General features: G+C 41.4%; 98 protein-coding genes and 4 pseudogenes (1 of these 102 cut by a window edge). 60 read left to right on the top strand and 42 right to left on the bottom strand.

What is annotated here, in order from left to right; translation table 11 throughout:
* The 4 genes from CDC33_RS04505 to CDC33_RS04490 form a co-directional block, all read left to right on the top strand.
* Window positions 1-1,770, top strand: partial view of an ArnT family glycosyltransferase gene (locus CDC33_RS04505; RefSeq protein WP_244919139.1) — the 3' portion only. It extends 246 nt beyond the left edge of the window; the window shows 1,770 of its 2,016 coding nt (coding positions 247-2,016); its start codon lies beyond the left edge, outside the window; the stop codon is at window positions 1,768-1,770.
* A gap of 56 nt (window positions 1,771-1,826) precedes the next feature.
* A complete protein-coding gene (cofH, locus tag CDC33_RS04500; protein ID WP_439956587.1) occupies window positions 1,827-2,969 on the top strand; it encodes a 7,8-didemethyl-8-hydroxy-5-deazariboflavin synthase subunit CofH in 1,143 nt (380 codons plus the stop codon).
* A 220-nt stretch (window positions 2,970-3,189) separates the two neighbouring features.
* On the top strand, window positions 3,190-3,864 hold the full coding sequence (locus CDC33_RS04495) for a response regulator transcription factor (RefSeq protein ID WP_109007474.1): 675 nt from the start codon (window positions 3,190-3,192) through the stop codon (window positions 3,862-3,864).
* Window positions 3,865-4,014: 150 nt separating this feature from the next.
* Window positions 4,015-5,247 carry a HAMP domain-containing sensor histidine kinase gene (locus tag CDC33_RS04490; RefSeq protein ID WP_109007473.1) on the top strand — a complete coding sequence of 411 codons (1,233 nt, stop codon included), beginning with the start codon at window positions 4,015-4,017 and terminating at the stop codon, window positions 5,245-5,247.
* Between the two features lie 23 nt (window positions 5,248-5,270).
* Here CDC33_RS04490 and CDC33_RS04485 read toward each other — a convergent pair whose 3' ends face one another.
* Entirely contained in the window at window positions 5,271-5,756 is a 486-nt protein-coding gene (locus CDC33_RS04485) for a PepSY domain-containing protein (protein WP_109007472.1), read from the bottom strand.
* Window positions 5,757-6,036: 280 nt separating this feature from the next.
* Between CDC33_RS04485 and CDC33_RS04480 the strand changes: the two genes are divergently transcribed.
* From CDC33_RS04480 to psb27, 4 genes are all read left to right on the top strand, one after another.
* Entirely contained in the window at window positions 6,037-6,804 is a 768-nt protein-coding gene (locus tag CDC33_RS04480; RefSeq protein WP_109007471.1) for a COG4705 family protein, read from the top strand.
* Window positions 6,805-6,938: 134 nt separating this feature from the next.
* The gene (locus tag CDC33_RS04475) at window positions 6,939-7,694 is read left to right on the top strand and encodes a COG4705 family protein (protein WP_109007470.1); all 756 of its coding nucleotides are present in this window, start codon (window positions 6,939-6,941) and stop codon (window positions 7,692-7,694) included.
* Between the two features lie 9 nt (window positions 7,695-7,703).
* Window positions 7,704-8,402, top strand: a complete 699-nt coding sequence (locus tag CDC33_RS04470; protein WP_109007469.1) for a phosphatase PAP2 family protein — start codon at window positions 7,704-7,706, stop codon at window positions 8,400-8,402.
* A gap of 281 nt (window positions 8,403-8,683) precedes the next feature.
* Window positions 8,684-9,088, top strand: coding sequence for a photosystem II protein Psb27 (gene psb27, locus CDC33_RS04465; protein WP_181373886.1), 405 nt, complete (start codon window positions 8,684-8,686; stop codon window positions 9,086-9,088).
* 142 nt (window positions 9,089-9,230) lie between these two features.
* Here the strand turns inward: psb27 and polA are convergent, their stop codons facing one another.
* A complete protein-coding gene (gene polA, locus CDC33_RS04460; protein WP_109007467.1) occupies window positions 9,231-12,170 on the bottom strand; it encodes a DNA polymerase I in 2,940 nt (979 codons plus the stop codon).
* A gap of 274 nt (window positions 12,171-12,444) precedes the next feature.
* Between polA and CDC33_RS04455 the strand changes: the two genes are divergently transcribed.
* Window positions 12,445-13,314 (top strand): Cof-type HAD-IIB family hydrolase, encoded by an 870-nt coding sequence (locus CDC33_RS04455; protein WP_109007466.1) that lies wholly within the window; start codon window positions 12,445-12,447, stop codon window positions 13,312-13,314.
* Window positions 13,315-13,494: 180 nt separating this feature from the next.
* Here the strand turns inward: CDC33_RS04455 and CDC33_RS04450 are convergent, their stop codons facing one another.
* Window positions 13,495-14,178 carry a DALR anticodon-binding domain-containing protein gene (locus CDC33_RS04450; RefSeq protein WP_369694281.1) on the bottom strand — a complete coding sequence of 228 codons (684 nt, stop codon included), beginning with the start codon at window positions 14,176-14,178 and terminating at the stop codon, window positions 13,495-13,497.
* Between the two features lie 525 nt (window positions 14,179-14,703).
* On the opposite strand from CDC33_RS04450, the gene CDC33_RS04445 reads away from it, so the two are divergent.
* Window positions 14,704-15,423 carry a Crp/Fnr family transcriptional regulator gene (locus CDC33_RS04445; RefSeq protein ID WP_100901811.1) on the top strand — a complete coding sequence of 240 codons (720 nt, stop codon included), beginning with the start codon at window positions 14,704-14,706 and terminating at the stop codon, window positions 15,421-15,423.
* A 79-nt stretch (window positions 15,424-15,502) separates the two neighbouring features.
* Here CDC33_RS04445 and CDC33_RS04440 read toward each other — a convergent pair whose 3' ends face one another.
* The 5 genes from CDC33_RS04440 to CDC33_RS04420 form a co-directional block, all read right to left on the bottom strand.
* Window positions 15,503-16,549 (bottom strand): PstS family phosphate ABC transporter substrate-binding protein, encoded by a 1,047-nt coding sequence (locus CDC33_RS04440; RefSeq protein WP_109007464.1) that lies wholly within the window; start codon window positions 16,547-16,549, stop codon window positions 15,503-15,505.
* Between the two features lie 297 nt (window positions 16,550-16,846).
* On the bottom strand, window positions 16,847-18,244 hold the full coding sequence (locus CDC33_RS04435) for an ABC transporter substrate-binding protein (RefSeq protein ID WP_109007463.1): 1,398 nt from the start codon (window positions 18,242-18,244) through the stop codon (window positions 16,847-16,849).
* Window positions 18,245-18,397: 153 nt separating this feature from the next.
* On the bottom strand, window positions 18,398-19,444 hold the full coding sequence (locus CDC33_RS04430; RefSeq protein WP_109007462.1) for a PstS family phosphate ABC transporter substrate-binding protein: 1,047 nt from the start codon (window positions 19,442-19,444) through the stop codon (window positions 18,398-18,400).
* A gap of 26 nt (window positions 19,445-19,470) precedes the next feature.
* Window positions 19,471-20,868: a serine/threonine-protein kinase gene (locus CDC33_RS04425; protein ID WP_109007461.1), complete on the bottom strand. Its 1,398-nt coding sequence runs from the start codon at window positions 20,866-20,868 to the stop codon at window positions 19,471-19,473.
* A gap of 308 nt (window positions 20,869-21,176) precedes the next feature.
* Complete coding sequence (locus CDC33_RS04420) at window positions 21,177-22,190, bottom strand: LysR family transcriptional regulator (RefSeq protein ID WP_109007460.1); 1,014 nt, start codon at window positions 22,188-22,190, stop codon at window positions 21,177-21,179.
* A 210-nt stretch (window positions 22,191-22,400) separates the two neighbouring features.
* Between CDC33_RS04420 and CDC33_RS04415 the strand changes: the two genes are divergently transcribed.
* The 11 genes from CDC33_RS04415 to CDC33_RS04370 all read left to right on the top strand — a co-directional run bounded on the left by CDC33_RS04415 (window position 22,401) and on the right by CDC33_RS04370 (window position 31,587).
* Window positions 22,401-23,123: an NnrU family protein gene (locus tag CDC33_RS04415; protein WP_109007459.1), complete on the top strand. Its 723-nt coding sequence runs from the start codon at window positions 22,401-22,403 to the stop codon at window positions 23,121-23,123.
* A gap of 167 nt (window positions 23,124-23,290) precedes the next feature.
* On the top strand, window positions 23,291-23,416 hold the full coding sequence (locus CDC33_RS41130) for a hypothetical protein (RefSeq protein ID WP_280524393.1): 126 nt from the start codon (window positions 23,291-23,293) through the stop codon (window positions 23,414-23,416).
* A gap of 122 nt (window positions 23,417-23,538) precedes the next feature.
* A complete protein-coding gene (locus tag CDC33_RS04410) occupies window positions 23,539-23,925 on the top strand; it encodes a thioredoxin family protein (RefSeq protein ID WP_109007458.1) in 387 nt (128 codons plus the stop codon).
* Window positions 23,926-24,145: 220 nt separating this feature from the next.
* Window positions 24,146-26,248: an NAD(P)H-quinone oxidoreductase subunit 5 gene (locus tag CDC33_RS04405; RefSeq protein ID WP_109007457.1), complete on the top strand. Its 2,103-nt coding sequence runs from the start codon at window positions 24,146-24,148 to the stop codon at window positions 26,246-26,248.
* Window positions 26,249-26,606: 358 nt separating this feature from the next.
* Window positions 26,607-26,759: a YgiT-type zinc finger protein gene (locus CDC33_RS04400; protein ID WP_244919138.1), complete on the top strand. Its 153-nt coding sequence runs from the start codon at window positions 26,607-26,609 to the stop codon at window positions 26,757-26,759.
* Between the two features lie 169 nt (window positions 26,760-26,928).
* Entirely contained in the window at window positions 26,929-27,252 is a 324-nt protein-coding gene (locus tag CDC33_RS04395; RefSeq protein ID WP_109007456.1) for a nucleotidyltransferase domain-containing protein, read from the top strand.
* Entirely contained in the window at window positions 27,249-27,635 is a 387-nt protein-coding gene (locus CDC33_RS04390; protein ID WP_109007455.1) for a HEPN domain-containing protein, read from the top strand. The genes CDC33_RS04395 and CDC33_RS04390 overlap by 4 nt, the downstream gene beginning before the upstream one ends.
* 564 nt (window positions 27,636-28,199) lie before the next feature.
* Window positions 28,200-29,777, top strand: a complete 1,578-nt coding sequence (locus tag CDC33_RS04385) for an NAD(P)H-quinone oxidoreductase subunit 4 (RefSeq protein ID WP_109007454.1) — start codon at window positions 28,200-28,202, stop codon at window positions 29,775-29,777.
* Window positions 29,778-30,062: 285 nt separating this feature from the next.
* On the top strand, window positions 30,063-30,785 hold the full coding sequence (locus tag CDC33_RS04380) for a Uma2 family endonuclease (RefSeq protein ID WP_109007453.1): 723 nt from the start codon (window positions 30,063-30,065) through the stop codon (window positions 30,783-30,785).
* Between the two features lie 254 nt (window positions 30,786-31,039).
* Complete coding sequence (locus CDC33_RS04375) at window positions 31,040-31,273, top strand: DUF433 domain-containing protein (protein WP_094347793.1); 234 nt, start codon at window positions 31,040-31,042, stop codon at window positions 31,271-31,273.
* Entirely contained in the window at window positions 31,270-31,587 is a 318-nt protein-coding gene (locus tag CDC33_RS04370; RefSeq protein WP_109007452.1) for a DUF5615 family PIN-like protein, read from the top strand. Before CDC33_RS04375 ends, CDC33_RS04370 begins: the two co-directional genes overlap by 4 nt.
* Window positions 31,588-31,629: 42 nt before the next feature.
* On the opposite strand, the gene CDC33_RS04365 is transcribed toward CDC33_RS04370, so the two are convergent.
* The 5 genes from CDC33_RS04365 to CDC33_RS04345 all read right to left on the bottom strand — a co-directional run bounded on the left by CDC33_RS04365 (window position 31,630) and on the right by CDC33_RS04345 (window position 34,530).
* Window positions 31,630-32,073 carry a DUF29 domain-containing protein gene (locus tag CDC33_RS04365; RefSeq protein ID WP_109007451.1) on the bottom strand — a complete coding sequence of 148 codons (444 nt, stop codon included), beginning with the start codon at window positions 32,071-32,073 and terminating at the stop codon, window positions 31,630-31,632.
* A gap of 34 nt (window positions 32,074-32,107) precedes the next feature.
* Window positions 32,108-32,365 carry a BrnA antitoxin family protein gene (locus CDC33_RS04360; protein ID WP_109007450.1) on the bottom strand — a complete coding sequence of 86 codons (258 nt, stop codon included), beginning with the start codon at window positions 32,363-32,365 and terminating at the stop codon, window positions 32,108-32,110.
* A 3-nt stretch (window positions 32,366-32,368) separates the two neighbouring features.
* Window positions 32,369-32,635, bottom strand: a complete 267-nt coding sequence (locus CDC33_RS04355) for a BrnT family toxin (protein ID WP_109007449.1) — start codon at window positions 32,633-32,635, stop codon at window positions 32,369-32,371.
* Window positions 32,636-32,718: 83 nt separating this feature from the next.
* Window positions 32,719-32,994 (bottom strand): LapA family protein, encoded by a 276-nt coding sequence (locus CDC33_RS04350; protein ID WP_109007448.1) that lies wholly within the window; start codon window positions 32,992-32,994, stop codon window positions 32,719-32,721.
* A gap of 120 nt (window positions 32,995-33,114) precedes the next feature.
* A complete protein-coding gene (locus tag CDC33_RS04345) occupies window positions 33,115-34,530 on the bottom strand; it encodes a phosphoglucomutase/phosphomannomutase family protein (protein WP_109007447.1) in 1,416 nt (471 codons plus the stop codon).
* 146 nt (window positions 34,531-34,676) lie between these two features.
* On the opposite strand from CDC33_RS04345, the gene CDC33_RS04340 reads away from it, so the two are divergent.
* Entirely contained in the window at window positions 34,677-35,528 is an 852-nt protein-coding gene (locus CDC33_RS04340) for a PD-(D/E)XK nuclease family protein (RefSeq protein WP_109007446.1), read from the top strand.
* Window positions 35,529-35,808: 280 nt separating this feature from the next.
* Here CDC33_RS04340 and CDC33_RS04335 read toward each other — a convergent pair whose 3' ends face one another.
* Entirely contained in the window at window positions 35,809-36,048 is a 240-nt protein-coding gene (locus CDC33_RS04335; RefSeq protein ID WP_109012436.1) for a hypothetical protein, read from the bottom strand.
* Window positions 36,049-36,341: 293 nt separating this feature from the next.
* On the opposite strand from CDC33_RS04335, the gene CDC33_RS38295 reads away from it, so the two are divergent.
* Window positions 36,342-36,518: a hypothetical protein gene (locus CDC33_RS38295; RefSeq protein WP_181373885.1), complete on the top strand. Its 177-nt coding sequence runs from the start codon at window positions 36,342-36,344 to the stop codon at window positions 36,516-36,518.
* An 11-nt stretch (window positions 36,519-36,529) separates the two neighbouring features.
* Here CDC33_RS38295 and CDC33_RS04330 read toward each other — a convergent pair whose 3' ends face one another.
* A complete protein-coding gene (locus tag CDC33_RS04330) occupies window positions 36,530-38,200 on the bottom strand; it encodes a transglutaminase-like domain-containing protein (protein WP_109012435.1) in 1,671 nt (556 codons plus the stop codon).
* A gap of 648 nt (window positions 38,201-38,848) precedes the next feature.
* Between CDC33_RS04330 and CDC33_RS04325 the strand changes: the two genes are divergently transcribed.
* The gene (locus tag CDC33_RS04325) at window positions 38,849-41,707 is read left to right on the top strand and encodes a cation-translocating P-type ATPase (protein ID WP_109007445.1); all 2,859 of its coding nucleotides are present in this window, start codon (window positions 38,849-38,851) and stop codon (window positions 41,705-41,707) included.
* Window positions 41,708-41,864: 157 nt separating this feature from the next.
* Complete coding sequence (gene recF / locus CDC33_RS04320) at window positions 41,865-42,989, top strand: DNA replication/repair protein RecF (protein WP_109007444.1); 1,125 nt, start codon at window positions 41,865-41,867, stop codon at window positions 42,987-42,989.
* Between the two features lie 745 nt (window positions 42,990-43,734).
* Here recF and CDC33_RS04315 read toward each other — a convergent pair.
* A complete protein-coding gene (locus tag CDC33_RS04315) occupies window positions 43,735-44,193 on the bottom strand; it encodes an MgtC/SapB family protein (protein WP_109007443.1) in 459 nt (152 codons plus the stop codon).
* A gap of 897 nt (window positions 44,194-45,090) precedes the next feature.
* On the opposite strand from CDC33_RS04315, the gene CDC33_RS04310 reads away from it, so the two are divergent.
* On the top strand, window positions 45,091-47,436 hold the full coding sequence (locus tag CDC33_RS04310; protein ID WP_109007442.1) for a putative PEP-binding protein: 2,346 nt from the start codon (window positions 45,091-45,093) through the stop codon (window positions 47,434-47,436).
* Window positions 47,437-47,470: 34 nt separating this feature from the next.
* On the opposite strand, the gene CDC33_RS04305 is transcribed toward CDC33_RS04310, so the two are convergent.
* Entirely contained in the window at window positions 47,471-47,767 is a 297-nt protein-coding gene (locus CDC33_RS04305) for a DUF4276 family protein (protein WP_244919393.1), read from the bottom strand.
* Between the two features lie 70 nt (window positions 47,768-47,837).
* On the opposite strand from CDC33_RS04305, the gene CDC33_RS40190 reads away from it, so the two are divergent.
* Window positions 47,838-49,682, top strand: a complete 1,845-nt coding sequence (locus tag CDC33_RS40190) for an IS66 family transposase (protein WP_244919137.1) — start codon at window positions 47,838-47,840, stop codon at window positions 49,680-49,682.
* Between the two features lie 229 nt (window positions 49,683-49,911).
* Here CDC33_RS40190 and CDC33_RS04290 read toward each other — a convergent pair whose 3' ends face one another.
* From CDC33_RS04290 to CDC33_RS04255, 8 genes and pseudogenes are all read right to left on the bottom strand, one after another.
* The gene (locus CDC33_RS04290; RefSeq protein ID WP_109007441.1) at window positions 49,912-50,322 is read right to left on the bottom strand and encodes a DUF4276 family protein; all 411 of its coding nucleotides are present in this window, start codon (window positions 50,320-50,322) and stop codon (window positions 49,912-49,914) included.
* Complete coding sequence (locus tag CDC33_RS04285) at window positions 50,322-51,422, bottom strand: AAA family ATPase (RefSeq protein WP_109007440.1); 1,101 nt, start codon at window positions 51,420-51,422, stop codon at window positions 50,322-50,324. Before CDC33_RS04285 ends, CDC33_RS04290 begins: the two co-directional genes overlap by 1 nt.
* A 135-nt stretch (window positions 51,423-51,557) precedes the next feature.
* Complete coding sequence (locus CDC33_RS04280; RefSeq protein WP_109007439.1) at window positions 51,558-52,730, bottom strand: baeRF3 domain-containing protein; 1,173 nt, start codon at window positions 52,728-52,730, stop codon at window positions 51,558-51,560.
* 229 nt (window positions 52,731-52,959) lie between these two features.
* On the bottom strand, window positions 52,960-53,616 hold the full coding sequence (locus tag CDC33_RS04275; protein ID WP_109007438.1) for a DUF1361 domain-containing protein: 657 nt from the start codon (window positions 53,614-53,616) through the stop codon (window positions 52,960-52,962).
* A gap of 442 nt (window positions 53,617-54,058) precedes the next feature.
* On the bottom strand, window positions 54,059-54,535 hold the full coding sequence (locus tag CDC33_RS04270; RefSeq protein WP_109012433.1) for a hypothetical protein: 477 nt from the start codon (window positions 54,533-54,535) through the stop codon (window positions 54,059-54,061).
* A 316-nt stretch (window positions 54,536-54,851) separates the two neighbouring features.
* A complete protein-coding gene (locus CDC33_RS04265; RefSeq protein ID WP_109007437.1) occupies window positions 54,852-55,616 on the bottom strand; it encodes an energy-coupling factor ABC transporter ATP-binding protein in 765 nt (254 codons plus the stop codon).
* A 29-nt stretch (window positions 55,617-55,645) separates the two neighbouring features.
* Window positions 55,646-56,041 (bottom strand): annotated as a pseudogene (locus CDC33_RS04260) (energy-coupling factor transporter transmembrane component T family protein); the annotation flags it as partial.
* A gap of 33 nt (window positions 56,042-56,074) precedes the next feature.
* Window positions 56,075-57,253: an RNA-guided endonuclease InsQ/TnpB family protein gene (locus CDC33_RS04255; protein WP_109007436.1), complete on the bottom strand. Its 1,179-nt coding sequence runs from the start codon at window positions 57,251-57,253 to the stop codon at window positions 56,075-56,077.
* A gap of 88 nt (window positions 57,254-57,341) precedes the next feature.
* On the opposite strand from CDC33_RS04255, the gene tnpA reads away from it, so the two are divergent.
* Window positions 57,342-57,737 carry an IS200/IS605 family transposase gene (tnpA, locus tag CDC33_RS04250; protein ID WP_109007435.1) on the top strand — a complete coding sequence of 132 codons (396 nt, stop codon included), beginning with the start codon at window positions 57,342-57,344 and terminating at the stop codon, window positions 57,735-57,737.
* Window positions 57,738-57,852: 115 nt separating this feature from the next.
* Here the strand turns inward: tnpA and CDC33_RS40185 are convergent.
* Window positions 57,853-58,017 (bottom strand): annotated as a pseudogene (locus CDC33_RS40185) (energy-coupling factor transporter transmembrane protein EcfT); the annotation flags it as partial.
* Window positions 58,005-58,097, bottom strand: a pseudogene (locus CDC33_RS04240) (energy-coupling factor ABC transporter permease); the annotation flags it as partial. The pseudogenes CDC33_RS40185 and CDC33_RS04240, both read right to left, overlap by 13 nt.
* Window positions 58,098-59,146: 1,049 nt before the next feature.
* On the opposite strand from CDC33_RS04240, the gene CDC33_RS04235 reads away from it, so the two are divergent.
* From CDC33_RS04235 to CDC33_RS04225, 3 genes are all read left to right on the top strand, one after another.
* Complete coding sequence (locus CDC33_RS04235) at window positions 59,147-60,391, top strand: glycosyltransferase (protein WP_109007434.1); 1,245 nt, start codon at window positions 59,147-59,149, stop codon at window positions 60,389-60,391.
* A gap of 102 nt (window positions 60,392-60,493) precedes the next feature.
* Window positions 60,494-62,332 (top strand): glycosyltransferase family 39 protein, encoded by a 1,839-nt coding sequence (locus CDC33_RS04230; RefSeq protein ID WP_244919136.1) that lies wholly within the window; start codon window positions 60,494-60,496, stop codon window positions 62,330-62,332.
* Between the two features lie 473 nt (window positions 62,333-62,805).
* Window positions 62,806-65,334, top strand: a complete 2,529-nt coding sequence (locus tag CDC33_RS04225) for a mannose-1-phosphate guanyltransferase (RefSeq protein ID WP_109007433.1) — start codon at window positions 62,806-62,808, stop codon at window positions 65,332-65,334.
* Between the two features lie 73 nt (window positions 65,335-65,407).
* On the opposite strand, the gene CDC33_RS04220 is transcribed toward CDC33_RS04225, so the two are convergent.
* The 3 genes from CDC33_RS04220 to CDC33_RS04210 all read right to left on the bottom strand — a co-directional run bounded on the left by CDC33_RS04220 (window position 65,408) and on the right by CDC33_RS04210 (window position 66,336).
* The gene (locus CDC33_RS04220) at window positions 65,408-65,710 is read right to left on the bottom strand and encodes a hypothetical protein (protein WP_181373884.1); all 303 of its coding nucleotides are present in this window, start codon (window positions 65,708-65,710) and stop codon (window positions 65,408-65,410) included.
* Between the two features lie 118 nt (window positions 65,711-65,828).
* Entirely contained in the window at window positions 65,829-66,089 is a 261-nt protein-coding gene (locus CDC33_RS04215; protein ID WP_109007432.1) for a Txe/YoeB family addiction module toxin, read from the bottom strand.
* Window positions 66,082-66,336, bottom strand: coding sequence for a type II toxin-antitoxin system Phd/YefM family antitoxin (locus CDC33_RS04210; RefSeq protein ID WP_109007431.1), 255 nt, complete (start codon window positions 66,334-66,336; stop codon window positions 66,082-66,084). Before CDC33_RS04210 ends, CDC33_RS04215 begins: the two co-directional genes overlap by 8 nt.
* Window positions 66,337-66,778: 442 nt before the next feature.
* Here CDC33_RS04210 and CDC33_RS04205 point away from each other — a divergent pair, with 442 nt between their 5' ends.
* From CDC33_RS04205 to CDC33_RS04190, 3 genes are all read left to right on the top strand, one after another.
* Entirely contained in the window at window positions 66,779-67,531 is a 753-nt protein-coding gene (locus CDC33_RS04205) for an alpha/beta fold hydrolase (protein ID WP_109007430.1), read from the top strand.
* A 106-nt stretch (window positions 67,532-67,637) separates the two neighbouring features.
* A complete protein-coding gene (locus CDC33_RS04200; RefSeq protein ID WP_109007429.1) occupies window positions 67,638-67,880 on the top strand; it encodes a hypothetical protein in 243 nt (80 codons plus the stop codon).
* 616 nt (window positions 67,881-68,496) lie between these two features.
* Window positions 68,497-68,664: a ribbon-helix-helix domain-containing protein gene (locus CDC33_RS04190; RefSeq protein ID WP_109007427.1), complete on the top strand. Its 168-nt coding sequence runs from the start codon at window positions 68,497-68,499 to the stop codon at window positions 68,662-68,664.
* A gap of 757 nt (window positions 68,665-69,421) precedes the next feature.
* Here CDC33_RS04190 and rpsU read toward each other — a convergent pair.
* Together rpsU and rbp are read right to left on the bottom strand one after the other, a co-directional pair.
* A complete protein-coding gene (rpsU, locus tag CDC33_RS04185) occupies window positions 69,422-69,613 on the bottom strand; it encodes a 30S ribosomal protein S21 (RefSeq protein WP_109007426.1) in 192 nt (63 codons plus the stop codon).
* 120 nt (window positions 69,614-69,733) lie between these two features.
* On the bottom strand, window positions 69,734-70,054 hold the full coding sequence (rbp, locus tag CDC33_RS04180; protein WP_109007425.1) for an RNA-binding regulator: 321 nt from the start codon (window positions 70,052-70,054) through the stop codon (window positions 69,734-69,736).
* 318 nt (window positions 70,055-70,372) lie between these two features.
* On the opposite strand from rbp, the gene CDC33_RS04175 reads away from it, so the two are divergent.
* The 4 genes from CDC33_RS04175 (at window position 70,373) to CDC33_RS04160 (ending at window position 74,367) form a co-directional block, all read left to right on the top strand.
* Window positions 70,373-71,767, top strand: a complete 1,395-nt coding sequence (locus CDC33_RS04175; RefSeq protein ID WP_109007424.1) for a TldD/PmbA family protein — start codon at window positions 70,373-70,375, stop codon at window positions 71,765-71,767.
* Between the two features lie 118 nt (window positions 71,768-71,885).
* Window positions 71,886-72,119 (top strand): hypothetical protein, encoded by a 234-nt coding sequence (locus tag CDC33_RS04170; RefSeq protein ID WP_109007423.1) that lies wholly within the window; start codon window positions 71,886-71,888, stop codon window positions 72,117-72,119.
* A 277-nt stretch (window positions 72,120-72,396) separates the two neighbouring features.
* Window positions 72,397-72,927 carry a pentapeptide repeat-containing protein gene (locus CDC33_RS04165; RefSeq protein WP_109007422.1) on the top strand — a complete coding sequence of 177 codons (531 nt, stop codon included), beginning with the start codon at window positions 72,397-72,399 and terminating at the stop codon, window positions 72,925-72,927.
* Between the two features lie 678 nt (window positions 72,928-73,605).
* Entirely contained in the window at window positions 73,606-74,367 is a 762-nt protein-coding gene (locus CDC33_RS04160; protein ID WP_109007421.1) for a hypothetical protein, read from the top strand.
* Between the two features lie 67 nt (window positions 74,368-74,434).
* Here CDC33_RS04160 and CDC33_RS04155 read toward each other — a convergent pair whose 3' ends face one another.
* The gene (locus CDC33_RS04155; protein ID WP_109007420.1) at window positions 74,435-76,558 is read right to left on the bottom strand and encodes a tetratricopeptide repeat protein; all 2,124 of its coding nucleotides are present in this window, start codon (window positions 76,556-76,558) and stop codon (window positions 74,435-74,437) included.
* Window positions 76,559-76,992: 434 nt separating this feature from the next.
* On the opposite strand from CDC33_RS04155, the gene CDC33_RS04150 reads away from it, so the two are divergent.
* Window positions 76,993-77,253 (top strand): hypothetical protein, encoded by a 261-nt coding sequence (locus tag CDC33_RS04150; RefSeq protein WP_109007419.1) that lies wholly within the window; start codon window positions 76,993-76,995, stop codon window positions 77,251-77,253.
* A gap of 97 nt (window positions 77,254-77,350) precedes the next feature.
* Here CDC33_RS04150 and CDC33_RS04145 read toward each other — a convergent pair whose 3' ends face one another.
* Both CDC33_RS04145 and CDC33_RS04140 read right to left on the bottom strand, forming a co-directional pair.
* Window positions 77,351-78,502 (bottom strand): hypothetical protein, encoded by a 1,152-nt coding sequence (locus tag CDC33_RS04145; RefSeq protein ID WP_109007418.1) that lies wholly within the window; start codon window positions 78,500-78,502, stop codon window positions 77,351-77,353.
* A 39-nt stretch (window positions 78,503-78,541) separates the two neighbouring features.
* Window positions 78,542-79,483: a 1-aminocyclopropane-1-carboxylate deaminase/D-cysteine desulfhydrase gene (locus tag CDC33_RS04140; protein WP_109007417.1), complete on the bottom strand. Its 942-nt coding sequence runs from the start codon at window positions 79,481-79,483 to the stop codon at window positions 78,542-78,544.
* A 220-nt stretch (window positions 79,484-79,703) separates the two neighbouring features.
* Between CDC33_RS04140 and CDC33_RS04135 the strand changes: the two genes are divergently transcribed.
* The 6 genes from CDC33_RS04135 to CDC33_RS04105 all read left to right on the top strand — a co-directional run bounded on the left by CDC33_RS04135 (window position 79,704) and on the right by CDC33_RS04105 (window position 89,810).
* Entirely contained in the window at window positions 79,704-81,434 is a 1,731-nt protein-coding gene (locus CDC33_RS04135) for a diflavin flavoprotein (RefSeq protein ID WP_109007416.1), read from the top strand.
* 106 nt (window positions 81,435-81,540) lie between these two features.
* Window positions 81,541-82,053, top strand: coding sequence for a phosphate-starvation-inducible PsiE family protein (locus tag CDC33_RS04130; RefSeq protein WP_100901960.1), 513 nt, complete (start codon window positions 81,541-81,543; stop codon window positions 82,051-82,053).
* Between the two features lie 148 nt (window positions 82,054-82,201).
* A complete protein-coding gene (locus tag CDC33_RS04125; protein WP_109007415.1) occupies window positions 82,202-83,941 on the top strand; it encodes a diflavin flavoprotein in 1,740 nt (579 codons plus the stop codon).
* Between the two features lie 494 nt (window positions 83,942-84,435).
* Window positions 84,436-85,383: a Het-E N-terminal domain-containing protein gene (locus CDC33_RS40180; protein WP_244919135.1), complete on the top strand. Its 948-nt coding sequence runs from the start codon at window positions 84,436-84,438 to the stop codon at window positions 85,381-85,383.
* A 19-nt stretch (window positions 85,384-85,402) separates the two neighbouring features.
* Window positions 85,403-89,242 carry a WD40 repeat domain-containing protein gene (locus tag CDC33_RS04110; protein ID WP_181373881.1) on the top strand — a complete coding sequence of 1,280 codons (3,840 nt, stop codon included), beginning with the start codon at window positions 85,403-85,405 and terminating at the stop codon, window positions 89,240-89,242.
* Between the two features lie 82 nt (window positions 89,243-89,324).
* Window positions 89,325-89,810, top strand: a complete 486-nt coding sequence (locus tag CDC33_RS04105; RefSeq protein ID WP_109007414.1) for a hypothetical protein — start codon at window positions 89,325-89,327, stop codon at window positions 89,808-89,810.
* A gap of 337 nt (window positions 89,811-90,147) precedes the next feature.
* Here CDC33_RS04105 and CDC33_RS04100 read toward each other — a convergent pair whose 3' ends face one another.
* Window positions 90,148-93,294: a type 2 lanthipeptide synthetase LanM family protein gene (locus tag CDC33_RS04100; RefSeq protein ID WP_181373880.1), complete on the bottom strand. Its 3,147-nt coding sequence runs from the start codon at window positions 93,292-93,294 to the stop codon at window positions 90,148-90,150.
* Window positions 93,295-93,539: 245 nt separating this feature from the next.
* Here CDC33_RS04100 and CDC33_RS04095 point away from each other — a divergent pair, with 245 nt between their 5' ends.
* From CDC33_RS04095 to CDC33_RS04060, 8 genes and pseudogenes are all read left to right on the top strand, one after another.
* Entirely contained in the window at window positions 93,540-94,544 is a 1,005-nt protein-coding gene (locus tag CDC33_RS04095; protein ID WP_109007412.1) for an ABC transporter ATP-binding protein, read from the top strand.
* A complete protein-coding gene (locus CDC33_RS04090; RefSeq protein WP_109007411.1) occupies window positions 94,545-95,357 on the top strand; it encodes an ABC transporter permease in 813 nt (270 codons plus the stop codon).
* 184 nt (window positions 95,358-95,541) lie between these two features.
* On the top strand, window positions 95,542-97,209 hold the full coding sequence (locus CDC33_RS04085; protein ID WP_109007410.1) for a GldG family protein: 1,668 nt from the start codon (window positions 95,542-95,544) through the stop codon (window positions 97,207-97,209).
* 80 nt (window positions 97,210-97,289) lie between these two features.
* On the top strand, window positions 97,290-97,916 hold the full coding sequence (locus CDC33_RS04080) for a DUF4340 domain-containing protein (RefSeq protein WP_109007409.1): 627 nt from the start codon (window positions 97,290-97,292) through the stop codon (window positions 97,914-97,916).
* Between the two features lie 26 nt (window positions 97,917-97,942).
* The gene (gene purU, locus CDC33_RS04075) at window positions 97,943-98,818 is read left to right on the top strand and encodes a formyltetrahydrofolate deformylase (protein ID WP_109007408.1); all 876 of its coding nucleotides are present in this window, start codon (window positions 97,943-97,945) and stop codon (window positions 98,816-98,818) included.
* Window positions 98,819-98,887: 69 nt separating this feature from the next.
* Complete coding sequence (locus CDC33_RS04070) at window positions 98,888-99,352, top strand: pentapeptide repeat-containing protein (RefSeq protein WP_109007407.1); 465 nt, start codon at window positions 98,888-98,890, stop codon at window positions 99,350-99,352.
* A gap of 45 nt (window positions 99,353-99,397) precedes the next feature.
* Window positions 99,398-99,688, top strand: a pseudogene (locus CDC33_RS04065) (hypothetical protein); the annotation flags it as partial.
* A gap of 103 nt (window positions 99,689-99,791) precedes the next feature.
* Complete coding sequence (locus CDC33_RS04060) at window positions 99,792-102,107, top strand: FUSC family protein (protein ID WP_109007406.1); 2,316 nt, start codon at window positions 99,792-99,794, stop codon at window positions 102,105-102,107.
* 279 nt (window positions 102,108-102,386) lie between these two features.
* Here CDC33_RS04060 and CDC33_RS04055 read toward each other — a convergent pair whose 3' ends face one another.
* Window positions 102,387-102,785: a peptidoglycan-binding domain-containing protein gene (locus tag CDC33_RS04055; RefSeq protein ID WP_109007405.1), complete on the bottom strand. Its 399-nt coding sequence runs from the start codon at window positions 102,783-102,785 to the stop codon at window positions 102,387-102,389.
* 633 nt (window positions 102,786-103,418) lie between these two features.
* Here CDC33_RS04055 and CDC33_RS04050 point away from each other — a divergent pair.
* A complete protein-coding gene (locus tag CDC33_RS04050) occupies window positions 103,419-104,264 on the top strand; it encodes a GNAT family N-acetyltransferase (RefSeq protein ID WP_109007404.1) in 846 nt (281 codons plus the stop codon).
* 32 nt (window positions 104,265-104,296) lie between these two features.
* Here CDC33_RS04050 and CDC33_RS04045 read toward each other — a convergent pair whose 3' ends face one another.
* The 3 genes from CDC33_RS04045 to CDC33_RS04035 form a co-directional block, all read right to left on the bottom strand.
* The gene (locus tag CDC33_RS04045) at window positions 104,297-105,910 is read right to left on the bottom strand and encodes an ATP-binding response regulator (RefSeq protein WP_109007403.1); all 1,614 of its coding nucleotides are present in this window, start codon (window positions 105,908-105,910) and stop codon (window positions 104,297-104,299) included.
* Between the two features lie 72 nt (window positions 105,911-105,982).
* Window positions 105,983-106,573, bottom strand: a complete 591-nt coding sequence (locus CDC33_RS04040; protein WP_109007402.1) for a chemotaxis protein CheC — start codon at window positions 106,571-106,573, stop codon at window positions 105,983-105,985.
* 6 nt (window positions 106,574-106,579) lie between these two features.
* Entirely contained in the window at window positions 106,580-106,939 is a 360-nt protein-coding gene (locus tag CDC33_RS04035) for a response regulator (RefSeq protein ID WP_244919133.1), read from the bottom strand.
* Between the two features lie 815 nt (window positions 106,940-107,754).
* Between CDC33_RS04035 and CDC33_RS04030 the strand changes: the two genes are divergently transcribed.
* The 5 genes from CDC33_RS04030 (at window position 107,755) to CDC33_RS04010 (ending at window position 113,748) form a co-directional block, all read left to right on the top strand.
* Window positions 107,755-109,941 carry a chemotaxis protein CheW gene (locus tag CDC33_RS04030; protein WP_109007400.1) on the top strand — a complete coding sequence of 729 codons (2,187 nt, stop codon included), beginning with the start codon at window positions 107,755-107,757 and terminating at the stop codon, window positions 109,939-109,941.
* Window positions 109,934-110,404 carry a chemotaxis protein CheW gene (locus CDC33_RS04025; RefSeq protein ID WP_109007399.1) on the top strand — a complete coding sequence of 157 codons (471 nt, stop codon included), beginning with the start codon at window positions 109,934-109,936 and terminating at the stop codon, window positions 110,402-110,404. Before CDC33_RS04030 ends, CDC33_RS04025 begins: the two co-directional genes overlap by 8 nt.
* 17 nt (window positions 110,405-110,421) lie before the next feature.
* Window positions 110,422-111,726 carry a methyl-accepting chemotaxis protein gene (locus CDC33_RS04020; protein ID WP_109007398.1) on the top strand — a complete coding sequence of 435 codons (1,305 nt, stop codon included), beginning with the start codon at window positions 110,422-110,424 and terminating at the stop codon, window positions 111,724-111,726.
* A 103-nt stretch (window positions 111,727-111,829) separates the two neighbouring features.
* Complete coding sequence (locus tag CDC33_RS04015) at window positions 111,830-112,894, top strand: protein-glutamate methylesterase/protein-glutamine glutaminase (protein ID WP_109007397.1); 1,065 nt, start codon at window positions 111,830-111,832, stop codon at window positions 112,892-112,894.
* Window positions 112,895-112,905: 11 nt separating this feature from the next.
* Window positions 112,906-113,748, top strand: coding sequence for a CheR family methyltransferase (locus CDC33_RS04010; protein ID WP_109007396.1), 843 nt, complete (start codon window positions 112,906-112,908; stop codon window positions 113,746-113,748).
* Between the two features lie 170 nt (window positions 113,749-113,918).
* Here CDC33_RS04010 and CDC33_RS04005 read toward each other — a convergent pair whose 3' ends face one another.
* Window positions 113,919-114,176: a DUF3140 domain-containing protein gene (locus CDC33_RS04005; RefSeq protein WP_109007395.1), complete on the bottom strand. Its 258-nt coding sequence runs from the start codon at window positions 114,174-114,176 to the stop codon at window positions 113,919-113,921.
* Between the two features lie 9 nt (window positions 114,177-114,185).
* Complete coding sequence (locus tag CDC33_RS04000; protein WP_109007394.1) at window positions 114,186-114,401, bottom strand: hypervirulence associated TUDOR domain-containing protein; 216 nt, start codon at window positions 114,399-114,401, stop codon at window positions 114,186-114,188.
* Between the two features lie 224 nt (window positions 114,402-114,625).
* On the opposite strand from CDC33_RS04000, the gene CDC33_RS03995 reads away from it, so the two are divergent.
* Complete coding sequence (locus CDC33_RS03995) at window positions 114,626-115,303, top strand: ATP-dependent Zn protease (RefSeq protein ID WP_109007393.1); 678 nt, start codon at window positions 114,626-114,628, stop codon at window positions 115,301-115,303.
* Window positions 115,304-115,343: the final 40 nt, after the last annotated feature.

The following is a 115,343-nucleotide window of genomic DNA, read 5'->3' as shown; positions in this document are numbered from 1 at the left end:
CTAACTTGGGGATTGATATGTATTATATTAATCTATATATACTTTCGGCTAAATCACCAAATAATTCCGAGGCCAGAGCAAATAAATTCTTCTCAAATAAAGAAAAATATTAAAATTAAACCCTTAATACATTTATTATATGGAATAGGTTTCATTGTAGCGACAGTTGGATTAATTGCCATCATAGCACCACCTAATAATTGGGATTCTATGGACTATCACATGAGCCGTGTTGCTCATTGGATACAAAATCATAGCATTGCCCATTATCCAACAAGTTATACCCCACAGCTATATCAAAACCCTTGGTCAGAGTTCGTGATTTTGCATTTTCAGCTTTTAAGTGGTGGTGACTACTTCGCTAACTTAGTCCAATGGTTCAGTATGATTGGCTGTATTATTGGAGTGTCATTAATTGCAAAACAACTAGGAGCAGATTTACGAGGTCAAGTTTTCTCTGCGGTTGTAACTGCAACAATTCCTATGGGAATTTTGCAAGCTTCAAGCACTCAAAATGATTATGTAGTTGCATTTTGGTTAGTTTGTCTTGCTTACTACTTGCTGTCAACTATCCAAGCAGGAAAAAGTGATATTTGGACGAATTCAATCAATATTGGTAGTAGCACAGGATTAGCTATTTTGAGCAAGGGAACTGCTTATTTTTATGTATTTCCCTTCTTAATTTGGTTTGGTTTTTACCTGATTAAACGCTTACACTGGCAAGCATGGAAGCCTGCTTTGATAGTAGGCAGTATATCTTTATTACTTAATATTAGTCACTACTTACGCAATTATAATTTGTTTGCTTCCCCACTTGGTGAACCGGGTGGCTATAGTAATGAAATACTAGGTGTTAATATACTCATTTCTAATATCCTGAGAAATATTGCTTTACATATAGGAACACCGATTGGTTTCTGGAATGGAAAAGCAAACAGATTAATTCAACTTATACATATACTCATCGGTGTAGATTATAACGATCCTCGGACAACTTTTTCCCAGACATTCTTTGTGCCAGGAGGTTGGTCAACAATTGGGATAAGTGGTAATGAAAATAGTGCTGGTAATTTATTACATTTAGCACTAATATTGATATGTATTATTATTTTTTTAACTCGAAAATATCTTCGTAAAGACAGTTATATTTTTACTTACCTCATTGCTACTGTATCTACATTTCTAATATTTTGCTACTTGCTAAAATGGCAAGTCTGGAATAGTCGTCTGCATTTACCTTTGTTTGTTCTAATTTCTCCATTTGTAGGTGTGGTATTATCTAAGATAAAACAGCAAAAAATAGCAATTTTTATAGTAACATTTTTGCTAATTTCATCATTGCCGTGGGTGTTTTTTAATAGATACAGACCTATTATTGATAGCAATAATATATTCCAAACCCCCAGAATTGAGCAGTATTTTAGTAATAGACCATTCCTCAAAAGTACTTACACAGGAGCAGTTGAGTTTTTAAATTCAAAAAAATGCTCGGATATTGGGCTATCAATGGGAAATGACCCTTGGGAATACCCTTTATGGGTACTTTTGCAGCAAAATAATCAAAAAGCACTTAAAATTCAACATATTAATGTAACTAATATTTCAGCTAGTTTAGAAAAAGAGGCTTCCTATAAAGATTTTGAACCTTGCGGGATTATTTCAATGGAAACTAAAAAAAGTAAACAAAAGAAATCTCAAGAAATTAATTTTAAAGATAAAACTTATGTCCGTTCTTGGGATTCTCCAGACCTTGGTGTATTTATTAAGTAGAATTTTATTATTTACAAGATCCTAAAATTAAGATTTACTCAGAAGTTAAGAAAGTAATGCTGACAAAAATTACTGTTGAAAAAATTCTTGACCGTGCCTTGATGGGATACGACTTATCTCTCGAAGAGGGAGTGGTATTGTTACAGCAAACTGACGAGGAGGCGATCGCAGCAATACGTCATACATCCGACACACTCCGCCACACTCAAGCAGGCGATACGGTTACATACATAATTAATCGTAATATTAACTTTACTAATATTTGTGAGCAACACTGTAGTTTTTGTGCATTCCGTCGAGATGATGGTGATGCCGGTGCATACTGGTTAGATTCGGCGCAAATTTTAGAAAAAGCGACAGATGCAGTGCAACGGGGTGCAACGGAAATCTGTATGCAGGGCGGATTAAATCCACAAGCGCAGATAAATGGTAAATCTTTGCCTTATTATCTCAAGGTTGTGGAAACCATCAAACAAGAATTTCCCCACATACATCTCCACGCTTTCTCTCCCCAAGAAGTGGAATTTATCGCTAGACTTGATGGACTTGGGTATGCTGATGTAATTGCTGCTTTGCGCGATGCTGGTGTTGGCTCAATGCCAGGAACAGCAGCTGAAGTGTTAGACGATGAAGTAAGGCGGATATTGTGTCCAGAGAAGATTAACACAGCCACTTGGCTAGAAATTGTTAGCACTGCTCATAAATTAGGCTTGCATACCACTAGCACCATGTTATCTGGGCATATTGAAACCCACGAACAGCAAATTGGGCATTTAGAAAAATTGCGATCGCTCCAACAAACCGCCATTAATCAGGGATATCCCGCAAACATCACAGAGTTTATTTTATTACCCTTCGTTGGGCAAGAAGCGCCCAAACCCTTACGCCGCCGTGTCGGACGCGATCAACCAGTTTTGAGTGATGCCCTGCTGCTAGGCGCTGTAGCGCGGATTTACTTAGGTAATTGGATTCCTAACCATCAGCAGAGTTGGGTAAAACTGGGGCTTGCAGGTGCAACAGAAGCCTTACTTTGGGGTTGCAACGATATCGGCGGCACATTAATGGAGGAGCATATTACCACAATGGCAGGTGCTTTGGGTGGTACGTGTATGGAAGTGGAAACTTTGGAAAATGCGATCGCTTCTTTAGGAAGACCTTATCAACAACGCAATACTCTTTATCAAAAAGTTAATAGTTAAGAATAGATTTTATCTCTGTGTTCTCTGCGTCTGAGTGATGAAACAAACCACTTTTAAAGCGCAGAGAGTTCAGAGATAAATAAACAATTTATAGGAACATTAATCAAATCGAATTAAGTTCAGGTTAAGAATATAGGATAAAAATTTTAAGATTACCCTTGTAGGTAAGATAATCCTGATTTTGTGTTAGCAAGCTCTAATAATTTAGAGGTGGAGCATTATGAGAATTTTGATAGTTGAAGATGACGATCGCATTGCTAAACCATTAGCCGAGTTTTTAAGACGACAACACCATATTGTAGATATAACAACCGATGGTTTTGCAGCCTGGGAATGGTCACAGTCAGGATTATATGAGCTAATTTTATTAGATTTAATGCTTCCTAAATTAGATGGCATTACTTTATGTAAGCGTTTACGCGCTACTTCATCTAATGTTTTGATTTTAATGCTGACAGCACGAGATACAACAGACGATAAAATTATCGGACTTGATGCTGGTGCTGATGATTACTTGATTAAACCATTTGACTTAAAAGAATTAGCAGCACGCATCAGGGCTTTAGCTCGAAGAACTCCAGAGATTCGTCCCCAGATTTTAATCCACGGTGATTTGCAACTAGACCCAGCAACTCAACAGGTTACTTATGCAGGAAATATCATATCATTAACTCCTAAAGAATATATGATATTAGAATATTTTTTGAGAAACCCAAATCAAGTTGTCACTCGTACCGCAATTCTTGACAAACTGTGGGACTTTGATAAATCTTCGGGAGAAGGAAGTATTAAAACTCATATTACAAATTTGCGGAATAAACTTAAAGCATCTGGAATTTCAGAGGACTTGATTGAAAATATTTATGGCATTGGTTATCGTTTAGGACACAATTAAAATAATTCGTAATTCGTAATTCGTAATGGGTATTTATAAAGAGCCACAAAACTAGCCGTTTCTTAGTTGTTGGGGACTTAAATTCCCAGTATTTATTAATATAAGTCAATTTTTTAGTTAATAATTAACAATTTTACGGCGATAAATAATGTGTTTCAAAGAATCAGATATCGTTTATTATTGTCTTACTTAGTTGTGTTTGCATCGCTGCTGGGAATATTTGCGATCGCAGTCCGATTTGCTTTCACTCGCAGTCTGAGTGAACAAATAACAGATAAACTCACAGCCATAGGCAAAGGTGCAGCTGCAAATGTAGAGTCTGAAAAAGGTCGCTTAACAGTTGAAAGTGACTTTCGTCCCCAAGACTTAATTGCTTCTCATCAAGGATTAGAGTGGTTTGATACTCAGGGAAATTTAATTAACCAACAAGGAAAAACTGTTTTGAATTTACCTTTTTTACCAAACAAAATGGTACAAACTCAGACAGGTAAAGTTCCTATCCGAGTAGTGACTGTTCCAATTTTTGCTAGTGATAATGGTGAGCTTGTTGGGTATGTAAGAGTGAGCCAATCTTTAGAAGAATTTGATGAAACCCTGCAAAAACTGGACTTGGTGTTAAGCAGTGGAATTATTATAACTTTGGTTTTTAGTGGTATTGGCGGAATTTTACTAACTCGTCAAGCAATGCAACCCATTGAACAGAGCTTTCAAAAACTCAAACAGTTTACTGCTGATGCTTCCCATGAACTACGCAGTCCGTTAATGGCTATCAAAATTAATGCTGAGTTACCGCTACAATATCCAGAAGAAATCGGGCCAAAAGATGCAGAAAAGTTTCAAGCGATCGCCAGTGCTACTAACCAGATGACTCGCCTCACAGAAGACTTATTATTGTTAGCACGCACCGATAAAGTCCCGACTCAGAATAGAGATACTCTCAATTTAACCTCAATATTAGAGAACCTAATACAACTGTATAAACCTCAAGCTGAAGCTAAACAAATTAACTTTAAATTTAAATTAATTACTAATCTTCAGCTAGTAGGTGATTCAGTTCAATTAACGCGACTGTTTACTAATTTAATTGAAAACGCACTCTACTATACACCATCAGGAGGTATAGTTGAAATCAGAACTAGTCGCGTCGGTTCCCAGCTTTATGTCAACGTGCAAGATACAGGCGTGGGAATTGCACCAGAGCATATTGACAAGGTTTTTGAGCGTTTTTGGCGAGCCGATCAGTCTCGGTCTTATTGGTCAGGTGGTTCTGGTTTAGGGTTGGCGATCGCTCAAGCTATTGCCCAAAATCACGGTGGATTAATTAGTGTTACGAGTCAATTAGGAGTTGGTAGTTGTTTTACTGTGCATTTACCAACTTCTTAACAATGTGATTTTAACTTTCCTACTTACTTACCATCATCATTGGTTTCGCGATCGCCATCAGTAGTTTCTTTAACTTGAATACTACTCTTGGGACGAGTAGCTTCATTCTTCTCATCTTGTTGATTAGCATTTTCAACATAAAGAACTTTGCCGTTACCAGCATCTACTGTAACTTCTTGCTGACCAATTTCTACAGCATAAATTAAGTTGCCATCTTCATTTTCGAGTTTGACACTTTTTGCCTTACCTCCCACAGATGCTTCAACTGCTTGCTGTGCTTGTTGTGCTGTAATTTTAGCTAGCGGTTGCAGTTTCGCCGCTTCTTGTGAATCATCGTTGGTTTCACCGTCTCCATCACTGGCTTCAGCAACTTTGGTAACACTATGATGTTGACGTGCAATTGCTACAAAAGATTGTGGTTGTTTTGCAGAAACAGCTTTCGACAATTCAGCAAGTCCTAAAGTACCAATAAAAGCTGCTACCAAAATAATTTTGCTTAAAATCTTCATACTTGTAAAATCCCTTGAAGTCTGGGTTTGTATTTTCACAGTAGGTAATAAAAGTCCAGAAATAGTCAAGATTGATTTAAGTTCAACAAATTTAATATCAAATGGTGAAATTAACTTTTAAGTAGACATTTCAGCTATTTTTAGTGACTTTCTCAGAATAAAATTCCGTTTTCAATCAAACCTTGACTATTTCTTGACTTTTGCTGTGTAAAGTATAATCACTCACTAATTTCTGACAACACATCTCACTTCTACGGAAAAATCAAGAAGGGGAAAGATTATGAATAAGATATTAAATAGGGTTCCAGAGATTACAATTTACTTCTGGATTATTAAGGTTTTGGCAACCACGGTAGGTGAAACCGCAGCAGATTTTCTATCAGCAACCCTACATCTTGGTTTAGGCATTACATCTTACATTATGAGCGGCGTGTTATTGATGGCGCTGTTGAATCAGTTTAAGCTTAAACGTTATGTTCCCGCCAGTTTTTGGTTTGTGGTCGTTTTAATAAGTATCGTTGGCACACTGATCACTGATAGATTAGTAGACGAGCTTGGAGTTAGTTTGGTGACAACTACTGTAATTTTTAGTGTTTCCTTGTTGGTAGTGTTTGCGCTCTGGTATTCAAACGAAAAGACATTAGCCATGCACTCCATCAATACAGCTAAAAGAGAGCTTTTTTATTGGGTAGCTGTTTTGTTTACGTTTGCCTTGGGTACTGCAACAGGAGACCTTTTAGCAGAGTCTTTGGGACTAGGTTATGCACAATCAGCACTGATATTTGGTGCTTCAATTGCAATCATAACAATCGGTTATTATTACTTGTGGATGAATGCAGTTTTGGCATTCTGGTTAGCTTACATCTTAACTCGTCCGCTTGGAGCATCTATAGGTGATTTACTATCCCAATCTACCACAAATGGTGGCTTTGGTTTTGGTACTGTCGGAACCAGTATGCTTTTTCTTTCTATAATCGTGAGTCTGGTTATTTACTTAAGTCTTAAGCAGAATAAATCAGCCTTACTGCCGATTGACCGACAAGACTAACTAGCGATCGCCTTCTCGAACTTAGGTATTTTTCTGTTTATAATCTGGCAATTTGATAGTTATTGAATTTTTTCTTTATGAGAAAATCATAAGTTTAGATAAAGTAGATAACCCAACAATAAGAACGAGTAAAAATGAGCAAACTTCCACACATTACCGCCTTCTTTTGGATCATGAAGATATGTGCAACTACTCTGGGAGAAACCGCAGGAGACCTTTTATCGATGACCCTAAATGTAGGCTATGCGATTAGTTCTCTTATATTGATTGGAGTGTTTTTAGCAACTCTTATAACTCAATTAATCTCGAAAAGCTATAACCCATTGCTTTATTGGACGGTCATCCTTTCAACTAGCACGGCTGGCACAACAATGTCAGATTTCATGGATCGCACGTTAGGGCTGGGCTACGCTACAGGGACTACGATTTTAGTCACCATTCTCTTAACTATTTTGGCTTTCTGGCGATTCTGTGTTGGGTCTCTATCTGTTAATAATATTAAAACCCCTAAAGTTGAGCTGCTTTATTGGACTACAATTCTCTTTTCAAATACTTTAGGTACTGCTATGGGTGATTTTCTAGCCGATAGTTCTGGACTTGGATTTGCAGGAGGAGCGCTCCTAATTTCTAGTTTGCTTGCCCTGGTACTGGCGGCGCATTATTATACCCAAATTTCCCAAGTCATGTTGTTTTGGATTGCGTTTGTCTTAACCCGACCATTTGGTGCAACACTGGGGGATATTCTGACAAAACCACACATCAAAGGTGGCCTAGATTTTGGTACTATCGGTTCATCTATAGTGCTTGTATCAATACTTGGGGTTTGTATATTGTTCACAACGCTAAAGCATAAAAAACTAGTAGTAGCTAGACATTCTAATGATAAATAATATTAAATTATGCTCAGACAAATTTCTAATTTCTGGTTACATCATATACATCCTCGCTTGGCTCCCTTAATTGCCACAATTGGTATTGTTGGACTTGCTAGTTGTCTGCTAATCCTTTTTGTTTTAGCAAAACTGGCAGAAGAGGTTTTGGAGCGAGAAAGTTTTGTATTTGATACTAATTTTTTGTTATGGCTACATCAGTTTGCCAATCCAAATTTAGACAATTTAATGCTATTTGTTACAAATATTGGTAATCCCAACACAGTAGTTATAGTTGCAGGTATTACTGTTTTATTACTTTGGTGGCGACGTTACCAAGAAGAAGCAAAAGTTTTTGTAATTGCTTGCTTAGGAGGGTTAATTTTAAATACAGGGCTAAAGTTGTTTTTTTCTAAACCTCGCCCAGAACTGTGGCATCAATTGATTTCTGAAAAATCTTTTAGTTTCCCTAGTGGTCATGCACTAGGCTCTATGGTACTTTATGGTTTCATTGCTTACGAATTGGCAACTCACTATCCTCATTTTGCTAAAGTTATTTATAGTTTGACAGTTATTTTAATTGCTGCTATTGGGATCAGCCGCTTATATTTAGGAGTCCATTGGCCTACAGACATAATTGCAGGTTATGGAGTCGGTTTTTTGTGGCTAATGATATGTATTACGATGCTTAAATTGCAAAGATTGAGGCGAAAGAAGGTAGTTGATTAAATCTTTAAGTCTGTACACCGAAGGAGTTACCTTTGCTAAAGTCTCTTGCAAAGAAGGCATCTGGGTGAGAATTATCCCATCAGATTTTTTAATCACCCGATTTTTTTGCCCAATATACTTGTACGAGCGCCTTTTAGGTAAAAACAGCCCAGCCTACAAACGCGATTAATCTCGTCTCTCCGCAGTACAGACGCAATTAATCGTATCTCTTCCCATTCAATTGATCCCCAAGATACCAATCCAAGATACGATGGACGTTGATTTACGTATTCTTTTACTTAATGCATATGAAGCGCTATTGGTCGCGTTTGCTTGCGCTGGTTTTGGTTGTATCTATCGGCTTAATGGGCTGTTCTGGCAGTCCAGATAGCTTAACTGGGGATTATCGCCAAGACACCTTAGCTGTGGTCAATATTATGAGACAAGCTCTGGATCTATCACAAGATTCATCAGACAAAGCAGCAGTTCAAGCAGAAGCGCGTCAAAAAATTAATGACTTTTCGGCTCGCTATCAGCGAGTTAACTCTGTTTCTGGTCTTGGCTCTTTTACAACCATGCGAACAGCCCTCAACTCCCTGGCTGGACACTACAGTTCTTACCCAAATCGTCCTGTACCCGAAAAACTCAAAAATCGTTTAGAGAAGGAGTTACAGCAGGTAGAAGCAGCGCTAAAGCGTGGCGGTTAATTTTTAACTATTGCCTACTACTCCATCATCAAGAGTCAATACTTTTGGCTCTTGATTACTTTGTCAATTTGATATAAAATTTTTAAATTTTCAAATAAACTGATTGACACTTTTATAGCTAAAAGCCTTGTCAGAGTTCAACTTACTTCGTCTCCATCCAATTTTCACCGACACGCGCATCCACAAGTAACGGTACACTTAACTGGACTGCATTTTCCATCACCGACTTAATTTGCGGTTGTAATTCTTCCCATTCATCAGGGGGAATTTCAAACACCAATTCATCGTGAACTTGCAACAACAAACGCGCCTGATAGTTCTTCAAAACCTCATGCAATCTCACCATTGCAATTTTGATAATATCAGCATTAGAACCTTGAATTGGTGCATTAGCAGCAGAGCGTAGTAAACCTGCATCATAAGCACCCAAATTCTTCAATTTACTTAGATCAATATCTTCTGGGTTACTACCTTTTAATCTGCGTAAACTGTTATTAGTAAAGTCAAAATAACGACGGCGACCGTGAATAGTTTCTACATAACCAAAAGCGATCGCTTCTTTTTTCATTCGCTCTAAATATGCAAAAACTTTCGGATATCGTTCATTAAACCGCTTAATGAACTCGTTAGCAATAGTCTTATCTATCCCAGTTGAACGCGAAAACCTTAAAGAACCCATTCCATAAATCACACCAAAATTGATAGTTTTTGCTATCCCTCGTTCTTCTGAGGTTATATTTTCTTTTTCAAACACTAACCGCGCCGTCACAGTGTGAACATCTTCATTTTGCTGATATGCTTGCACTAATATTGGCTCTTGACTCAAATGAGCCAAAATCCGCAATTCAATTTGTGAGTAATCAGCAGCTACCATTAACCAACCAGATTCTGGCAAAAATGCCTTGCGAATTTGGCGACTAAAAGCCGTACGAATGGGGATATTTTGCAAATTTGGATTAGAAGAAGATAGCCTACCAGTTGATGTTGCTGCTTGATTAAAATCAGTATGTACTCGCTGTGTATCTGGACGCACCAATGCAGGTAATGCATCAACATAAGTAGACTTTAATTTAGATAGAGTGCGATACTCAATGATCGCCTCAACAAATCCACTTTTATCATCTTCTTGAAGTTTTTCCAGCGTTGCTGCATCTGTAGAAAAGCCCGTTTGAATTTTACGAGAATGTCTAGTACTTAACCCCAACTTTTCAAACAAAATTTGGCTCAACTGCTTAGGCGAACCCAAGTTAAAATTTTCCCCAGCTATTTCAGTGGCTTCCTCTTTTAACCTGGCTAGCTCAGTTTCTAAATGCTGGGAAAGCTCTTGTAAATAAGCTGAATTAATGCGGACACCCGTGTATTCCATTTCAGCTAAAACCGCTTCTAGTGGCTGTTCCACTTCTACTAATAGCTTAGACAAAGTTGGAATTTTATCCAGTTCTTCACGCAATTTAGCCACTAAGCTAAAGGTAGAATAAGCATCCATACCACAGTAATCTGCTACCGCAGGAATATCTATATCAGCAATAGTTTTACCTTTAGGAACTAAATCTAAATAACTTTTCGCTATTAATCCCAAATATCGCTGTGACAAATCCATCAAATTATGACTTGAATCGGGATTTAGAATGTAACTTGCGAGCATAGGATCAAAAACTACTCCCGCTAAATTAATTCCTTGACACTTTAAAACTAAGCGGTCAAATTTCCCATTCTGTAAAGCTTTCGGATAATCAGTACTTTCGAGAATTGGGCGTAATGCTTCTAGCGTCAAATCTTTATGCAAATTTTCCCCAGTTTTATGCCCCACAGGAATATAGGCTACCTCATCTGGTTGGATTCCCCAGCAGCAACCAATTCCTACTAACTCAGCATCTCTCGGTTCTAAATCGGTGGTTTCAGTGTCCCAAGCAACGGGTGTTTCTGGATTAGTGAATTTTTGCAAAAGTTTCACCAACTCATCTAATTTGGCTTCAGTGTTGATGATGCGTGGTGTAATTTGGGAAGTAGATTGTTGTGTAACTGCTGCTGTATCGCTAGCACTGAAAAACCACAAATCATTATCTTCATTAGTATTGAATTCTAAGTTAGTATTGGGGCTACTTATATCTGTTTTGGCTTCTTGCTTTTCTTCAACTTTGCCACCAAAACGTTGCTGCAAGTCGTTTATTTTACCTAAAAAAGACTTGAATTCTAACTTTTCTAAAATTGGTGCTAAAACGTTTGTATCAAAGCCTTTTAACTTGCAATCTTCTAAATTAAACTCTATAGGAACATCTAAAACTATGGTTGCCAAATAGCGAGACTTCTCGGCATCTTCTTTACCCGTTGCCAGTTTTTTCTGAGTTGCGCCTTTTATTTCATCTAACGCAGCATAAACACCATCAAGTGAATCATAAGTATTTAACAGCTGCACTGCTGTCTTGTCCCCAATTCCCTTGACACCAGGAATATTATCTGATTTATCACCACAAAGAGCTTTAAAATCAACAATTTGTGAAGGTAAAACCCCCATTTTCTCTTTGACTTGTTCTGCTTTAAATTCCGCAATGCTATTTGTAGAGCGTTTTAAGGCATCTGGACTAAAATTTAGAACAGTGATTTCTTTGTCAGAGTCGATCAGTTGAAATAAATCGCGATCGCCAGTGAGAATCTTCACCCTATACCCAGCAGCAGTTACTCGTTGTGATAATGTTCCCAAAACATCATCTGCCTCGTAACCAGGGGCAGTAAAAATTGGTAAATTGAAGCCATTCAGCAATTCATGCAGGTTTTCTAAGTCGGGAATGAAGTCTTCTGGCGTTTCTTTGCGATCGGCTTTATAAGTATCGTCAGCTTCATGACGAAAAGTGGCCTCACCCAAATCAAAAGCGATCGCCATTGCTTGGGGCTGTTGTGTTGCCATTACCTCCAGCAGGCACTTCACAAAACCAAAACATATACTGGTAGGAATGCCCGTTTTTGTACGCAGCCCTCCATCTCGCCCTTTGGCGAAAGCAAAGTATGAACGGTAAGCCAGGGAGTGTCCATCTACGAGGATGAACGTGGGGCGTGTTGCGGTTGCAGAAGTGATTTCAGACATACCCCTATTTTAGCCAGAAGCTTTGTCACATAGTTAGCAATTTCAGATGCTAGTACCGCAAAGCGGAAGTCAAAAGTCAAAAGTATTATGGAACAGGCTTTTTAGGGATTTTAAATGGTTGCTCTATTTACGCCGTGGCGTACTAAGCGTGGACTAAACTCCTTACTTAGTCTTCTTTAGAAGACTTTAGCTATAAGCCTCAGAATGAATTCTGAGGCGGTCGTGGTGCAAGTTCTGAGTTAACCTCTTACTGGAACTTAAAATCTAGGAAATTATGCCGAAAGCATCTGCTACACACTTGGCATCTACTGAGCATCAGTCTGCGACGAAAGACATTAAACTACTAGTTTTGGATATAGATGGCACGATCGCTGGACACTCTAACACCATCAGCGAACCTGTAAAGCAAGCTATTATTGCAGCGCAAGCACGAGGAATTCAAGTGGCGATCGCTACAGGCCGAATGTATCGTTCAGCCTTGCGCTTTCACCAAGACATCGGCTCTACTCTACCATTAATGGCCTATCAGGGAGCCTGGATTCAAGATCCGATCACCCAAAAAATCCATCGCCATTGGACTGTTTCTAGTGAAATCGCCCACAAGTTACTCGACTATTTTGAACAGCCTGAATTGCGATCGCTCCTATCTGTCCACTTCTACATCAACGATCAACTATACGTCCGTGAAGTAACCAGAGAAACCAAAATTTATGCAGAACGTTCTGGTATTACCCCGATTCCAGTAGGTGATTTGCGTCAAGCCTTAACAAATGAACCGACAAAAATTCTTGCTTTGTGTGATGACACTGATGTAATCGAAAAGCTATTGGGAAATTTGCGCCTTCAGTACACACCGGCTGAACTTTATCTCACAACATCTGTTGCTACCTTCTTTGAAGCAACTAACGCCTCTGTGAATAAAGGAACTGCTGTACGTTACCTAGCCGAAGAACTGCTGGGATTAGAGTTAGCCAATGTTATGGCAATTGGCGATAACTTCAATGATGTAGAAATGCTGGAGTATGTCGGACTGGGTGTAGCTATGGGCAACGCACCAGCAGGAGTGCAAGCGATCGCGCAGTGGGTAGCTCCCAACGTAGAGGAAGATGGTGCAGCAGTAGCAATTGAAAAGTTTTTGCTGTAGGTGAAGGCAATTTTTCAAACCCAACCCATATAAATCAGAAAGGACACCGACGACTGGCCGTGTTTCGTCTCGGTGTCCTAGCTGGTTCGCTCCTCACACACCTGTTAATGTAGCTGAGGTGATGCATTGAGTCAATAGATATATAAAAGTTTTTCTTTTGGCCTAAGCGACATTACCGATTTATAACTCTAAGGGCGCAAAAACACCCAAATTTTCCTCTAGGACAAATCTTAATACTGACTGAGTAGCCATAAGCAATCCGAGTCTGGCTTGGGCTAACTCTGGTGAAGTAATTTTCACCTCACCCCAAATCCGGCAATTACACCAAAACTTTTCAAAAGCTTGGCTCAAACTCAACGCTACTTTTTCCCATTTTACAGAACCTTTAACCTCAGGGCACTGTATATTGTCTACCACTTGTATTAACTCACCAATTAGACGACGCTCATCTGGGTGATTTAGCCGCAGTGTTCCGTCATCATTGAGCCAAGGTAAAGGGTTAGGAGAGATAACACTCCAAAAAGCTGGACTAGTATTTGGAACTGGTTCTCTAAGTTTAATCAATCCCTCTCGGTGAGCCAGAAGCACCAGCGAACAGCAGCGTGCATGGGCATATTTAACAGCAAACAAATTAGGCATTGGGCATGGGGCATGGGGCATTGGGCATTGGTTATTCGCCTCATCTCTCTCATCTCCCTCATCTCCCTCATCTTCCCCACTCCCCTCTACAAGACTTTGTAACCAAGTCGCTAACGTCGAGTGAGTTAATTCAAAATGTATCAAACCAGGGGGAACTATTTGGATGCTAAAAACGTCCTCACAGATCCCTGATATATCTGAGGCGATCGCGCTGGCAAGCTCCATTGCTTTTCGATTCTGAGATTTTGATAGTCCTAAAGACACACTTGAGGTGTATAAAATTCTATTACTATCTCTACCTTTATGTAGAGGTATTTTCTCATTCTTTATGCATTTATTTTTTGCTTTATAAGTATCAATGCTTAGTGATTTTATTAAGTAACTGTACACTAACTGTTTGATTGACGTATATTTGCTAACTTGTATTTTATAATGCACGTAATATTATTTAAATCATCATGTAAGATATATTTGTTACTTTTTTGTCATCAGTCTTGCGGTATAAATTTAATTTAGATAAAGAAAAATGAGAAGAGGATAAAATTTGATGAATAATCGATGAATAGTAAGTAAACTTTACTACCATCATTGTACAGTAGGAAGTATAACAAAAGAGTAGAGAGTAATTTACTTTCTATTCTTTGGATTGGCTGGCGCTGTTAGGCGTTATGCCTGCCTTGCCAACACAAAGACACTCCTTGCACCCTTTTATTTACGTCTTTGTCTTCAGCCGAACGCTCTTTGTTACCTATGCAATCTCCATCCTCCTTTTCTGAGGCATCACGGCCTTTTTTAACTTGGCAACGCATTCTTGACTGGGCTCAAGAACACTACCGCTGCCGTACCTTTAGCAAAGATGAGCGCATTCCAGCCCGGCCTGGATTGCTATATTTGGTGCAAAGGGGTGCGATCCGTATGGTAGGAACCGCCCAAGTTAGCGCGACTGCCAGCCAGCTAACGTCTCGACGAATTAACAGAACCCCAGAAGAAGCGTTCTTGGGTTTTGTGGGAGCGGGACAGCCATTTGAAATTGTTGCTCAATCACCATTCACACTCCAGTCCTACGCCCATGTTGACCAAACTGCGGTGTTGTGGATGTACTGGCATGACTTAGATAACTGGCCTCACTTCCGTCGTGAAGTTATGGATGCCTTTAGGTATCAGCACCAGCGTAAGCTGCTGTGGCTGAGTGCCTTGGGACAACGCCGCACAATTGACCGACTCTTAGGATTTCTCACATTGTTAATTGAGGAATATGGAGAGCCAGCAATGAGCGACACTGATCCTGATGTGATTCGCGGCTATTGTCTGCCCTTCCCCCTTACCCATGCCCAAATTGGGAGCGCGATTGGTTCCACTCGTGTTACTGTTACCCGCTTGATGGGTAAGCTGCGTCAACGTGGCTTAATCCTGACTCAAGGCGATAATCTCATTTGCTTGCCAGCAGAATCGATTAATAGAGCTGGTTAAAGCACATTTCAGAGCGGCGATTTCCGCCACTCTGTCTTGAGCGCGATGGGCTACGCCCCGCCGGAGACGATCGCAAGAGTCAGCGAATTTTGACAAACCCAGCTTGGGAAATCAGTTCCTGTCCCTGCTCGGTCAGCAGTAAGTTGGCGTAAGCGACACCTGCTTGCTGCTCAGTCTGACCATTCTGTTTGACCACCACAAACAGATTGCGGGTAATCGGGTATTTGCCTGACTGGAAAGCCTCAATGTTCAATTTGTTCCGTTTACCAGGACATTCGGACGGGAGGACAGATGGTTCCTGGTATGGAGCAATATATTGCCCTTGCGTCCGCCCCAACGGCAAGGCTTTGATTGAGCATTGAGGAATCACCTCTGGGGCAGAAGCGTAGTAGATACTACCAGGACTACCAGCCAATTTTTGCAAGGCTTGGGTGGTTGTGGAGATAAATTCCACATTGGGACTGAAAGGTTGACCACCCAAGATATCTTGGACAAAAAGCTCCACCGTACCGCCATCAGCAATGCGGCGGGAATAGGGCTTAATCGGAATATTGGGGCCGCCTACCTGGCTCCAATTATTGATTTTGCCTGTGTAAATTGACTTTAACTGGTCTACGGTTAGCCCTTGGATGTTAAGGTTGGGGTTAACTGCAACTGCCAAACCATCAATTGCCACAGGAATTTGTTTCAATGTGAACCCACGCTGCTGGGCACGATTTAATTCCTGATCTAGAACTGGTCGGGAGGATTGGACAAAAGCTAATTGACCGTCTATCAGAGATTGAATGCCAGTACCAGAACCAGGAGACGCATTACTCGGTTCTACATAGCGCAGCCGAAACTCTGGCCGTGCAGCTTGAAGTGCTGAGTCAACTACCAGCCGAATCGGCGCCCAAGATGTACTGCCTCCATAATTAAATAATCCTGTAGGAACATCCTGTACTGAAGCGAAAGTATTGCCACTGGGCTGTTCTGATGCAGCTTGGGGCGTTTTGGTGCTACCAGAATTAATTGTGTTTAAGTTAACACCAGACTTTTTAGTAAACCACCAAAAACCGCCAGCTATTAGCCCGACCGTGATTAAGATAGATAATACAAGAATAGTTGTTTCATTTTTTTGAGACATAGTATAATTACTCACGCGTCCATTCAATACAAATGCTTAACTTGATAAGTGCTTGCTATTTGAAATTGTATTTGGAGGACGGGTGTTTTATTAACAAATGCTGACAAATCCTCACTTTTTACTACAATAAATTCCAAGGTATAATAAATCTCCCTTGGATTATTCGTCTGTTTTCTCAAAATTTGAGCGCTGGCAAGAATAAATTGACAGTAAAATTTTTCCCTATAAAGTTCAATTTCTCATTTTGAGGGTTTTTCCAGGTTAAGTATTGGTTAATTTTTAATTTTTTATTGCTGATTAACGCACTGGTTCAAAGTCATAACCCGTGCGGGAGCGGGAACCAGGAACAATTTTTACAAGTTGGACTGGCGCATTGCGATCGCCTGATGCTAAAAACCGAATTGTACCAGAAGCACCAGTGGTAGAAAAGTCAGAAGATAAGAGTGCAAGTTGTACTCCAGAACGTGTGGGGTTGCGTTTTAATGCCTCAATCAGAGCTACAGTGGCATCATAGCTAAGGGCACTTCGCCAACTCACATCACCGCCCCATAACTGCCGGGATTTCTGAGGAAAATTTGACTTGGGAGCGCCATCAATATGCCAAGGAACTGCCAATACCATTCCCACAGCTTGTTCTCTGCCAATTTCTAAAGTTTTAGCGGTGTAAACATCATCTCCCGCCAGCAGAGTTAACTTTTTCTGATTAATCTGAATTACTTGCAGCGCTTTATCAAGAGTTTCAGTGTTAGCAGCTAACATCAACACTTCTGCACCTTGCTTAGTTGCTTGTTCTACACTTTTAACCGCACTAAAACCCACCTGAGACAAATCAAATTCGCTAGATACTTGTCCACCTTCCAGGGAAACAGATGAGACAAACTCCGACTTTAAGGACTGACTATAGTTACTCTGAGAATTAAAGAAAATCACTGCATTTTTCTTCTGCAAGGTTCTTACCATGTAGTTGGCTAAAGTTCTAGCAGCCATAAAATCACTCGGAACCGTGCGAAAAACGTAGCGGCTAAAGTTAGAAATTTTTACAGATGTACTTGTAGGGGAAATTGCTACTAGTTGTCCTGAAGTATAAATAGTACCGGCTGCTAAGGTGGAATCGCTAGTATTAGGCCCAACTACACCTAATACTTCTGAATTGCTGACTAGGTTGGAAGCGATTTGCTTGGCTATTTCTGGATTGTCATCGTCGTTAGCTATTCCTACCCTTAACGGTACTCCCTTGACTCCTCCAGAGGTATTAATTTCATTTTGGGCTTGGGCAATACCACGCAAAATTTCTAAAGTAGCATTGGGGTCAGTCCCGAATGGTACAGAAGCCATAATTGTGTAGCTCTTGGAAGAACCAATGCGGGCATTATTCAGAAAAATTAGCGTTTCTGGATCGTTACGCTTGAGTTTTAGGGCATCTGTGAAATTAGCGATCGCTTTATCATAACTTTTAGCTGCGATCGCCTGTACTCCTTCTTTTTTAACTGGAGAAATATCACCCGGAGTCAAGGATTTTTCCCCAAAACTAATGCGGTCTTGTAAGGATGAATTGCTACCTGTTTCTGGATTTTGAGTGATACTATTACTAAATTTCACCCCATTGTTAGTAAACCACCAAACACTACCGCCAACTATTCCAACGGTCAACAGCAGGGTCAAAGCTAAAATTTTAGTTTCATTCTTTTGTGACATGAACAAATTTCAATAAAGTAAAAAAATGTTTATTTTTTGTAAAACTTATGTCTGTAGGTAAAAAACGAACTATTCCAGATGCACGATAAATAATAATTTAAGAAATTTGTATAAACCCTAGTTGGATTATTTCGCTAAATTTAACAATTTGGATCATTTAATTCTGACAAATCCAGCTTTTTCAATTAGTTCTTGACTCTGAGGTGTCAGCAGCCAATTTGCATAAGCTTCCCCAGCTTGCTGATCTGTTTGACCGTTCTGTTTAACAATTACAAATAAATTCCGAGTAATTGCATAATCTCCACTACGAAACGCCTGACTATTCAACTGGTTACGTTTATTGGGACATTCAGATTGAGGTACAAGGGGTTCTTGGTAGGGAGGCACAAATTGACCGCTTGTCCGCCCTAGTGGTAGAGTTTTAATCATACACTGGGGTACAACCTCTGGGGCAGAAGCATAATAAATTCCACCAGGACTTGCAGCTACTTTTCGTACTGCTTCTGTTGTGGTACTAATGTAATTAACGTTATTACCAAAATTCTCTTTATTTAAAACATTTTCTACAAAGAACTCGACTGTTCCCCCAGCTTCTTTACTGCGAGAGTAGACTGTAATTGGTAAATTTGGCCCACTTACCTGTTGCCAATTAGTAATTTTGCCAGTGTAGATATCTTTGAGTTGAGCCACAGTTAAACCAGAAATATTAAGATTTTGGTTAACTGCGATCGCAATTCCATCAATCGCCACCGGAATTTCTTTCAAACTAAATCCTTTTTGTTTAGCTTCAGCATTTTCTTCAGCTTTAACTGAGCGAGAAGATTGAGAAAAAGCTAGTTGATTATCTATCAACATCCGAATGCCGGTTCCAGATCCTGGTTGACCTGAAGGAGGTTGAGTATAGCGTAAAGTAAATTGAGGACACAAGCTTTTTAGTACAGAGTCTACGTCTTTACGGATGGGTGCCCAGGTTGTGCTACCACCATAGTTAAACGTTCCCTCTGGGAGATTTGGTACGTCACATTTGTTGTTGACAAACTGCTTTGTGGGATTATCTGTGTTGCTACTCCCCAAAGGTTTAGCAACAGTTCCATTTAGTTGCGCCCACCGTTCCATAAAAAACCATAAGCCACTAAATATTAAGCCAATGGTGATGATAGCAGCTAAGAAAAGACTAAGTGTTTCATTTTTTTGAGACATAGTTAGCTGTTAGCACCAAAAGTTTTTTAAAGTAAGAGAGATAATAATTTATAAATAAGTCGAAACACGGCTGTTAAGGAAATCGCTACTAAGCTTCCTCCAACTGCTAAAAAAACTACTGCTTTAATGCCAAGCCCCCCTTGTAAAAAAGGGAGAAAAAAAATAATCGCAAAACTAATTGTTGGAATAATTAATAAATCGAACTTTTCAATCCACCGTCTAGTTTGGGCAAATATCAGTATCCCCAAAATTACAAATGCAATACTTAAAGTAACTATTGATGATTTTACTAGACTAAAGAGAGCGATCGCAATTAATGCCCCTTCAAATCCACTAAATGCCGCCCCGCCCAATAATTCCACTGTCGAAAACGCTGGTTGAGTTGGTGGGCGGGGGACGACGGGACTAGGATTGGGTGGTTGTGGCGGAAGTGTTACAGAAGGCGAATTAAATTGTGTAGAAGCTTGAGCCGCCTGTGAGTTAAGTGCATCTAAAACCTCTTGAGCTGACTGGAAACGCTGATTAGCAGCAGGTAGCAGCATTTTATCTAAAATATCAGCAAGGCGAGGGCTGACAGTCACTTGCATTCGCCATTTCCACTGGTTGCTATAGGCATCAAATAGTTGAACTGCTTCTTTGTTTGTCAACAAAATAATAATAGTTACAGCCAAAGCGTATAAATCCGTAGATGGGAAGACTTGACCCCCAGCCATCTGCTCAGGCGGTGCAAATCCCATAGAATAAATTCCTGTGGAAGAAGCAGCAGAACCAAGTGCAACATTTGTTACTTGCTTAACTGCGCCAAAATCTAGTAAAAAAAGTCTGCCATCACGACGGCGCATGATGTTAGAGGGTTTAATATCTCTGTGAATAATGCCTCTATGATGGACAAACTTTAGCACCTTCAGGATTTCTTGCAGCACCTCCAACACTTGCTGCTCAGAAAATTTGCCTTGTTGAACTAATTCTTCCTCTAAGTTTTGCCCATCAATGTATTCTTGTACCAAGTAAAAAAACTGGTCTTGTTGTCCTGGTTGTAAACCATTAACTATGACTGGAAAGAAAGCAAACAAGTCAGGGATTTGCTCGTGATCGTTACCTAGTTGTGATAAAACTTCTGCCTCTCTCTCAAACATCAACTGTGCTTGTTGCAGTTGACTTAAGCTTAAATTTCCCGCAGGTTGAAACTGCTTAACTACGCATTGACGCATTCCCGGTATTCGGCGATCGCGTGCCAAAAAGGCTGCTCCAAATCCCCCCCTTCCCAGTAGCTTCACGGGGACATATCGACCATCTAGCAGCAATGGCATACCACAGGTAGTACAGTACTTTTGCTGCGTTGTTTTCAGCGTTGTAATATCATCTAAATCGGCAAAATAGTTTTGTGGGCGTGGGCAACGTGGACGAGTACAGTAAACTTCCATTTTCGTGATTAGTCATTAGTCAAAATAATTCGTAATTGATAATGCGTAATTCGTAATTCATTCAAGTTACATAGAAACTAAACTTCTTTATCAAGATCAGGAAACTTTTTACTAATGTCAAATTCTTAGCTTTGCTACGGGAAAAGCTATGAAATAATAATTACGAATTACGTTAGCGTTAGCGAAGCGGTAGCGAGTAATCGAGCGTCCGCAGAAGCGTCATTACGAATTATTTGCTTATTGGTCATTTACAAAAAACATTGGACAAATGACGTAGATGCCATAAAGGTAGGACTAATCACTAGATTTTAGTCATCGGCGGCAGAGGTAGACGTCGCTATATCCAATGTAGATATTACTATGGTTTTTTGTGCCAATGCTAACACATCTTTACTCCATCCAGGATTAGCAAACTGGGGCAAAATTTCCCGACTAAAAGCTTCTGCGGCCTTGGATCTATAGCGATTAGGATTAAAAATCAGCCACAGTGTCCGTTTGACGACAACGCCTTCAATGGGGGTACGGTGAAGAACACCCATTTGTAACTCTTTAGCGATCGCGCTAGTTGAAACAAAGGCAGCCCCCAAACCAGATTGCACAGCATTTTTAATTGCTTCAATGGAATTTAATTCCATTTCAATCTTAAAACGTCTGGTATCAATTTCACAGCGTGCTAGCACTTGGTCAATTACTTTGCGGATAGTCGATTGGGAATCTAAGGCAATGAATTGTAATCTGTATAAATCTTCTTTTTGGATCTTTTCCAGTTTGCTAAAGGGATGAAAGACAGGTAAAATGAGCGCTAGTTCGTCTTCAGCGTAAGAAATAACTTCTAAGGATTCTGAGAGTTCACCAGGAATTTCACCGCCGATAATTGCCAAATCAACTTGTCCGTTAGCGACACTCCAAGCAGTCCGTCGGGTAGAATGGACGTGTAATTGTACTGCCACATCTGGATATTTTTGTCGGAACATACCGATCATCTTGGGCAAAAGATAAGTGCCGGTGGTTTGAGAAGCACCAACAATTAAAGTACCGCCTTGGAGATTTTGTAAATCCTCGATGGCGCGGCAGGTTTCCTGACACAGACTGAGGATTTTTTCACCGTAACTTAGGAGTAGATGTCCTGCTTCGGTTAATTGGGCGCGTCGTCCTCCCCGATCAAATAGGGGGACATCTAGCTGCCGTTCCAGATTTTGCACTTGCAAGCTGACGGCAGGTTGCGAAACATAAAGACTATCAGCGGCGCGCTTGAAGCTTCCTTCTTGTGCGATCGCTTTTAAAATACGTAACTGATCTAAAGTGAAAGGAAGGTCAGACATAAGGCTCAAACCACAAACTTTGAAAGGAGCGGATGCACACAACAAATCAGCTTTGGCAACAATCAGCCAGGTATGATTTGTTGCATATTAAACTTGAACACTTGACTCGAAAAAGACAGTAGCACAACATCTTGACTAAAGTCTCCCTTTGAATACTTTGTGGTATTGGTTGTACTGAGTTCCATTTTCTTTAAATTATTTCACGTGTATATGCTGTTGATTTCTTGGTTGACACCCAGTCATTTTGTCATGCTGGGGCTACAAATAGTTTTTGCGATCGCTCACAGTGGAGGCGCTGCTTTGCGTCCAAAGGCCGAAAAATATATTGGCCCAAGGCTTTATCGCGTTCTCTTTGCATTAGTCAGCCTACCGTTGGCTGTAATATTAATTATTTACTTTTTTGGGCATCGATATGATGGTTTGCAACTTTGGCAGGTACAAGGAGTACCAGGAGTGCGAGAATTTGTTTGGCTGCTGTCAGCTATCTCGTTTTTATTTTTATATCCTGCTACCTTCAATCTACTAGAAATTGCTGCCATTCAAAAGCCCCAAGTTCATCTGTATGAAACAGGAATTATTCGGATTACCCGTCATCCCCAGATGGTAGGACAAATAATTTGGTGTGTTGCCCATACTCTGTGGCTGGGTACTACCTTTACACTTGTGACTTCCATTGGATTGGTGTTGCATCACTTGTTTGGAGTTTGGCACGGCGATCGCCGTTTAAGCGATCGCTATGGGGAAGCCTTTGAAATTGCCAAACAACGAACTTCAATTATTCCCTTTAAAGCAATTATCGACGGGCGTCAATCTATCAAATGGCACGAATTTCTTCGTCCTTCTTATTTGGGAGTTGCCATTTTCATAGCTTTGCTTTGGTTGTCGCACCCTCTGTTGCTGGAAGCAACTAGTAAGATAAGATGGGAAATCTAAGCGATCCCCAGTGTCAGCATAAAATCCAAAATAGATGAGGATTTCAGCTTATCAATTGCCCTAAATCAATGTACGATAAGTTCAAACATCTACAGATGGGGGTGGTCTGAGTCGAGTTAAGATTTTAAATTGGTAGTTGTTAGTCAGTTACCTTTCCTTGGGAAAAAATGGCAGATTCAGTCAAATCCCCAGATGGCCACGGCAATCAGGAGCCTAACGTCCAAAAAAGCCAGTGCGACTTCCACGGTGGCTTTTTTGTCAGAGACACATCAACGCGCTCAATTTTTGCTTAATTTATGCTGTGTCCTGAGATTTGGTTCCTGAAAGCATCTATCGGCAGTTACTGACTTGCCAATCTTTCACTTCAATGCTGATAGGTAGTTTAATATAAAAACCTTATAATCCAAGAGGCGTCATGGTGTTGTCGGTTAGTGAGCGGACATTTACTCAAGAAGTTTTAGAATCACCTATTCCTGTTTTAGTTAATTTTGAAGCACCTTGGTGTGGCTTGTGTCGGATTATTCACCCACTGTTATTGCAATTTCAAGCCCAATGTGGGGAAGAAATTAAATTAGTTGGGGTTAACGCCGATCAAAATTTTAAACTGTCTAATACTTATAGGCTCAAATCACTACCTACTTTACTATTGATAGAAAATGGCACTATTCGCCATCGCTTGGAATGCTTTCGCGGTAGAGAAGATTTACGTCTAGCTTTAGAAGAGATTAAAGCTAGGTACGCCAGTAGCTCTAAAATTTACAAAAGTTCAAAAACAGTGGACTTAGAGTGTCGGTCAGCCTGATGGATATTGGGTATTGGGCATGGGGCATGGGGCTAAAAACTAATGACCAATGACCAATGACTAATGACTAATGACTAAAGACTAATGACCAAATCTAAAACCATGCTTAACACCCCACCCAACTCAGTCTTGGGTGGGTTATTTTATCCTAAAGGGTGTGTGTCACAATTATTAACAGTTTGGACACGCTAATCAAGAATTTTAAAAGTAGGCGTCAGTGATGGAAGTAATCTATCAGTATGCCTGGCTGATTCCGGTGTTCCCTCTTCTTGGGGCAATGCTGGTCGGTCTAGGGTTAATCTCGTTGAATCAGGTGACAAACCGCCTCCGCCAGCTTAATGCTGTGGTGATTATCTCCATGATGGGAGCAGCTATGGCGCTGTCGCTTGCCTTGCTCTGGAGTCAAATTCAAGGACACCCAGCTTATATTCGCACCTTTGAATGGGCGGCAGCAGGTAATTTCCACCTGAGCATGGGCTACACTATTGACCACCTGACAGCCCTAATGCTGGTGATTGTAACAACGGTAGCGTTGTTAGTCATGGTTTACACCGATGGCTACATGGCTCACGATCCCGGTTACGTGCGGTTTTACGCCTATCTCAGTTTGTTTGGCTCTTCAATGTTAGGTCTGGTGGTCAGCCCCAACCTAGTACAGATTTATATATTCTGGGAACTGGTCGGGATGTGTTCCTACTTGCTGGTCGGTTTTTGGTACGATCGCAAGTCAGCAGCAGATGCCGCTCAAAAAGCGTTTGTGACCAACCGCGTGGGCGACTTTGGTCTATTACTCGGCATTTTAGGGCTGTTCTGGGCAACAGGAAGCTTTGATTTTAATATCATGGGCGATCGCCTCGCCCAACTTGTCGAATCAGGTTCTATCAGCAATTTTCTCGCTGTCCTGTTTGCGATTTTAGTTTTCTTAGGCCCAGTTGCAAAATCAGCCCAATTCCCCCTCCACGTCTGGCTACCAGATGCGATGGAAGGCCCCACCCCCATTTCTGCCTTGATTCACGCGGCAACAATGGTGGCGGCTGGTGTTTTCCTAATTGCCCGGATGTATCCAGTATTTGAAGACGTTCCAGCCGCAATGAATGTCATTGCCTTTACTGGGGCGTTTACGGCGTTTTTGGGGGCAACCATTGCCATTACCCAAAACGACATTAAAAAAGGCTTGGCTTACTCCACCATTTCCCAACTTGGTTACATGGTGATGGCAATGGGAATAGGTTCCTACAGTGCTGGACTATTCCACCTAATGACCCACGCCTATTTCAAGGCGATGCTGTTCTTGGGTTCAGGTTCTGTAATTCATGGTATGGAAGGTGTCGTTGGACACGACCCCGCTTTAGCGCAAGATATGCGTTTGATGGGTGGACTGCGAAAGTATATGCCCGTCACAGCAACTACCTTTTTGATTGGTTGCTTGGCAATTTCTGGTATTCCACCCTTTGCTGGTTTCTGGTCAAAAGATGAAATTTTAGGGAAGGCTTTTGAAGCTAATCCACTCCTCTGGTTTATCGGCTGGCTAACAGCCGGGATTACAGCTTTCTATATGTTTAGAATGTATTTCTCGACATTTGAAGGCAAATTCCGGGGTAATGACGAGAAAATTAAGGAAAAACTCAAGAGAGCTGCGGCGACAATTGTCCTGGAATTAGAGTCAGAAGAACCAGTCCCGAATTTTGGGCCTGGGGCGATGAAGAAAGGAGAATTGGCGGCAACTAGTCAGCAGCATGATTCCCATGACTCCCACGGGCATCACAGCGACTCCCCCCACGAATCGCCGTGGACGATGACGCTGCCGTTGGCACTGTTGGCTGTGCCTTCGATTTTGATTGGTTTGGTGGGAACTCCCTACGCCAATTATTTTGAAGAGTTTATCTTTCCTCCTAGTGAAACCCTCTCCGAAGTTATAGAAAAGGCTGCCGAGTTCAATCCGACGGAATTCTACATCATGGCGGGTGCCTCAGTCGGAATTTCTTTGATTGCGATTACCCTGGCTTCGCTGATGTATTTGCGCCGTAAAATTGACCCGGCTGCGATCGCTGCTAAAATCCAACCACTTTATGAGTTATCCCTCAATAAGTGGTACTTTGATGACATTTACCATCGGGTTTTTGTCCTCGGCTTGCGTCGCGTAGCTAGACAAGTCATGGAAGTTGACTTCCGCGTTGTCGATGGCGCTGTTAACCTCACAGGCTTTTTCACCCTTGTTAGCGGTGAAGGTCTGAAGTACCTAGAAAATGGTCGCGCTCAATTCTATGCCTTGATTGTGTTTGGGGCGGTTTTGGGCTTAGTGATTGTCTTTGGTGTTACCTGATTTTAATCGGGGTGGGCAGATGTCCACCCCTACATTATTTCTTGAATAATGAAGTTAGTCTTATTAAGATTCATCCCAAAAAATAGGTTGCAGACTTTATAAATTCCTATAATCCGATAGAACAGAAGAAAAAAATATATAGAATAATCTTTTTGCGCCGTAACCCACCATTCAGTGTTAATACTTATGCTGGTTTAGCGATAGCGTAACCCACCCTAAAATTAATATATATTCGTGATACTAATATATATTTGGTTAGATGGTTTTACAACTAGAAGACAAAGATAATGAAATGCGTAATTTGTCAGCATGGAGAAACTAAACCAGGTTTAGTAACTGTGACATTAGAAAGAGATGAATGTATTATTGTCTTAAAAAAGTTCCAGCAGAAACTTGTGATAACTGCGGTGAATATTATTTAAATGATGCAATTACAGAACAGGTTTTAGGTAAAGCAGAGTCAGCTATTAAGAATGGAGCAGGATTGGAGATTATTAGATATGTAGCTTAGTGTTATTGTTATGCTTTTTTTGCACCAAATCGCTTTTCTCTACAATCAGTAAACAGGAACGTGTATTTTTAGTGATAGCTGCGATCGCCGTTCGCAAAGCTTTTTCCAGAGAATACATCGCTTTTGAGTTAGCATAGACATAAAACAAAGTAATTGTTTATTTAAAATTATGCTAAGTCAACCAATTTCAACAGTTTTACCCCAAATACGCGAAAATTTAAAACAACTTTATGGAGAACAATTAGACAAACTAATTTTATTTGGTTCACAAGCCAGAGGAACAGCACAACCAGACTCAGATATTGATATTTTAATTGTATTGAAAGATGTCTTTAACTATTCTCAAGAAAGTGAAAAAATCAGTCAAATCATTGCTGATTTATGTTTAGAATATAATGTTTTAATTAGTTGTGCTTTTGCTACCAGTGAGCAACTAGAAAATTATGAGAGTGGTTTCTTTCGTAATGTCAGACAAGATGGGTTATTAATATGACCCCTGAACAACAAAGACTCCTAGAAAAAGCGGAGAGAAGTTTGCAAGCCGCAGAAGAACTCAACCAAAAAGGTTTTGCTGAATTTGCAGCATCTCGTGGCTATTACGCGATGTTTTATATTGCTACCGCTTTTTTAGAAGGGGAAGGACTTGCTTACTCTAAACATTCAGCCGTAATTGCTGCTTTTGGAGAAAGATTTGCACGTCCACAACGAGTTCCTCGTGAATTTCATCGTTATTTAATTGATGCAGAAAGAACTCGTTTACGCGGTGACTATAATACTGATCCTAACATTACCCAAGCTGATGCCGATCAGATTATTCAAAGAACTATCGAAATTCTTAATTTTGCCAAAGCAAATATTGACTCTCTATCCCCTTGAACCAAGGACAAAAATTCTGTTTATTAGTCCTTTAATCCTGTTCGCGTAGCGTGGCGTTCGTCATACATCCTGATTCTGATATTTAATGAAATTAATCTCAATCTTCCTCAATCAGTCCAGCATATTTTGATACACTTATCATGAAGGATATATTGTTACCAATCATGAAGCTGAGGGTACAAATATTGTTTAATCAGAATTCAATCTGATTTTCAATTTGTGCAATTATTATGGTTAGTTATCCGGTCATGCTTTTTTGTACTAAATCGCTTTCTTCAACAACTACCAAGCAGATTGTGTATTTTTAGCGATGGGTTGGACTACGCGATCGCACCCCTAAACTATAATTTTATCGGCTTTTTTAGGGTAATTTTTGACTTGACTGGGAGTATCACAACGCACATTCCGCACCCGCAACTGTCAAAAAAAACTCCTAAGAGGAAAAATAGGGGATTACCAATTTAATTAAATCAACCTAACGAGGAAGACGAAATCCTCAAAAAGCTGTTACTTAATAACTAGTGACTTTTTGCCAAACATGATTTTGATAGCAGACGAATTGTGATGAATACAGCTAATTTTCCGTGGCTGACGACGATTATTCTGTTGCCGATAGCCGCTTCACTACTGATTCCCATCATCCCAGATAAAGAAGGCAAAACAGTGCGCTGGTACTCCCTCATCGTAGGGCTGATAGATTTTGCACTAATTGTTTATGCTTTTTATACTGGGTATGATTTCTCCAATCCAGATTTGCAGTTGTTCGAGAGTTACCCCTGGGTACCCCAACTAGATTTGAATTGGTCAGTAGGGGCAGATGGCTTATCTATGCCCCTAATTATTTTGACTGGATTCATTACCACGCTGGCGATTTTAGCAGCTTGGCCTGTCACCTTCAAGCCGAAGCTATTTTACTTCTTGATTTTGGCGATGTATGGCGGTCAAATTGCCGTGTTCGCTGTCCAGGATATGCTGTTGTTTTTCCTGGTGTGGGAACTGGAACTAGTACCGATATACTTTCTGCTGTCGATTTGGGGAGGCAAAAGACGGCAGTATGCAGCGACTAAATTTATCTTATACACCGCCGGTGGTTCGCTGTTTATTTTGCTGTCTGCCCTGACAATGGGATTTTACGGCGATACGGTGACGTTTGATATGAGAGCGATCGCCTTAAAAGACTTTGCTCTCAATTTCCAACTTGCCGTCTATGCTGGCTTCCTGATTGCCTACGCCGTCAAGTTGCCGATTATTCCCTTGCATACCTGGCTACCTGATGCCCACGGTGAAGCTACAGCACCTGTACACATGCTATTGGCAGGTATTCTTTTGAAAATGGGTGGTTACGCCTTAATTCGGATGAATGCCCAAATGCTCCCCGATGCTCACGCTCTTTTTGCACCAGTGTTGGTGGTTTTGGGGGTAGTTAACATCATCTACGCTGCCTTAACATCCTTTGCCCAGCGTAACCTGAAGCGAAAAATTGCCTACTCTTCAATTTCCCACATGGGCTTTGTGATGATTGGTATTGCCTCCTTCACCGATTTGGGATTGAGTGGGGCAGTGTTGCAAATGGTTTCCCACGGGTTAATTGGGGCGAGTTTGTTCTTCCTCGTTGGCGCAACTTACGATCGCACCCACACCCTGATGTTGGATGAAATGGGCGGTGTTGCTAAGAGAATGCCGAAGATTTTCGCCATGTTCACCACTTGTTCGATGGCTTCTTTGGCATTGCCAGGGATGAGCGGTTTCGTAGCAGAATTAATGGTATTTGTCGGCTTTGCTACTAGCGATGCTTATAGCTCTACCTTCAAAGTGATTGTTGTATTCTTGATGGCAGTGGGAGTAATTTTAACTCCGATTTATCTGCTGTCGATGTTGCGAGAAATTTTCTACGGAGAAGAGAACAAGGAATTAGTTTCTCACCAAGCTTTGATAGATGCTGAACCCCGCGAAATATTTATCATTGCCTGTTTGTTAGTGCCAATTATTGGTATTGGTTTCTATCCGAAATTGCTGACTCAGATGTATGACGCCACAACTGTACAATTGACAGCAAGATTGCGTGATTCTGTGCCGACATTAGCACAGCAAAAAGACGACGCACTAAAGGTTTCTTTGAGTGCGCCCCAAATTGGTAATTAAGTTGCGATCGCTAGTTTAGTTTAAATATTGATTACTTTGAGGGCGGGTTTTGTACCTGCCCTTTTTTGCTATTGTCAGTTAGAGATTCTGGTAATCAGTATCGAAAAACCATGAATTTAATGTAAAATTTTGCAATCACAAGTCTGTGAATACTAAGAGAGAACCACAGGCGATGTCTAGGACGGGCTACGTTTACACTAAAAATGGTTCTTTATTCTTGCCCTGCGATCGCACATCAATAGATTACGTACAATCTATCTAGAATCAAATTTGGCAAAACCGCTCATGTTAAACTACAATCCACTGCATTGTTTGCCATCTTCCGAAGAATTACCCGACTCAGATGATACTGCTGTGGATAATGAACTCCAAAATTTAATTCCCGGCTTGCTGAAAACGACACTGGCTTTGGCTTGGTGCGATCGCTGGGATTGGTTCTTTGGTGTTGACATGGGTATTTATTCTCACCCAGATAAACCAGCCATTGTCCCTGATGGGTTTCTCAGCTTAGGAGTTAAACGCTTTATTGATGAGGATTTACGCCTAAGTTATGTGTTATGGGAAGAAAAGAAGCAGCCAATTTTAACACTAGAAGTTGTTTCCCAAATATATCGGGAAGAATATAGCATTAAAAAGGAATTATATGCCAAAGAATTAGGGATTTTGTACTACGTTGTATATAGTCCGCTTCGGCGTAAAAAGACACCTTTGGAGGTGTATCATCTAGTTGATGGGGAATATATCTTAATGTCAGGAAATCCCGTTTGGCTGCCAGAGGTTGGTTTAGGAATTGGGCGAGAACGGGGAATTTATCAAGGTATTGTGCGGGAGTGGCTGTATTGGTATGACGAAGAAGGACAAAAATTGCTAACACCAGAAGAACGCATCAGAGAAGCGGAAGAACGCACAGCTTTTGAAGAACAGCGACGGGTGGAAGCAGAACAACAGGTGAAAATGTTAATTGAAAGGTTGAATGCGCTAGGTGTTAATCCAGAAAGTTTGTTATAGATTCACCAGATTTTGTAATGGTTAGCGATGTCTACAACGGGCTACGCCTACGCGCCTACAACTCACTGATACAGAAATTCTGGACGTTATTGATTACTTGAAGCTACAACTAACCCAAAACTGCCAACTTAGCTGCTGTTGGGTTAGTGTGCGATAACTGCAATTCCCCTGTTGCTACACCCAGATGCTAGGCTGGGATAATTGCGACCGCAGAACTAGAGTTAAATAAAAGTACGTGATATTAAAATACTTGCATGAACTCAAGGGTTGATTTGTTGACTCGCATTACTCAAACTCCTGGTCAGTGTGGTGGTCGTCCTTGTATTCGAGGCATGAGGATTCGTGTGAGTGACATTTTAGAAATGTTGGCAGAGAATGTCAGTGTTTCTGAGATTTTAGAGGATTTTCCCGATCTTGAACTCGAAGATATCCAAGCCTGTCTATTGTTTGCAGCACGGCGAACTGACTTTCCTCGATTGACAGCATGAAAATTTGGATTGATGCTCAGTTGCCTCCTACATTAGCACTTTGGCTGACTGAGACTTTTGACGTAGAGGCTACTGCCCTAAGAGAGCTTGGATTACGAGATGCTAAAGATGTGGAAATTTTTGAGGCAGCACAAGTCGCTAATGCAGTAATTATGACCAAAGATAGCGATTTTGTTGACTTGTCCTGTCGTTTAGGAATACCACCTCAAATTCTTTATAATTGTTACCTAATTAGTCGCATACACTTAAAACTTGATTTGATTAGTGCTGAAGATGCTCAACAAATTATAAACTCACCAATGTATATTAAGTGACTGCGTAATGCGCTTCATACCACACAGTCACAATTACAGTTATCAAATATCGCTTGCTTCCGGTAGCCAGTCTTCATCCAACACTAACTCTAAAGAATATAAGCACTCTTCTGGAAACACGGATACAAGTATCCCCGTTTGCTTGGCTGCTTGCCGACGCGCCCTTTGATAACTTTCCTCAAGTTGCTCCGTAGGATAGCCTTTAAGACTAGGACTATCTTCTATGGCTAACTCAATTTGGGTGCGAGAATCGGTGATAGAATCGAGCCAACTATCTGAGCGACGCTGGGGTTGATATTGCCACTTCAGCAAATGCAGCAGTAAGCGAGTTAGTTGACTGGCAATACTCCGCCTTTCACTTTTGCCCAACCCTTCAACCTCTTCAATCAGATGTTCTACATCAACTTCCTGCCAGCGATGCGATCGCAATAGTTGGGCTGTCTGTTCAATCCACAAGTTAAAATCTGCTTTATAAGTTGCACTCATAGCCGTTCTCGATCTTAGACAAGCTAAAATATCCTTATTTTCCAATGCGCTCAAGTTCCTCTCGCAATACTCGCCGTAATGTATCTTCTAACGGTTCACGACGCTGCTGAATGTACTCACGCAAGGCATCGTTAATCAAAGTTTGGTAATTTCCTCCACCTGCTGCGTGAACTTGGTCACGAAACCATGCTAGTACTTCATCATCTAGGCGAATTGTAATTCTAGTTTTGCCTGTTGGTGTTGATTCAATCGCTCCCCGCTTGCCCTGGCTAAAATCATACTCAGCTTCCATCACTTATCCATCCTCATACTGCTTTTGTTCATAGCGCGTAGCTTTGCGGGCAGAAATCAATCGAATCTCATTATTTCGCCATGTATACACAACTACTAAAACTCGATTGAAACTATCTATCCCAATAGTGATAAATCTCTCTTCATCAAAACGTTCATCTGTGATGGTAATTGCTAAATCGTCAGAAAACACGGTTATTGCATCAGCAAAGTCAACGCCATGCTTGCGAAGATTGGCTGCTGCCTTATCCCTATCCCACTGATACGCCATCTAAATCTATTGTATGCACATTTGTGCATATTAGCAGATGAAAATTACTAAACTGGTGTACTTTTGTATGTTTTCATCAAGCCTCAAAAATCTTCATCATCAACAAAAAATTCCGCATCGTCTTCCAATCGAGAATTACTTTGCCCAATACCAGCAAGTCCCCACAGAGGTTGCAGCAGTGCCATGCCAATTAACCCAACAACGGCACTAAAAGCTAGCACTAAACCCATTGGTATCTGAATCGATTGGAATGTTAAGAATTTTAACGATACGGGTGTAGCATTTTGGACTGAAATAATCGCGATCGCTATTACCCAAACTGCTACAACTATAGATGTCAAAAAAGGAGCGATTTTCATAGTTTGATAAAAGTTAGCAGTGAGAAGTGAGGAGTTATTAATTTAAAACTCATAACTGTTAATAGCATTTAAAAGTGAAGAATTGTTAATTTACAACTCTTAACTTTTAACTCCTAATTCTTATCCCTCCAGTTTAGCAATGGCACTCTCTAACTCTTGGGCAATTTGGGTGAGTTTTTCGGGAGTGTTGGTTTCTAGATAGACGCGCACCAGTGGTTCTGTACCGGAAGGACGCAGTAAAACCCAGCTACCTTCTTCTAAATAGAGCTTAATACCGTCTTTGCGTCCGACTTCTTTGACTTTAATTCCTGCTACCTCTGTAGGTGGATTTCTAGTAAAGGAGTCGATGACGGCGATTTTGTGCGCCTCTGTGAGGTGTAAGTCTAGGCGGTTGTTGTAAAGTGGGCCATTGGCTTCGGCGATCGCTTCTGCTACCATCTGACTCAGAGGTTTGCCTTCATAAGCGATCGCTTCTGCCACCAGCATATCGGCTAATACCCCGTCTTTTTCGGGAATATGCCCGATAATACTCAAACCGCCTGATTCTTCTCCACCAATTAACACGGCAGTTTCCCGCATTTTTTCGCCGATGTATTTAAAACCGACTGGTGTTTCGTAAATTTGCAGCCCATTTTTAGCCGCGAAATTATCCAGTAGGTGGGTTGTCGCCACAGTGCGGACGATCGCGCCAGTTTTACCTTTATTTCTGATTAAATGACGTGCTAGAACTAACAGCACAGTATTGGGAGTGAGGACATTTCCTTGTTCATCGACGATACCAAAGCGATCGCTATCTCCATCTGTCGCCAAACCCAAATCAGCGCGATCGCGAACAACTGCTTGTACTAACTCAACTAATTGTTCTCCTTTGGGTTCTGGCATTCCACCGCCAAATAAAACATCCCTCCAATCGTGGAAACTTTCTAACTGAACGCCACTATGTTGCAAAACTTCATCTAAATAGCCACGAGAGGTAGAATACAAAGCATCGTACTTTACCTTTAAATTTGCGCTTTTAATTTTTTCTATATCAAGTAGAGTGTAGATAAATTGCAGGTAATCTGGTTTCGGATCGAAAATTGAAATTGAACCTGATGGGTTACTCCCAGGCAACTCATCCGATGCACTTTCTATATTTGCCACAATAGTATCAGTAATCTCAGGAGTGGCAGGCCCAGCATAATCAGGTATATATTTAATTCCACAGTAGGGTGCTGGATTATGACTAGCAGTAAACATTAATGCCCCAGCAGAATTTAGATGACGGGCGTTGTAGGCAATTACTGGTGTGGGACAATCCCGATTAGTAATTTTCACAGTCCAACCCAAGTCTGCCAAAACTTGGGCCGATGTTTGGGCAAACTGGTCAGCTAAAAAGCGAGTATCGTAGGCAATAAGTACTGGTCTATCTTTTGTGTAGGCTGTATTTAAATAAGCGGCAATTGCTCTTGTTACTTTCCGCACATTGGGGAAAGTAAAGTCATCAGCAATAATCCCTCGCCATCCATCAGTACCAAATTTTATCTTGCTGGACATTTTTGCTACTTGCTTCCGTACATTAACAGTACTATAAAAGCTTCTCGCAAAGCGCGTGTAGCAGCAACTATCCTCCGAAGTTCTTTTCTAAGCAAGCCTTAGTTTAAACTTCTCATCACCGTATTTTCTCTCACTGTTTCTGAGCAATGTCAACCCCCGATCGACCTTTTGCCAGTTATCACCTTTGGTCTCTAGTTGCCCCAGCGACTGGGCAAGAACGCTGGCATTGCCAGATGAGACGGGGGTTTATCAAAGCACGGCAACACGAACCACAAGTCAAAGCGCTTTTAGGACAAGCCACCGCGCCCCAGCGAATTGGTATACTTGCCCAAAAAGGCATTTATGAGTTTCATCATCACACGTATCTGTTGAAGCAAGCCGATGGTGTAGAAAGAGTTGCACAGCTCCTTAAATTAAGCAACTCAAGCGATCAAGTCCAGCAACGCGTGCTGCAAATTCTCAAAAAATATCATGATGCACCGTTGCTTTTGGATAAAGATATTATCCAATTAACGCCGGGTGATGAAGGCTTTCCTAAACCGATAGTAGTTGAACAAGAAGATTATTGCTTTCGCTTATATGCAGCTATGGATTGCGTTTTTCTTGAGAGCGATCGCACAATACATATTTTAGATTTCAAAACTGGTAAGTCGGCTTTTGACCGACGACAGGCATTAGTTTATTTGGTAGCTGCTCGTTATCTTTATCCTGGACAGGAAGCTGTTGCATCATTTTATAATTTAGAAATATGTAAAAAGTCTGAGTTAATTAGCATTAATAATAGTGAATTAGAATACTTAAAATTTGAGTTAGCTAATATTGCCCACAAGCACCAGCACGATTTACAAAAATATCAGGAAGAAACTAGTAATTTCAGTAAAATCTTCCCTCCAAATCCTGGCTCTCACTGTCGCTTTTGTCCATTTAACTCAATCTGTGAGTTTGCCGATTTTAAGCAGCAATCGTATCCAATGCCCAGTTTAAGGGTTAATAGCTAATTGGAACAGGGAGAGATAATTTACAAAGTTCGCTTGTCGGAGACATCGTATTCCAAATAAATACCTGAAATCTTGGCTGACAAGTATTTAGAAGCAGGAATTTCAATGCATCTGATTTCCGTCTTTATCTTCGTTAAAAGAAACAAGAGTTTAGAAGTAGACGAAAATATTGGTTAACTAGAAAGTATTAAGGTGCGTTAGCCTACGGCATAACACACCCTACTCGCTAATTTTTCTATTGCATTAGAATAATCCGATCATGCGAGTATTAACGTGATGGCTATTGCACCAGAATAGGTCTATTCAAAATGCTCATCACCTCGCCTGGATTGGGGGTTGGTAGCAAAGGACTCCAATCACCAACATCCGCATAACCAATAACTTGCAAATAGTGAATTGTGCTGATTACAGCTTTAGAAGAACCAATTAAGAGATGTTTGAGTGGTTCTTTAAGAGGAGTTGCTTGAGAAGATATTTGATTGATGGTGAAATCAGCATCTGACAAAAAGCCTTGAGTCATAAATGGCACAAAATAATTTGTACCTACTTCTGATGCTATTGCTCTTGCTTGTTGAGCAATACTTTGCTCAAACTCAGCCTTGGCTTGCACTTGTGTCATCATTTATTAATCTCCCAATATGGGGGTCAACATCAGCGATCGCTCTACTTGGTATCCAGCCACAGGGCGATCGCATTCCAACACTCACAATCATACTGCCGAAATAGGACAATAGGATAATAGGATAAACCACTAAATCAACATAGCCTAAAAAGCTATGCAAAAATTAAGCGGTTGTACGCTGTGCAAGGTTGATGAGTGAAAAGAAGGAATTACGGGGCTATGTTTCTCCAGAGTTAAACCGATTGTTTCGGGCTGTGGTAGCTCTCAAAGACAAAAACCTCAGCGATACGATCGCTGAGGCTCTAGAAGACTGGCTCAATAAGCCTGAAAACCAGGAGCTAATTAAAAAGCATAATTTAGGTAAATAAATGGAAGAAATTCAAAAAGGCGGTAATTCTTTAAGAATTGTGAACCGAATATGATTTATCGCCAAATCACCGATGGGAATATCTTCTTTGGTTAGCCGTTCTCCTTGACTTGTCACGGTTTCAAAGGTGATACCTTTACCAATTTCAATGTGATACCAGCACAAGCCCATAAAAAAGCGTGTCGGATAAGGGCCACCTTCACCTATATCATCAGGGTTTGATTCCATTGGCAACCAACCAAAATTCGGGACGTAGAACTCTAACCAAACATGATTAAAGTCGGGTTGTAGCGGTACTCCTAATAAGTCACTATGGGGAGGACATTTGTACCTACCTACGGTGCGGCAGGGGATGCCATTTAAACGGGATAAGGCAAGTAAAACGCCGACATATTCGCCACAGGAACCAACGCCCCGTTCTAAAACTGTATCTGGTGTGTCAATGTAAGGTTTAATACCATAAGACAATTCATCATAGACGTAGTTACGGATGCTGTGCATTTTCCGTAGCACATTGGTTTCAGAACCGATCGCTTCTCTAGCGGCACGGCGAACAATGGTAGTATCCATTGCTAAATCGTCGTCATCCACTAGGTAGCGTGTTTCTAATTCTGGGGATAGTTCAGGTATATCTTCCACATCTCTGGGTGTGATGCGATACTTAATACCGCGAACTTCCAAAAGTGCTTTCCAGCCAAATATATGCCGTTCACCTGGGGCAAGAGAATCAAATTTAAAGACTGCTACACGTTGCCCCTGTACCATTTCTTCAGTAAAGGGTATACCAATGGGTTCAACGTGTTTTACCTTTTGACGCTCAGTTTCGGATGGTAAGGCGATGCGCCATTCGACATCAGGTAAATAAACCTCGTCTAAGGGTGCAATTTCCTCAGCGTAGGACATTTCAATCAGATAGCCATTAGAGAGGGCGTAGCGCTTATCTGGATCGTAATGATAATACAGAGGGTGAATAAAAGTGCGATCGCGGAACGTTAGCTCATGACTTGGATCAGCATTTGGGTTGTCCCGAATATAAGGCTCCTCTGAGGCGTAGGCGACGTAAATACTTTCTTTGCCTGTTTCGGCATTTTTATGGATTGCTATGCCTGTGGGACATTCAAAGGGTGTCAGGACACTAAATTGAAGTTCTCCTGTGGCCCTATCCATCGCGTAAACTGATTGTTCGGTGCGATCGCAAATCCACAGCATTTCCTGAGTGACTGCTAAATTCTCTATCCCAACGCCTGGGGCATAAAATCTGGTAATTTCTTTTCGCGTTTCGCGGTCATAAATCAGAATGTAGCCTAGCCTTTGGCAGCTGACATAAACTGTTGTTTCCCAAACAGCAACGCCGTCAGCAGGATAAGGCAAGGTCACAAAATGTTCCAGACCTAAAGCATTGAGATTGCACAAGTAAACACTATTTTCTCGGCTCACCCACAGGGTATCTTCCCACGCAGCTAGACCAGTGACATCAGTAAATTCTTTAATTTGATGGGGATTAATAATTTTACTGTTGTCAGAGGTAGGATCAATTTCTAGGAGATGCCCTTTAATACTGTCAATGGCAATCAGCCTATCTTTGATGAAAGTAATGCCACACAGGGTAGCAGCAGTAAGCGGTCGAATTGTCTTTTGCCCAAACATCTGGCTAACGGTCAAAGTGGGGAGTGCAAAACTCATAAAACCTTGTGGGAAGTATAAAAAACCCTCACCTTTAAGTAGGGGAGGAAACATAACTATTTAAGCGTTAAGCGATTCAAAATTATTCTTGAAAAATTTACTAGGTAGGGAAACCTTACTGGCAACTTCTCTCAAAATTAACAATGAATAAATGCACTTGTGCCAAGCATCGTGGCTATTGACCAAATGTAAATTAAAACAATACAGTTTAAAGTTCATTGTCGCAGATGCTCTGTAACTAAGCTTCTAAAGAAGAGGCAGGGGGCAGGGGGCAGGGGGCAGGGAGAAATAACCCTATCAAGAACTGTCCTCCACAAAAGTGGGTGTGTTTCTCTTTCTGGTGGGGTGGTCACTGAGCGTAGCCGAAGTGATGAATCCCCATTGTTTTCCATCCCCGTTGCTCCCTGCTCCCTGCTCCCTTGCCTCTTTTTCAAAGCTCTATTACTCATAATTATCGGTACAATGTGTTCCGAAAAACTCTTTCGTGAGAAATAACACTACCTGAAAAAAGTATAAATTTACAAATATTAAGAATTACAGATACACTTATGCAACTGGGCGATCGCCTTAATGTAACTTTAGAAGATGGAATTCCTGCCATCGCTAAATTATGATCAAATTTTGTAACCATTTGCTGTGACCTACACGATGTCTGCTAATTCTCTGCCTGAAGGTGCCGCCGTTTGGCATAGTTTAGAAGTTGATAAAGCGCTAGACCTGCTCGATAGTAATGCAGACAGTGGCTTAACACCCCAAGAAATTCAACAGAGATTGCAAAAGTACGGGCCCAACGAACTTGAAGAAACTGCTGGCCGTAGTAGTTGGGAAATCCTGCTGGATCAGTTCAAGAACATTATGTTGTTGATGCTGATTGGCGTAGCTGTGATTTCTGGCTTTTTAGACCTGATGGCTTTGCGGGAGGGTCGTTTGAAGCCTGGTGAAGTGCCATTTAAAGATACCATCGCTATTTTAGCAATTGTCATCCTCAATGGCATACTTGGTTACGTCCAAGAAAGTCGTGCCGAAAAAGCCTTGGCAGCCCTGAAAAAAATGACCTCTCCCTTAGTGCGCGTCATCCGCGAGGCTAGATTGGTGGAGATAGCAGCCAAGGATCTAGTTCCAGGGGATGTAATGCTGCTGGAAGCTGGGATGCAGATAGCCGCAGATGGACGCTTGATAGAACAGTCTAATTTACAAGTGCGTGAGTCGGCATTGACTGGTGAAGCCGAAGCGGTGAATAAACAGGCATCATTAAAATTGCCGGAGGAAACATCATTAGGCGATCGCCTCAATGTCGTGTTTCAAGGAACTGAAGTAGTCCAAGGACGGGCGAAGGTTCTGGTAACTAACACCGGAATGACAACAGAACTAGGCAAAATTGCCACCATGTTGCAGGCGGTGGAAAGTGAGCCGACACCGTTACAGCAACGGATGACTCAACTAGGCAACGTCCTAGTTACTGGTTCTTTGGTTCTTGTGGCGATCGTCGTCGGCGGTGGTGTGTTCAAGGACGGAGGTTTTAAAAATATCCAAGAACTCTTGGAAGTTTCCTTGAGTATGGCGGTTGCTGTAGTACCAGAAGGTTTACCTGCTGTAATTACCGTCACCTTGGCGTTAGGAACCCAGCGAATGGTGCGCCAGAATGCCTTGATTCGCAAACTCCCCGCAGTGGAAACATTGGGTTCTGTAACCACTATCTGTTCTGATAAAACTGGCACCCTGACGCAAAATAAAATGGTGGTGCAATCGGTTTTCACTAATAACAAAACTTTTCGCGTCATCGGTGAAGGTTACACTCCCACAGGAGACTTTCAGTTAGATAGTCAAAAAATTTCCCTAGAGGACTCTCCAGAAATCTCAGGGTTATCAGTCGCCTGTGCTATTTGTAATGATTCAGTGTTGCAAAAAGAACAAGGCGAATGGGCAATTTTGGGAGACCCCACAGAGGGGGCATTGTTAACACTGGCGGGAAAAGCTGGAATCGAAAAAGACCAGTGGAACAGTAAATTACCTCGTATTGCAGAGTTTCCCTTTTCCTCAGAACGGAAGCGGATGAGCGTGATTTCTCAGGTGGAGGGAGTCGCTACAGGTGACGCGTTTTCGAGAGGTGTTGACCCAGCGATCGCTAGTTTTATCCAATCTGAACCTTACTTAATGTTTACCAAAGGTTCTCCAGAGTTAACCTTAGCACGTTGCACTCAGATTCATTTGGGCAATCACTCAGCCCCCTTAGCTGAAGAACAACGCCAGAAAATTCTGGCAGAAAATGACCTGATGGCTAGTCAAGGTTTGCGGGTGCTAGGTTTTGCCTACAAACCCCTCAGAGAAATTCCACCGGAAGGTTCAGATGAGACATCTGAGCAAAGCTTGGTATGGTTGGGATTGGTGGGAATGTTAGATGCGCCACGCCCAGAGGTGAGGGCAGCTGTGCAAGAATGTCGAGATGCAGGCATTCGCCCAGTGATGATTACAGGCGACCACCAATTAACAGCACGAGCGATCGCTACCGATTTGGGAATTGCCCAAGAAGGCGATCGTTTGCTCACTGGTCAAGAATTGCAACGGATGAGTGACCAGGAACTAGAGCAAAATGTTGACTTGGTGAGCATTTACGCCAGGGTTTCCCCAGAACATAAACTGCGAATTGTCCAAGCACTGCAACGCCGGGGTCGATTTGTGGCGATGACAGGCGATGGTGTTAACGATGCCCCAGCCCTCAAACAAGCTGACATCGGTATTGCAATGGGCATTACTGGCACCGATGTAAGTAAAGAAGCCAGCGATATGGTATTACTTGATGACAACTTCGCCACCATTGTCAGCGCCACCAAGGAAGGTAGAGTTGTTTATACTAATATTCGCCGCTTTATTAAATACATTCTGGGTAGTAACATTGGCGAAGTTTTGACAATTGCAGCAGCACCCTTAATTGGTTTGGGAGGCGTTCCTCTTACCCCCTTACAAATTTTGTGGATGAACTTGGTAACAGACGGTTTACCAGCTTTGGCATTAGCTGTGGAACCTCCAGAACCGGATGTGATGCAACGTCCGCCTTTTAGTCCCCGCGAAAGTATTTTCGCTAGGGGATTGGGTTCTTACATGATTCGCATTGGGATCATTTTTGCCATTATCAGCATTGCCTTAATGTGGTGGGCTTATCAACATACTCATGCTGCTGGGTATCAGGGAAATCCTGAAGCTTGGAAAACAATGGTATTTACTACCTTGTGTATTGCCCAAATGGGACATGCGATCGCTATTCGCTCCAACAACCGACTGGCCATCGAGATGAATCCCTTCTCCAATGTATTTGTACTAGCGGCTGTTGTTGTCACCACGATTTTGCAGTTGATGCTAGTTTACGTCCCACCCCTGCGAGATTTCTTTGGTACTCACTACCTGAATCTGCAAGAGTTGGGGGTTTGTATTGGCTTTAGTGCCTTAATGTTTGTCTGGATTGAAGCGGAGAAGATATTTCTGCGGATTATGGGCAAGAAGGCCGTGTAAATAATGGGGCATGGGGCATGGGGCATAGGGCATAGCGTATAAGGCAGAGATGCGGAGGGGAAAAACTTACTGCAATTTCTCCCCTGCTCCCCTGCTTCTTCTTTGTCTCCCTCCTCTCCAATGCCCAATCCCCAATGCCCCATGCCCAATTATCACCATGTACCTGAAAACTTTAAATCTACGACAATTTCGCAACTATCAAGACCAGAACGTTGAGTTTAATGCTGCCAAAACAATCTTGGTAGGTAATAACGCTCAGGGAAAGTCGAATTTGTTGGAGGCGGTAGAGTTACTGGCGACATTGCGATCGCACCGAATCACCCGCGATCGCGATTTGGTTCAAGAAGGGGAAGACATAGCCCAAATTAATGCTACCCTTGAGCGACAAACAGGCATTAGTGACCTTACTTTAACCCTCCGCCGCAATGGTCGCCGTAGCGTTGCCCTCAATGGTGAATCTATCCGCCGCCAAATGGATTTTCTTGGCGTTCTCAATGCAGTGCAATTTTCCAGCCTGGATTTAGAACTAGTACGCGGTGGCCCGGAAAGTCGCCGCAACTGGTTAGATACACTCTTAATTCAACTCGAACCAGTTTATGCTCACATTTTGCAGCAGTATAACCATGTGTTACGCCAGCGCAATGCCTTTTTAAAACGCCATATAGAAACGTTAGATGCAACCTCTCTACAGTCAGAACTAGCGGTGTGGGATGCACAGTTAGCTACTACAGGAACCAGGGTAATTAGACGACGCGATCGCGCCATTCAACGATTAGCTCCCATTGCTACCGCTTGGCACGCCAGTATTAGCGGCAGTACAGAAATTCTGCAAATCAAGTACCTGCCGAATATTCCTTTAGAGGATAACCATCCAGAAGAAGTGCAGCAAGCTTTTTTAGCAAAAATTCAGCAGCGAGCGATCGCCGAAATGCACCAAGGCACTACTCTTGTCGGCCCCCATCGAGACGAAATAGAATTAACTATTAACCAGACACCTGCTCGTCAATACGGTTCTCAAGGTCAACAACGAACGCTGGTTCTAGCCTTAAAATTAGCAGAATTACAATTAATTGAAGAAGTCGTTAAAGAGCCACCATTGCTATTACTTGATGATGTTCTTGCCGAACTAGATTTATCCCGCCAAAATCAATTGCTCGATGCCATTCAAGACCGCTTTCAGACTTTAATTACTACTACTCACTTGGGTTCTTTTGATTCTCAGTGGCTAAAGTCCTCCCAAATTCTTTTTGTGAAAGCAGGAGAGATAATCCCAAATTATTGACACTCTGCGGTCTAAAGACACGCAGATTCTCTAAGACTTAGCTTAAAAGGGATAGTCAAATATCCCCCTAGACGCTCAAAACAACTACCAGTACGAGAGATATTGCAATTGCGCTTACTTAGAATGCTTTCCGAGTTCATCACTTGCCAGTTCGGTGCGCTCCGTGCTTTCCCATTACTTGTTTGCCCAGAGCTGCAATTTGTGCAGGTACGAGGCAAGTCAGGGGTCACTCCTTACAAAACACTTCTTAGCGCAGATGATTATTCCTACTCGCACAACAATATTATCATTTTTCACGGTGGTTAAAACCACCCGTGGCGCGTTTCCTCCACTGCCTGAAAGTCAAGTGGCTTCCACGCGTTCCACAATGTTGTTGTGATTGGTCACTGAAGAGGCAGGGGGCAGGGAACAAGGGAGAGAACCCCATATACCCCATATATAATAAGTATATTGGCTCTGAAACAAGAACGTATTATTTTTTGTGCTATGCGTCTCGAAATAAATATCCAAACATTGGGCATCAATAAATTTACTTGCTCTGAAATCCTTTTGACAGTGTAATTATAGAATTTTTCTCCCCTACCCCCCAATACTGCTCGGGTAAAGGATTTTTAACTCGGAATTGGGTTTAGGGAAAAGGTTACTAGGTTTAGGTTAAAGGTTTTTTCTTTCCCCTTTCCCCTTCCCCTTTTACCCAAAACCCGACAAGTATTGCCCTACCCCCTGCCCCTTTTCCTCTTCTTGACTAATCACGTTTTTCTAGTTTTTTAAAAACGGTGAGAACCAAAAAAGTCAGCAAACCACCGATTAATGCTAACTGCCACAAACCACAGCCAGCAGCAATTCCCAAAGCAGCCGAAACCCAAATAGCTGCTGCTGATGTCAGTCCGTGAATTTCAAGTCGCTGTGATTCTTCAGAAGATTGGCGCACAATTTCTCCAGCACCGAGAAATCCTACACCGGCTGCAATCCCCTGAATCACGCGGCTAAGTGCATCACGACTCGACAGTGACCCATCTGTTTGCATAATTATGAGAGTAAACACGGCTGAACCGAAACTCACTAACATGTGAGTTCTTAAACCGGCTGGTTTACGCCTAATTTGGCGTTCTAAGCCGATAATTGCTCCAATAAACAATGCAAGGCACAGTCTGAAGCTGATATTTAGCCAATCATTAGTTGCAAGATAGTAAGTGTTTGACAATGGTTCGTCTGATGTGGAGAATTTTATATGTTAGTACAGCAGGGCATAAATCTAAATACTATACATATAAATTAACAAGACTTCGAGCAAAATCCCATTATTAATGGTAAGTAAATTTTTGCCACAGCGACTAATACCACAAGGCGGAACTCAAAATTCACGCACACTTTAATTTTGGGCTTTCTGGCTGTAATAAAATATTAGGTTTATTTCCGCCAACCTATACTAGTACGCCACGGCGTAAATAGAGCAACCATTTAAAATCCTTAAAGAGCTTATTCCATAATACTTTGACTTTTGACTTTTGACTTCCGCCCTGCGGCACTAGGTTAATTAGTAATATTTTTACAAAAATAGTGCAAAAATATTTTAATCTTTTATTGATGGAGTCTAATTTAACGAGTGCAATTTAATAGCATATATCATATTTGGATTCTATTAATATCTGAATGTTTTTTTGGTACAACTTAATATCTTACATTGTTAGGATTGGTTACCAATAAGATATTATTTTTTTAAAATAAACTTAAAAGTTTATTAAATAGGATTTTTAACTATTTAAAATGACTAAACTATAAAATTCTACCTTAAATTGCTAGATTTAACCCATACACTCAATAATTAAACATGATACCGCTATCTACAACTCGCTCAAACAACTAAACCCCCGATTTAAGGGAAGAGAGGCTAAATGAAGGAAAATATTTGAATTACAAAGGAGTTGAATTACAGCAATACATCGTGTAACTGGCAATTAACCACTAAATAAGGTTGGCAAATTAAACGTAAATGCTGGAAACTCCTCTTTTAGTAAGAAGTCAGTGGATTTCCGGCTGATAACGTACTAAGAAAAAATGGCTATGGCTACAAATAGATAACTGACAACTAACAAATTGAGTGGACAAACTCTACTGGCTAGACCAAATTAAACTACAAGACCGCGCCAAAGTAGGTGACAAAGCATTTTACTTGAGCAGAATTATGCAGCGTGGCTATCCGGTGGTGCCTGGTTTTGTCGTTTCGGCAGAAATTTTGCGAGAATTTCTCGAAAATCTCAATAGTTCAGAGTCATTAGTGGCTGACTTACCCCATTCTTCGTTACACCTGGATGTAGCTAATTGGCGTCAACTTCAGCAGGTAGCAGGTCGTTTGCGTCAAGAAATCCTCACTGCGACTGTGCCACAGGATTGGGTGAATACAATTTTCCAAGCAGCTAGAGAATGGCAAACTAGCTGTTTGATTCTTCGACCTACCTTAGCAGTATCAAATGCTACTCCAAGTATGAAGAATATATCTGGTTTGCTGGAGTCGGTGTTTTGCCAGTGCGAACCAGAAGCGATCGCTTTTGCTCTCAAGCGTACCTGGAGCCAGATATTTCGTGCCAGAAGTCTACTATATTGGCAACGGGCAGGAATTAACCTGCAACAAATCAGTTTAGCGGTATTGGTTCAACCTGTTGAGAATGCGATCGCCAGTGGCTTGCTGAGTGCCAACTCCTCTGGATGGGAAATTGAAGCTACTTGGGGATTAGGAATTGCGATCGCTCTTGGCGAAGTCCAGCCAGATGTTTACTATATTCAACAGGCAACCGGAATTGTGCTTGAGCAGCAGTTGGGCAATAAAATGCTCGCTTATGGTGTAGATGATGCAGCACCGGGAGCTTCTTCGCAACCCGTACCCAAGTCAGCGCTAACACCAGATCACACTTGTCTAAGTACCTACTTAATTCAGGAAGCCCAACAAAAACAGTACGCTTTACAAGAAGAATACGTACAACAAATAATTGCTCTAGGAACTCAACTAGTAAGTGAACTGGGTAAAAGCTTTACCATTAAATGGACTATCGCCGGGCAAAATACATCTGGCAAGCTCTACATTACACAAGTTAGTTCTCCCCATATAATTCACCACAGACACTTCATTAGAGGAATAGGGGCAGCAGGAGGACGTGTTGTGGCTAATGCCCTAGTAATTAATAATCCGCAAAACAAACCCGAAGAATTACCCAAGGGAGTGATTTTAGTAATAGCAGCGATCGCACCTGATTGGTTACCATTACTGCACCAAGTTGGTGGTATTATTACTGAACAAGGCGGATTAACCAGCCACGCTGCAATTCTTGCCAGAGAATTAGGTATCGCAGCAGTAGTTAATGCAACATCTGCTACAACCTTAATTCAAACTGGCGAACGACTGCTACTCGATGGCGAGAGAGGAGAAGTTTATCGGATCAAAGAAGAAGGGGAAAGTGGGAGAGCGGGAGAGATGGAGAAGAGGAAAGTGCCAGAAAATCCTCTCCATTCCCCTATTTCCCCATCCCGTCCTGTTACTTCTCATCTCCCTATGATTGCTACCCAACTGCTGGTTAACTTGAGTCAGTCTAGTTTGATAGAACAAGTACAAAGCTTCCCTGTAGATGGAGTGGGATTGTTGCGCTCAGAATTGATGGTACTAAATATATTGTCCGGGCAACATCCTAATAGTTGGATTTTAGGTGGGCGGCAAGCAGAATTGTTAGAGCTATGGTCTGAGCAGATTATGCAATTTGCCCGTGCCTTTGCACCAAAACCAGTTTTTTATCGTTCTTTAGATTGGCCGCAAGATTTACCATCATTGAGTGATAATTTACAATCTTCAACACAATCGATGTTGGGCGAACGTGGTACTTTCAGCTATTTACGAAATCCCGCAGTCTTTGAGTTAGAACTACAAGCTTTAGCGACTGTCCAGCAAGCTGGTTACAGTAATGTAAATCTAATGTTGCCTTTTGTGCGGACTGTAGAAGAATTTGTCTTTTGCCGTCGCAAAGTTGAGCAAGCTCTTTTAACTGAGGTGTCACAGTTTCAATTGTGGATGATGGCAGAAGTGCCAAGCGTCCTATTTTTACTACCAGAATATGTTAAAGCAGGTGCAGCCGGAATTTCTATTGGAACAAATGATTTGACCCAATTATTGCTTGGAGTGGATCGAGAGCAAGGACAGCTAGGAAAAGTATTTAATGAACGTCATCCGGCAGTTATGAGTGCGATCGCTCAACTGATCCAAATGGCTAAAAGTGCCGGTATCCCTTGTTCAATCTGCGGTCAAGCACCAGCTATCTATCCAGAAATTATCGATAAGTTAGTGGAATGGGGTATAAGTTCAATTTCCGTTGAACCGGAAGCAGTGGAGCGAACATACCAGGCGATCGCTCGTGCTGAACAGCGCTTAATTTTAGCAGCTGCACGACGAAAACTTAATTAGGTAATTCAAAATCTAAAATCTAAAATTGCCATAATTAAATTAATGATTCTAGGCGTGAGAGCCATCTGTTGAAGTGGGGACACCTACTCCGAATTACTTCTAGTCCTATTCGTTCAGCCAACTGTGGCCCAAAAACAGGCTTCGCTTTGCCATAATCAGGAAACTGAGCGATGATGCGTTTACTGGGGGCTGTCTGCTGTCCGTCGTTGATCAACTCAGGTGTTTCATATTGATTAGCGATCGCCTTAAGAGCCTCAATCTCCTTTGTAAGACGAGCATCAAGATATTCAAAGCACGTTGGATCTGCAAAAAGGTATGCCTCGTATTGTATCGGCTCAATAAGTAGGGGTAGGGCAAGAAAATTATGATCTTAGAGGTCGCGGCATTATAGAATGTGACACATGACGCAAAAGCAGTTGACACAGACACCAGTAGATAAGCTCCTGCAAACCATCGACCCAAACAAGATTGCAGACGAATCTTTGCGTCAGACTGTAGAGATATTGCTGAACCTGATAGAAGAATTAAAATCAGAAGTTAAGGACTTGCGTTCAGAAAACCAACGATTAAGGGACGAAAACAACCGTCTCAAAGGGGAACAGGGTCAACCAGAAATAAAACGCAAGCAGCCAAGGGTTGAGGCCAGGAATCACTCTTCTGAGAAAGAACGAAAAACCCCAAAAAATCATGAGAAAGGTCAGAAAAACGAAAGCATTAAATCAGTTATCAGTTATCAGTTATCAGTTATCAGGCGTATGGTGGGGGATTTAGACCCGCCACCAACGCATTCCACCTTCTTTGTGGGGGACTTAAACCCAGGGATAAATAGATCACTGATAACTGTTTACTGTTCACTGTTCACTGTTAAAATAGACCGTCAGGAAATTATCAAATATCCCCAAGAGAAACTCCCAGTTGATGCACAGTTTAAAGGCTATGAAGAAGTTGTAGTTCAAGACATTAAACTGACAACCGACAACGTTTTATTCCGCAAAGAGAAATACTACTCTCCAAGAGAGGGAAAAACTTACTTAGCGGAACTACCAGATGGTTACGAGGGAGAATTTGGACCGGGAATCAAAGCTTTGGTGATTAGCCTATACTATGGCAGCAACATGACCCAAAGCAAATTACTAGAATTTTTGGGTGATATTGGTATTTCCATGTCAGCAGGTTATTTATCTAACTTGTTGATTAAAAACCACTTGGACTTTCATACTGAGAAAAGTGAAGTCTATGAAGCAGGACTTACTAGTAGCCCTTGGCAGCACTTTGACCAAACAACTGCTCGTGTTGCCGGGGTTAACTACACAACTAATATAGTATGCAACCCGATTTATACGGTATACTTCACGAGCGAGAAGAAAGATAGGTTGACAGTCCTGAAGGGATTACAAAACCAGCAAGAACTCCAGTTTCTGCTCAATCCATTCACTTATGACCTACTGGAGACGTTCCAAATTTCCCAAAAAATCCAGAAGTCTTTAAAGTTGTTGCCCCAAGAAACTAAGTTCAGCGATTTAGAGTTTAATGCCCTACTCGAACACCATCTACCCAAACTCGGCTCTCAACAATGTACCCGTGTAATGGATGCAGCAGCGATCGCTTTTTACCATCATCAAACCGATTGGCCAGTGGTGCAAGCCCTGGTATGTGATGATGCTCCTCAATTCAAATTACTGACAACTGAATTGGCTTTGTGTTGGGTACATGAAGGGCGACACTACAAAAAGTTGAGTCCGGTGGTGGCTTATCATCAAAAGCTTTTAGATCAGTTTCTCACGTCTTTCTGGGATTACTACCGCAAATTACTGGCGTACCAGAATGCCCCAAGCGATGAAGCCGCACAGAAACTGCGGTCTGAGTTTTGGGACATTTTCGCTACCAAAAGTGGTTATGAGGAGTTAGATCAACGAAAACAATTAACAGCAGCAAAAATCGAGGAGTTGTTGTTAGTCTTGGAGCATCCTGAACTTCCGTTGCACAATAATCCTGCCGAACTAGGTGCCAGAACAATGGTTCTGCGACGTAATATTAGCTATGGTACTCAAACTCAGGATGGTACTCAAGCTTGGGATACTTTTATGTCCCTTGTGGCTACGACCCGCAAGTTGGGAATTAGTTTTTTTGAATACGTGCGCGACCGCATCACTCGAACTGAAAATATAGAGTCGCTAGCTCAAATAATTCGGAACAAGACTGCTTCTAATCTGTTTGGTTGGTCCTGGCAAGAATGGCACGCTTGAAAAGCTGAAATACTTGCCTGGTAAGGGGTTTAGAAAACTAATAGTTTTAAGGTCGGGAATCAGAATAATCTGCAACTCTCAGTTTGCGATGCCGAAGGCGGGCGCTTGCGCCATCGCAGATCCATTAGCCTAAGTTTTGCCAAAGTGATGAAACCCTTGTAAATAATACATTTGCGCTTTTCAAGCGTGCCATTCGGTCCTGGCAGACGGAATAACTGCCTACCCCTAATTATTGAGCCGATACCTCGTATTCATATAACTGAATATACGGAACAAATCGGTAATCACAGATATCCTCTGCAAAGCGTTGCTCTAGAAATTCGACCCGTTGTACAGGATTTTGGCGCAGACTTTCAGCTTCAGCCAATCCCGGAAAATCAGGAGCAATAGCATACAAATCAATCATAGTAGTAAAGAACACCTTAGAGCCTTTCTCTTGATTGAGAAAGCGCACGATGTCATCCTTCATCGGCTTGTACTTTCGACCACCACCGCGATGCACATGACCTTTCTTTCTGGCATGAGCAATCAGCATAATCTTATCCATAAAAACACTATGTTGAGCAAGATATAGTTTTAGGATGTTATCGGCGAATGTCTGCTCAGTTTGTCCTTCAGCAAATAGGTAGAGGCGCACCATCAATGGGGCCCTCCGCCAATGATATTTTTCTCCCAGACTTCTCCCAGAGTATACTCGTCGAGCCAAGCTTCTAATTCTGTGGGATTGAGCCGCTTGAATTGTGATTCTTTACCCTCTCGGTTGACCGCAATCACATCTTCAGGATCAAAATTATCCAAGAAAGAACTAGATTGGGTGCTGATAAGAATTTGCGTATGAAGCGAAGCCTTGCTAAACAAGCCAGCCACAACATTTAGAGCATAGGGATGAAGACCTAGTTCTGGTTCATCAACAACGATCAGTTCTGGTAGTTTATCCTCTGGCTGTAAGAGTAGCGTTGCAAGACACATAGCACGTAAAGTGCCATCTGAAAATTGATGGGGCCCAAATACCCTATCTGAATCCTTTTCTTGCCAATTCAGAATGACACGATTAGATGCATCTGGCTCAAGAACAAAGTCATCGAAAAATGGTGCAATTAAACGGATTGTTCCGATAATACGTTGATAAGCTGAAAAATTGTCTTCGCGGAATTTCAGAAGTAATGCAGCTAAATTTCCGGCATCAGGCATGAGCCATCGGTTATCGCCAACGTAAGAGGATTGCCGCACTTCTGCCGTAGAAGATGTATCGTGAAAGTGATATACACGGCAACGATCAAGCAAGTACTTGAGTGTCCTGGCTGTTTGTTTACCTTCCTCTGCTGCTTCACTAATTTTTGTTTCCTGATGACCTGCACCCAACTGGTCAATCCTTGGGGATGTCCAACCCATTTGCAGAAAGCTCAATGTCTCTTCAGCAAAGATCAGCGTATCACCTGCGGCATGGAATAACCGCAGATTATAGGTATCCACCCCGTTTTCGACTTCAAACTCCAGTTTTGCTTCTATCTGAGGAGTTATCTTGGGCCCAAAGTGCAAGAGCGACTGAGCACGCCCCGACATACCGATATATTGTTGGAAGCGCCCAGCCATCATCTCATTAAGCATCTTGAAGAACGAGATGAGATTGCTTTTGCCTGCTCCGTTCGCTCCAATCAAGATATTTAAAGGATGCAACTCAAGATCCATCGCCTTAATAGACTTGAATCCGTTAAGGGTTAATCGTTGCAGCCTGTTCAAAAGTCGGTCTCCTGAATCCGTAAGTGTGTATTTGCTTCCTCTTATATAACACCCACAGACTTCTAAAGGAGTGAATAGTAATCATCGTTGGTGTTGTATATAGCACATTCAACTTTATACAACACCATCAAAATGTCAATATCGGTAAATTGCGGCAACGGCTGTGCTATATGGAATCTTTTCAAAGGGAACAGCGTAAACCGTGCCACCGTTTAATAAAGTATGAGCAGCGACAAAATCCAACAAATCCTCATCACCAGTTTCTTTTTCTGGGTGCAAATAAACCGTTTCTGAGCTTGGATCGAATAAACCCCACTGTTGCTGACCAACTGCAACTAGTAATGAATCCACTCGTTGGTAATAAGCGGCTGAGACAACTTCTTCGAGGTTGTTAGATGCTTTGCCAGTATCACCGCCAAACAATTCGTGAAATTGCTCCAAAACTGCTTGCTGTGACTTTTGGAAATCAGCCTCGACAATCGGCCAAGCTTGGTCATGTAACTCTTGGGCGCTGAGAATTTCTGGATTACCAGTGATAGCTTCATCCATCAAATGCTGGTAAGTATTCGCCTGTCTATACAGAGGCAAGAGATACTCTACCCCAGCCAGCACCAAAGGCGCTTTTTGCAATTTCAGTTTATCGTGTAATGCGCGATCGACAATTTGAAAGAATTGGAGGATGTCTTCTTGGTGTTTATCCCGGTCAGGGCTTCCCTGTCCGTGAAACGTACCTGGTTGCGAAAAAGGATTGGAGGTTCCCCCTTTTGATGTGGCGATGCGAAACTGACCTTCTTTAGCAGTATCGTCTCTTTGCAAAGCTTCATCTAGACTTTTAGGGAGATTTTCTACTTCTACCTCTTTGACGCTGTAGCGTGTTCCTTCAAAGAACCTGACATCTTGTTGGCTCAAAGCCAGTATATAGAAGCGACCATTACCATTTAAAATTGGTAGCAGTGGTTTGATGTGAAATCGGTCTGTAACGACAACCAACTCTTGAAAATCTATTGGTAGGGGATAATAGCGAAAAATATTGTCAGAAATAAAAATCGCCAGCCCTTGCTCTCCGATTTGCTCCCAAAACTCTTGGGTATCAATTTCCTGGGATTTTTCTAACAATGCGATCGCATCTTCCTCCTCCAAACCCGCATCAATTAAACGAGCCTCTGCTTCCCTGATTAAATTTTTAAAGCGAATTGGGTTTTGTCGCACTTCTGGCCCGGCTGTGTGCGTTGGCATATAAATTGAAACACAATTTCCTTTTGGTTGTTCTATTAATGTCTTTATTTCCTCTCTAGAGATTAATTGCATATTATATTCCTCCTATCAACGTGATCAAATACATCAGATCAGACCATCGATATTCAATGATCTGATAGAACGTTATTCTCAGATGGTGGTGGTTGAAGCCCAACCGTTTGCTTCTGAATTTATTTCACCTCAAGGAGGGTTTAGTTGCATCTTTCTTTTGATAGGCAATATTCATTAAGGCTATTACTAATTAAAACCCCAACTTTAAAAGCCAAAATCGCCACAAGCATCAAATGTTTGGCGTGTTAGAGTTTGCGCGTCCTGAGTTTATGCCTATTCTACTGTCTGGTCGGCTAAGGCCTAAAGTTACTCGTTTCATAATCCAGTACAAACCAGCAAGTACCACAAAGGTGATAGCAACAATCACTAAGGGCTGTTTTCCCAGAATTTCTTCTACCCCTTTGGTTAGTACGGCATCGGGTTGAGTAATAAAATCCCAACTATTGAAACGCAAAAATCGTCCCCAATAAACACCAACAGCACAGAGAAAATGGGTAATCAACTCAACGCGCCAAATCCATTGGCTTTTGCCGATACGATGTAAGTAGTAACCCCAATTAATTAGCGATATTACATAAGCTTCAAATCCACTAAGAATTACTAATAAATACAAAGGAATGAGTACCAACGTAATCATCCAAACTGATTGAATAGTGCGGATATCATCTATCAGGTGAATTACATCGGTCAATAAATATGGTGCATTAGGTAAGAAAGCATAGAAAACTAAGAATCCTAGCCACCAAAGCCAAGAGCCACCACGCCTAAAGCGAAATAGCCACACACTCAAAGCTAAAGGTATAAAAGCCAGAAATAAATTCCAAGTCATCCAACTCATATTAATTCGCAAGACCTGCACAACTCTGGCTATCAATTCTTCTTTCATAGGTGCTAACTTAGAAGACGTTTGATTGATTTAAATTCACTCTGTAGTGTTAGTATTAACCTAAGTGATTGACTGATAAAATATTTGTACCCCGAAAGAAATTTGTTTACTCCAAGATCAGACAAGGCTTTTGTGCAACTTTATGAGGAAATGCACACTGATATGTGTTTGAAACTTAGAGTTTTTATGTCTTTCATACTGGGGGATGGAATTTCTCAATCATGAAATCACTAGTATAGCCAGAAAATCATTAGGGTAAATCTACCACGCAAAGAAAGTCTGAGCGGCAAAACGCTGCTGAATATCTTCCTGTGGACTTTTTTTATGGGAATGTTGCCCCTGTCCTAACTATTATATTGATTTAATTTTGCCCTGCTAGAGTTCCAGAAGCATCCTAAAGTTTTTGCCAAGGGTGTAGAATACTTGTGCCCCATCAGATAGATTATTCTGGCTGGCTACAGTATTTATTCATCTGATTTACTAATGTATCCGACTGCTTGCCAAGTGTTGTAGCTGTTGTCAGTGCTGAGTCAATTTCATCTCTCGCCTTTTGGATTTTTTCTCTACCAGATGCCGAGGCATCTGCTGTTTTGGTCGCACCAAGCGCCCTAGCGGCTTTGGCTACCGCTTGACTAAGATTTTGAAAAATCTTGACAAAACCGCTTTGAAATTCTTTCAGCTTCGGATCTTTTAAATTCAGTTCCCTAATCGATTTAGTCACAAATTCTAAATCTTTAGATAACTGTATGCTGGTGATCACTTGCGTTCCTTTATTTTTATCAATCAGAGAAGTTCCGGCATTCACAACTCGAATCAGTCGCTGACACTGGGAAACTTTATTTTCAGTGCAACTAGTAATGAATAAAGTGATGCTTAGGCTAACAGAAGCAAGAACAGTATATTTATGTGAAACAGACATTAACACCCCGACAACAATAAAACCGAGAATATAGTATCCAATATTACGAATAAATAAGGTAAATAAGGTAGGGGCATTGGGCATTGGGCATTGGGCATTGGGCATTGGGCATTGAGCATTGGGCATTGGGCATTGGGCATTGGGCATTGGGCATTGGGCATTGGGCATTGGGCATTGGGCATTGGGCATTGGGCATTGAAAAGAGGCAGAGGGGCGGGGTGCTACTCTTGCTGAGGGGAAAATTCATCTCCCTTGCTCTCGTTCGGCTACGCTCCCTGCTCCCCTGCTTCCCTATGCCCCATGCCCCATGCCCAAATTACCAACCTATTGGCAAACCTAACTGGTCTAAAGTAGCACCATCTTGCAAAAGTGGCTGAATATTGCTGTCTATTTGAATGCGACCATTAGATAGTACTAAAGCGCGTTGAGTAACTCTGCCTAACCAATGTAGGTCATGAGAAGCGATTAACATCACCTGCACGGGTAACTTTAACAATACCTGTGCTAAATGTCGCCGCCATGCTGGATCAAGACCGTTAGTCGGCTCATCCAAAATTAGAATTGTCGGGTCTAGGGCTAAAATTGAGGCTAGGGCGGCCAGGCGTCTTTGTCCACCAGAGAGTTCGTGGGCGGAACGATTGGCGTAAGCTTCGAGGCCAAAATCAGCTAATAACTGCCGGGCGCGATCGCAAGCTTTAGCTTGCGACATTCCATAGTTGCGTGGCCCAAAGGTGATATCTTCTAAGATGGTCGGCATAAATAGTTGGTCGTTGGCATCTTGGAAGCTAAAGCCGATTTGACGACGGACTTGGGGTAAATTTTTCGGTTCTACCGGAATGCCATTAATTGTAATTTTCCCAGTTTGCGGTTGTTTTAAGCCGATTAGGTTCTCCAGCAAGGTGCTTTTTCCAGAACCAGTTGCTCCCATCAACGCCACCCGATCGCCCGCATTTAAGGTAAAAGAAATCTCTTGCAATACTGGCTCCTGGCGAGAATAGGCATACGCTAAATTCTCAACCTCAACTACGGCTGGGTGGGGATTATGGGTTGGTGATTGGGGGTTAGAAGTTAAAGATTTCAAGATTTACAAACTCAATATTGACAACTGCACTAAATTCTGTAAGAAGCAAGAGTTACACAACCAGCGATCGCCCAAGCTGCCAGTATGGCAAAACGCTCTTTTGGTCTGAGGGTAGAATCTATAGGCAATTGCCCGTTGTAACCACGAGTTACCATTGCTGCATAGACTCGCTCTGCCCTGTCTAGACTACGGAGATACAAGGCTCCAATCATGGCAGCACTGGCGTAGCGCAGCCATGCCGTAGTTCCATTCAAACCGCGTAATTGAGCGCTACGCTGCATCCTCGTCACTTCTGAGAGCAAAATTTCCATATATTGCCCTGCTAATAACAAATTTTCTTTTAAAGGTGCTGGTATAGGTAAACCTTTAAGGGCGATACCGAAACTGTGGGGCGGTAAGGTTAACAAAAAACTATTCATATTGACACTCCCACACCTTCAAGGTGTGGGATTCTTCTTTCAACCAGTCAACTTGTCTAGAGGAGTTTCCCCACCTAGATAGAGGTTGGTCTGTCCAGAAGCGTTAATTTCGGTATGCCCTACCGTATTTTTAATTCCTTTCGCCAGTATTTGTTTAGCTGCATTTAAGTCGCGGTGCATCACTGTTCCACAGCAATTACATCTATGGGTACGAGTAGACAAAGATTTCTTGACTCGTGTTCCACAAACAAAACAATCTTGGCTTGTGTAGTGGGGTGCAACTGCTATCGCCCAAGTATCAAAAACTTTAGCGTAGTAGTCTACCCAATCAGTGAAAAGCGACCATGAAGCATCGCTGATAGATTTAGCTAAACGATGATTTTTAACCATGTTCCGCACCTGCAAGTCCTCATAAACTACCAAGTCGCTAGACTGGACTAGAGTTCTTGCTGTCTTAACAGCAAAGTCTTTCCTCTGTCTACTTACCTTGAGATGCTTTTTAGCTAATTTTCTAACAGCTTTACGGCGATTAGAAGAACCTTTTTTACATTTTGAAGCTTTACGTTGCTTGCGCTTCAAAGACTTCTCAGACTTACGCAAAAGTCTGGGATTTTCGACTGTCTTGCCGTCAGAATCAGTGTAGAAAAATTCAAGTCCTACATCAATTCCTAGTTGTTTACTGTTGTGCTGATGCTGTTCTTTGCGTTCTACATCAACACAAAATTGACAGTAATAACCATCTGCTCGTTTAACTACTCTAATTCGCTTAATTTGTTTAGTAGAATAAAAGCTTAAGTCACGAGTTCCAACTAACTTGAATCTTCCTGCCTTGAAACCATCAGTAAAAGTGATATATTTCTTGTCAGCAGAGATTGCCCATCCTGAAGTTTTGTATTCTACAGAATGCCCACGTTTTTTAAATCGTGGATAACCTTTCTTGCCTGGTTTTTTAGTTTTACAGTTGTCGTAGAAACGTTTAATAGCACACCAAGCTCTATCAGCAGAAGCCTGACGAGCCATAGAGTTGAGTTTGTCAGCAAAATCAAATTCCTTGGCTAAAACAGCGCAAAGCTTTTGAAGGTCGTTTTTACCGACATTTTTGTTATCTATCCAATGTCTTAGAGCTTTGTTGCGGATAAATAAAGCCGTTTTAATAGCTTCATCTAATAAGCTATACTGACTTTCTTTGCCCTTCAATTTCGCTTCTAAGACTAACATCGCTCGACCTTGTGATGACAGAAATAATATAGTACAGTATGGTTGATAGATACAAGTTATTGACCACAACTTTACAAAAACTTTATATATGCCAGGAAATTACAGACACAAGACAACATCAGTCACTCTAATTAATTACCACTTCGTCTGGATACCAAAAAGACGAAAAAAGGTGTTAGTTGGAAATGTCGCTATCAGGCTTGAGGAGTTGCTTTATGAAAAAACAAAAGAGCTAGAGTGCGAGATTCTAGCTCTTGAAATTATGGAAGACCATGTACATCTTTTTGTTAGTTGCCCCCCTATTTTAGCTCCTGATCAAATTATGTTTAGGTTAAAAGGATATACTTCCAGGGTGCTAAGGCAAGAATTTCCACATTTATTGAGAATGCCTTCAATGTGGACAAGAAGTTATTTTTGTGGAACGGCGGGTGATGCTTCAAGTGAGACAATCAAAAAGTATATCGCTAACCAAAAAACTCGCTAGTAGTGGGACTGCACCACTAGGATGCAACGCAAAAATCCCACCCCTAAAGGACTCAACAGACTAAAAATTTTTTGGATTTTTAGTCTGTTGCTGGTGGGCTTTCTGCTCCAATATTTGTAACTAAACAAATCAGAGAACGAACTAGCAAAAAACTGGCTCGTTCCCATCCCAAGGGCAATGCCAACAATGACAAAAAAATCAATTCTGTACCGAGTAATCCTCCCAAGCGGAGAATTGGTACGCGCAACAGCCAAGCCCACAAAAGTGCGATCGCTCCAAAGCAATAAATAGTGCTGCTACACTCACTAAACCAGTAGCCCCTGCCACTGGAACAGAAACAAATCCATCAGGAATATGCATGATCTACCCTGTACAATAGACGTTTATTTACTCAATACAAGCAATAAAACAAAAGCATTAAATTACTAACAAACAAAATTCTCACCTTTTTTGCAATGCCCTCTTGGGGGATTTGATGCTGTGACTTTCGAGATATTTACTATCCAATGGCTGCTAAATAGTATACTTATTTCCTATTTTATTAATTTTTGTTAACTTTATTTTTATATATATGATAAATTCTTAGAAAAGTGGAAAAAACTTGACTTTAATAAGGTAATATGCATTTAATTTGCAGATTCTCAATCGCCAAAAGTCTGGCTAGAATTGCCTTTTTTCTCTAGGAGACACTATGCGAAGATTTTGAATTGCTTTGCTGTTTTTATGGTTGAGATATAGTTATCACAGCAGTTTTTATTTAAAGCACATCTATCGTAGGGACACAGCATTGTAGTGTTTAAAAGCGCGAGTTTATTTACTAACTTGTCTTGATATTTATCTCGAATCAAAAAGAATTCCGAAGTCAGAGTTCAGGATTCAGATGCAATTAGCTTTTAACTCGGATTTACCACTTTTTTATTTACTACCAATTTTAATATTTTGTAAACTAGTACTTAGTAAGTAATTAAAAGCTCGTATAGTTTAGCTTAACGCACCGTATACATTATAGGGTGCGTTACAATCTCTGTAACCTACCCTACAGCTACTCTTTCTCACGGATGATTTTGGATTGGAACATAGACCTACTAATACTCAGAATTCCTCATATAGCCTAGATAAACAGTATATTTGCTGACTCAGCTAACTAATAGTACAGTATTAATTATTTGTATAAAAAAGTCTTAAATTTCCATAAATATACGATAAAATTGAGTGGTTAAATGTAAAGCTTAGATAAAATTTAGAAAAATATTTTGAATTGAGGCGCGGAAATTACTAAACTTTTCAAAACAGCTAACTGCAATAAAAGTATTTATCAATTAACTAACCAGGTTCAATCAATCAAGCCAGCAGATGTTCGGCTTTGTTTCTCTCGGTTTTTACACATCCTCCTTCTGTAATGTGAAATTATGAAGACAAACTCATCCAACTCACTGTTAACAGTACCAACTGGGCCACTAAAAATTTCAGAGTTGCCCCCTAACAGTGTAGGTATAAATGATGAATCTATCCATCTTTCCCTAGTAATTCCTACTTATAAAGAACGTGACAACATCAAGAATGTGGTCAACATATTAAGTCAGTTACTGGATGAATCTATTCCAGGACACTATGAATTGATTGTAGTAGACGATGATAGCCCAGACCGAACTTGGGAAATAGCACAATCCTTGACGACAGAATACCCTCAGTTGCGGGTGATGCGACGGCAACAGGAACGGGGCCTATCAAGTGCGGTGATTCGTGGGTGGCAAGCAGCCACAGGGAATGTTTTGGGGGTGATTGATGGAGATTTGCAACATCCACCAGAGGTGCTGATGCAACTGTTGCGTAGTGTTGAGCAGGGAGCAGATTTGGCAGTAGCCAGTCGTCATGTGGACGGAGGCGGCGTCAGTAGCTGGAGTATTGTTAGGCGTATCTTGTCTCGTGGCGCTCAGTTGTTGGGCTTGGTGATCTTACCGGGAGTACTGGGAAGAGTTTCTGACCCGATGAGTGGTTATTTTATGGTGCGTCGGAGTGCGATCGCAAATGCAACACTCAATCCAGTTGGATATAAAATTCTCCTAGAAGTAATCGGACGGGGAAAGGTAGACCAAGTTGCCGAAGTTGGGTATGTGTTCTGCGAACGCAAAGAGGGTGAGAGTAAGGTGACGTGGAAGCAATATGTAGATTATATCCACCACTTAGTAAGGTTACGGCTATCCACAGGACGGGTAGGACGATTGAATAGAAAAGTCAATTTCCCAGTTGGTCGATTCGTCCGCTTTGGGTTGGTTGGCTTTAGTGGCGTATTTGTAGATATGGCAATCCTTTACTTGCTCAGTGATCCAACTACCTTGGCTTGGCCTCTAACACGCAGCAAAATTCTTGCTGGTGAGATTGCAATTTTAAATAATTTCTTTTGGAATGATGCTTGGACATTTGCTGATGTCAGCGCCAGACAGCAAGAATGGCAGCAACGCCTGAAGCGGTTTGTGAAATTCAACGCCATTTGTCTTGCTGGATTAGTATTAAATGTACTGATATTAAATCTGGTATTTAATTTTCTTATTCCTAACCGTTATATTGCCAACTTTATTGCGATCGCAGTTGCTACCGTCTGGAATTTCTGGATTAATTTGAAACTTAGCTGGCGCGTCACTGATGTGAAATAATCACAACGAGGGATTTGAGATTTTGATTTTTGTTCTTAGACTTTAGAACGAACTAAAATCTAAAACGTCAAATCTACAAGTCCATTCGTGTGAGGCCCGGCAATGAGAGCTTTTTTCCAAGGTGCATTTGATTTTTACAGAAAAATTATCTCGTTGCTACCTGTTTATGGTGCCCGTTTTCTGCCCATAGTAGATGCAAATTCTACCTCACAACGCAAGTATTGGCATAATTGGCAGTTTCGCCTCCCTCCTTTCTGGCTTCACACTTTGCTGAACTTAGTGTGGTTGATCATCGGCATCAGTTTACGTCTAACCAACTTGACTGCAAAGCCTCCTTGGACTGATGAGTTTGCCACCTTGGTGTTTAGCTTGGGGAATACTTTTTTATCAGTACCCCTAGATCAAGCGATCGCACCTGATATTTTATTACAACCACTGCAACCAAACCCAGCAGCTAGTATTGGTGATGTGGTTCATAACTTAGTCACACAAGATAATCATCCACCACTGTATTTTGTGCTGGCTTACCTATGGATGAAATTATTTCCTAGCGATGGAGGATTAGTATCATTGTTTGGGGCGCGATCGCTACCAGCTATATTTGGTGCTGCTTCCATACCGTGTGTTTACTTATTGGGTAAGGTAGCGTTTCGCTCAAAATTAGTGGGACACTTGACTGCTGCCATGATGGCAGTATCACCCTATGGCGTATTTTTAGCACAAGAAGCACGCCATTACAGTTTGGCAGCCTTATGGGTAGCTGCTTCCCTCACTTGCTTAGTAATTGCTACACGTCATATTCAAAATCACACACCTTTACCTATATGGGTAGCACTTTTATGGGTAGGAATTAATGCTTTAGGTTTTGCTACTCATTATTTCTTCAGCCTCACCCTCTGCACAGAAGCCGTAGTTTTGATTTTTCTTGCTTGGCTTCAATTGCAAACTAGCAACAAATTTTCTCTTTTCTTCTCTCCTCCTTGGCGGCGCATCTATGCCGTTGCTGTAGGTACTTGTGTGGCGGGTTTAATTTGGCTACCAATCTTTTTAGAGAATAGAAATCGTGATAATTTGACCGAGTGGATTCGAGGTTCGCGTGTTGGACTAGAGTGGTTAAGCCCAATTTTTCAAGCTTTAGGAACATTGATTGCAATGATTTCCCTATTACCAGTTGAATCTTCTCAAGCTTTGGTTGTGATTCCTTCTGGAATAGTGATGTTGACTTTCTTTATTTGGGCAGTACCAATTTTGCTGCGTGCGATCAAGATTCAACTACAGCACCCAGAAAACCGGATTATGATTCAGGTGTTTGCTGGAGTAGTGAGCAGTGCGATCGCTTTATTCTTTATCTTTACGTACTTTTTAGGGATTGACCTGACTAGGGGTGCTAGATATAACTTTGTTTACTTTCCTGCGATCGTTGTTTTACTGGGCGCAAGCCTCGCAGTTTGTTGGCATCCTCCCAAGGAAATAAAAAGCATAGGTAAATGGGGAGTAAACGGTAAAAAAGCCGTGATGTTAATTTGGCTAATGGGATTTTTCAGTGCAGTTACAGTAATCTGCAATCTCGGCTATCAAAAATATTATCGCCCTGACCTGTTTGTGCAACTGATTCAACAAACATCTGCAACACCTGTACTAATTGCCGCCACCCACAGAACTTATGTACACACCGGGGAAATGATCGGAGTTGCTAGGGAGATAAAACTTGCCAATTCACTCCAAAAACCTCTGTTTCTCCTTGCTCATCAAGACAAAGACCTAAATACTTCCACCATTGCTTTGGAAAATACTTTAAATCAATTACCACGACCTTTTGACTTGTGGCTGGTAAACTTTCACGCACCCGTAGCAGAAGCCGTCAAAACCTGCGTTATACCTGATACTCAATCAATGCCTAACATAGATGGCTACGAATATAAACTTTATCATTGCCAATAAGGTGGGGAGTGGGGAAGAAGCAGGGGGCAGGGAGATAATAAAATAATTAGCTCTTTTTCTTCTGCACCTCATGCCCAATTTAGTACAGTGGGGCGGAAATAAAGCTACCATTTGAAAACTTGCAAAACTCAGAACTTGCATCAGTCCCGACGACCGCCTCAGAATGAATTCTGAGGCTTATAGCTAAAGTCTTCTAAAGAAGACTGAGTAAAAATTGTAGTCCACGCTTAGTGGACTTGCACTATTAGCCTGAGAATAAATTCTCAGGCGGGATAGGGAGGTGCAAGATATTGCAAAAGCCTTGTACAAAATTTTTGACTTTTGACTTTTGATTTTTGACTTCCGCCCTGCGGTAATGCATCTTGTGGAAGTTCCTCAAATATCGATATCCATAGCAGACTAGATAAAGAAGAAGAAAATATATCTGACACGTTTTCAAGCAGCGAAGGCTGTAACTAAGTTAAGGAGGATTTATGCGTGCAGTACTAATGGCGGGGGGTTCGGGAACGCGGCTTCGCCCGTTAACTTGCGATCTGCCTAAACCGATGGTGCCGATCCTTAATCGACCAATAGCCGAACATATTATCAATCTCCTCAAACGACATCAAATTACAGAAGTTATTGCGACATTGCATTATTTACCTGATGTCTTGCGAGACTATTTTCAAGATGGCAGTGATTTTGGTGTCCAAATGACTTATGCCGTCGAAGAAGATCAGCCTCTAGGTACAGCAGGCTGTGTGAAAAACATTGCTGAACTTCTTGATGAAACTTTTTTAGTCATTAGCGGCGATAGCATAACAGATTTTGACCTCACGGCTGCGATCGCATTTCACAAACAAAATAAGTCGAAAGCTACTTTGATTTTAACCAGGGTTCCCAACCCGATTGAGTTTGGGGTGGTGATTACCGATGAGGAAAGACGAATTCGGCGGTTTTTAGAAAAACCTTCTAGTAGTGAAATTTTTTCCGATACCGTCAACACTGGTACTTACATTCTCGAACCAGAAGTTTTAGAATATCTGCCAGCAAATATTGAATGTGACTTTTCTAAAGACTTATTCCCCTTACTCCTAGCAAAAGATGAGCCAATGTATGGTTACATTGCTCAAGGTTACTGGTGTGATGTTGGTCACTTAGATGCTTATCGGGAAGCTCAATATGATGCACTAGATCGGAAGGTAAATCTCGATTTTGCCTATAAAGAAGTTTCTCATGAGTTATGGGTGGGCCAAAATACTTATATCGACCAGACGGCTGTGATTGAAACTCCAGCAGTGATTGGTGATAATTGCCGCATCGGTGCAAGAGTCCAGATTGAAGCAGGAACCGTAGTTGGTGATAATGTCACTATTGGCGCTGATGCAAATCTCAAACGTCCGATAGTGTGGAATGGGGCATTTATTGGTGATGAAGCACATCTTTCTGCTTGTGTAATTTCCCGTGGCGCTCGTGTAGACCGCCGCGCCCATGTATTAGAAGCTGCTGTTGTGGGTTCGCTTTCCACGGTGGGAGAAGAAGCCCAAATTAGCCCCGGTGTGCGCGTTTGGCCCAGTAAAAAAATTGAGTCAGGGGCAGTTTTAAACATTAATTTGATTTGGGGAAATACCGCCCAACGGAATTTATTCGGTCAACGTGGTGTCCAAGGATTAGCTAATATTGACATCACCCCAGAATTCGCCGTGAAACTGGGATCTGCTTACGGTTCTACGTTAAAACCTGGTTCTAAGGTAACGGTTTCCCGTGACCAGCGTAATATCTCTCGGATGGTGACGCGATCGCTGATTGCTGGTTTGATGTCAGTAGGTATTGATATTCAAAACCTCGATGCTACAGCTATCCCCATTGCCCGCACGGTTATACCCACAATGTCGGTAGCTGGTGGTATTCATGTGCGGGTACACCCCGATCGCCCTGACTACATTTTGATTGAATTCATGGATGCCAAGGGGATTAATATCACCAAAGCCCTGGAAAAGAAAATTGAAGGGGCTTATTTTAAGGAAGATATGCGGCGGGCGCTAATTCATGAAATTGGCGATGTATCTTATCCTAGCCAAGTCATGGATCGCTACTGCACTGCTTTTGAGAAACTGTTGCATGTTCATACACTCCGTAACAGCCGCGCAAAAGTTGTGATTGACTATGTTTATGCAGTATCGGGGGCAGTTTTACCCCAAATGTTGGATAAATTTGGCGCTGATGCAGTGGTACTGAATGCCAGTGTCAATAAAACGGCGATGTCAATTACCGATCGCGAAGGATTGCTGACTCAGTTAGGTCATGTAGTGGAGGCATTGAAAGCAAACTTTGGTGTGCAAGTATCCGCTAATGGAGAACAACTAATTTTAGTTGATGAATCAGGCTACCCAATCCGTGGGGAAATGTTAACAGCACTGATGGTAGACATGATTCTGACGGCTAACCCCAGAGGAACGGTAGTAGTGCCAGTTCATGCTTCCAGTGCTATTGAACAAGTCGCCCGCCGCCACGATGGTAGAGTGATTCGTACTAAAGCCAACCCTACAGCTTTAATGGAAGCTTGTCAGAAAAACCCGAATGTGGTACTAGGAGGTAGTGGAGATACTGGTTTTATTTTCCCGCAACTGCATCCGGGATTTGATTCTATGTTCTGCATTGCGAAGATAATTGAGATGTTGACTATACAAGAGCGATCGCTTGCTGCTGCGCGGTCAGAATTGCCCCGTGTAATTCACAAAAGTTATACAATACGCTGCCCGTGGACAGCTAAGGGTGCTTTGATGCGTTACTTAGTCGAAACTCATCCAGCCCAAAACCTAGAACTTATCGATGGAGTGAAAATCTGTCAACCCTACGATGACAGTTGGCTGTTAGTTTTACCAGATGCCAGCGAACCACTGGTGCATTTGTATGCAAATAGCAACGATCGCGAATGGGTAGATGAGACTGTGAGAAACTACCGCACCCGTGTACAGACTTTTGTAGAAAGACAACAAGAATATCAACCAGCTGAAGCGTAATTTGTAATTTGTAATTCGTAATTAAAGAATTCAATTACGAATTACGAATTATTTTGAGGGCGGTTCAAAATTCTCATTGAGAACATTCTGGTAAATTTTTCTCAGCGTAACTACAATCAAAATAAATTAAAGCTTCTCTACTAGAGGTAAAACTTCTAGTTGTGGTATATGGGTCACTGTTTTGACTTGCTTCATATAGCCAAACTTTCAAATAGTAATAATTATTATCATCGGTAGCCCATAATTCATAACGGTAATCACCTCCTGACCCCTGACTATTTAAGTAGTCGGCTAGTGCTATGTTTGATGCAGACACAAAGCCAAATACAGTCAAAACAGGAATTACAGCTACTTTTAGTATTTGGATTAATTTCATAAATGCACAAAAAATTTACTTCCTCTAGCTTCCTTTACAGAAGTAATTTTTGAAACCAGTAATCATCAGGAACATTTTGTAAGGATATCGTAAGGCACTTAGTTTGAGTCGATAGAGTTTAATAATGGTATCGACAAGAAATAATCGTTAGATAAACATCCTCCACCGCATAAACCAAACGATTTGCATCATCAATTCGCCGCGACCAAAAGCCAGCTAAATTTTCCCGTAGAGGTTCTGGCTTACCTATACCCTCAAAAGGCATCCGCATCGTCTCTTGAATCAATTTATTGATTCTTTTGAGTGTCTTCTTGTCTTGCCCTTGCCAGTAAAGATTATCAGCCCAAGCCTCATCTGTCCATGCCAGCATTCTAGTCATTGAGCAAATCTCGCTCCACCACTTTCCCTTGCTTAAATTGAGCAATAGAACGTTCTAAATGGGCTGCATTTGTCGGAGACTTCAGTAAATGCACAGTCTCCATCAGACTATTGAAAAACTCCAGCGACATCACCACCGCATCATCCGCATCCCGTCTGGTGATGATCGTATAGTCGGCATCTTCCGTCACCCGATCTAAAACCGTCTTCAGGCTATTTCTCGCCTCGCTAAAAGAGATAACTTTCATCTTGCCACAACTTGTACTCTTTATTGTACAAGTATAGCTTTTTCTTTAATTTGTTTGTTTCCTGAAATACTTTACAAAACTTCAATCAAATTAAATGATAAATACTTGCAATAAGTCTGATACGATATCTTTAAGTTTATTGAGATAGAAAGTCATTAAGCCCATAATAAATTTCAACAAGCAAGGCAAATAAGTATCCTTGCGTAAATTATTGCTTGCGTTCGCGTAGCGTCCCGCAGGGAAGGAGAATCGTAAAACTATATATCAGGTTGACAATATGTCGAAAAAAATCGATCTATTCTCTGGTACTTAAACTGGCAACACTGAATCTGATGCTGAAAAAATTCGGGATGAGTTTGGTAGTGCGGTTAGTTTGTAGAGATTAGGGACGCACAGCTGTATGCCCCTACTGAAAGTGATAATTTAGAAGTTATAGGTATTTATGTCTGATTCATTTGATGTTCTGTGGTTAAATGCCAGCCCTATTTTGAAACGTTTTGATAAACCATTGCTTGAATACTTATCTGGGTATATGAAAATCGCCCAGTGGGAATACCAGCAAACCAAAGATGAAGCCAGTTCCATAGATCAAGCTGTGGAGTTGCTGTATGAGTTTTTAGAATGGCGCGATCGCCCCGTGCATTTGGCAGGTCATGGTATGAGTGGTGCGATCGCTTTAAGCTTTGCGCGTAGATTTCCCGAAAAAGTGCGATCGCTCACCTTGCTGGCTGTAGCTGCTCAACCTGCAAACAATTGGCAAGCTCATTATTACTTTCAAAGACAGCTTTTTAGTATCAGCCGTGAGCTAGTTTTAGCAAGCAGCGTTCGCAGTCTATTTGGAAATCAACCGCCTCATACCACTAAAAAGTTAGTAGCTGCCTTAGATAAAGATTTAGAACAATCTCCCTCGTCACACTCTTTATTTAAGTTAGTTTATTTACCCAAAGGTGGAGTTTCTATGCCAATGATGGTATGTGGTAGCAAGAGCGATCCGGTAGTCAACTCAAATGTATTGCATGACTGGTTGAATTGGTTGAAGCCAGAAGATAAACTCTGGGAATGCCCAGAAGGATATCATTTTTTTCACTATTTCTATCCTCAACAGGTTGGTGAAGAGATTTTAAGTTTTTGGCAACACCACCATCCGCATCTATTGGAAGCATCTGCACTATCTTTTAGCAGTTCTATAAATTAATAACTCCCGGTTCGCCCATTTTTTTATGAGTTAGAGAAAACAAGCAGGAAAAAGTATATCCAACGACATATATCCAAAGGTACAGAGTAGGTATATGTTCGGGTTTATGAATACAGAACCTATAATTACCAACGAGCGAGTAGATGATATACCTGTACTGCTAAGACAATTAGAGCGCATGGGTGTAAAAGAACTCATTGATAAGCACTTTCCCAAACATGGAAATTGGGAAGGTGAAAGCTTAGGAAGCATCGCAATAATTTGGTTAATCTTCAAGTTACAAAACATCAAAAAACAACTAGGAAGTATCTTGATAGACTACCTCAAACGAGAGAATCAACATCTATAAATCTAGATTTTGAGATTTTAGAATCAGCAGTTACGCAACAAATTAAATTGTTAGGTTGGCGTGTTTACGTGACTAATCAAATTTCTTCTCTACTATCCCTTAAACAAGCTGTTCGTTGTTATATCGAACTCTTCATACTGAGACATGATTTCTGCCTTTACGCTTTTGCTCACTTTTATCTAACTTCTGAAAAAATGGGCGAACCGGGAGTGATAATATGACCACCCGTTTCGCTTCTGGAATCAGATGAGCAAGGATTCTGCATTCAGCATTGCTGAGATCGGTAGAATATGTCTTGTGAAACATTGTTCCAATAGATGTACTCTCTATTTGTATCATCGAGTTAGTCTTCTACTGAGTTTTCCCTTTAGATTTACTTTATAAATAGCCTCTTACTTTAATATTCCTTTTACATTCTATTTATAATTATTCCCCTAAAAGGAGCTAAACTTCATATTTGAGAATACACTCTACCTCTTCACTATTGCTTAGAAAAACATAATATGTTTCTTCATGATTACTTAAATTAAATGTCATTAGTTATACCATTGTAGTAGCATCTTAAAAGATTGATATTAGAGAAGTAGTTTAAAAATATAGTTTGTCTGTCTACTACATGAATAAAAAATGGGCTGCTAAACGACTTACAATCAATCTCACATCAAGTGAGGCACAGAAGCTTGAACAATATTGTTCAATGACGGGAAGACCAGCAACCGATGTTATTCGGGAGTTAATTCGCTCTCTTTCTATTCAAGAGGAAAAAGTGCCCCAAACTTACTAAATCATACTCAACAAAAAATAGAATCATGATGGGCACATCTCAATTCCTGAGTCAAAGATAGTGTTTCACACTTATCAATGATTTTCCCGTAAACAGGCACTATAATTAGCAAATAACACAACTAAAATGTGATTCTGCTCATTTAGCCATGCCCAATATGGATAGTTTTGAGCTAATAGTTCATCTACAAAGATCCGCAAACCTGTCTGTTCTCATTGTCTTTAGTACCTGCGGATTCGAGGAAAATCACTAGGGGAGTTTGAAGGCAGGGGTAAAAGTATTCCTGCCCAAACCCTCCAGTTCGACTACTATATAGTGTGCGTCACTGGGAATGGATGTATGCCTAATTTCCATCTCACCAGCCCCGACCAATTTGGGTTTTCTATGCTACTTCTTACGCTTCTCCTAACTAAGAAGGGTTGCAATTCGAGTATTACTTGCCCAAAGTCTTGACTCAACTTTCCAAGACGAATCTTTTAAAGTCTTTTAGACTACTAAGGGAATGCCAAAAATAAATTTTTCAGTCAAATTTTCGTAGATTCAGCGTAGCGATCGCCATCCTGGAAGTAACAATCAAAAGTTTTTTTGCAGTTGGGGGACACACCGTTATTTACATGCCCATCCTATAATCAGTAATGCCTTTGCCAAAACCTACCTTTTAGATTTTATACGTAGCAGTACAGCGATCGCCTCTTCGACAGTTAAGAATCTAATGAGAGAGTGTGTTAGTGTACCTTAGTGTAAGTATCGCTTATTTTTAATTGGCACGGAAATTTCTCTTACGTTGTTTGTGCCTTGCAACTTCTTTGCGCTTGTGTTTTTCTAAAGGCGTTTCAAAGTGACGATGCTTTCTCATATCTGGAAAAATACCTGCTTTGGAAACTTCCCTCTTAAATCTACGTAAGGCTGACTCAATTCCTTCATTTTCGCCCACAAATACTTGGGTCATTTTCATCTCCTACTTAATTGGTACTGGGCAATTTTAAGCTATCCAGTAGACCGAAGCGCAAAAAGGGCAGATTCATTATCTGCCCTTAAAACGTTAAAACTTAATTTTTGATCTTAAAGCTTAGTAGCGTCCTCGGTTGTATCCACCACCGCCGCCGCCGCGACGATCACCACCACCACCAAAGGAACCACTTCTGTCTTCTTTGGGTTTGGCCTTGTTCACTTTGAGATCGCGTCCCATCCACTCAGCACCATCAAGAGCTTCAATGGCGGCTGTTTCTTCAGCTTCTGTACCCATCTCTACGAAAGCAAAGCCGCGTGGACGGCCTGTTTCACGGTCAGTAGGCAACTGAACGCGTTTTACAGAACCATGTTCAGCAAAAACAGAGGTGAGGTCTTCTTGTGTGACCTCGTAGGATAGATTACCTACATAAATTGACATGCGTTATCTCCAAAATCATAGGTGTGTAGAGATTTAGATTTCGGAGACAAGCTTGTTAAGACCAAAAGGGAAAAGCCTGTCAATACTAAAAACAAACGCTGTAACCGAATTTTATTCTCACCTAATTACCTTAGCACATCATTGAGTTCTTACCCACCGTAACTCAGAAGTACTAAAGATAAGGCATGGAGCATTGGTTTTTCTGCTTGTCTGTGTGATCTTCTTTTACCCCCTCATGAGCAACTCCTAATATTGAGTAGCAGATATTCCCCAATTAATTGCAAAATAAATGCAGTTAGTCATTGTTACTAATTGGAAATGCCGACTACACTTGCTGACGCACAAAATTTACTTTCTGACCTGATCGCCCGCTACTCTGAGCGTGTAGATTATCTGATGATTCGCCTTGAAGAAGCAGAAGGGACTGATATCTTGTTGCGTGGCGACAAGGTAGAAACCCTAAGCGTTGGCATCTCCATTGGTGGACATATTCGCGCTTGTTATAAAGGTGGATGGGGTTTGAGCTGCTTTAACCAACTGGCGACAATCAAAGATCGCATAGAAGAAGCGATCGCTGCGGCGCGGATGGTTGGTGATGAAGAAACTTTACTTGCACCTATTGACCCTGTGCAGGCAGTATGCATTCTACCCTTAAAAGGCACTGATCCCCGACAAATCCCACTCTCGCAGAAAAAACAATTGTGCGATCGCTATACTGAATTGCTCAAAAGTGTTGATCCCCGGATTACCACTACCTCGGTGCGTTACGGTGACAGCGCCCAAAAAGTGATCATAGCTACCTCAGAAGGCACTTTGATCGAGCAATCTTGGGTGGATATGGAAATGCGCTTTGCGGCTACTGCCAGAAATGGCGAAACCGTACAAACTGGACGGGAAACTACTGGCTCTCGCAAAGCTTATGAAGATTTAACTGATTTGGATGAACAGGTAAAAAGTTCCGCTCAAAGAGCGATCGCAGCTTTATCTCTGCCATCGGTGAAAGGCAATACTTACACCGTTGTAATTGACCCAATTCTCACGGGTTTGTTTGTCCACGAAGCCTTTGGACATCTTTCTGAGGCCGATATGGCTTACGAAAACCCCGATCTTCTGGAAGTCATGACCATCGGACGCCGATTTGGCCCAGAAGAACTGCAAATTTTTGATGGTGCTGCCCCAGAGGGACATCGCGGTAGCTATTTTTACGATGATGAAGGTACGCCTGCTACTACTACTCAACTAATTAAAGATGGAGTTTTAGTTGGACGTTTACATTCTCGTGAAACCGCAGGCAAATTGGAGGAAGCGCCTACGGGTAACGCTCGTTGTCTCAACTATCACTTTACTCCCATTGTGCGGATGACAAATACCTGGATTGAACGGGGTAAAACACCAGTCAAAGACTTATTCAGCGATATCAAAGAAGGAGTGTATGCCCGCAATTGGTTGGGTGGGATGACGAATGGGGAAATGTTCACCTTCAGTGCTGGGGAAGCGTGGATGATTAGGAACGGCAAAATTGCTGAACCTGTGCGGGATGTAACGCTTTCGGGAAATGTATTCCAAACTTTAGCGGATATTGAGGCAATTGGTGATGATTTTTACTGGGATGAATCTGGCGGTTGCGGTAAGGGAGGGCAAAATGGTTTGTCAGTAGGTTGTGGTGGCCCTAGTCTGCGAATTCGAGATGTAGTGGTTGGTGGGGAAACGTAAACCTCAACCGTTGTAGCATAAAGTCTGTATTAGACAAGTTTGTAGTAAGCACTTTAGTACTCATTTTTTAAGCACTAAAGTACTTAGTACAGCTTTGCGTAAAATCGTAGCGTTTTTAATGCAATGGGACGCATTAGTATTGTCAGTCGATGCATTGGCATTGTTAGCCGATGCGTTGGCATTGTTAGTCGATGCATTGGCATTGTTAGCCGATGCGTTGGCGTTGTTAGTCGATGCATTGGCGTTGTTAGTCGATGCATTGGCGTTGTTAGCCGATGCGTTGGCATTGTTAGCCGATGCATTAGCATTGCCAAATTTAATTTGCTACAAATTAATGAAATGCTGTATTTAGTACCAACCATCAAAACTAGCTTGACAGACTATTAGTCGGAAGCATTCCGTTGTTTAAGTTTTTAAATTCTTCAACATCCCTCCCAAGTATGAAAAAAAATCACAACTCTAGGTAGTAGCGCCAGTAGTTGAGGATGGCTAATCTAGACAAAGGTGATTCGATATTCACTCCGGTTTGATTCACTACACCAATCCTCCGTGGCGCGTGCTGGGGATTTACTGCCTATCTGAGTAAGCTGGATAGCATCAATTAAACGTTCCTTAACACAGCGACAGATATGAAAGCAGATCAACTCCTGAAAAACTATGCCGCAGGTGTCAGAGACTTTACTGGTATCAACTTGAGCGAGGCAAACTTAAGGGAAGCCAATCTCAGTGGCATAATTTTGGATAAAGCAATTTTAGATGGAGCTAATCTAAGTCACGCTAATTTAGCCCAAGCCAGTTTGATTGAGGCAGACTTAAATGGAGCAAATTTGAGCAATGCTGACCTCAGTGGTAGCAACTTAAGCGGAGCTATCTTGGATGGAGCTATTTTGGATGAAGCTATTTTGGATGGAGCTAATTTGAGTCAGGCTGATTTGACGGTTGCGAAACTGATTGACACTAACTTGAGTGAAGCGGATTTGCAGGAAGCTAGTTTGATAGCGGCGAATTTAGATGGAGCCAATTTGAGCGGTGCAGACTTAACTGTAGCCGACTTATCCCAGGCAAATCTCACTCAAGCAGATTTAAACCAGACAAATTTAAGCGGAGCAAATTTGGATGGAGCCAATATAGAAGGAACAATCTTGGATGAGAATGTGTGACACTACCAGCCAGATAAACCCATGACCACTCGCTTCTCTACGAGACGCTACGCGTAGCTTGCTTCTCCGTAGGAGTACGCTTGAATTCACGTATTCATGCATTCAAAAAGGGATGCAGCAGCCCTAAATTTATTGCGTTCTTAATTTTGAATGAGTAAATGTGTTGTTTTAGACTTTCCAGCTTGCGTAGCGACTCTTAGAGAAGGGGTTGATTCGCGTCCAGTATGTAACTTTAGTGGCAATTAATCGTTTTCCCAAAATCTCAGTACCTGATTTTACAGACGTACCCAAGGATTTTTAGGCTTATAGCGATATTTTAGAAGTTTATAACGATTTATCATAGCATTATCGACTATGCCGGAAAGCTGTTGCCTCCACATTAAAATAGGAGACATTTGTCAACTATTTAGATTCCAATCTGCTTGCACCTTCATGTCCGGTAACACGCGCCAAAGTTGCAGCACAGAAATGGTTTATCAGGCATTAGTAGCCATTGGGCAAATATCTGTCATTAAATCAGTCTATATAGGGTTGCATTCTGGAAGTTGACAAGTAAAATAGGAAACACTGCTTATCGGCTTGGTACTCTTGGGAAAAAAACCATGTAGTTAAAAGCACGTTAGGCTAATATGCGATGGGTGACAAATCTTAGACCTATTGCCTAAAGCTAATAGCCCCATGTTAACAACACTTCCAGACACCTCTGCCAACTTAGCGATCGCCTTGTTAATTAACTATAGTTTCGATCTCAGTGGCTATACTGCCAATGAGCTAGTTGAGCGTTGGCAAACTCAATACCCGCTTAATTGGCTACACCTGGCAGTGATTGAGGCACTATATCAAGGTCGTTATAAAGCTGTTTCTGTGCAGCAAATTTTAGTATTTTGGCAGCGCCGAGATCAGGCTACATATCATTTCAACATGGAATTTGAACGGATGATTTGTAGCAAATTTCCCCAAAGCTTGACTTCATCGCCTGCGCCAGCTCTACCGCCAGCGAAGAAAAACCCCACTGTAGAGAAAGTTACGAGTCCTCAATTACCACCTGCTAAGGTTCGCAACGGCTATCAACACAGCAATACTGCAACTCTACAACTGAAAAGTTCCGAACAAAAAACATCTGTAGATGAAGAAACGAAGGAGGAAGTTAAAGACAATAAAACTGTCCTGAAGTCTGCCGTTTCGGGAAAATTTGCTTCTTCAACAACGTTTCAGTTATCATCTGCCATCAGCCAAAGGCAAGCTTCACAAGAAAGTACACCGCCTTCACCATCACCAATTCCTCATCAACGACAGCCAAAACTACTCCCACCTGCTCCCATTCATGCCCCAATCGGGCAATTTACTCCAGAAAAAAGCGATCGCTCTGAGTCTTTTACATCTAAACTCAAAGCGATGTCTGGGGAACAGAATCCGCCAGTTGGGGGGAGTGGGGAGTAGGGAGTGGGGGGAAGAGAAGCAGGGGGAGCAGGGGTGGAATAACTAATGCCCAATGCCTTTTAGATTTTTACTGTTCAACTAACTCTTTAAAGCGTTCATCATCGGCAATGTCATCAAAATCTAGGTCAGTTACTGCGTCTTCTTTATACCTGGGATTAAGTTCAATTGCTTGTTGTAAAGTGAACAGAGATAGTTCAACTTGTCTTTGCAGTGCGTAACAGGCTGCTTTGTTATAATAGGCACTAGCATAATCTGGGTTAATTTCTAAGGCTTTGTTAAAACTAGCGATCGCTTCATCATCGCGTCCCAATCTTACCAAGGTATAACCGCGTTTATCCCAGATTTTGGGAGAATTGGGTTGGAATTCCAGCGCTTTCTCAAAAGATGCTATTGCCTCTTCATATTGTTCTAATGCAACTAGGGAAAGACCGCGATTTAACCAAGCAACTGCATCATCAGGCTTGATTTGTGTAGCTTTATCAAATGAGTCAAAGGCTTGCTGATGCTGTTGTAAGTTCCCAAAAGCAACGCCGCGATCGCACCAAGCTTGATGATAATCTGGTTGAATCGCAATAGCTTTATTGTATGATGCGATCGCATCTTTATAGCGTTTCAATCTCCCTAGAGTTAGACCTCGTTTTAACCAAGTTACAGGTTCATCAGCTTGGATTTTAACCGCTTGGTTGTAAGCTGCGATCGCATCTTCATAGCGCTTTTGGGAAAATAGCTCATCTCCCTGTTGTACATACTCATCAGCAGTGAATTCTGGTTGTTGTGGCTGTTCTTGTATTTCTTCCTCAACTTCAGAATTTACAACCTCTGGGATGGATGCAGCTTTCATCTCAACGTCAACTTCATAATTCACCGCCTCTAGGATAGATTTAGGTGTAATTTCAGTTAGTTCCTGAAGGATGAGATCCTTTCTTTCTTGGGCATCCAATTGTAACTCAGAGAGTTGAGAGACAAACTCAGCTTCTAGTCTTTCTAACTTCTCCAAAATTAGAATCTTTTGCTGTTGAGCATTCCATTGTAAATCTGAGAATTGCGAAGTAAACTCAGAACCTGATTTTTCTAAATTTTCAATGATTAGCTCTTTGCGTGTTTGAGCATCTACTTGTAATTCAGATAGTTGAGTTGCAAATTCTGACTGCAATGTTGTTAAACTCTCAATAATTTTGTTTTTTTGTTCTTGAGCATCTACCTGTAATTCAGATAATTGAAATTTTAATTCCTGATCTAATCTTCCTAAATTATCAACTGTGATATCTTTTTGTTTCTGAGCATTTACCTGTAATTTAGATAATTCTTCCGCAAATTTTGACTGCAAATTTGTTAAACTTTCAATAGCTATATCCTTTTGCTTTTGAGCATCAGACTGCCATCCAAAAAGTTGAGATATAAACTCAGACCTTGATACTTCTAAATCAGCAACAGCTAGTTGTTGCTGTTGTTGCACACCTAACTTTAAATTAGATAGTTCTTCTGCAATTACAGATGCTACTTTTCCTAGATTATCTAGCGCTATATCTCTTTTTTGTTGAGCATCAAACTCTAACTTAGATAGCCCAGAAGCAAATTCTGACTCTAAAGTTTGTATATTTTCTTGAGATTTTTTAAGTTCAGTTTCTAATCTACTTAATACCTGTGATTTAGCTAAATTTAGTTCAGATGTAAGGTTAGATAAATATTTTTTTTGTTCGTTTTTAATCTCTTCTTGTAAATTAGCCGTTTCCTCTTCTAATTCATAATTTATTTTTTTAGCTTCTTGAATAAGATTTTCAGCCTCTTGTTTAGCACTGGCTAGCTGATTTTGCAATTTTTCCATTCCCTGTAATTGTTGCATAGCTCTATCAACAATTTCACGGATTACCACCCGTCGCAGGAGCCAAAATAAAGCAATAATTGCGACTGGAAATAGACTTAATATAACTAGCCAGACATTGAGTAAGATAGTTGTCCGACTAAAAGCGCTATTAAAATCAGATTGGACTTGCTGTTGAATTCCCTTTTCCGCTCTTAGTCGCGCTAATTCTTCCCGTTCCTGATTCGATAACACCAAAGCAGGAGTTAGTGCTGGGGAAGGTGATGGTGCAGATTGTCCACTGGCAATTCCAGGGGACAGCAGTAAGGGTAAAAAGACAATAGTGCTTTTTACAATTAAAGCGAAAACAGGTTTATTTTTGCTCTTCATAACAACCATCTCAGTCTGTTGGTCAGTTTTTGAAGCGGCGTGCCTCTCTCCAATCTATAACAGAATTAAGTAGTAAAATGTTGTAAAGGGAGTGGAAAATGCTGAATAATCCTTAACTAATCTGTTCCTTCGCCCTTACTGTACGTACAACTTCAGTCGTGGAGCGCAGTCAAGTTTTCAACATTTTTTAGAGATAACATTATAACATTACTAGGTGAAAACCAAACACCACAAATAATAATTTGTTAACCTCTGGAAGACAAATTGCAGCAAAATAGGCGCTTTCTGAGAGCATTCATCAAACTAAGTTCGGACTTTGTTTCTACAGATAGCAGTATGCAAAGTGTCAGATGTGCGTACTTCGCACTAACATTAGATTATCTAGAGTAAGCAGATTACTTGTCCTACAATTAACTTAACAAAGGCGGTAGAAAATGGGTCGGATAAATCCTTACACACTACAATTGCAGATTACTCGAATGTTTGAACAGGGGCAATCATTTTTTGCCACCACCAAGGTACAGGAATGGTTGAAAGAACACAAACACAATCCAGAAGATTATGACATTCTTTTCCATAAAAAACCTGCGCCTCCTGGTTCTAAAGAAGTGATGGTAGTGGAAATTGAATTACGGCGCAAAGATGGGCAACCTGTAGATCCTTGGTTGGAAGAACAAGCAAATCTCCATGCCTAATTTTAAGAATTAGCAATTTTCAATTTAAATTCATATTATCTGAATAGAATTTATCAAAAAAGAGCGTTCCCAATTGCGGAACGCTCTTTGTTATCTTTTATTTAGGGATATAGTGATTACCCATATCAAAAATATTAAATTCAATCCCTTCTAACTTTAGTCTCAAAGCCTCTAATAACAGGTTTATCCTTTCTTCAATAAAAATTGTTAGGGCGTTTTCAGGAAGTACATCGGCTCTTGACCATTCAAGAATAATCGTTGGTATAAGATGAGAGCGTAGCACTGTTTCTAAATCAGGCTCGTCATATTCTTTGAGATAATTTAATGGATTTCTATCGCTAATTTTCAAATTAGTGATTTGAGACAGATAGGCAATATTCATCAAGCTGTCACATTCTATTTGGCTAGCAATGCCACTTTGCTTAATAAAGTTAACTGGAAATATATGGTGTAAGTTAGGTTTATCTGTTAGCAAATAATAAACATCAGACAAAACATCTCTATGAGGTTTTGCCCAATCTTGCGGCTTGTGGTTTGCATAAAGTGATAGTATTGCTCTGGATAAGCGACCTTTATAACTGTAGAAAGATTTTCTTAGAGAATTCTTATCAATATCAAATTTATTGAATGAAGAAGTACTATTAGCCTTTTGTTGATTAACAAAGTATATATGTTGCCAGAGGTGAGTAGTATTTGTTAGTAAATCTGCATTATGAAAACTATAATACCAAAAATACTTATTTAAAAAACTATAATCTGGTTTATCATTCCGATAAAAGTATGCTGTAATAGTCAGGTATAAATATCGGTAAGGAATTAATCTTCCACCCTTTATATGCAAAATATTATCAAAGAAATCAAAAGTTTTAGCAACGGCTATTTTAAAATTAGACCATACAGCTTCAATATGTTCTGTTTTTAGCTTATTAAGATACATATCAGTAATATTTTGTATCCCAGCTTCGGGAAATTCAAGTTTTATTACTACAGCTAGCATCTGGAGCAATGTCCAATCATCAACTCTTGCATATTGACTGTTAGCAATAGACTCTCTAAGATTATTAATTAATTCCCGAAGGTAAAACCCAGAAATATTATTCTTTTTGTCCTCAATCCGAAAAGTCTTAGCTACCACAATATCAAAGATATTCAAAAGTTTGCCAGCTTGATTAATCCGCTCAAATATTTGGCATACTTCTGCAACTTCAATACCTCGTAACTCAATAAAGGAAATTTTGTAATTAGCCAAAACTTCCCTAATTTTCCTAAATTGTAATTAAGTGGCAACTCAGATTTTAGAAAACCTCTGCAACCTTTCTTCCATGCCAACGTTGCCCTGTAAGCCGCCTGTGTGTACCAGCAGTAAGCGATCGCCTTTACAAAAAAATCCCTGCTTTAGTAAATCCATCACTCCGTAAAACATTTTGGCGGTATATACGTAATCGAGGGGTACGCCATGTTCCTTTGTGAACTGCTGGCTGAAAAATAGCAGATCGTTGTTCATCTTTGCATAGCCGCCGAAGTGGTAATCACATACCAATTCCCAGGAAGCGGGAGAAGTATATGGTGCGGGTAAACCAGAGGCGAGGTAATTTGTCAATAAACTTTCGATTTCTTGGGCGAGAAATGCGCCATTTTTTAGAACGGGAAAAGCGATCGCTCTTTGTCCTTCATGCAACGAAAGCGCAATACCTGCTAATGTGGTAGCTGTACCGCAGGCTACGCATATACGATCAAATGTGATGATCGCACGATCAATTATCTCTGTGCAGCCGCGCACACCATTTAAATTACTCCCGCCTTCGGGAATGATAAATACCTCACCAAAACGTTGTTGCAGATATTCTTCTAACTTTGGTGTGTTGCGCTGTCGATACATCTCGCGGCTTAGATACACAAGCTGCATACCCTGTTGTACAGCAAAACTCAGCGTAGGATTCAACGGTAGCCTCTCCTCGCCACGAATTACGCCGATGGTGCGAAAACCGAAAAGATTACCAGCCGCCGCAGTTGCATAAATGTGATTGGAATAAGCGCCGCCAAAGGTTAGCAACGTCGTGAAATTTTTCTCCTTCGCCTCCAAAAGGTTGTATTTCAGCTTAAACCACTTGTTGCCGTTAACCCACGGGTGCATGAGATCGAGGCGCAACACATACAAATCAACACCAGCATGGCGGGCAATTTCGCTGTTAATTTGTTGTAGAGGAGGAGCAATAAAGGTTAACGACATGTGCCAGCATTCTAACTTAGAATTTACATTTTCTCAAATTCATCATTGAAGATAAAAGTAATGATAAACATTGAGAAATTCAATGGTAAGCCAATCAAAATGAGAAATAAATCTTTCTGATGATTAGCTTTAGAAATTGGCATTTTACTAATTGAGTATTTCAGGTAAATATAGGAAACATAACACTCACTCCAGATAATATTCTTTTTGGAGAAAAGAAATGGTTGCACTCACCCAGCTTGCTCAAGTTATTTCCAATCCTGGACGATTGACGATTGAAACTGTTGAAATTGCTCCTCAAACGACTGCTATACGTTGTCTCGACTGGGATAGAGAACGTTTTGATATTGAGTTTGGTTTACGCAATGGGACAACCTATAATTCTTTCTTAATTCAGGGAGAAAAAGTTGCTTTAGTTGACACATCTCACCGCAAATTTGAGGATCTATATCTTGAGGTAGTGGCGGGATTAATTGATCCGGCTAAAATAGATTACTTAATTATCAGCCACACGGAACCAGACCACAGTGGCTTAGTGAAAGATATTTTGCAATTAGCTCCCTCCATTACTGTTGTCGGTGCAAAGGTGGCTATTCAATTTTTAGAAAATATGGTTCACCAGCCTTTTAAATCTATTCAGGTAAAAAGTGGAGAGCGATTAGATTTAGGCAACGGACACGAATTAGAATTTATCTCTGCACCTAATTTACACTGGCCTGACACAATCTTGACTTATGATCACAAAACTTGCACTCTTTACACTTGCGATGTGTTTGGGATGCACTACTGTGATGACCACACCTATGATGAAAATATTACTTCCATAGAGGAAGATTTTCACTATTACTATGATTGTCTCATGGGGCCAAATGCCCGGTCTGTCTTGGCAGCTTTAAAGCGGATTGAAAAGTTAGATATAAAAACAGTTGCCACAGGACATGGCCCTTTATTACAACACTATATCTCCGAATGGCTTGGACGCTATCAAAACTGGAGTTTAGAACAAGCAAAAACAGAGACATTAGTGGCTCTATTTTATGTTGAAGATTACGGGCATAGTGAACATTTAGTCCGTACAATAGCGCATGGATGTGCAAGAACAGGCGTAGCAGTAGAATTAGTAGACCTTAATAGTGCGGAGCCTCAAGAAGTTCGAGAATTAGTTGCACAAGCTTCTGGTTTAGTAATTGCAATGCCACCGCAATCTTCGGTGATGATTCAAGCTGCTTTAAGTACAATTTTAGCTGCTGTTCACAAGAAGCAGGCAATTGGTTTATTAGAGTCGGGAGGAGGAGATGATGAACCTGTTTATCCTTTACGTAATAAGTTTCAAGAACTGGGATTAACTGAAGCTTTTACTCCTATCTTAATTAAGGAAATTCCTACCCAAGCAACGGAACAGCTTTGTGATGAAGCGGGGACAGATATGGGTCAATGGTTGACCCGCGATCGCACCATAAAACAAATCAAATCTATCAATACGGAGCTAGAAAAAGCTTTAGGGCGGATTAGTACAGGATTGTATATTATCACCGCCAAAAAAGGAGAAATTCAGAGTGCAATGTTGGCTTCTTGGGTGACACAAGCGAGTCTTGAGCCTTTAGGAGTAGCGATCGCAGTATCCAAAGATCGGGCAATTGAATCCTTGATGCACGTTGGCGATCGCTTTGTTTTAAACGTTTTAGAAGAAGGCAAATATCAAGGATTAATGAAACATTTTCTGAAACGTTTTCCTCCTGGTGCAGACCGCTTTGCTGGAGTGAAAACATATCCAGCAAAAAATGAATCGCCCGTTTTAGCTGAAGCTTTAGCTTACATGGAATGTGAAATTACTAGCCGCATGGATTGTGGAGATCATTGGGTAATTTATAGCACAGTCCAAACTGGAAGAGTTGCTAATTTACATGCACTTACTGCTGCTCATCACCGCAAAATTGGCAATCATTACTAATTTGTCATTTGTCATTGGTCATTGTCATTGTCTCCCCATAGACGCGATGAATCGCGTCTCTACCCACTCTTGTACAGACGCGATTCATCGCGTCTTCTAAAAAACTATGTATAAATCTGTTGAGAATACCCCGATTAGTATGTACGAAATCAATCGTGGGCGCGTCGTGCGAACCTTGGAATTTATCCAAGATGTGATTGTAATTTCTTTGTGTATCGGTTTATTTAGCTTCATGGTGCTTCAGGTGAGAGATATGTTTCTCTCGTTACTCCCGCCTCTAGATTTTCATGCTGTTACTGCCGATATTCTCTTTTTACTTATCTTAGTTGAGCTATTCCGACTGCTGATTATTTACCTACAGGAACATCGAGTATCTATTGGGGTAGCTGTTGAAGTTTCCATCGTTTCTGCCTTGCGAGAAGTCATTGTTAAAGGTGTTCTAGAAACAAGTTGGAGTCAAGTATTAGCAACTTGTGCCTTTTTATTAGTCCTGGGAGTACTACTGTTCCTCCGAGTTTGGCTACCCCCTACCTTTGAAGGTATCGATCCCGAACAAGAAGTATCTAAACGCTATAGAAGCCGAGCCAAGTCTGAATTAATACAAAACAATGGTCATTAAAAAGAGGGAGTAGGGAGTGGGGAGTGGGGAGTTAAGAGTTAGAAATTAGGGAGATAAGGGAGACAAGGATAATAACCAATTCCCAATTCCCAATGCCCAATGCCCCATGCCCAATGCCCAATGCCCAATTCCCAATTAAGAGGTTATTATGTCTACTGCCGCCACATTAACGCCCAACCATAGCAGAGATGTACAAGTTGTTGAAATTGGTAAAAATACTCTGATTCTACGATCGCGGACTTGGGACAGATTAAAATTTGAGGTGGAGTATTCCCGCCAACGAGGAACTACAGCGAATTCTTATCTGATTCAAGCAGATAAAAAGGCTTTAATTGACCCTCCTGGCGAATCTTTTACCGAAATTTACCTTCAGCAACTTGCACAACATTTAAACTTCACCACGCTAGATTACATTGTTCTCGGTCATGTCAATCCCAACCGCAGCGCAACTCTGCAAGTATTGCTCTCTCAAGTTCCTCAAGCCACTATAATTTGTTCTCGCCCCGCCGCCAATGCTCTCAAAACCGCCTTTCCCGAATTGGAGTCACGTATTCAAGCGGTGCGATCGGGGGATACTCTAGATTTAGGACAAGGACATCATCTATCATTTGTCACCGTACCAACTCCCCGGTGGGCGGATGGACTTTGTACTTATGATGCTGCCACAAAAATTCTCTACACAGATAAACTTTTTGGCGCTCATATTTGCGACGATACTTTGTTTGATGAAGATTGGAAAGGGTTAGATGCGGAACGTCGTTACTATTTTGAATGTCTCCATGCGCCCCAAGCTAAACAAGTTGAAGTAGCCTTAGATAAATTGTCAGCTTTGGGAGCCAGATGTTATGCCCCAGCACACGGCCCAGTTGTCCGTTACAGCCTCAGCCGTTTTACTTATGATTACCGTCAATGGTGTCAAGGGCAAAAATCTCAAGAATTGAGTGTCGCTTTGCTTTATGCTTCTGCTTATGGAAATACAGCAATTCTGGCGAATGCGATCGCTCAAGGTTTGATCCAAAATGGAGTTAATGTAGAATCGATTAACTGTGAACTAGCCGATTCTGCGGAGATTAACCGCATTGTAGAAACTTGCGATGGCTTGATTATCGGTTCACCCACTTTAGGCGGACATGCACCTACTCAAATTCAAACTGCTTTAGGAATAGTTCTCTCTGTGGCGGCTAAAACTAAGTTAGCAGGGGTATTTGGTTCTTACGGTTGGAGTGGCGAGGCAATAGATTTAATAGAAAGCAAGCTTAAAGATGCTAATTATCAACTAGGATTTGAAACACTTCGGGTGCGTTTCAGTCCTACTCCTGAGATTCTTCAGCAGTGTCAAGAAGCAGGTGCTTTATTTGCCCAAAACTTGAAGAAAACTAAAAAACTGCGTTCTTCCCGCCAGGTTGTGACAGAAGCCCATGTAGATCGTACCGAACAAGCAGTGGGGCGGATCATTGGTTCTCTGTGTGTTGTGACAACTCGTGATGAAGAAACTCACAAAGGGGTTTTAACTTCTTGGGTATCGCAGGCAACTTTTAACCCGCCAGGAATTATGATTGCGATCGCTAACGAGCAAAATGCAGAGTTAATGCATCATCCTGGTGATAAATTTGTGTTGAATATCCTTAAAGAAGGAAGAAATGTCCGACGGTATTTTTCTCGTCACAGCACTTTAGGCGATAATCCCTTTGCGAATCTTGACACAAAAACTGCTCTTAATGGTTGTTTGATTTTGAATGAGGCATTAGCCTATTTAGAATGTACGGTGCAAAATCAGCTTGAATGTGGCGATCGATGGTTAATTTATGCCGTCATCGATCACGGTGAAGTGTTGGAAAATGAAGGTGTCACTGCTTTGGAGCATCGTAAATCTGGTAGTTATTATTAACCTGACTTTTTACGGTATCTGGAAAACCTCTTTCCTTCTCAGAGGCTACGGTGTACATACAAGTGCTAAAAACCTAGCTTGATGAAGCTTTCCTTATTCCCATACACAGCAGGGGAATGAGGAAAATAGCATTGTCAGTCGATGCAATGTGATTGTATGATCAAGAAAATTGTGTGTGCACCCTAGCCTTAGAAAAGAGAGGTTTTGATTTTTCGCGTTTTTTCCCTAGTACAATCGGTAAGACGTTAAGGTAATTGCACATTTGTCAAGAACGTGTAGTCCAAGGGGATAAATCCATCTTGGTAACTGGCTTTAGGAGAGCATGACAAAAAGAACAACTTTTCGGAATTATTAAATTTAGCTTTGAAGTAGTATTTATCCCTTCCCAATCTGGTAGAGTCTAATCCAATCATCAAGAGTGGAAGATGGTTAAAGAACAAGCTACTCAGCCACAAAAAATCTTGATTCTGGCAGCAATTCCCCACGGTTTGCGCTTGGATAAAGAAATTAGGGAAGTTGAAGAATGCATCCGACGTGCCGTAAGGCGGGATACGTTTGATGTTGATATTAGGACTGCTGTTAGGCCCCAGGATATTCGCAGAGCTATCGCAGAAGAAAAACCCCAAATTGTCCATTTCTGCGGACACGGTTTAGAAGATGGAAGTTTGTTGTTAGAAGATAATGAAGGACAGAACAAAGCTGTGCCACCAGAAGGGCTGGCATCGCTGTTTGAATTACACGCAGATTATGTAAACTGTGTGCTATTAAATGCTTGCCACTCTGTCAAATCTGCCGAGGCAATTAGTAAATATATTAATTTTGCCATTGGCATGAACCAGGAGATTCAGGATAAATCCGCAATCCAGTTCGCTCAAGGTTTTTATGATGGATTGGGTTACACAACTTCAGAAATTCAAGGTGTATTTCCAAGAGCGTTTCAGGAAGGTTTAGTGGCGATTAAACTAGAAAACCTTTCCCAAGCGGAAATTCCAGTTATTAAAACAAGAATAAATATAGATAAACCACAAAAAACAAAGGAGATTTCTTTAATGGATTCTATTTCTCTCATTGTTGCTGCTTTAGGTACTGGTGCGCTTGCTGCTACTAAGGATACGGCAGGAACAGCAGTTAAAGATGCTTATCAGGGTTTGAAAACGTTGATTAAAAAGAAGTTTGCTGAACAGGGTAAAGAAGATGATAGCAATATTATAGACAAGCATGAGAAAAAGCTGGATTCAGAAGCCTTTAAAGCGATGCTTAAAGAAGAGTTAATCAATCTAGGAGTTGATAAGGATGCAGAAATTATTAAGTTAGCACAGGAGTTACTGAAACAGGAAAAGCCTAAAGAGTCAGTACCAAGTAAAACCAATGTAGTGTTTCAAGGTGAAGTTAAAGGTTCCCAGGTCGGTGATCACAACAAACAAGAAAACAAATTTGCTTAAAAGCCACTGGAGTATCTGAATGACTGAAGATAATCCCAAAAACCACACAGAGTTTCAAGGTGAAGTTAAAGGTGTTCAGGTTGGCGATCACAACATTATCTACAACTACTTCTATTACAGGGAAGAGGTAAAACCTACATCTGTTGATGTTGCTGATGACAATCTTCCTTGTCCTTATCGCGGTTTGTTTCACTTTAGTCCCAATGATGCAGAGTTTTTCTTTGGACGTGAGGTATGTACAGTAGAACTTTTCGAGGCGACTCAAACCTGTAATTTTATACCCGTTTTGGGTGCTTCTGGAAGTGGTAAATCTTCGATAGTTCTGGCGGGATTGGTGCCCAAACTTCAAAATGAAGGTCACTGGCTATTTACTCACTTCCGTCCCGATTCAGATCCTTTCCATGCCCTGGCTTTAGCGCTAGTTCCACTTTATACTCCAGATTTGAATGCTACTGAACGGATAGCTCAAGCTCGTCAGTTAGCAAAATATTTGCAGAATAAAGATGTGCTTCTAGCTGATGTATTTGGCCAGATTCATCAAAATCATCCCACGCATCAGGTGTTGCTAATTGCCGATCAATTTGAAGAAATTTATACTCTATGCACGGATCATAAAATTCGCCGTAATTTCCTGGATACTTTATTAGCTAGCTTTCCATCTTGTCCTTCTCAATCACACTACAAGCATGTACTAGTTGCAACAATGCGGGCAGATTTCTTGGGAAATGCGCTGTTATATCCTCCTTTTGGAGATCTATTAAAAACTGATATCAAGCTTATCAGGTCAATGAATTATGAAGAACTTGAGCAAGTAATTGTTAAGCCTGCTAAGACGTTAGAGGTAACTTTTCAAGAGGGACTGGTAAAACGTATTTTGCATGATGTAGAGTCAGAACCCGGTAATTTACCTCTGTTGGAGTTTGCATTAACAGAATTGTGGAAGCAGCGAAAGGGAAAACAGTTAACTCATGCAGCTTATGAGGACATAGGTGAGGTAAAAGGTGCCCTAGCTCGCCATGCTGATAAAAAATATGGCAACTTAACAGATGACGAGAAGAAAAAAGTACGGCGAATTTTCATCCAATTAGTGCGTCCGGGGGAAGGAACAGAAGATACGCGGCGATTGGCGACGAAAGCCGAATTAGGTGAAGCAAGCTGGGGATTGGTGAAACAATTAGCAGATGCGCGATTAGTAGTTACTAGTCGTAATCCAGAAGATCAAGAAACAGTGGAGGTTGTCCATGAAGCGCTGATTCGTAATTGGAGTCAATTACAACAATGGATGAACACAGACCGTATTTTTCGCGCTTGGCAAGATCGGTTGCGAATAGGAATCGATCAATGGAAAAAGACGCAGCGAGATGAAGGGGCATTGTTGCGGGGTGTAGCGTTGGCGGATGCGGAACAAAAGCTCAAAGAACGCCGAGAATATCTGTGCGAAGAAGAGGAAGAATTTATCCAGACTAGTATAGAACTGCGCGATCGCGAACAAAAAGAGCAAGAACGCAGAAGGTGGAGTCAGGAAATCAATCAAATTAATACCTTAGCTCAAGTTTCTGATGGATTTTTGTACTCAGATAGACGAAAAGCTGTCAAATCAAGTGTAATGGCTGCTGAAAAAATGCTTGGTTTACCTTACGTAGATGAAGATACCCGCATCCAGGTAGAACTGGCGTTATTAAATACAGTTCACAATGTTGTCGCACCCAATACTTTGGGAGGACACGCAAACTCGGTTAATGGGGTTAGCTTCAGTCCTGATGGTAAAATGCTGGCTTCTGCGAGTGATGACCACACGGTGAAACTGTGGGATACCTTCACTAGACAAGAAATTAAAACCCTAACTGGGCATACAAACTGGGTTTGGCGGGTCAGCTTCAGCCCCGATGGTAAAATGCTGGCTTCTGCCAGTAAAGATAAGACGGTGAAACTATGGGATACCTCCACCGGACAAGAAATTCAAACCCTAACTGGGCATACAAATGAGGTTAATAGGATCAGCTTCAGCCCCAATGGTAAAATGCTGGCTTCTGCGAGTTATGACAAGACGATAAAACTGTGGGATACTTCCATCGGCAAAGAAATTAAAACCCTAACTGGACATACAAACGAGGTTTGGGAGGTCAACTTCAGCCCCGATGGTAAAATGCTGGCTTCTGCGAGTCATGACAACACGGTAAAACTGTGGGATATCTCCACCGGCAAAGAAATTAAAACCCTAACTGGACATACAAACGAGGTTTGGGGGGTCAGCTTCAGCCCCGATGGTAAAATGCTGGCTTCTGCCAGTAAAGATAAGACGGTGAAACTGTGGGATACCTCTACCAGCAAAGAAATTAAAACCCTAACTGGGCATACAGATGCGGTTTTGGGGGTCAGCTTCAGCCCCGATGGTAAAATGCTGGCTTCTGCCAGTGATGACAACACGGTAAAACTGTGGGATACTTCCACCGGCAAAGAAATTAAAACCCTAACTGGGCATACAGATGCGGTTTGGGAGGTTCACTTCAGCCCCGATGGTAAAATGCTGGCTTCTGCCAGTGTTGACAATACGGTAAAACTGTGGAGTACCTCCACCGGACAAGAAATTCAAACCCTAACTGGGCATACAGAAGAGGTTGGGTGGGTCAGCTTCAGTCCCGATGGTAAAATGCTGGCTTCTGCAAGTGCTGACAACACAGTAAAACTGTGGGATACCTCTAACGGCAAAGAAATTAAAACCCTAACTGGGCATACAAACTGGGTTTTGGGGGTCAGCTTCAGCCCTGATGGTACAATGCTGGCTTCTGCCAGTGATGACAACACGGTAAAACTGTGGGATACCTCTAACGGCAAAGAAATTAAAACCCTAACTGAGCATACAAACTGTGTTAAGTGGGTTAGCTTCAGCCCCGATGGGAAAATTCTGGCTTCTGCCAGTGATGACAACACGGTAAAACTGTGGGATACCTCTAACGGCAAAGAAATTAAAACCCTAACTGGGCATAGAAATGCGGTTTGGGGAGTCAACTTCAGCCCCGATGGTACAATGCTGGCTTCTGCAAGTGCTGACAACACGGTAAAACTGTGGAATACTTTCACCGGCAAAGAAATTAAAACCCTAACTGGGCATAGAGATGTGGTTCGGGGGGTCAGTTTCAGCCCCGATGGTAAAATGCTGGCTTCTGCAAGTGTTGACAACACCGTAAAACTGTGGGATACCTCCACTGGCAAAGAAATTAAAACCCTGACTGAGCATACAAACGAGGTTAATAGGATCAGCTTCAGCCCCGATGGTAAAATGCTGGCTTCTGCAAGTGCTGACAACACAGTGAAATTGTGGGATACCTCCACTGGCAAAGAAATTAAAACCTTAACTGGGCATACAGAACGGGTTTTGGGAGTCAGCTTCAGCCCCGATGGTAAAATGCTGGCTTCTGCAAGTGCTGACAACACCGTAAAACTGTGGAGATGGGATTTTGAGTATTTACTTAAGGAAGGGCGCAATTTTATGCGCGAGTACTTTAAAACTAATCCCCCTGATAATGAGAGCGATAAGCATCTGTGTGACGGTGTAGGCATTCCTATAAGCGTCGACATACAAGCAGAACTCAATGCCTTACATGAGATCCTAGCGAAGTTAGAAACCTCAGACCGTCGTAAAATTGGCAATGCCTTTGAAGATGCCCAGGAGGAGCTAAATAAGCCACAACCAGATAAAAACGAGGTGCGTAAGGCATTAGACCGAGCTTTTGACTATGCAAAGAAAGCCGAAGGGTTTGCTTCTATGATCGGAAAACTTCGGCCACATATCACTAACATTACTGCTTGGCTAGGTGATAATTGGCAATTGGACTTTGGACAAAGCTTTCTTCTTTAGATTTTTTTTCTAACTAAACTCTTATTGCTCAGTGTAAACTCAGAAGAGAATTACTGTAAATTAATACCAAGTACGGAAAATCATGCTAGACATCGTTTTATTTGTCCTTACCTCCCCCCTTGCCGATCTCCCAATTTCACCATCGATTAACCAGGTGAAATCAGTAGCTATATCTAATATTGATGGATCTACACCCAATCATTTATTACAGCAAGTGTATGGAACAAAGGTTTTAGATGAGGATGTAGATGTAGAATTGGGCGATGAGGAGTTAGAATTAATAGCTGGTCGTCCAAGATATATCACTAGCTATAATTCAGACATTATCTTATATAACTATAAGATAATGTCTTATGGTGAGTTTGCTCAATTTGCGAGAGGTCACGATGATCATCAAGAAATTGCCTTTATCGAGCGTCGACTTAAAGATTCTGGTATCCCTATTTCATGGCAAGCAGCCGCAGTAATATGGAATAATCTTAGAGCCACAGCTCCCATCATACAAAAACGTGCACATCGGGGCTTTAGAGTAGACCTTCATACTGGTCAGCTTTCCTACATTCGGTAGATCGCAAACTTTCGGAAATAAACGTGAAAAATAAGTGTTTTAGCCATTGTCACTTTTGGAGTATTTAGCATTAGTTTAATAGCGATTACTCAATAGCAGCTAGCACCGAAATAATTCGAGCCATTGGTATTATTAAAGCTAATGCTCCAAAAGCATTTTTCACCAATAGAATTGAGCAGGACTTACAAAAGCAAAATGCGGAACTACCAGAACTACTCATTGACCGAGCCTACTTGAGTAGTAACATAGTTAAAAATCGAAGTGAACAACTTCAAATTTACTGTCAAGGCAGAAGTTAAACTTAAAAAAAAGAAGGTTTAAAAATTCGCACACGATACTAAAAGGATAATATTGAAGGAAGGGAATCTTCAACCAACCGCAATAACTCATAACCAATCCCCGTAGTCCCTTGAAATAAACCAGGATTAAACACAGAACTTGGCAATTTTAAAAACTGATAACCTCCAACAAGTTGAGCATTATTTACTATATAAGAAGCTCTTATAAGTGCCTCTTCTCGTAACTTTGGGCGGTTAAGTTTTTGTGCAGCTAACAACAGCATCTCTATCTTGCCAAAATTACCGCACTCAATAGAATCTACATCAATCAAATCATTTGTGCATGTCGTTCTTAAAACTATTTCTAATTCTTGATCAACATCATTTGTATTTAATATAGATAAGCTAGCTAAACGTGCTAAAAGAATTTCCTCTGCAATATCAAACCTACTGCATTGGATATTTTCTTCTGGTTGTTGTTGAAAGACACTCCACTTATAAGTAATTGCTGCCTTTGCTGCTGCTAAATAGGCGGAATCTGCGGTGACAGCATAGAGCCTGAGTAGAGCATAAGCAATTCCCCCTGCGCCATGAAAGAAACCTATATATTGCCCTTGCTGTAAAATATTCCAAGCCTGGGGTATTCCTGCCGCCTTCACTTGATGGTTTAATAAATGCTGACCGCAGTTAATAGCCGGTTCTAAAATCTTTGGCTCTTGAGTGTGGTGATAGAGGGACAACAACCCCAAAATAGCCCCAGATGCCCCATAAATAATATCAAATTGCTGGTCAGCCGCAATCAATTCGGGGGTAATGAAATTGGCAATCTTCGCTGCATCTTCCATCAGTGCAGGTTGTCTAAGAAATTGGCTAGTTGTCACCAAACCGTAAATGAGGGAACCTAAACCCATACCACCCCCAATTCCTTGTCTGACAAACCTGCGATGGGATTCAAAATCAAATGTCTGTAAAAACTTGCGGGTAGAAAACAACGCTCCCATCACCAATTCTCGGAACTGGTTTGTTCCCCTCACATAATCCAAAGCTGCCAAAAATAGAGCAATACCGCTATTACCGTTGTAAAGATTGTCACCCAAAGGTTCAAACTGAAAACACTTAGCATTGGGAAAGTAGTTAAAACCAATCCACTTCACACTACCATCACTTCCCCAAATTGCCCGTGCTTGAATCTCCTCTGCCAGTCGTGTTGCTTCTTGCAGTAACTGTTCTTTTGTCAAAGGAACCAGGCTATGGCTCTGACTTTTCACGGAATCTAGAGTGATTGAATTTCCCTGTAAATTTACTGTCTTTCCTTCGGCATAAAAACAACCTTTAATAATCTCCACTTGTTGCGCTAAATCTTCTGTACTTAAGCTTTCTAGCTGAGTCTGCACAGTTTTGTAACTTGGCTCCTGGAAATACTCTGCAATAGATTTCCCCGGCTCTAACACTAGTTCATCGCTGCCAGGACAAGCACTAAAATAGGGAATATCTAACTGCTCCATTGCCTGGAGTTCATTTGATAAAATCCGCCAATAATGAGGTTTTTCGTCAATAACCAGAAATGCTCGACTTAGGTGATCAATTTCTATACTTCTATCAATTCCATTACGCAGCCATTTTGGGGATTGAATGTGTTCTAAAATTTTTGCATAAACCTTACTCATCCTAAACATAAATCGCACTTGCACATTTTTCAATGCCGCCAAAGGACTATCCTCAGCTAGTAAAATATGCTTACGGGAAATTAACAGACGATACATCTGTTCAAATCCCCACACGATTTCATCAAGATAGTCCACACCTTCCAGAGGAATACCATCTAACATGGGTACGTTCGTTAGTGCAGGAGAGGGATGATTCTGACATCTGCTGAGGGCATTATTTTGATAAGCAATGCAGCCATTTTCTAGAAAACCCCAACGAGGCAGAAATCCGGTACGGACTACAGAATCCCAGAACTGTTTACCTACTATTTTCTCAACTTCCGTTTCTTGGGGAAAGTCTGCTATCAGTTTTGCTTCTGGTTGCATAAGGGTTTCCATATCCACCAGGATAAAATGTTCCCCATTGGCGACTAAATTCTGATGATGACAGTCAGTTACTCTTAAGATATGCAGTAAACACAATAGCATTCCCGATCGCTGGTAAAATCGTTGTGCTGCTGCTTTGTCTGCACAGGGTAGATGCTCAATATATTCTACCCAGCCATAATCAGAGCGATCGCATATTTTCAGAACTTTGAAAAGTAAGGAAATATCCTGCTGATTGCACCAATTTAAGAACTGAGTAAAAGCTACTTCTGCCCCTAAGCCTTTGGGTTTGTATACTAATTTTAGCCCTGACTCAAAGGTAAGGGCAGTTACCGTTCTTCCTTGATGATGGGGATCGGAAAGGGAAGGCTGAACGTCAAGGACTTTTCCTAGATCAGGCTGGGATGGTGAAAATGTTTGCTGAATTGCTGGAATATCTACTTGCAGACGGTGGAGAAAATCTGCTATTTCTTCCACCCAAAAATTAATAGCAGTTGCCATTAAGCGTCCTAAAACGGGATATTGCTGGAAAAACCCTAACATCCCATCCCCTAAGAGGTTCTCCACAAAAGTATTGTATTCATCTTGAGGAGTAGTCTGGTTTTGTAATTGTATTTCCATCAAAGCAACAGAACGGGAATATTCTGTTGTCAAAGTTTTAGCACTGAGATTGAGTAGTTTTTCCAGCAAGCTACGCTCAAAGGTGAGGTAAGAGGACTTAGAGAGTATTTTTAAAGGTAGATGCTCGTCCGATAGGGAATTAGTACCCAAACGAGTTAATAACTGCTGTCGCGCTACAGAGATTGCTGGTAGCAATAGCTCTTGAAAGGCTATATGTTCTTGCGGGTTAATCGGAATTAATGATGGGGGATGAAAGTTATAAGCGGTTTCAATCATCGCCCTCAAAGTCTCTGCCCAAACTGGTAAAACTTGGCTATCCACTATAGGGAGCGATCGCAAAGCCTGCTGTACTTGCTCAACATCTAACCCGTCCCAAAGTAGCCGCTTCTGGAATTTTTCCCAGTTTCCGTGAGCACTTACCTTACACCATCGCTGAAGACATGATATTAGTTGTTGTTCGCTATCAATAACTTGTAACTGTTTACCCATACGTTCAGATAAACAGCTAGCTTGAGCAATAATCTGCGTTAAGTCAGATGTTTTAACTTTCATTTTTTGGCAAACATTCCTTGGTAGCGCAATCATGCAATAAGCAAGTTACGTAATTCGTAATTTATAATACCGCTAGAACGCCAGTCCAGTAGAAGTTGGGATTGGGGACTATGAGCTATTTTGACAGAAAGAAGTTTTTCAGGAACTTTACCCTTTGTCAGCTAATCTTTGTGCCAGTCCCCCATACCCAATATCGTGATCTAAGATTGTTGGGTATTCTATAAATTGCGATCGCCACTATACCGATGATCGAAGTTGAACATCTAAGTAAAATATACGGTTCCACCCCAGCGATTACTGATGTCACTTTTAGCGTCGAACCTGGGGAAATTTTAGGGTTGTTGGGCCCTAATGGCGCTGGTAAAACTACAACCATGAGAATTTTGGCTGGTTATTTACCGGCAACCAATGGAAATGCCCGGATTGCTGGTTATGATGTCCATGAAAATTCCCTAGCTGTACGCCAACGCATTGGTTATCTACCGGAAACACCGCCGTTATATCCAGAGATGACGGTGGAAGGATTTTTGCATTTTGTCGCCCGAATTAAGGGAGTATCAGCAGGCGATCGCCCCAACAAGGTAACAGCCGCTATCGAACGCTGCAATTTAGAAGATAAGCGGCGGGTGATTATTCGCAAGCTCTCTAAAGGATACCGCCAAAGAGTAGGAATTGCTCAAGCGATCGTCCACGATCCACCAGCGATCATTTTAGATGAACCCACCGTTGGACTCGATCCCCGACAAATAATTGAGGTGCGGAATCTAATTAAAAGCCTCGCTGGTACTCACACAATTATTCTTTCCACACACATTCTGCCAGAAGTGAGCATGACTTGTAGCCGCGTTGCCATCATCAATCGCGGTAAAGTCGTGGCAACTAATACACCAGAAAACTTGATGACTCAGTTGACAGGTGGTTCCGGGTATGAATTGGAAATAGAAGGAGAAGCTGCCTTAGCGAAACAGGTATTGCAAAAAGTCGCGGGTGTGAGTTTGATAGAATCAATTCCGACAACTGGAGGCCATCAACCCCAGGCAAATCGCGCTTACCTGCGGGTAATATCGCAACCGGGAAAAGAACCAGGAAAAGATATTGCCACAACATTAGTGCGGGCAGGATTCGGTTTACATGAACTGCGGCGAGTTAACGCCACCTTAGAAGATGTATTCTTGCAACTGACCACAGAAGAGAAAAATTTCGAGACTGAGGTAGACTTAGCAGCAGACAACGAAAGAGAGGCAGCGTAAATGGGTGTAGTGCTGAGTAATATTATTGCCATTTATCGCCGAGAGTTACAGAGTTATTTTGTATCACCTTTGGCTTATGCGATCGCAGGCATATTTTGGTTCATTGCGGGGTTATTCTTCGTGATGATTTTGCTAGGGCCAGATGGCATTTTGGTAGGAGTTGCGGCAATAGATGCACAAGGGCAACAACTCGGAGTGCCAGTACCGCCGATAGATGTCCCTTATGAATTTATCCGGGCATTTTTAGATCGCATGGGTTGGCTATTGTTATTTATCCTGCCAATTCTCTCGATGGGACTCTATGCCGAAGAACGTAAGCGCGGCACTTTAGAATTATTAGCCACATCACCAATCACCAATTGGGCGGTAGCTTTAGGTAAGTTATTAGGTGTACTAACATTTTTTACCACGATGGTTGTACCCATGCTAGTGTTTGAAGCGATCGCAATCAGTGGATCAAATCCACCAATGGCGCTCTCAATTCCCTTACTAGGTCATTTTGGATTAATCTTGCTAGCAGCAGCAATTTTATCTTTAGGAATGTTTATTTCTTCATTAACAGACAGTACAATTCTGTCTGCCGTTTTCACCTTTGCAGTAATTTTATTATTGTTATTGATTGATTTAATCGCCAAAATTGTCCCTGGCCCCGTGGGCGAAGCATTAGGCTATCTGTCATTACTGAAACATTACAACACCTTAATTCAAGGCATTTTTGATACCAGCGCCTTAATTTTATTCGCCAGTTACATATTTTTGGGCATCTTTCTCACAGCTCAATCAATTGATGCACTGCGCTTTCAAAGGCAATAGTTATATAAGTTATGAGTTAAAAGTTAGGAGTGAGGAGTTAAAAGTCATCAGGACTTACGTAAAAAAATGAAAAAACGAACCGCAAAGGACACAAAGGACGCGAATAAATAAGAGTTTCAAAGAGTCATTGTGTAAGCCCTACTCATAACTCCGAACTTCTAACTCCTCACTTCAGTTTAAAAATATGAAGATAATTGCAAAAAAGAAACTGTGGAAATATCTGTTTTGGTTGGGCCCGTTCCTAATTACTGTCGGCTTAACAGTTGGATTAGTCTCTGAATCGTGGGGACTAATCCCATTAGCATTTATAATTACCGGAATTGTCATCAGTGGGTTGGGGATAATATGGCAAAGTTATGAGACTAACTGGTGGAAGCGTCGTTCTACTCAAGCTGGTACTAATGCTTTAGTGGCAACTCTGGCAGTGTTAGCAATTTTAGGATTGATTAACTTTTTGGGAACTCGCTATCACTTGCGGGCAGACTTAACAGAGGCTCAATTATTTACCCTTGCGCCCCAGTCACGCGAACTGGTAAGGGTTCTACCACAGCCAGTTAAGGTGTGGGTGTTTGATACCAACCAAAATCCCCAAGACCGAGAATTACTAGAAAATTATCAACGTCAAAGCTCAAAATTTAAATATGAGTACATCGACCCCCAAACTAGGCCAGGAATTGCAGAGAAGTTTGGCGTTAAAGATTATGGCGAAGTTTATTTAGAATCTGGGGAGAAACGACAATTAGTACAAACAGTAAATCAAAATGAGCGTCTGTCGGAAATCAGATTAACTAGTCGTCTGCAACAACTAACAAATTCAACCACAGCTAAAGCTTACTTACTCCAAGGTCATGGCGAACGCCAACTTTCACCTGGTAAAGGTGCAATATCACAAGCAGTTCAGGCATTAGGCGATAAAAGTTTTACAACATCACCCCTGAATTTAGGAGAAACTTCTAAAGTTCCTGAAGATGCGGCTGTAGTAATAGTAGCTGGCCCCAAACGAGGGCTGTTTGAAGGTGAAGTCAAAGCTTTGCAAGAATATCTTAATCGCGGTGGTAACTTACTGCTGATGATTGATCCTAATACCGATCCCAAACTTAACAGCTTGCTGCAAGAGTGGGGTGTTCGTCTGGACAATCGTTTAGCAGTCGATGTCTCTGGCGGAAGCATCGTGGGACGTGGGCCTGCTGCGCCCTTAGTGACAGAATACGGACAACATCCGATTACCAAAAATTTCGATAACGGTAATTCTTTTTATCCCATTGCCCGACCACTGGAAATTACCTCTGTACCTGGTGTCGAAGCTACTCCTCTGCTAAAAACCAAACCCTACCCCAACAGTTGGGCAGAAAGCGACCTCCAAAGCGAAAAGTTAGAGTTTAATGAGGGTAAAGACCTCAAAGGGCCTCTAACCTTGGGCGTTGCCTTAAGCAGAAAACAAACACCCAAATCTGCTTCCACTCCCCAACCTGCACCGACACCTTCACCAATCCCATCACCAACCACTAAAAGCAAGGCTTCCCCCACTCCCCCTGCCTCCTCTGCCTCCCCTGCCTCCCCTGCTCCCTCATCTCAAACAGCCACCGAGTCCCGGTTAGTGGTTTTAGGAAATTCCGAGTTCGCCACAGATGGTTTGTTTCAACAGCAATTAAATGGAGATGTATTCCTCAACTCAGTTACTTGGCTGAGTCAACAGGATCAGCAACCCCTTTCTATTCGCCCCAAAGAACCGAAAAACCGCCGGATAACCTTGACAACCACACAAGCCAATCTTTTAATACTGTTATCTCTGTTGCTTTTACCCTTAATTGGGTTTGCGATCGCAGTTATTATTTGGTGGAAACGAAGGTAAGAAGAGACGCGATTAATCGCGTATGTACAAGAGTTCGGAGTTATAAATATTAACTCTTTACCAATGACAAATGACTAAAAATGAAATTGCCAAGAACAACTTTAATTTTGATACTGCTAGCGTTGGGTTTAGGTGGTTTTGTTTACTTCCATGAAATTCGGGGTGCGACTGTGCGAGAAGAAACCAAGGAGCAAAAGCAGCGAATTTTCTCTTTTGGAGAAGATGATGTGCAGTCTTTAACAGTCACGACAAAAAAACTCACTCTGAATCTGGAACGGAACCCTGAATCTAGTAGTAACCCCAAGTGGTTAATCAAATCTCCGATATTGGGGCCAGCAAATGATGCCATTGTTTCTTATTTGATGGATTTGTTGGTCAAAGGTAATAGTGAACGCACTCTTTCAACTCCACCAAAAGAGCTTAAAGAATTCGCCTTAGATCAACCCCAAGCAACCATCAACATAACCCTGAAAAACCGACAAAGCCATCAGTTGATTTTGGGTAAATCTAACTTTAACGGGCGTTTCTTATATGCTCAAGCTGACCCGACTGCTAAACCCGATGGAAATATAAATGTACTGTTGGTATCTACAGATTTTGCAAATGCCGTGAATCGGGAACTATCAGAGTGGAAACAACCTGTAGATAATAGTCAAAAACTTCCTCCGCTCACAATTCCTAACCCAACTCCCACAAACAGCAAATAATTAATTCAAAATCTGGCGATATTATTATGACAAATCCGACAGCAACATTGCTGATTTCCTGCCCCGATCAACGGGGACTGGTGGCGAAATTTGCTAATTTCATCTATTCTAATGGTGGTAATATTATCCATGCAGATCAGCATACAGATTTTGCTGCTGGATTATTCCTTACCCGGATTGAATGGCAATTAGATGGGTTCAATTTACCGCGAGAATTTATTGCTCCTGCATTTAGTGCGTTTGCGAAGCATCACGGAGTGTTCGCACAACCTTTAGGTGCTAAGTGGGAACTACGTTTTTCTGATACAGTACCACGCATTGCTATTTGGGTAAGTCGGCAAGACCATTGTCTATTTGATTTAATTTGGAGACAACGCGCCAAAGAATTTATTGCTGAAATTCCTTTAATTATTAGTAACCATTCTAATTTAAAGGTAGTTGCAGAACAGTTTAATATTGACTTCCAGCACATTCCTATCAATAAAGATAATAAAGCAGAACAAGAAACCCAACAATTAGAATTATTACGCAAGTACAAAATAGATTTAGTTGTATTGGCAAAATATATGCAGATTGTTAGTGCAGATTTTATTAGTCAATTTCCACAAATTATTAATATACATCATTCATTTTTACCAGCTTTTATCGGAGCAAACCCCTATCACCGAGCTTTTGAACGTGGGGTAAAAATTATTGGTGCAACTGCTCATTACGCCACTGCTGATTTAGATGCAGGCCCAATTATTGAACAAGATGTGGTGCGAGTTAGTCACCGTGATGAAGTTGATGATTTGGTAAGAAAAGGCAAAGATTTGGAGAGAGTTGTATTAGCAAGAGCAGTGCGATCGCACTTGCAAAATCGTGTATTAGTATATGGTAATAGAACAGTAGTATTTGAGTGATTTTATACTAAAAGGAATGTAAGAGAGCGATGCCTACGGCGGGCTACGCCTACGCGGGAAGTTGAGTGTATGAGTAAAAAATTGGTTGATGCCAGTGAGTTGTTGAATAGGTATGCTGCTGGGGAGAGGGATTTTAGTAACATCTACATTGAAGGTTCTGACGAACTGGCTAGTACCAACTTGAGCGGTATTATTTTGAATGGCGCTGTGGTCGCCGAAATGCTTTTGGATAATATCAATCTCAGCGCTTCTAAACTCCGGGAGACTGATTTTGGGCAAGCTTCCTTGTATGGAGCCAATCTCTGTGGAGTCGATTTGACACGAGCTAATTTGCGTTATGCTGTTCTGGATAGTGCTAATTTGAGTGATGCTTGCTTGGTCGATGCCCATCTTAAAGGAGCTAGTATGGGCAATGTCAATTTTACCCGATGCAACTTGAGTGGAGCAAAACTCAGTGAAAATCCTTGGTTCGAAGGTGCTATCTTTTGCAACACTACTATGCCAGATGGAAGTATTCGCACTAACAACACTTGATTGATTTATAAGCGAAGATGAATCAGCTAATAAAAAGGAAAATCAACCTTACTTAATGCCTTACTAGGTGAAGAAATTCAACCTGTGAGAGAGATTCCTTGTGTTTTAAAATATGGAATCCAAAAGCGGGTAGTCTGTCGTTATAAAGATGAACGGGAAGAAGAAATTCCTTTTGAGCAATATCAACTAAAGGCAACAATTTCAGAAGATGCAGTACTTGGATGTCTGAGTGATGAGCTAGCACATGATGAAATTGATGAAATTGTTGGCTCAGTCTTTGCCGATCGCACTTGCAAAATCGTCTATTGGTCTATGTCTATGGTAATAGAGCAGTAGTATTTGAGTGATTTTAGATTGGAGCAAATGTAAAGCCATCAGTTATATCTGGCTAAAATGCTTTAAGAAGCGATCGCGCTTTGTTATAGTCGCCAGTCTCATAATGTCATCTACAGATAAACGTCCTCTTAGTTGGTTGTTGCAGCAGTTTCAACTCCAGCCAGGTAAGCCCGCTATTGCTTCTGGATTGCGTAGCCTTTTTATACTGGGTGTCCCGATTGGAATTGGAATCATTACAGGTCATGCTGCTGAAAGTGCGATCGCCACTATGGCGGCTTGGTTCGTTGGGATGGTAAATGTTGACGGAGCCTACCGTCAGCGAGCGATCGCTATGATCGCAGCTACGATTGGGGTAACTGTGATGTTCCTAATCGCAAGTTTGGTTAGCAGTCACCTCTGGTTAGCTGTCCCGACCACGTTCTTGGTAATATTTATAGCAGGTTTAGCAAATCTCTATGGCAATGTGGCTGCATCTGTCAGCTTGATTACTTCGATCATGTTTGTAATTGCGCTGGCTAAATTCGCTTCATTTTCTAATCTGTCTACTCTTATTCAACACTGTGGGCTATGTCTAGCTGGTGGAATATGGACAACTGTCTTGTCATTGGGACTGTGGGCGGTGCGTCCTGATGTACCTGCAATACAGACAGTCGCTAACTGTTATCTCTCATTAAGCAGATTTGTGGATTTGGCAAGCCAGAGAGCATTAAATCCAAAAAATCAGCAGCAGTGGGAAGAGCGATTTTTGCAAGCTCAGGATACAGTCATTCAAAACTTAACATCTGCCCGTAGCGTCTGGACAACTATCTGGACTAGGCAAAGAGGAGCTACCCTGCGGGGAAATCAGTTACTCGTATTAATTGAGGATATAAATCAAATTGTCAATTCTGTTATAGCACTAAACGAACTATTAGCGATCGCATCTGAACATCAACTATTTTCTCGGTTACAGCCAGAAATTCAGCAAGTGCTAGAACAGTCAGCAATCGCTCTGCAAATGTTATCACAAGCGATGTCTAACGACAAGCCGCTTCGCGTCTACGCCAAAGGAAAAAACTCACCTCACTTAGGGGATTTAGATCGGAGTCTTGAAGCACTAGAACACCAAACGCAAGTTCTGCGATCGCAAGTCCTCAATCAAACCATCAATGCTCAGACAGATGAATATTCCGATCTCCTCAACCTTGGGAAAATTACAGCCAGTCTGACAAAACTAGTAGAGCAAATTCATACTGATGCAGAGATTGTTACAGATTTAAGCCAGGGAAAACAGCGCAACAGCATTGCCCAGCGAGACATTTCTCCGCCAGCCCAACCAGAACGTTCTACAATTATTGATACGCTGCGAAATAATTTCACTTTTGATTCAGTCCTGTTTCGTCATGCGTTGCGCCTCGCACTAATCACAACTTTTGCTGAATTAATTGCCTCGCTATTCCAACTACCTAGAGGCTACTGGATCACGCTCACAGCTTTAGTTGCACTTAAACCCAACTTTGGCGGAACGTCACAGACAACAGTACAAAGAGTCGTTGGCACTATTTTGGGTGGAATTATCGGTATTGCTCTGGTTTTACTAGTTAAGAATTCATTAGCAAGTGCAGTCTGTTTTCTGCTGCTGGTATTTGTAGCGATGTCGGTGCGATCGTTAAGCTACAGCTTATTTATCATCTTGCTGACTCCCGCCATCATCTTGCTACTTAACATGATTAGTGCAGGTGGCTGGAAGGTTGGAGTATTGCGGATCTTCGATAGCTTCGCTGGGGGTGTCTTAGCACTGCTTGGAAGCTATTTGCTTTTTCCTCGTTGGGAACGACAGCAACTTCCTGCACAACTGGAAAAGACAATTCGAGCTAATCTTGCTTACTTTCAACAGGTAATAGCTAACTATCTCCATCCAGAACATAATGCGTTTGCTGATTCTATCAACATGCTACGCCACCAAGCAGCACTAGAGAACGCCAACGCCAACGCCGCAGCTCAACGATTATTCAGCGAACCTCGTCACATTCAGGGAGAAATCGAACCTGTAATGACGCTGATGATATACATTCGTGGCTTTTTCAGTTCGGTAACAACTTTAGCAGAACATCTGCGGGAATTTAGCGGTGAGTACCAATTTCCTGAAGTAAAGCGACTTGCTGATACCATTGTCCAAGTTTTGGAAAACTTAGCAGATGCCCTTGGGCAGGGACAACCACCCCAACCATTACCAGCGCTGGATAACTATCTCGAAGCAATTCACTACCAAATTGAACAGTTACATACTGCTCGGTTATCAGAAATTGCTACCAATTCCAACACTTTTACTCCCACATTACAAGCCGTTCGAGAACAAACTCCACTCTCCACAGAACTGGATCGAATTGTTAATGAAATTAAAGTTCTGCACTGTGTAATTGCTCGTCTGCAAGAATAATTGGCGTTACAAAATAGTGGGATGAATTGGGGCAAGCTCTTGAGGTAGAGGAAGTGGGGGCAATACTTGTCGGGTTTTGGGGAAAAGGGGAAGGTGGGGCCCCCTCTGGGGATAAGGGCAAAGAAAAAACCTTTAACCTTTAACCTTTTCCCTAAACCCAATGCCGAGTTAAAAATGCACAAAGCGTGCAGTATTGGAAGTGGAGGAATTTTAGAAGTTGCCAAATCATCCCGTAAATATGCAACGCCGAATAATTTTCTTTACGAAGCTGAAACCATTTTATTTAAGATATGCCAAAGTGCGGGGTCCAATTATTCCGTCGGCTCTTAATCCTTTAGACTTCTGAAATTTCATCACGGCTGAACGTGTCTTATTATCAAAAACACCATTCACACTTGCAGTATAGAATCCTTGCTGTTTTAACAAACTTTGAGCAGTTTTAACTCTCTCTCCTCTGCTACCTACTGTGAGTGCGGTACTACGATTTGCCGTACTATTCTTACGGGCATTAACCTTTCGGACAGCATTAGCCTTTTTCATGGTGCCGCCAGCCTGGGTATTTTGAGCAACCTGGGTAGCAGTAGTCATATTGTGGCTTTTATTATTGCTTAAAGAATAAGCAGGTGCAGCAGTAGCTAAAGCCAAGGCAGGGAGCAAAGCAAGTACTTTCCAATTCATCTTTTTGTTCCTTCTAACTATAAGAGTTCTGACAATTTTGATTAGAAGATTCATCCAAATAAGGATTAGTGCCTTATAGTGATTCTCCTCGGTAGACTCTGGTGTGTGGATTTACTATAGAGAGAGTCTATTTTTTAACCCAGAGCTATAGCATCACACGTTATATTGACAGAGCTATTGCAGAATTGTGACAAAAGCATGACTAATTTATTTAGATTTGTGTCGCACAAAGTCTTACTCTTGATTTGTCAGAATTTCCCTAAAATCACCGCTAAAAAAAACGGCGTTGGCGCTAGCCTTGTCGTCAGATATCGCACTTGCAAAATCATGTATTAGTATATGGTAATAAAACAGTAGTATTTGAATAAAAGATGCTCAAGGGACTGGAAAGCGCAGCTATACAAAAAAGTAATATTAAGAGTTATCACTCAGTTTGCAAAAGCCAAGTTAAATAGTTAACAGCCTAGTATAGGATTACTATTTGATTTTTGAACGAAATTAAGTATTGTAGAGTGTGTTAGAACGGAGTTCGTAACGCACTATGAACACGAGTTTGATGCCGTACTCTCCGTGCTAACACATCCTACGTATATTTTCAAAAATCAAACCGGATTCCTATAGTAAGAAGATATTATGACCACTGAGAATTTCGTCGTCCGCCCAATGAAAAGGTCGGAAATGGATTTGGCGATTACTTGGGCAGCAACCGAAGGTTGGAATCCAGGAAAGTATGATGCTCAATCTTTTTATCAAAGTGACGAGAGCGGTTTTTTCTTGGGTGAGTTGAATGGTGAGCCGGTGGGGTGCATTTCTGCTGTTGCTTACGATCCACACTTTGCCGTTATAGGTTTTTACGTTGTGAAACCCCAGTTTCGTGGGCAGGGGTTGGGTATAAAAATTTGGAAGACAGCAATGGACTATCTGGGTGCCGATCGTAACATCGGCTTGGATGGTGCAGTAGCTCAACAAGATAACTACAAAAAGTCTGGTTTCCAAATCGCTTATAACCATATTCGTTATGAAGCGGTAGGTGGCGGTGTTGTGCCTGCTGGAATCGTGGATCTGAAAACAGTGCCTTTTGAAGATTTGGTGGCTTACGATCGCCAATTTTTTCCTTCTAAGCGATCGCTATTTCTGCAACATTGGATTGAACAGCCAGAAAGTACTGCTTTCGGGTTTCTCAAAAATGGATATCTTGCTGGTTACGGAGTTATCCGACCTGCCCATACAGGTTTTAGGGTTGGGCCACTATTTGCTAATGATGAACAGATTGCTGAAGCATTGTTTCAAGCCTTGCTTGCACAAAATCCTCATGCTCCAGTGTTTTTTGATGTGCCGGATGCAAATCTACAAGCGATTGACCTAGTTCAACGTTACCAATTGCAGCCAGTCTCTCAAACTGCTCGGATGTACACTAAAGAAATTCCTAATTTACCCATTTATCGCATCTTTGCTGTGACAAGTGTAGAACTAGGTTAGAGAATGCTGCAAACTTAATGACTTTTAAAAGTTCAATTCTTCACAAGGGCTGCGATCGCAGCTACCAATCTGGCAGGATCGGCTGGTTTAGCGATATGGAGTTGAAATCCGGCTGTAAAAACCTGTTTTTGTGTGGTTTCTGCGGCGTAAGCACTAAGAGCGATCGCGGGAATTTGTCCACCTAAATTCGCGGGCATTGCTCGTAACTTTCTGATCAAAGTGTAACCGTCAACATTTGGCATACCTAAATCACTTAACAGCAAATCTGGCTTTGACTGCATAATTGCAGTCAGTGCTTCACTGGCTGATGCTGCAAGCGTTACAATTGCTCCCTGCTGTTCCAATAAAAAACTTAGAAACTCACGGGTATCAGTATTATCATCTACAATTAACAAACGTATTCCTTCTAGTGGAGCATAAAGCATACAAGATGGATAGAAATCTTCTGATACATTGTGATTTTCTCTTTCTAATTCCACATGTTCAAACACGGGTAGGCAAACCGTAAACGTTGCACCAAGTCCTTCTCCAGCGCTTTCTGCCGAAACTGTACCGCCATGTAATTCAACAAGTTGGCGCACAATCGCTAAACCAAGTCCTAGTCCACCAAAACTTCGGGTTGTACTACTATCTGCCTGACGGAAATATTCAAATACGTATGGTAGAAAGTCAGGACTAATACCTTTACCTGTGTCACTAACTTTCAGTTGTATCTCAGAATTAATCTGTTTTAAGTAAACTTCTACCTGTCCGCCGGATGGTGTGAATTTAACAGCGTTAGAAAGCAGATTCCAAATAATTTGTTGAATACGACTACTATCACCCTTAACCTGTCCAATTCCTGTATCTAAATGAAGATTAATTTGAACGGACTTTGCTTCTGCTGCCAATTGCACTGTCTCTAAGGCAGCTTGAACAGTAAAAACAAGATTAACCCTTTCTAAATTAAGTGCTAGCTTGCCCCGGAGAATACGAGAGATATCTAACAAATCTTCAATCAACTGAGCCTGTAATTCAGCATTTCGTTCGATGGTTTCTAGGGCACGTACAGTAGTAGCTTCGTTTAATGAGCGATTCTTTAATAGCTTTGCCCACCCTAAAATTGGATTAAGAGGAGAACGAAGTTCATGAGAAACAATTGCTAAAAATTCATCTTTTATGCGATTTGCTCTCTCAGCAGCTTCTTTCGCTCGTTGGCGTTCTTCTGCTATTGCTAGAGCCTGATCGCGTAGATTTTTATATTCCTGAACTCGGAACGTTAAATCTGTCAAATCTTCAATTGAAAACAGAGCATAAAATCCATCTCCATGAAACGCAGATACAGCAGTAACAGTTGTGTGTTGAATGCGGTATTTATCTTGAGATATAGGTACTGGAATGATATATTTATGCAGTTGAGAAGAAAAAATTGTCGGAGGCCCGCCTTGAAAAATTTGGTGCAAACGGCTAGCGTAGCGAGGTTGATTCAGATGAGGAAAATATTCCTGAATAGAAATTCCCAAAATTTTACTTTTCGGAATTTTTGTCCATTCCTCTAAGCAGGAGTTCCAGAAGATAACAATATAATCTGATTTTAGAACAAAAGCTCCTAAGGGAATTTTATCTAAAAGGCTGAATTTTTCCTGAGCTTGTTCAATTATATTCATTGCATTATCAAAGTCTTTTAATATTTATTAAAACTATTTGTACTATAATTATATTATTGAATTATTTCGATTTTACTCATTCATTGCATTTATCAGCGCATCAAAAGTGCCAACCAGAAAGATTAAAATAATATCTCCGATAATTTCAAAGCGTTCAATTGTGAAACTGGCTTGCGCCAGTAGGATTTTTGAATCGCTCTCGTATGCAGATAATAATAAATTTTCAAGGGTATCTTCTAAATAAACGGGCAATGTGTAGTTTAGATGCTTCTTTAGCACATTACTGAGTGAACCCATTACCCCATTTATGACAATGTTCCCAATTTCGCTCAGGGTGCCAATTTTGACTGCATCTAGGTCAGCCGATCCTGGTTCTTCACCTGTAAGCACTGCAACCAATGTTGATGCACTGTCAGTTGGAAAAATTAAGCTAGCAGTGCCATAGAAAGAACCTGTAAAGCGTAGTTTTACAGATGCTAAAGTATCATCCTGAAATCGTTTTGTTAACTCTTGATATGCTTCGTTAGCAGTTAAGACTTTAACAACCGGAATTTTTAGACGAATGTGAGAGTCTACCATTTCATTAAGTAGACTTGCTGCTCGACCGACTCCAATATTAATTAACTCTTGTAGGGCATCCAGTTCTTCTGCTGTCACACTCATGAAAACTTATTCCTTAGTATTAAGAACTTCTCGGACTGCCTTTCGCAATTCACTTTCTTTTGGCGGTTTATTAATAAAGTTAACTGCCCCCAGGTTATAGCTTTGATTGCGTGCGCCATCTTGGATATCGGCGGAAATGATAATGATCGGAATCTTTAATTTTTTATCTTGCATAGCTTTCAGAAATTCAAACCCATTCATATCTGGCATTAGAAGATCCGCTAATACACAATTTGGTTTATGGTTGTCAACCATTTCTAACCCCTCACGCCCATTAGTTGCTTCGATAATTTCATAACCATCTATTTGCAGAAACTTACGGATCATTCTGCGAGAAAAAGCTGCATCATCGATAATCAAAACCATTGCCATCAGCTTTGTCCTTTTATGCTTTAGCTTAACAATTAATAATATAGACTAGTTAGCCTATATTATTAATTAAAAGGAATGAATTAAAGAAGAAATAAATATAATTTTACAATTATCAATAATAGTTTCGGAAAAATTATCAAACTCGCTGAAACTATAATGCTGTGAAGCAAAAAATTTTAATAATATAGCAATCCGATTTGATTTTTGAATCACTTGTAGAGGTAAGGGACTGGGGATTGGGGACTAGGACTGGGAAGAAGGAATAAAGGTATACTGAGTTTTGTTCAAAAATCAAATATGAGTCCTATAGAAGCTTTTAAAATTTGTTAAGTATTTGAAATCCGATCTAATTCCAGCTTTACTTTGTGAAGCCAATGCAAAATTAATTGTGTGCTGGATATCGGTTAGACAGTCGATTTCTTACAGGCTCATGCCATTAAGATACATTTTGAGGCATACCTGCTTGACATAATTTGAGTAATACCAAGGTTGTTATGATTTGAGAAACTGACGTTAGCGTACCCCTACGGGGAAGCAAGCTACGCGCAGCGTTTCCAAGAGTTGTGGGGCGGAATGCACATTGCATTGTTTGCACTTGTTAAGATTGTCTGTATTGACAACGACCATTATTGAAAGTTTGAGTTGAATAGCAACTGTAACATTGCGATCTTTTTAACTATATCATTAAGGTAAATATTATGTCTTCAGCCTGAGAAAAGGCAAACATCTCTCTTTAGATAGAGATTGTTGAGGGTTAATATTAAATTAGTATTAAAATAATCATATATAAATTTATACTTTATTAACCGATGGAGTTAAATGAAATTGACGATGATATAGAAGCATTTCTCGTTGAAAGCTATGAGAATTTGAATCAAATTGAAGGCGATATTATTGAGTTAGAAAAAACATCTGCGAATGGAGAAGCATTAGTTCGTATTTATCGCTCACTCCATACGCTTAAAGGAAATTGCGGCTTTTTACCGTTTCCTAATTTAGAATCACTTGCTCATGCTGGAGAAAATTTGCTTTCGTGTCTGCGCGATCGCACGATCGCAATCACCCCTGACATTATTAGTATCTTACTACAAACAGTTGACGGCATTCGGCAAATTCTGTCTCAAATTCAAGCTACAAAGCAGGATGGCAATCGCAATTATTCAGCACTGATCGCAACTTTAACCCGATTGTCAGAAGCAAAACAGACTCTAAAACCCTCTCAATCGCTTGTTAATACACAAACGCCACAAATAGATGCAGAAGCTCCAGATACAGCAGGTAGTGATGTCAATAACGAACTCACAGAAATATCAACGACAACATCAGAATCTGCTTATATCCGAGTCAACGTTAATCTGCTAGATCAGATGATGAACCTAGTGGGTGAACTCGTTTTAGCTCGTAATCAGGTAATCGGATTTAGTACAAAATTTAAAGATAATAGTTTTACTGCTACCTGCCAACATCTGAGCCAACTTACAGCCGAGTTGCAGGAAGAGGTGATGAAAACTCGACTACAACCAATTAGTTCCATTTGGCAAAAGTTCCCTCGCGTCACCCGCGATTTGGCGATCGCTTCTGGTAAAGAAGTTAAGGTGGAGATGGAGGGAGCAGATACCGAACTAGACAAAAGTATTATTGAAACAATTAAAGACCCCTTGACGCACTTAGTACGCAACTGCATTGATCATGGGATTGAATTACCAGCCGAACGGGTTGCTTGTGGAAAGCCAAGCTTAGGACGGCTATTTCTCAAAGCCTTTCACGAAAGCGGCAAAGTCAATATTGAAATTGGCGATGATGGTCGCGGTCTGAATTTAGAACAGCTGAAAGGGCGAGCGCAGCAACTTGGTTTAGTCAACGCCGTGCAAGCTGCAACCATGAGCCAATCAGAAGCGATGGACTTAATTTTTTTATCCGGCTTCTCGACTGCTGAACAGGTAACTCACCTATCCGGGCGCGGGGTTGGGATGGATATTGTCAAGAGCAATATTGAGAAGATTAACGGAACGATTGAAATTTACAGCCAACAGGGACAAGGAACGACTTTCAAAATCAAGATTCCCCTGACATTGGCAATTATTCCAGCATTGATTGTTACAAGTGGGGGCGATTGCTATGCTATTCCCCAAGCGAGTTTACAAGAGCTAGTACGCCTAGAAACACTCAATAGTATTGAGATATTATACGATGTGCCTGTGTATCGCTTGCGGGGTAATCTTGTACCCTTGATTTATCTCAACGAAGTCTTGCAACAGGATAGTGTTAGCAACTTAGAAACACTCAGTCTGGTAATTGTGCAAGTTGATAATTATAGTTTTGGACTGGTTGTGGACACAATCGAAGACATCCAAGATATTGTAGTTAAACCTTTGGGAAAACAGTTAAAAATGCTATCCCTATTTGCAGGAGCCACCGTTTTAGGTGATGGCACAGTGGCATTAATTATTGATGTTGTCGGTCTGGCAAACCGAACTGGTATAATCGCCAAACAAAAGCAGTTGTTGAACGAAAATGCTGCCAATAGTCAAGAGCAAGCAGGCGATCGCCAAACAATTTTACTCTTTGAAGGGCCCCAAGGCGCACGCATGGGCATTCCACTAGCGATCGCATATCGGCTCGAAGAGATTTTTGCTTCTGCTGTCGAAAAAGTGGCTAATCAGAATGTGTATCAGTCTTATGGTCAAATTCTACCGCTAATTGATCTTTATAAGATATTTGGTGTTGGCGATCGCTTTAATGATGAGGCTTTGGCGACAGTTGCAGAAACGCTCCAGATAATTATTGTCTCTCCTTATCCAGAACTCAGTGTTGGGCTAGTGGTTGATCGTATTCTTGATATTGTGGAAGAACCACTAACCATTAAAGGCATTCCTAGTAGACCTGGTGTGCTTTTCTGTGCTGTAATTCAAGGACAAATCACAGAAATTATCGACATTGAAACTGTAATTCGGATTGCTAACCCTTATTTGCTGCAACTGGCTACTCATGGTTGAACAACAAATTTGCACATTTTTTCTCAAAGGAGTTTACTTTGGTATTGACGTGCAACACGTTCAAGAAGTGATTCGTCCACAAGCGATGACTCCTGTACCTTTGGCACCGCCAGACATTTGTGGGTTGATTAATTTGCGTGGACAAATTATTACTGTCATCGATTTGCAGCGTCGATTAGAGATGAGCGAACCGCAGACACAATCAACTACAAAACTTGGAGATGCAGCCCAAGGATTTAATGTCGTTCTATGTTGTGATGGTGAAATAGTCAGTCTGCTCGTCGATGATGTGGGAGATGTTTTAGAGTTTGCACAAAACACCTTTCAACCCCCACCCACAACGTTAAAAGGTAGAATGCGTCAGATGCTAGCAGGAGCTTACCCGCTCTCAGAGGGATTTCTGTTAATTCTAGACGCCGAGAAAATTCTAGATGTTAATTTAACAAATCAGATTATCGAATAATTCAGGAGCGCTTTGCAATGACTACAAATCGGGCTGGGAAAACAGCCAACTCTAAATCTCCCTCGGTGGATAGTGCAGATTCGCAACCTACCGATGACAGTGTAATAAAAGTGCAATTGCAAGCGTTACTAATAGCACTTAAGGCGGCAAAAAACGGTGATTTTACCGTCCGTTTAGCTGATGAGAATAATGAACTGGGTGAAATCACCTCAGTTTTTAATGAATTGGTAAGTTTAAATCAAAACTTTGCTAACGAAGTTAATCGTTTAGCATCCGAGATTGGTATTGAAGGAAAACTTGGTTCTCAAGCCGTTGTCAAAGGAGCAGGTGGGAATTGGAAAGAATCGCTCGACAACTTGAATCAGATGTCTACAAATTTAAGAGAGCAGATAAAAGGTATTAATGAGGTCAGCCTTGCCGTTGCTCAAGGAAATTTGTCCAAGCAAATCGAGGCAAGCAATGCAGGAGAGTTTAAACAGCTCACGGATAATGCAAATCAGATGATTAGCAGCCTCAAGTCTTCAATCAGACAGATGACAGAGGTGGCAACAGCAGTTGCATCTTCGGCTGAAGAACTGACCGCAGTCAGTAAAGAAATGAGTGACAACGCCGAACAAACAGCCGAACAAGCCACTTCTGCCTCTGCTTCTGCTGAACAGGTAAGTCAGAATACTAATACAGTGGTGACTGCCGTAGAAGAGATGAATGCTAGCATTCGAGAAATTGCTAAGACCGTTACCCAAGGAGCAAAGGTGACGACGGAGGCAGTTAAAACAGCCGATCGCACGAACGAGACAATTAACAAACTCGGTCAAAGCAGCATCGAAATTGGTAAAGTTATTAAAGTCATTACCTCGATCGCAGGGCAAACAAACCTGCTAGCACTCAATGCTACGATTGAGGCGGCTAGAGCCGGAGATGCAGGTAGAGGATTTGCCGTAGTCGCAAATGAGGTGAAAGAATTAGCCAAACAAACGGCAAGTGCGACTGAAGATATCAGCTTGCGAATTGAAGCAATTCAGACAGATACAAAAAGCGCCGTTCAAGCCATCACTCAAATTACTACTATTATTAATCAAATCAACGACTTCCAAAGCACGATCGCCAGCGCTATTGAGGAACAAACAGCAACAACAAATGAAATTGGTCGAAATATGGCTGAGGCAGCCAAAGGAACCTCAGATATTGCTAAAAGTATTGGAATTGTGGCACTTAATACTCAAAGTACAACTACAGGAACCAGTAATACATTAGAGGCAGCCACAGAATTATCTAGAATGGCAGTAGATTTGCAGAAAGTCGTCAATCAGTTCAAGTATTAATAAGTCTTCAACACTCATAAACAAGCATAAAAACTCCCCTAGTCCCCTTTTCCCCCTGCCCCTAGTCCCCTAGTCCCCTAGTCCCCTTGTCCCCCATTCCCCAATGCCCAAAATCCGGGTACTAATTGTCGATGACGCCGTAGTAGTACGGAGTCGAGTAAGTAAAATTTTGTCTAGCGATCCAGAACTGGAGGTGGTAGGAGTCGCGGCTAACGGTCGTATTGCCCTTGCCAAGATTTCCCATGTTAATCCCGATGTGATCATCTTGGATATCGAGATGCCGGAGATGGATGGTTTGCAAACCCTGTCCGCTATTCGACAAAAGTATCCACGCTTACCAGTGATTATGTATAGTACCTTCACATACAGTGGAGCGATCGCAACCCTAGAAGCTCTTTCTTTAGGTGCTTCAGACTATGCCACAAAACCTAGTAACTTAGGAAATGTAGAGGCAGCAACCCAACATATTCGGGATGATTTAATTCCTAAAATTAAGGTATTTGGTGCATTTTTCACAACACCAAGCATCATTACTCATCCAGTTATTTTTCCCCTTCGTAGCGATATACAGCAGGTGGAGGTTGTGGCAATTGGAGTTTCTACCGGAGGCCCAAATGCTCTAGCTGTAGTGCTTAAGGAGTTTCCAGCAGATTTATCAGTGCCGATTTTGATTGTGCAACACATGCCGCCAATGTTTACGAAACTACTAGCTAAACAATTAGCTTCCAAGTGTCAAATCCCAGTAGATGAAGCAGTTTCTGGACAAATACTAAAACCGGGACATGCTTGGATTGCCCCAGGAGATTTTCATCTAATCGTGCAACGAGACAAAACTGGAGTTCGACTTGTTACCCATCAAGCATCCCCCGAAAATTCTTGTCGTCCTTCAGTCGATGTGCTGTTGCGATCGGTTGCACAGGTTTACGGGGCTGGGGCGATGGCTGTTATCCTCACAGGTATGGGGCAAGATGGGTTGCATGGCTGTCAGTGCATACGCGAGGCGGGTGGACAGGTACTTGCACAAGATAAAGCTACTAGCGTCGTGTGGGGAATGCCTAGTTTTGTCGTTAATGCCGGACTTGCTAATCAAATTCTTCCACTTAATGAGATCGCAGATGAAATTATGTACAGAATTCGTTTCAATCAAGTTCCTCCTTCAGAACTGTAATGACATAGATTATGGGTGTAAGTACCACTGATTTTGAGTATCTTCGAGAGTTAGTTCATCATCATTCAGCCGTTGTGTTGTTTGGTGATAAAACCTATTTAGCAGAGTTACATTTGCAGCCAATTATCGAATCGGCAGGATTCGCTTCCATTCCTGATTTGGTTACTTACTTGCGAACTCACCCGTTTAATAGTCTTCACGTCCAGACAATCGAGGCGCTAGTCACTAACGAAACCTCATTCTTCCGTGATAGCCACCCTTTTGAAGCACTGAAAAAATATGTGTTACCAGAGTTAATTAAACAACGAGAAAGTGAGCGATCGCTCAACATTTGGTGTGCTGCCTGCTCTAATGGACAAGAACCTTATAGTATCGCCATACTAATTAATGAACATTTTCCCATGCTTCCCAATTGGCCTGTAAAATTAATTGCGACTGATTTTTCTAGTAAGGTTTTAGCGCGGGCCCGCGAGGGACATTATAACCAGCTTGAAATGAATCGTGGACTACCTATAAATATTCGCGATCGCTACTTTCAAAAGCTAGATACTGACTGGCAAATAAAGGAACAAATTCGCCAGATGGTTGATTTTCGTCAGTTGAATCTTTTGCAATCTTGGTCATCTCTGCCACAATTTGACGTTATCTTTTTACGGAATGTTTTAATCTACTTTGATGTTGTTACCAAGAAAGCCTTGTTAAAAAAGATCAAGCAGCAATTAAAGCCAGATGGATACTTGTTTCTGGGTAGTGGTGAAACGACTATCAGCTTAGATGAATCATTCAAGCGGGTTTTATTTGACAAAGCTATCTGCTATCGATTGCACAATCCTGAAGTGAAAATTGCCGATTGAGATAAAAATCAGCAAACTGCTGTTTCCCAACATTCCCCTCATAATCATTAAGGGTTTTGACAAAATATTGACAGTCACAAGTTATAGCAATTCAAAATTCAAAATGGGTTTGAGAGTGTATATCTGTCACATTCTTTTTTCAAATTAGTATTACATAAGCTTTTACGCATTTAACTTGAACATTTACATGAAGGCTGATGACCGATGACTGATGACTGAGAACCGTCAACAGTTAACCACCGTAAAGAGTGTTTATACTTTAGCTGAATGATACGCCGCCCAGATTTATGACCGATTGACTCATCATCGCCATCCTTTTGCCCCACAGTTTGCGACTCATCCGTATCTAGCCAAAACTCTAGTTCCTTGGGTGTCATATTGACAACTTGATGAAAGTCGGCAATCACCGATTTAACATCTTTGCTCATGATTAACTATTACTCCTTTACTTTCTTAAGAGCATCAGGCTTGTGAGCAGCTTGTTTTCCTGTCTTATCACTTTCAACTAAGTACTCAGGATTATCTTGACTTGCAGCAATATGGTGTTCTTTAATATCTGTAGGTGAAGTGAGTTTTTTTACTACTTTGCCAGTTGTCTTGCCTTGTGAAGTGTTCCATTCAACCCGATCGCCATTTTTGAATTGTTCAGCCATATTCATCTCCTGTTGGATGTTTTATACCTACTAAGGTCACATTATGTCTGCGACTGGAAAAGTAGCCATCATTCTAGTGATAGAGAAAACATCCGTTATTTAAGCCAGTAATTTAATTGGGTGTAAGATGAAAAATTAGGCGATCGCTACAACCACCTAGATACAAAAGCTGTGCTATCACATGATAATAAAGAAAGATTAAGCAGATCCTCAAAAAACTCTCAATGAGCCAGACTAGCCTAAATTTAGTTGCAATATCTATCTTTCTGATGACTCTATCGGTATTGCTGGGGCCATTCTTGAATTTATCGCCCGCAGTACCGTCGCTTGCTACCTTCGCTATTTTGGGAATAGCCACTTTTGACAGCTTTAGCTTGCAAGGCAAGGGTGGTACTATCTTTTTAGATTGGATTGCTGGATTTTCAAGTGAACACCGCGATCGCATCGTCCACCACGAAGCAGGGCATTTCTTGATTGCTTACCTGTTAGGTATTCCCGTTACCGGCTACACTCTCAGCGCTTGGGAAGCCTGGAAACAGGGGCAACCTGGACAAGGCGGCGTTAGCTTTGATGATGCCGAATTAGCATCTCAACTAGAAGTGGGTAAAATCAGTGCCCAAATGCTAGATCGGTACTGCACTGTTTGGATGGCGGGTATTGCTGCTGAAACCCTAGTTTTTAATAATGCTGAGGGGGGAGGCGATGATAAAAATAAGCTAATAGGAGTCTTGACAATTTTGGGCTTTCCTGAATCAGTTTATCAGCAGAAACTGCGGTTTCATACCCTCCAGGCAAAAACCCTACTGCAAGAAAATTGGTCGAGCTACGAGGCTTTAGTTAATGCCATGCGACAACGCACTTCGGTACAAGATTGTCATGCGGAGTTAGGAGTTAGGAGTTAGGAGTTAGGGGAGAAGAGAATAACTATTGATTATTGCCCAA

It is taken from the genome of Nostoc commune NIES-4072 (assembly GCF_003113895.1).
Taxonomy (GTDB): Bacteria; Cyanobacteriota; Cyanobacteriia; order Cyanobacteriales; family Nostocaceae; genus Nostoc; species Nostoc commune.
This window is presented reverse-complemented; position numbering and strand designations above follow the sequence as displayed.

Coding starts and splice junctions, on each gene's coding strand:
- cofH (WP_439956587.1), top strand. CDS start 1,827: ATGCTGACAAAAATTACTGTTGAAAAAATTCTTGACCGTGCCTTGATG.
- CDC33_RS04495 (WP_109007474.1), top strand. CDS start 3,190: ATGAGAATTTTGATAGTTGAAGATGACGATCGCATTGCTAAACCATTA.
- CDC33_RS04485 (WP_109007472.1), bottom strand. CDS start 5,756: ATGAAGATTTTAAGCAAAATTATTTTGGTAGCAGCTTTTATTGGTACT.
- CDC33_RS04480 (WP_109007471.1), top strand. CDS start 6,037: ATGAATAAGATATTAAATAGGGTTCCAGAGATTACAATTTACTTCTGG.
- CDC33_RS04475 (WP_109007470.1), top strand. CDS start 6,939: ATGAGCAAACTTCCACACATTACCGCCTTCTTTTGGATCATGAAGATA.
- CDC33_RS04470 (WP_109007469.1), top strand. CDS start 7,704: ATGCTCAGACAAATTTCTAATTTCTGGTTACATCATATACATCCTCGC.
- psb27 (WP_181373886.1), top strand. CDS start 8,684: ATGCATATGAAGCGCTATTGGTCGCGTTTGCTTGCGCTGGTTTTGGTT.
- polA (WP_109007467.1), bottom strand. CDS start 12,170: ATGTCTGAAATCACTTCTGCAACCGCAACACGCCCCACGTTCATCCTC.
- CDC33_RS04455 (WP_109007466.1), top strand. CDS start 12,445: ATGCCGAAAGCATCTGCTACACACTTGGCATCTACTGAGCATCAGTCT.
- CDC33_RS04450 (WP_369694281.1), bottom strand. CDS start 14,178: ATGGAGCTTGCCAGCGCGATCGCCTCAGATATATCAGGGATCTGTGAG.
- CDC33_RS04445 (WP_100901811.1), top strand. CDS start 14,704: ATGCAATCTCCATCCTCCTTTTCTGAGGCATCACGGCCTTTTTTAACT.
- CDC33_RS04440 (WP_109007464.1), bottom strand. CDS start 16,549: ATGTCTCAAAAAAATGAAACAACTATTCTTGTATTATCTATCTTAATC.
- CDC33_RS04435 (WP_109007463.1), bottom strand. CDS start 18,244: ATGTCACAAAAGAATGAAACTAAAATTTTAGCTTTGACCCTGCTGTTG.
- CDC33_RS04430 (WP_109007462.1), bottom strand. CDS start 19,444: ATGTCTCAAAAAAATGAAACACTTAGTCTTTTCTTAGCTGCTATCATC.
- CDC33_RS04425 (WP_109007461.1), bottom strand. CDS start 20,868: ATGGAAGTTTACTGTACTCGTCCACGTTGCCCACGCCCACAAAACTAT.
- CDC33_RS04420 (WP_109007460.1), bottom strand. CDS start 22,190: ATGTCTGACCTTCCTTTCACTTTAGATCAGTTACGTATTTTAAAAGCG.
- CDC33_RS04415 (WP_109007459.1), top strand. CDS start 22,401: ATGCTGTTGATTTCTTGGTTGACACCCAGTCATTTTGTCATGCTGGGG.
- CDC33_RS41130 (WP_280524393.1), top strand. CDS start 23,291: ATGGCAGATTCAGTCAAATCCCCAGATGGCCACGGCAATCAGGAGCCT.
- CDC33_RS04410 (WP_109007458.1), top strand. CDS start 23,539: ATGGTGTTGTCGGTTAGTGAGCGGACATTTACTCAAGAAGTTTTAGAA.
- CDC33_RS04405 (WP_109007457.1), top strand. CDS start 24,146: ATGGAAGTAATCTATCAGTATGCCTGGCTGATTCCGGTGTTCCCTCTT.
- CDC33_RS04400 (WP_244919138.1), top strand. CDS start 26,607: ATGTATTATTGTCTTAAAAAAGTTCCAGCAGAAACTTGTGATAACTGC.
- CDC33_RS04395 (WP_109007456.1), top strand. CDS start 26,929: ATGCTAAGTCAACCAATTTCAACAGTTTTACCCCAAATACGCGAAAAT.
- CDC33_RS04390 (WP_109007455.1), top strand. CDS start 27,249: ATGACCCCTGAACAACAAAGACTCCTAGAAAAAGCGGAGAGAAGTTTG.
- CDC33_RS04385 (WP_109007454.1), top strand. CDS start 28,200: ATGAATACAGCTAATTTTCCGTGGCTGACGACGATTATTCTGTTGCCG.
- CDC33_RS04380 (WP_109007453.1), top strand. CDS start 30,063: ATGTTAAACTACAATCCACTGCATTGTTTGCCATCTTCCGAAGAATTA.
- CDC33_RS04375 (WP_094347793.1), top strand. CDS start 31,040: ATGAACTCAAGGGTTGATTTGTTGACTCGCATTACTCAAACTCCTGGT.
- CDC33_RS04370 (WP_109007452.1), top strand. CDS start 31,270: ATGAAAATTTGGATTGATGCTCAGTTGCCTCCTACATTAGCACTTTGG.
- CDC33_RS04365 (WP_109007451.1), bottom strand. CDS start 32,073: ATGAGTGCAACTTATAAAGCAGATTTTAACTTGTGGATTGAACAGACA.
- CDC33_RS04360 (WP_109007450.1), bottom strand. CDS start 32,365: ATGGAAGCTGAGTATGATTTTAGCCAGGGCAAGCGGGGAGCGATTGAA.
- CDC33_RS04355 (WP_109007449.1), bottom strand. CDS start 32,635: ATGGCGTATCAGTGGGATAGGGATAAGGCAGCAGCCAATCTTCGCAAG.
- CDC33_RS04350 (WP_109007448.1), bottom strand. CDS start 32,994: ATGAAAATCGCTCCTTTTTTGACATCTATAGTTGTAGCAGTTTGGGTA.
- CDC33_RS04345 (WP_109007447.1), bottom strand. CDS start 34,530: ATGTCCAGCAAGATAAAATTTGGTACTGATGGATGGCGAGGGATTATT.
- CDC33_RS04340 (WP_109007446.1), top strand. CDS start 34,677: ATGTCAACCCCCGATCGACCTTTTGCCAGTTATCACCTTTGGTCTCTA.
- CDC33_RS04335 (WP_109012436.1), bottom strand. CDS start 36,048: ATGACTCAAGGCTTTTTGTCAGATGCTGATTTCACCATCAATCAAATA.
- CDC33_RS38295 (WP_181373885.1), top strand. CDS start 36,342: ATGAGTGAAAAGAAGGAATTACGGGGCTATGTTTCTCCAGAGTTAAAC.
- CDC33_RS04330 (WP_109012435.1), bottom strand. CDS start 38,200: ATGAGTTTTGCACTCCCCACTTTGACCGTTAGCCAGATGTTTGGGCAA.
- CDC33_RS04325 (WP_109007445.1), top strand. CDS start 38,849: ATGTCTGCTAATTCTCTGCCTGAAGGTGCCGCCGTTTGGCATAGTTTA.
- recF (WP_109007444.1), top strand. CDS start 41,865: ATGTACCTGAAAACTTTAAATCTACGACAATTTCGCAACTATCAAGAC.
- CDC33_RS40190 (WP_244919137.1), top strand. CDS start 47,838: ATGACGCAAAAGCAGTTGACACAGACACCAGTAGATAAGCTCCTGCAA.
- CDC33_RS04290 (WP_109007441.1), bottom strand. CDS start 50,322: ATGGTGCGCCTCTACCTATTTGCTGAAGGACAAACTGAGCAGACATTC.
- CDC33_RS04280 (WP_109007439.1), bottom strand. CDS start 52,730: ATGCAATTAATCTCTAGAGAGGAAATAAAGACATTAATAGAACAACCA.
- CDC33_RS04275 (WP_109007438.1), bottom strand. CDS start 53,616: ATGAAAGAAGAATTGATAGCCAGAGTTGTGCAGGTCTTGCGAATTAAT.
- CDC33_RS04270 (WP_109012433.1), bottom strand. CDS start 54,535: ATGTCTGTTTCACATAAATATACTGTTCTTGCTTCTGTTAGCCTAAGC.
- CDC33_RS04255 (WP_109007436.1), bottom strand. CDS start 57,253: ATGTTAGTCTTAGAAGCGAAATTGAAGGGCAAAGAAAGTCAGTATAGC.
- tnpA (WP_109007435.1), top strand. CDS start 57,342: ATGCCAGGAAATTACAGACACAAGACAACATCAGTCACTCTAATTAAT.
- CDC33_RS04235 (WP_109007434.1), top strand. CDS start 59,147: ATGAAGACAAACTCATCCAACTCACTGTTAACAGTACCAACTGGGCCA.
- CDC33_RS04230 (WP_244919136.1), top strand. CDS start 60,494: ATGAGAGCTTTTTTCCAAGGTGCATTTGATTTTTACAGAAAAATTATC.
- CDC33_RS04225 (WP_109007433.1), top strand. CDS start 62,806: ATGCGTGCAGTACTAATGGCGGGGGGTTCGGGAACGCGGCTTCGCCCG.
- CDC33_RS04220 (WP_181373884.1), bottom strand. CDS start 65,710: ATGAAATTAATCCAAATACTAAAAGTAGCTGTAATTCCTGTTTTGACT.
- CDC33_RS04215 (WP_109007432.1), bottom strand. CDS start 66,089: ATGACTAGAATGCTGGCATGGACAGATGAGGCTTGGGCTGATAATCTT.
- CDC33_RS04210 (WP_109007431.1), bottom strand. CDS start 66,336: ATGAAAGTTATCTCTTTTAGCGAGGCGAGAAATAGCCTGAAGACGGTT.
- CDC33_RS04205 (WP_109007430.1), top strand. CDS start 66,779: ATGTCTGATTCATTTGATGTTCTGTGGTTAAATGCCAGCCCTATTTTG.
- CDC33_RS04200 (WP_109007429.1), top strand. CDS start 67,638: ATGAATACAGAACCTATAATTACCAACGAGCGAGTAGATGATATACCT.
- CDC33_RS04190 (WP_109007427.1), top strand. CDS start 68,497: ATGAATAAAAAATGGGCTGCTAAACGACTTACAATCAATCTCACATCA.
- rpsU (WP_109007426.1), bottom strand. CDS start 69,613: ATGACCCAAGTATTTGTGGGCGAAAATGAAGGAATTGAGTCAGCCTTA.
- rbp (WP_109007425.1), bottom strand. CDS start 70,054: ATGTCAATTTATGTAGGTAATCTATCCTACGAGGTCACACAAGAAGAC.
- CDC33_RS04175 (WP_109007424.1), top strand. CDS start 70,373: ATGCCGACTACACTTGCTGACGCACAAAATTTACTTTCTGACCTGATC.
- CDC33_RS04170 (WP_109007423.1), top strand. CDS start 71,886: ATGCAATGGGACGCATTAGTATTGTCAGTCGATGCATTGGCATTGTTA.
- CDC33_RS04165 (WP_109007422.1), top strand. CDS start 72,397: ATGAAAGCAGATCAACTCCTGAAAAACTATGCCGCAGGTGTCAGAGAC.
- CDC33_RS04160 (WP_109007421.1), top strand. CDS start 73,606: ATGTTAACAACACTTCCAGACACCTCTGCCAACTTAGCGATCGCCTTG.
- CDC33_RS04155 (WP_109007420.1), bottom strand. CDS start 76,558: ATGAAGAGCAAAAATAAACCTGTTTTCGCTTTAATTGTAAAAAGCACT.
- CDC33_RS04150 (WP_109007419.1), top strand. CDS start 76,993: ATGGGTCGGATAAATCCTTACACACTACAATTGCAGATTACTCGAATG.
- CDC33_RS04140 (WP_109007417.1), bottom strand. CDS start 79,483: ATGTCGTTAACCTTTATTGCTCCTCCTCTACAACAAATTAACAGCGAA.
- CDC33_RS04135 (WP_109007416.1), top strand. CDS start 79,704: ATGGTTGCACTCACCCAGCTTGCTCAAGTTATTTCCAATCCTGGACGA.
- CDC33_RS04130 (WP_100901960.1), top strand. CDS start 81,541: ATGTATAAATCTGTTGAGAATACCCCGATTAGTATGTACGAAATCAAT.
- CDC33_RS04125 (WP_109007415.1), top strand. CDS start 82,202: ATGTCTACTGCCGCCACATTAACGCCCAACCATAGCAGAGATGTACAA.
- CDC33_RS04110 (WP_181373881.1), top strand. CDS start 85,403: ATGACTGAAGATAATCCCAAAAACCACACAGAGTTTCAAGGTGAAGTT.
- CDC33_RS04105 (WP_109007414.1), top strand. CDS start 89,325: ATGCTAGACATCGTTTTATTTGTCCTTACCTCCCCCCTTGCCGATCTC.
- CDC33_RS04100 (WP_181373880.1), bottom strand. CDS start 93,294: ATGAAAGTTAAAACATCTGACTTAACGCAGATTATTGCTCAAGCTAGC.
- CDC33_RS04095 (WP_109007412.1), top strand. CDS start 93,540: ATGATCGAAGTTGAACATCTAAGTAAAATATACGGTTCCACCCCAGCG.
- CDC33_RS04090 (WP_109007411.1), top strand. CDS start 94,545: ATGGGTGTAGTGCTGAGTAATATTATTGCCATTTATCGCCGAGAGTTA.
- CDC33_RS04085 (WP_109007410.1), top strand. CDS start 95,542: ATGAAGATAATTGCAAAAAAGAAACTGTGGAAATATCTGTTTTGGTTG.
- CDC33_RS04080 (WP_109007409.1), top strand. CDS start 97,290: ATGAAATTGCCAAGAACAACTTTAATTTTGATACTGCTAGCGTTGGGT.
- purU (WP_109007408.1), top strand. CDS start 97,943: ATGACAAATCCGACAGCAACATTGCTGATTTCCTGCCCCGATCAACGG.
- CDC33_RS04070 (WP_109007407.1), top strand. CDS start 98,888: ATGAGTAAAAAATTGGTTGATGCCAGTGAGTTGTTGAATAGGTATGCT.
- CDC33_RS04060 (WP_109007406.1), top strand. CDS start 99,792: ATGTCATCTACAGATAAACGTCCTCTTAGTTGGTTGTTGCAGCAGTTT.
- CDC33_RS04055 (WP_109007405.1), bottom strand. CDS start 102,785: ATGAATTGGAAAGTACTTGCTTTGCTCCCTGCCTTGGCTTTAGCTACT.
- CDC33_RS04050 (WP_109007404.1), top strand. CDS start 103,419: ATGACCACTGAGAATTTCGTCGTCCGCCCAATGAAAAGGTCGGAAATG.
- CDC33_RS04045 (WP_109007403.1), bottom strand. CDS start 105,910: ATGAATATAATTGAACAAGCTCAGGAAAAATTCAGCCTTTTAGATAAA.
- CDC33_RS04040 (WP_109007402.1), bottom strand. CDS start 106,573: ATGAGTGTGACAGCAGAAGAACTGGATGCCCTACAAGAGTTAATTAAT.
- CDC33_RS04035 (WP_244919133.1), bottom strand. CDS start 106,939: ATGGTTTTGATTATCGATGATGCAGCTTTTTCTCGCAGAATGATCCGT.
- CDC33_RS04030 (WP_109007400.1), top strand. CDS start 107,755: ATGGAGTTAAATGAAATTGACGATGATATAGAAGCATTTCTCGTTGAA.
- CDC33_RS04025 (WP_109007399.1), top strand. CDS start 109,934: ATGGTTGAACAACAAATTTGCACATTTTTTCTCAAAGGAGTTTACTTT.
- CDC33_RS04020 (WP_109007398.1), top strand. CDS start 110,422: ATGACTACAAATCGGGCTGGGAAAACAGCCAACTCTAAATCTCCCTCG.
- CDC33_RS04015 (WP_109007397.1), top strand. CDS start 111,830: ATGCCCAAAATCCGGGTACTAATTGTCGATGACGCCGTAGTAGTACGG.
- CDC33_RS04010 (WP_109007396.1), top strand. CDS start 112,906: ATGGGTGTAAGTACCACTGATTTTGAGTATCTTCGAGAGTTAGTTCAT.
- CDC33_RS04005 (WP_109007395.1), bottom strand. CDS start 114,176: ATGAGCAAAGATGTTAAATCGGTGATTGCCGACTTTCATCAAGTTGTC.
- CDC33_RS04000 (WP_109007394.1), bottom strand. CDS start 114,401: ATGGCTGAACAATTCAAAAATGGCGATCGGGTTGAATGGAACACTTCA.
- CDC33_RS03995 (WP_109007393.1), top strand. CDS start 114,626: ATGAGCCAGACTAGCCTAAATTTAGTTGCAATATCTATCTTTCTGATG.